Source organism: Hymenobacter psychrotolerans DSM 18569 (assembly GCF_900142395.1).
In the GTDB taxonomy this organism is placed as follows: Bacteria; Bacteroidota; Bacteroidia; order Cytophagales; family Hymenobacteraceae; genus Hymenobacter; species Hymenobacter psychrotolerans.
On the sequence record NZ_FRAS01000010.1, the window covers coordinates 57,122 to 151,595 of the forward strand.

Below are 94,474 nucleotides of genomic sequence, written 5' to 3' on the forward strand. Positions count from 1 at the left end.
CGAAGTTTCTGAGCAAGCCGCTCATCAAAGACATCTATACCGCCGACCCTTCAGCGCACGTCTTCGACGGCAAAATCTACATCTATCCCTCGCACGACATTGAGGCGGGGATGCCGGAAAACGACAACGGTGACCATTTCGCCATGCGCGACTACCACGTGCTGTCCATGGACAGCATTGGGGGCAAGGTCACGGACCACGGCGTAGCCCTGGATATCAAGGATGTGGCGTGGGCCGGCCGGCAGATGTGGGCGCCCGATGCGGCCTTCAAAAACGACACGTACTACCTCTACTTTCCGGCCAAAGACAAGCAGGACGTGTTCCGCATCGGGGTGGCTACCAGCACCTCGCCCACTGGTCCGTTCAAGGCCCAGCCCCAGCCCATTGAGGGCAGCATGAGCATCGACCCGGCTATCTTCACGGACACCAATGGCGGCTCGTATCTGTACGTGGGCGGCATCTGGGGCGGGCAGCTGCAGCGCTGGCGCACCGGCCAGTACGACGCCAGCAACCCCAAAGAGCAGGAACCCGCCGACAACGAAGTGGCCCCCGGCCCGCGCGTGGCCCGCATGAGCTCCGACATGCTGCGCTTTGCCGAGCCGATGAAAGAGGTGAAGATTCTGGATCAGGACGGCAAGCCGCTGCTCGCCGGCGACAAGTCCCGGCGCTTTTTTGAGGGGGCCTGGGTGCACAAGCACAACGGCACCTACTACCTTTCCTATTCCACCGGCGACACGCACCTGCTGGTTTACGCCACCAGTACCTCGCCCTACGGCCCCTTCACGTACCAGGGCATTATCATGAACCCGGTGCAGGGCTGGACCACGCACCATTCCATCATCGAGCAGCAGGGCAAGTGGTACATCTTCTACCACGATACCGAGCTGTCGGGCAAGACGTGGCTGCGCAACATAAAAGTAGCCGAGCTGCCTCGCAACGCCGATGGCAGCTTCGGCACCATCACGCCGTAATTGCGCGATATGCTAACCACAAAAAAGCCGCCTGAACAGAAGTTCAGGCGGCTTTTTTATTGGCTTGAAAAAAGCAGGAAGTGCCCGCCTTACCGGCCGCTGCCCACCTCGTCCAGCACGGCCACCACGTCTTTGGTGGAAACCTTCCGGCCGGTTTCGGCGGCGCGGTAAATGGCCTGCAGCAGCTGCACGTCGCGGAGGCCCATTTCGCCGGGCACGCGGGTGGGCTTGTCGTTGAGGATGCAGTCGGCGAAGTCGTCTAGCTGGCGGGCCTGCTGGGGCACGTTCTGCAGGCTCATGGCGCCCTGGCTGCTACGGCCCGCAATGCCGCCGTAGCCGAAAGCCGGCTCCAGCTCCATCCAGTCTGTGGTGGTTTCGGCGCGCAGGCGGCTGCTCAGGTTTTCGGCGTAGCTGGTGCGGCAGTCGGCCACGCTCCCATCCCCGAACTGCATCTGCCAGCTTACGCCCGCCTCCACCTCCCGGAACAGGCCTTTGGGGTCGGGGTTGGGGGCCAGCTTCGCCGTCACGGATACCGGCAGCTCGCCTTTGGTGTATACCACGCCCTGCACGCAGTAAATGCCCATATCCATGAGCGGCCCGCCGCCGGCCAGCTCCTTGTCCACGCGCCAGGGCGTGTCGTTGTTGAAGCGGAAGCCATTGTCGGCCACCAGGCTTTTGATGGGGCCCAGCACTTTCTGCTGGCCCAGGCGCATCATTTCGCGGTGGTGGGGCTCGAAGTGCAGGCGGTAGCCGATGCTGAATTTCTTGCCCGACTTCTGCATAGCCGCCAGCATGCGGCGGCAGTCGGCGGCGGTGGGGGCCATGGGCTTCTCACAGATAACGTGCTTGCCGGCGCGGGCGGCGCGCTCCACGTACTCGGCGTGCAGCCCCACGGGCAGCACAATGTAGATGATGTCGATGGCCGGGTTGTCGGCTATCCTATCGAAGGTCTTGTAGTCGTAGATGTTCTGCTCGGGCAGGCGGTACTGCTGCTGCCACCGCGCCGCCTTGGCGGGGGTGCCTGTCACGATGCCGGCCAGCTTGCAGAGCCGGGTTTGCTGCAGGGCCGGGGCCAGCTGCCCGGTGCTGTATTTGCCCAGGCCCACCAGCGCTACGCCCAGCTGCCGGCCGGTTTGCAGGGCGTCGAGTGTAGCGGGCCCATAGTCGGTTTCCGTGAGCCACGCCAGCGGCCCGCCCAGCACCGAAGTGCCTGCGAGCGTAGCGCCCAGCCCCAACGAGAGCGTACGCATAAACTCCCGGCGCGAGGCCGCAGTAGTAGCAAAGGGTTTCATAGCCAGATGCGTTGGTGTACCCTGCTGTACCGCATTGTGGGCGCAGAGGTTGCTGCCGGGCTGATTGGCCCAGGGGGCTGGACCGTTACTTTTCATAGCTGACTGGGTATAGTCCGGGTCTATCGGTAAAAGGCAATATATTGCTGTGTTTTTGGGCTATCCTTGTAGTTTTTCGGTGGTAAGGAGGGGAGCTGTTCACTTTTTGCCTTCACCCTATTTCATCCTGTTTGTGCATGAAACACCTGTACACATCCCTGTATTTCAGTAAGAGTTGTGTTCCGGCAAGTCTCCGAACCTTGCTGTTACTAAGCCTGGCCGGGGCCAGCGGCGCGGCCCAGGCCCAGTTTGCGCCGTTTGTCAGCTACTCCGTTAGCGCAAGCCCCAGCTACCCCGTCCTCGCCGATCTGAACGGCGACGGCCGCCCCGACATCGTGGCGAGCAGCCTGTCAGCGGGTGGTATCAATGTGCTGCTGGGCCAGACCGGCGGCGCCTTTGGTGCCGCCAGCACCTATCCCGTGCAGGCCAATGCGGCGCCGTTCGGGCTGAAGCTCGGCGACGTGACCGGCGACGGTCGCCCCGACGCGGTAGTGGTCAACACCAGCATTAATCTGGGCTTGAGCGTGCTGCCGGGCCAGGCCAATGGCACGTTTGGCACGGCTACCAACTATCCGACCAATAACAGCGCCAGCGCTTACAACGTAGCCCTCGGCGATTTGAACAGCGACGGCCGCCTCGACGCGGTAGTTACCTCGGGCAATGGACTAGCCGTGTTTCTGGGCCAGGCCGGCGGCACACTCGGCACACCCTCCTTCGCTATATCCAGCGGCAGCGTGTACGGCGTGGACTTGGGCGACGTGAACGGTGATGGCCGCCTCGATGCGGTGGTCAGTAATTTCGAGAGTAGCAGCGGCACTACGGTGTCGGTGCTGCTGGGCCAGGGCGACGGCACGCTCGGCACCCCGATGCAGTACAACGTCGGCACGGCGCCCGCGGGCCTGAAGCTGGGCGACCTGAACGGCGACGGCCGCCTCGACCTGGTGGTGGCCAACTACAACAGCAGCAACCTGGGCGTACTGCTCGGGCAGGCCGGCGGCACGTTCGGCCTCATGACTGCCTACAGCAGCGGCGCGGCCAACCCGCGCGAAGTAGCCCTGGCCGACTTCAATCTCGACGGCCGCCTCGACGTGGTGGCCACCAACATGGGGCCGCTTTCGGGCGCCGCCGGCAGCACCGTAGGCGTGCTGCTGGGCCAGGGCAACGGCACGCTCGGCGCCGCCACCACCTACCCGGTCGGCAGTGGCAGCCGGCCCTGGGGCGTAGCGGCGGACGACGTGAACGGCGACGGAAAGCCGGACATCGTGACGGCCAACCGGGACAACAACACCGTCAGCGTACTCCTGAACTTCTCCCTGACAGCTCCCACGGCCAGCGGCGCCAGCCGCTGCGGCGCGGGCCCCGTTACGCTCACGGCCAGCGGCGCCCCGGCCGGCGGCTCGTACCGCTGGTACACGCAGGCTACCGGCGGCACGGCCATCAGCGGAGCCACCGGCAGCAGCTACACCACCCCCACGCTCTACGCCAGCACCACGTACTACGTCAGCGCGGTGACGGCTGCCAGCGAGGAAAGCTCCCGCACGGCCGTGACGGCTACCGTGAGCTACGTGGCGCCGCCCAGCATCGTGGCCGGCGGCCCGACGACCTTCAATGCCGGCGGCTCAGTAACGCTGACGGCCCGGCCCAACCTGGCGCTGAGCTTTACGGGCGTGAACAGCACCAGCAGCCAGCGCGTAACGACCAGCCTCAATGCCTCGCCCGCGGCAATGCCCAACACCACCTGGGAAGCTTGGGTGTACCCCACGCGCACGGGCTACGCCGTGCGCCAGACGGTGTTTTCGGTAGACGACGGCGGCTATGACCGTGGCCTCATCATCGAAGCCAATTCGAGCAGCTGGGGCGTGTTTACCGGCACGGAGGCGTGGCAGCCCACCACCGTCGACCTGAACCAGTGGCAGCACGTAGCCGTGGTGTATAGCAGCACGGGCATCCGCTTCTACAAGAACGGGGTGGAATACGTGTATGGCGGCGGCCCCAACACGGCCGGCACCACCAACCGCTTCACCATCGGCAGCAACCCGGGCTTCCTGAACGAGTCGTGGCAGGGCCAGATCGACGAGGTGCGGGTGTGGAACACGGCTCGCAGCCAGAGCCAGATCCAGAGCCTGCTGTTCGACGCACCGGCCGGCACTACTGCCGGGCTGGCCGGCTTCTGGCGCTTCAATGAGGGCAGCGGCAGCACCGCTACCGACGAAACGGGCAGCAACAACGGCACGCTCGCCAATGCCCCGGCCTACGTGACGCCCGGCCAGAGCAGCGTTGTGGCCTCGACCTACGCTTGGAGCCCGGCCACCGGCCTGAGCGCCACCAACACGGCCACGGTGACGGCCGCGCCCGGCAGCACCCAGACCTATACCGTGCAGGTGAGCAACGGCGGCACCTGCGCCAGCTCGGCCCAGCAAACCGTGACGGTGAACCCGCTCACGGACCTCATCGTCAGCACGGCGCAGAACATTCCGGCCGGCAGCTACAATACCATCACCGTGACGGGCACCGGCGCGGGCACGCTGACCGGCGCCGTAAGCGTGGCCGGCGCCCTGGTGGTGCAAGACGGTGGCTCGCTGAACACCAACTGCCAGCCGCTGACCGGCGCGGGCTCCTTTACCCTGCAGGACGGGGCCACGCTCAGAATCTGCTCGGCGGCCGGCATTACCAGCTCGGGCGCTACCGGCGCGGTGCAGCTGGCGGGCACGCGTAGCTTTTCGGCCGACGCCAACTACGTGTACAACGGCACGGCGGTGCAGGTGACTGGCAACGGCCTGCCCGCGCAGGTGCGCAACCTGACCTCGACCAACAACAACAACCTGACTCTCTCGCAGGCGGTGGCCATCCGGCAGGTACTGACGCTGAATGCGGGCAACCTGGTTCTCAGTAGCCGCACTCTGACGCTGCTTTCCGATGCTTCGGGCACGGCCCTGATTGCCAACCTGGGCGCTGGCTTCGTCTCGGGCACGACGGTGACGGTGCAGCGCTACATCGACCCCACGCTGAACCCCGGCCTGGGCTACCGCCACCTCTCGTCTCCGGTGGCCAATACCACGGCGGCCAGCTTCGGCTCGGGCGGCACCACGCTGGTGGTCAACCCCGCCTACAACACCTCGGCCACGCCCAACCAGGTGACGCCGTTTCCCACCATCTTTGCCTACGACCAGGCGCGGCTGGCCTCCTCGCCGGCCACTACGCTGTCGGCTTTCGATAAGGGCTGGGTTTCGCCCGGCTCCCTGTCCGAAGCGGCCCAACTGGCCACCCATGGCTTCACGGTGCAGCTGCCGGGCGCCCAGACGCTGAGCTTCACCGGTCAGGTAGGCAACAGCAGCGGCTCCATTTCGCTGAGCCGGGCCAGCGGCGCCACGGCCGCCGACGCGGGCTGGAACCTCATCGGCAACCCCTATCCTTCGCCCCTGGATTTTAGCACCATCACGGCCGGACAACGCGTCAATATGGACGCGGCTTTCTACACCTACGAAAGCACGGCGCAGTACGTGGGGCAGTACCGGAGCTACATCAATGGGGTGGGCAACCCGCTTATCGGCACGGCGCAGGCCTTTTTCGTGCGGGTGAGCAGCGGCCAGACCAGCGGCTCGCTCATGCTCAACAACCCGAACCGCGTGACCAGCTACAGCCAGCAGGCGCCCGTGCGCCGCGGCACCGACCTGCGCCCCCTGGTGCGCCTGACGGTGCAGGGCAGCGGCAGCTCGTTGCTCGATGAAACCTATGTGTATTTCCAGGCCGGCGCCACGGCCGGCATTGATGCCGAATACGATGCCCTGAAACTGCCCAACTCCCACGGGCTGAACCTGGCCACCGTGGCCGCCGGCACGGGCCTCGCCATCAACGGCCTGCCCCAGCTGACGGCTGCCTGCGTGGTGCCCCTCACGCTGTATGTGCCGCAGGCCGGCAGCTACACCCTCACCGCCGCTGACCTGCTGAACCTGACCGGCGCCCAAGTGTACCTCCACGACGCCCAGACCAACCAGACCATCGATCTGCAGCAGACGGGCCGCTACACGTTCAGCACCGGCACGGCCACCAGCCTGCCCGGCCGCTTCGAGCTGCGCTTTGGCCCCGCCGGCCCCCTGGCTACCCAGCCGGGCCTGACGGCCGCCGGTATCGGGCTCTACCCGAACCCGGCCCACGAGAACTTCACGGTGCAGCTGCCGGCCGTCAGTGGCGTGAGCCGGGTGCAACTGGGCCTCTACAACAGCCTCGGCCAGCAGGTGCGCGAGCTGACGCAGCCGCTGGGCAGCACCGGCCTGCAGGCCCAGCTGTCGGTGGCCGACCTGGCGCCCGGCGTGTACGTGCTGCGCGTGCAGGCCGGCACGGCCACGCTCACCAAACGCGTGGTGGTGGCCCGCTAGCTCTGCGCTCCTTTGTTTTTGCACGCGTTGCCGCGTCGCCCGGGTGGGGTGGCGCGGCAACGTTTTTTTCGGCCCGAAGCGGAGGGGCAGGGGGGAATGGCCCGCTGGGGCCCGTATGCCGACCGGTCGGACCGTCTGCGGCGGTCGGACCGGGGGTGGAGCGGTCGGACGGGGCGCTAGGCGCGCAGCCAGCGCTCCATGCGCGGGAAGCCGGCCGTGGTGGTCAGCCCCATCCAGACCAGCAGCGGCAGCCCGATGTACTGGCCACCCTCGAAGCTGCTGATCAGCCACTCGCTCTGGCCCTTGTAGCCGTCGGGGTGAAAGACCACGGCCGGCGGCAGCGCCAGCGCCCGTGCGGCGGCGTAGCTCCAGGCCAGCACCGCCAGCTCTTCGCCCTCCTTCTCGGGGTGGTTTTGCGTGATGTTGCCGCCCACGGTAGGCCGCTCGGCGGCGGGCGTCACGGCCAGGTGGCCGGCCTCGTGCAGAATGTCGCCGGGGTAGAGCAGGCGCGTGCGGTCCAGCACCAGCGCGCCGCGCTCCAGCAGCAGCCCCGGCAGAAACGTGGGTTGCCGGAGCGGAGCCTCGCGCACTTCCAGCCCGATTTCGCGCACGAACGCCAGCAGCGGATCAATCTGCGCGGCGGGCGCGGCATTGGGTTTTGAAGAAAACAGGCGGAACATGGGCAGGAAGGGGCAGAGCCAAGGCGTAAACGAAGCTCTAAAATACTGGCCGTTGAGCTAATCCGTTGAGAAACCACTCTTTCTAAGCGCAGAAAGCCCCACCGTGGGCCTGTTTTTGGGCAGGCTGGCGGCAGGGCCCGCCTGAGATACGCCCGTTACTCACCCTAGCCTGTTTTGCTGGTCTTCGGCTGACGTTTGCTGCTAAGTGTGCGGGCCTGACACTACCAGCGGAACTCCGAAAACCAATTCGCCTTGTATCTCGTCGTCTCTGTAACGAGCTAGTAATAAGCATATTAACTACGTACATCGATTACTGTCTGATAGAGGCTGCACAGCTAGAAAGACGGAAAATCAGCTGCCGGCGCCCGGCTTGCGTACCAACTGCCGTGCAGTTGCCGGTTCAGGTTATACCAGCTCGGCGGTGCGCTATACCATCCTTTCCTCTCTTTCCCATGAGTAAATCAACCCACGAATCCTCCGACGCCAAGTCGCGGGACCTGGAGCAAAACCGTGAATACGGCGCGGGCGAGTTCCTGACCTCCAACCAGGGGGTGCGCATCAACGACGACCAGAACTCCGAAAAAGCCGGCGAGCGTGGCCCGACCCTGCTGGAAGACTTTCTGCTGCGCGAAAAAATCACCCACTTCGACCACGAACGGATTCCCGAGCGGGTGGTGCACGCCCGCGGCGTGGCGGCCCACGGCTACTTCGAGGCCTACGACAATGCCAGCCAGTACTCAAAAGCTCACTTCCTGCAGCCGGGCGTGCGCACGCCCATTTTTACCCGCTTCAGCACCGTGGCCGGCTCGCGCGGCTCCACGGATCTGGCCCGCGACGTGCGCGGCTTTGCCGTGAAGTTTTATACTCAGGAGGGCGTCTACGATTTTGTGGGCAACAACATCCCGGTGTTCTTCATCCAGGATGCCATCAAGTTTCCGGATCTGGTTCACGCCGTGAAACCCGAGCCCCACAACGAAATTCCGCAGGCGGCCTCGGCCCACAATACCTTCTGGGACTTTATTTCCGTGAATCCCGAGGCCATGCACATGGTGCTCTGGACGATGTCGGACCGGGCCATTCCGCGCAGTCTGCGCACCATGGAAGGCTTCAACATTCACACCTGGCGCCTGATTGACGCCGCGGGCACCTCCCGGTTCGTCAAGTTTCACTGGAAGCCCAAGCAGGGCATCCAGTCCGTGATGTGGGACGAGGCCCTGCAGATTTCGGGCAAGGACCCCGACTTCCACCGCCGGGACCTGTGGGACAACATCGAGCAGGGCAACTTCCCCGAGTGGGAGCTGGGCGTGCAGGTGGTAGAGGAAGCCGACGAGCACAAGTTCGACTTCGACCTGCTGGACCCCACCAAAATCATTCCCGAGGAGCTGGTGCCCGTGACCATCATTGGCAAGATGGTGCTGGACCGCAACCCCGATAACTACTTCGCCGAAACCGAGCAGGTGGCCTTCCACCCCGGCCACGTGGTGCCCGGCATCGACTTCACCAACGACCCGCTGCTGCAGGGCCGCCTGTTCTCGTACACCGACACCCAGCTCACGCGCCTGGGCGGGCCGAATTTCCACGAAATTCCGATTAACCGCTCGGTAGCCCCCATCCACAACAACCAGCGCGACGGCCACATGCGCCAGCAGGTGAACGTGGGCAAAACCAGCTACTCGCCCAACCTGCTCAACGACAACACGCCCAAGCAGGCCAAGGTGAGCGAGGGCGGCTTTGTGAGCCACCAGGAGCGGGTAGAAGGCCGCAAAGTACGGGCCCGCAGCAAGAGCTTCATCGACCACTACTCGCAGGCCCGCCTGTTCTGGAACAGCCAGGCCGACTGGGAAAAGGCTCACATCGTGAAGGCCCTGCGCTTTGAGCTGGGCAAAGTGGAGGAGGAATCGGTGCGCCAGCGGATGCTGATTCACCTGAGCCTCGTGGCCGACGAGCTGGCCCAGCGCGTAGCCAAAGGCCTGGGCCTGGAAGTTCCATCAGCCGAAGGTGTGCAGCTCAACTACATTGTGGGCGCTGATGCCGACGTGGCCGCCCACCAGTCCAAGCCCGCCACCGGCAAGGAAGGAAAGTCGGCCGCGCTCAGCATTGAGTTCAGCCCGGTGAATAAGCAGAAGGATATCAAAACCAAGCAGGTAGCCATTCTGGCCGCCGATGGCGCCGACGCCGCCAGCATTGCGGCCCTGAAAAAAGCCCTCGAAGCCGGCGGCGCTACGGCCAAGCTGGTCGCCCCGCACCTGGGCATGCTGAAAGTGAGCGGCGGCGAGGCCCTGCGCATTGATTTCAGCCTGCAAACCACCGCGTCGGTGCTCTTTGACGGGGTATATGTGGCCGGCGGCGAGCAGAGCGTGCAAACCCTGCGGCAGCAGCCCGATGCCGTACACTTTATCAACGAAGCCTACCGCCACTGCAAGCCCGTGGGCGCCGCGGCCCCGGGCGAAACGCTGCTGAAAGCAGCCGCCTACGCGGGGGCTGAGGCGCTGCCCGGCGGCCCCGGGGTGAGCGTCGGAAAGCCGAAGCAGTTCATCCAGGACCTGACCACCGGCCGCTTCTGGGAGCGGGAGCTCACATCGGAGCCGAAGGTGTAGCCGCCTCCAGACCCACAGAAAAGCCCCGCGCACTGCCGTGCGCGGGGCTTTTCTGTATCCGGCAGCCCGGGTCCCGTCTACGCGGGAAACAGGAGCGTGAACGTGGTGCCCTGGCCCAAGGTACTCGCTACCGTCAGCTCAATATCCAGCAGGGTGCAGGCCTTGGCGACGATGCTCAGGCCCAGTCCGGTGCCGCCGATGTGCTTGTGCTGCAGGGCATCCGAGCGGTACAGCGGATCGAAGATGTGGGCCTGCTCCTCCGGCCGGATGCCGATGCCCTGATCGGTCACGGTGCAGCGCAGCCGGCCAGCCACGGAAGTCAGGGCCACGGTGACCGTGGAGCCGGCGGGCGAATACTTGACGGCGTTGGAGAGCAGGTTATCCAGAATCAGATCCACCAGGTGAGGGTCGGCCACCACTGCGTGCGCTTCCCCATCTTCCACGTCCACGCGGATGCGCTTGGCCTCCAGGTCGGCCCGGTGGCGGTAGAGCACGTCGTGCACCGAGCTGAGCACTGACAATTCCTGCCGGTTCAGGCCCTTGGCGTGGTTCTCGAAGCGGGCCATGAGCAGCAGCTGGTCCACCAGGTGAGTGAGGCGGTCAATCTCACGGATGCCGAGCTGAATGCTGGCCACGTACTCCTCGGGGGTGCGGGGCTTGCGCACCAGCACTTCCAGCGTACCCTTGAGCACGGCCAGCGGGGTGCGCAGCTCGTGCGAGGCATCGGCCGTGAATTGCTTTTCGCGCTCCACGGCCTGCTCTACGCGGCCCAGCAGGCCGTTGATGGCCGTGGCCAGCGTGTGCAGCTCGTCGGGGCGGGGGGGCAGGGCAATGCGCTCGGTCAGGTTGTCGCGGGTGATACGGTCAGTGGTGCCCGTGATGTGCACGATGGGCGCGATGCTGCGCCCGGCCAGCCACTGGGCCGTGCCGTAGAGGGCCAGCAGCACCACCGGAAACGAGAGCAGCAGCACCGAGCCGAGGCTGTCGAGCACGTGCCTAGCCGATTCGGTGGGCACGGCCACCAGCAGGTAGCCCCGCCCGCGGCCCTGCTGCACAATGGGCTCCTGCAGCTGCCGGATGGCGCGGCCGCGCAGCGAAGCGTCCACCATGCGGCGGCCATCGGCCAGGTGGAAGAGCAGCTGGTTCGCCTTCAGGTTGGGCGAGCGGTCCATGAGCCGGCCCCGCGCATCGTTGATCTGCACGAACACCGGCGCCACATCCACCTGCTGGTGCTCCTGCTCTTCCCATTCCCCCTTGTGGGCAAAGCGCAGCGAGTCGCCGTCGAAGAACAGCTCGTTGAGGTGCTTGGCCGCCTGCAGGCGCAGGCCCCCGTCCAGGTCGGCGTATACCTGCTGGCGCACTACCCCGAATACGACCAGGTAAGCGGCGGCTACCAGGGCGGCCGTGGCCAGCACATAGTGCAGGGCGATGCGGTTTTTAAAGGTCAGGGCCATATCAGTCGCGGGCCACGTAGCCGACGCCGCGGATGGTGTGCAGGCATTCGTCCTCCTTGCTCAGACGCAGCTTTTTGCGCAGCGCGTTCATATACACATCAATAACGCCGGTGTTGTACTCGAAGTGAATGTCCCAGACCTGCTCAATGATGCTCTGGCGGCGGCAGACCGTGCCCTTGTGGCGCAGCAGGTACTCCAGCAGGGCAAATTCCTTCTGGGTCAGACTCACTTCCTCCTCTCCCCGGAACACCTGGTGCGTGGCTACATCCAGCCGGATGGGCCCTACCGTGAACTGCTCCGTCGACGCGGGCCGGGGCCGCAGCTGCACCCGGATGCGCTCCAGCAGCTCCTCGAAGTGGAAAGGCTTCTTGATGTAGTCGTTGGCCCCGGCCTGCAGCCCGGCAATGGTATCCTGCACCGTGTCCTTGGCCGTGAGGAAAATGAGAGGCGTGGCGTGGCCGCCCGCCCGCAGCTGCCGGCACACCTCCAGGCCCGTCAGGCCGGGCAGCATCCAGTCCACCAGCAGCAGGTCGTAAGAGCGGGCCAGCGCCTTCGCCAGGCCCGTCGGGCCCGTGTCGGCCACGTCCACGGCATAGCCCTCCTCCTCCAGGCCCTGGGTGAGGAAGCGGGCAATGCCTGGCTCGTCTTCGATCAGTAAAATACGCATACCGGGGTCAGGCTAAAGAATGGACCACCGCAGGCGCAGGCCTCGCCCCCGGCGGAGTACCGCGTCCCAACCTAACGCTATTCCCTGGCCGAAGATGCTGCCCCGCGCTGCGTCCGCCGCATTTTAAGCAAATCTTAAGCGTGAATCCGCCTTTTGCTTTGCTCCAGCCTCGTTATTCGCAGCGTTCAATTTTCTGACCGGCCCGGTGCTGCGCAGCCTGCTCCTGGTGGCTCAGCCGCCTGACACGGCTCGTCCTTTGTACGGCTGGCCCACTACTCACCAGCACCCGGTCGGGGCTCATCGGCCAGCCATCGAGAAGGGCGCCAATTCTTAAGAGTTGCTTAAGAAGCCCCCGTCGCGGAACTGGTTGCGTAGGGTAGCACGGTTTATGGCTTTAACCGAATTTTAATTTCTCTCTTACCTCTCCTGCCATGCGCTTCCTCTCGTTTTGCCTGCTGTTGCTCTTCTCGGCCATTGGCGTGCAGGCCCAGCCTTCACCCGTAACCTGGAACACGGACCTCACCCAAGCGCTGCAACAGGCCAAAGCCACGAACAAGCCGGTGCTGGCCGTGTTTTCGGGCTCCGACTGGTGCAAGCCCTGCATCATGCTCTCAAAGGAAGTGTTCGACCAGCCCGAGTTTCAGCAGTACGCCAAAGACAAGCTGGTGCTGGCCCGCTTTGATTTCCCGCGCAGCAAGAAAAATAAGCTGCCCGCTGCCCAGACCAAGCTAAACGAGCAAGCCGCCGCGCAGCTCAACAAGGAAGGCGCGTTTCCGCTGGTCGTGCTGCTTTCGCCCGAAGGCAGGGTGCTGGCCAAAACCGGCTACCGTCCTGGCGGCCCCGCCGCCTACGACGCGTATCTGACGCAGCTCTTAGCTAAGCACTAGTCCCATGCCTCGCCTTTTTCGTGCTGCCGTTGCTCTTGGTTGGGTGGCAGCCGGGGTGCTGAGTTTGGGGCTTTTTGCCCCGCTCACCGCGCAGGCTGGCCCTGGCCCAGGGGCGGTGCCCAAGCCGCGCAACTTCACCCGCTCGGCCCATTTGATGGGCTCCCACTTCACGTTCACGGCCGTGTCCAGTGATGATTCGCTGGCGTGGCGGGCCATTCGGGCGGGTATCCGGGAGGCGCAGCGCATCGACCGGCTGTGCTCGTACTGGGATTCCACCTCGCAGATCACGCAGGTAAACCGCGCCGCCGGGATACGGCCCGTGGTGGTCGACCAGGAAGTGTACGACCTGATTGCGCGTACGCTCAAGCTCTCCAAACTCAGCAACGGGGCTTTCGACATCACCTTCGCCGGCGGCGAGAAGATTTATACGTTCGACCGTAAAGAGCACGCCGCCTTGCCCGCGCCGGAAGTGGTGAAGGCTTCCGTGGCGCGCATCAACTACCAGAAAGTGCTGCTCGACCCGGCCACGCATTCGGTGATGCTTCAGGACAAGGGCATGCGCATGAATCTGGCCGGTATTCTGCAAGGCTACGGCGTGCGGCGCGCCCAGGCCCTGATGCGGCAGATGGGCATTGCGGGCGGGCTCATCAACGGCTCCGGCGACGTCTCGTGCTGGGGCAGGCAGGCGGATGGCTCCGGCTGGCGCATTGCCATCGGCGACCCGGCCTATCCGCAGTCCGTGTCCTCGTGGCTGACGGTATCGGACATGGCCGTGGTGACGGCCGGCAACTACGAGCAGTATTTCACGGTGCAGGGCCAGTACTACGGCCACATCATCAACCCGCACACAGGCTACCCGGCCACCGGGCTGCGCTCCGTCACCATTATCTGCCCCGACGTGGAGCTGGCCGACGGGCTGGATGAGGTGGTGTTCGTGCTGGGCCCCGAGGAAGGGCTGGCCTTCATCAACAAGCTGAAGGGCGTCGACTGCACGCTCATCACCAACGACGGCCGCACGCTCACCTCAAAAAACATGCAAATCAACTATTACTCCACGCCCGGCCAGCCGGCGGCGGCCACTTCTTCCCCGAAACCATGACATCATTCAGCATACTCCGCCTGGCCCTGGGCAGCAGCCTGCTGCTGCTGGCCGGCAACGCCCTGAGCGGCTGCGTGTCGGTGGCGGCCTACCAGAAAGTGTACCTCAACGACGAGGACATGAAGCTCGCTAACAAGCGCATTGAGGTGTACGAAACCAACTTCCAGAGCTACCGCGAAGGCGCCGGCGGGGCCAATGGCGGCAAAGTAGGCGGCGGCTGCGGCTGCAATTGAGTATTCAGTAGTGAGTATTAAGTATTTAGATTCTTGACCTGATTGCTAAATACTCACTACTGAATACTAACTACTCAATACAATTCTTCACTCATGCGCCCCTTTTCGCCCGCCGTTCTTACTGCTGCCCTGCTTGTGCTACCCGCTCTGGTGTGGGCGCAGGCCACACCCACGCCCAACCGGGTGGATGGCTACGGCGCCCCGGCTACCACGGTGCCCCGCCCCGCCAACCCTAACAACCGCGGTGAAACCGAGGTCAATATTCTGACCAGCTATTACGAGCAGGATGGCAACCACAGCGCCGTGGAAGGCGGCCAGGGCACCCAGCACCTCACCGACCTCACGCCCACCATCCTGCTGAACGTGCCGCTCGACTCGGTGACGCGTCTGGCGGCCAACTTCGGAGTGGACTACTACGCCTCCGCGTCCACCGACCGTATCGACCAGGTGCTGTCCTCGCCTTCCTCCAGCGACACCCGGTACCATCTGGACCTGGGCCTTTCGCGCCAGCTGGCCGACAAGCGAACCATTGTGGGCGTGGGCGGCGGCTTCTCGTCCGAGTACGACTATCTGTCGTTTAACGTGTCGGGCTCCTGGGCGCGCGCCTCCGCCGACGGCAACCGGGAGCTGAGCGTGGCGGGTCAGGTCTTTTTCGATAAGGTCACCGTGATCCGGCCCATCGAGCTGCGCAACACGCCGGAGTTGCCCGGCGGCCCGACCCGCCAGAGCTACAACCTGAACATTGTGTACTCCCAGGTGCTCAGCCAGCGCCTGCAGGCGGCCGTCAGCACCGAGCTGGTGGCCCAGCGAGGGCTGCTGAGCACGCCGTTTCAGCGGGTGTATTTCCGGGAAACCGGCGGCGCCTTCGGCACGGCCAAAGCGGAGGTGCTGCCCCGGCAGCGCTACAAGTTTCCCGTGGGTTTGCGCCTGACCTACTATGCCACCGACCTGGTGCAGGTGCGCGGCTACTACCGGTTCTACCACGACAACTTCGGCATTTCGGCCCACACGTTTGAGCTGGAAACGCCGGTGAAAGTGACGCCGTTTTTTGTGCTTTATCCCTTCTACCGCTACCACAGCCAGACGGCGGCCGACTACTTCGCGCCCTACCTGCAGCATTCCATTACGGATACCTACTTCACCTCCGACTACGACCTGGCGGCCTTCGCGGCACACAAGGCGGGGCTGGGGCTGCGCTACTCGCCGGTGTACGGCATCGGGCGCTTCAAGACGCCGTTCAAGGGGCGCGTGGCGCAATTCAAGGCCCTGGACATACGCTACGCCTACTACCGCCAGACCACCGGCCTGAGCGCCAACCTGATCAGCGCCGACCTGTCGTTTATCCTGCCCTAGCCCGGCGCTTTCCCCCGCATAATGCGTACTACCGTAGGGCGCCGGCTGCGACTACCGTAGCTGGTTCGTATACTGCTAATGCGCAGCAATGAGCCGGTAATACTTCACCTCCAGCACCCCATATCCGATGCGACACGACGAAAACCACCGTACCCACCGCATCGGCTGGCTCCGCGCCGCCGTTCTCGGCGCCAACGACGGCATTATCTCCACGGCCAGCCTGGTCGTGGGCGTGGCGGCCGCCAGTGCCTCGCGCGAGAGTGTGCTGGTGGCCGGCGTGGCCGGGCTGGTGGCGGGGGCCATGTCCATGGCCACGGGCGAGTACGTGTCCGTCAGCTCCCAGGCCGACACCGAGCAGGCCGACCTGGCCCGGGAGCGAGCCGAGCTGGCGGCCGACCCCGAAGCCGAGCGCCGCGAGCTGGCCGCCATCTATGTGGAGCGGGGCCTGTCCCAGCCCCTGGCCGACGAAGTAGCCACCCAGCTCATGGCCCACGATGCCATTGGGGCCCACGCCCGCGACGAGCTGGGTATCACCGAAACGGCCGCCGCCAACCCCATTCAGGCGGCGTTGGCCTCGGCCGGTACGTTCACGGTGGGCGCGGCCCTGCCGCTGCTGGTCATTCTGGTGTCGCCCGCATCCCTGTTGACCTGGACGGTGTCGCTCACGTCGCTGGTGTTTCTGGCCGCGCTGGGGGGGCTGGCCGCCTATGTGGGTGGCTCCGGCGTGCTGAAAGCGGCGGCCCGCGTCACGTTCTGGGGGGTGCTGGCTATGGGCCTCACCGCCCTGATTGGCTATCTGTTCAACGTCACTGCCGCGTAGCTGCCTGCCTTAAGCCGAACTGTTTTTCTTCTCACTTTCCCCGCTAACCTGTTGTATATGAACGGCGCCCATCTTCACCTGCTGCTCAATCACACGCCCATTTTGGGCAGCTTATTCGGCTTGCTGTTGCTCCTGGTTGCGGTGGTGCGACGCCAGGAAGTGCTCATCAACGCGGGCCTGATAACGCTGATTGTGGCCGCCCTGCTGACTATTCCGACCCAGCTGACGGGGGAAGGCGCAGAAGAGGTGGTGGAAGACCGTCCCGGCGTGACCCACGCCCTGATTCACGAGCACGAAGCCGCCGCCGAGCTGAGCCTGTGGGCCATGGAAGCCACCGGCGCGCTGGCCCTGGTGAGTTTGCTGGCCCGCCGCCGCTCGGCCGCCCGCGCCCCGCTGTTTACGTACCTCACGCTGGCCGGGGCCGTCGTCAGCTTCGGCCTGCTGGCCCGCACCGGCAATCTGGGCGCGCAGATTATGCACCCCGAAGTCCGGCCCGACTTTCGGGCTCCGACGAAAAGCCGCGCAGGCGACGCCGAGTAGCAGTGCTGGTAATATTTTCAAATCGGCTGTAAACGAGCTTTCAGCCGGTTTGAGCGGCGGCGGCATGTGAGTGACCAGCAAAATATCAGTGCCTGCCGCATCAACTGAATCGGGCCACTTGCTCCACATGAGGTACCCAGCAGGCTGTATGCTCGACGCAGCAGTGGCTGCCGCCAACGAAAACAACCGCTTCAGCAAGTGGCTGAAGCGGTTGCAGTGTTCAACGACGGGACGGCCTCGGTTAGTGGGCCGAGGCCGCCAGCTTCTCCAGGGCCGTCTTGAATTCCGGGGTATCGTAGTCGGCCATGCCGTCGTGGCGGGCGGCTACTTGCCCATCCGGCGCCAGAATGACCGTGGAGGGAATGGAGTTGGAGTCGAACGGGGAAGGCAGCGGGCCGGCGGGGAAGTACACCGGAAACGTGTAGCCCTGGCGCTTGAGCAGGCCCTGGGCTTTGGCCGGGTTTTCGTCGAGCGAAATCATCACGAAGGCCACCTTCTTCGGGTTCAACTTCTTGTATAGGGCGTGAATGCCGGGCATCTCGGCCACGCAGGGCGGGCACCAGCTGGCCCACAAATTCACGAACACCACTTTGCCTTTCAGCTCGCTCAGGTTCGTGCGCTTGCCATCGAGCGTGGTCAGGGGCAGGTTGTGCGGGTAGGCCGCGCCGCCCGTGGGCACGACGGGCGCGGCACCCGGGGGCGCCGCAGCTACCGGCACGTCGGCCTTCCACAGGCCCGTGGCCAGCAGGCCGCGCTGCAGAAAACCCAGTACCGGCGTACGCAGCGGGGTGAACAGGATCAGGGCAAACAAAGCCAGCGGCAGCCACTGGGAAAGCGTTTTACGATTCATGGTCGGGGAATTTGGCAAGGCAACAGTACACAAATGAAAAAACGTTCATGTATCATGCCTTGCCCGACGGCCCGGGCTCGACTCTGACGGAGAGGCCATCGGGCATCTGCTCGCTAGCATCTACCGGGCAGGAGGTTACAGAAGGGAAAACACGGGTTTCAAGAAATCAGGGCAGGCATCCGGGCACGCCGGGGTGCTGCTCAGCTGAGCAGCAGGGTGGTTTACAGCATACCCGCCTGTTGTAACCCATAGCCCACCAGAGCCCCGCCCAGCACCAGCCAGGCCGAGTTGACCTTGTAGCGCAGCAGCAGGCCGGCGCTGACGAGGGCCAGCGCCACCGTCGGCAGGTCGAGTAGGGCTGTGCGGGCCAGCGTGAGGGATACAGCAGCCATCAGGGCCCAGGAGGCGGCGTTGAGCCCGTCGAGAAACGCGCCGGCCAGCGGCGACTGCCGCAGCTGGGCAACGAGCTTGATGCTCAGTCCTACGAAGACGAAGGCGGGCAGGAAAATGCCCGCCGTGGCCACCAGCGCCCCCCGCCAGCCCTGCAGCACGTAGCCCACAAAGGTGGCCGTCGTGAAGACCGGTCCCGGCGTCACCTGCCCCACCACCACCGCATCCAGCAGCTGCGCCTGCGTCAGCCAGTGGAAACGCTGCACCAGGTCGGCATCCAGAAATGCCAGCAGCACGTAGCCACTGCCGTACAATACCGAGCCAATTTTGGCGAAGGCCAGCCCCAGCGGCAGCAGCCCCAGCGGCGCGGCGGCCCCGGCCGTAGCGGGCTGGCCCGGCCCCAGGCCCAGCACCAGCGGCAACAGCGCCAGAACCGCCACCGCGCCCACCAGCTTGAGCAGGGCTGGCGGCACGGATTTGTGAGCCAGCGTGGGCCAGCGCACGGCCCCCATGACCAAGCCCGCAGCAAAGAGCAGCATCAACTCGTTCATGCCCAGCAGGCCCAGCACCAACGCCCCTCCCGCCACGATCCTCAGGGGCCAGGTAGTCAGCGCCGAGCGGCCCAGGCTCCAGAGCGCCTGCGCCACCACTGCCACGATGACGGGCTTCACGCCGTAGAGGACGCCGGTGATAGCCGGCAGCGTACCGAAGCGCACGTAGGCCCACGCAAAGGCCATAACGATGAGCATGGCCGGCAGAATAAAGCAGATACCAGCCACCAGCAGGCCGGCCCAGCCGCGCCGCGCATACCCGATGTGAATGGCCAGCTCGGTGGAGTTGGGGCCGGGAACCAGGTTGGCGGCGCTAAGCAAGTCCAGAAACTGCTGCTGCGTGAGCCAGCCCCGGCGGCGTACCACTTCCTCTTCCATGAGGGCCACGTGGGCAGCGGGGCCGCCAAAGGCAGTAGTGCCCAGGCGCAGAAACAGCAGCGCCAGCTCTGGCAGCGACGTAGATGATACCGACATGGGATGTTCAGGAAATGCAGGGGTGTACCGCAAGGGGCAGTATGCCGGGCCGCGGCATACTGCCTCCCGGCAGGTCTGTCACGCGTCCCCACAGGATAAGGCCTGGCGAATGGCTGTAAAATGACTTAAAAGCGGCAATATCTGCCTATTCGGACCCTTCTTACCGGAAAATGATACGTGCCGGAACCAAAATCAGGGACAAGCTTGTATACATGAACAAATGATCATACATTTGCAACGCCTTATGACACCAACCACCACCTCCGCCGATCTGAACCTGACCACCGAGAAGATGGAGAAGGTGGCCTTTATCCTCAAGACCACGGCCCACCCGACGCGCATTGCCATCGTGCAGCTGCTCTCCACCCACGAGAGCCAGTCGGTGACGGACATCAGCGAGAAGCTGGGCGTGGAGCAAAGCCTGCTGTCTCACCACCTGACGGGCATGAAGCTGAAGGGCATCCTGAGCTCCTCGCGTGAAGGCAAAAACATCTTCTACTCGCTGAAGATGCGCGAAGTGGTCGATGTGATTCAGTGCCTGGCCGGCTGCACGTTCCTGTAACGGGAGCCGGCTTTTTTTACCAAAATACATGAACAATCATTCATAACTACATACGTTCACCCGTTCATCCATGTACCATATTATCGGCTACTTCGCGGCAATCTTCATCGGCCTCTCCCTGGGTATCATGGGGGGCGGGGGCTCCATCCTCACCGTGCCCGTGCTGGTGTATCTGATGGGCGTCAGCCCGGTGCTGAGCACGGCCTACTCGCTGTTCGTGGTGGGTTCCACCTCCGTGGTGGGCGCCTCGGGCTACTTCCGCAAAGGGCTGGTGTCGCTGAAAACGGCTGTGGTGTTTCTGATTCCCTCGCTGCTGGCCGTGTTTGCGGTGCGCAAGCTGCTCATGCCGGCCATCCCGCACGAGCTGTTTACCCTGGGCAGCCTGGTCTTTACCAAGGATTTGCTGGTGCTGGTGGCCTTTGCCGTGCTGATGGTGGTAGCCGCGGCCGCCATGATTCGCAGCAAGCAGGCGGAAGATGCGCTGGACGAGGAGCTGCACCAGCAGCATTCCTTCAATTACCCGCTGATACTGGGCATTGGGCTGGTAGTGGGCACGCTCACGGGCTTCGTGGGGGCCGGCGGGGGCTTTCTGATTATTCCGGCTTTAGTGCTGGGCGCGCGCCTGCCCATGAAGCTGGCCGTGGGCACCTCCCTGGCCATCATTGCCCTGAACTCGCTGATCGGCTTCACCGGCGACCTGAGCGCGGGCACGCCCATTGCCTGGCCGTTTCTGCTCGGCTTTCTGGCCTTTGCCCTCGCGGGCATCGTGCTGGGCACCTACCTGGCAAGGTTCATTCCGGGCGCCAGGCTCAAGCCGGCCTTCGGGTGGTTTACGCTGGCCATGGGCACGTTTATTCTGCTGCGCGAGCTGGTCTTCAAGCACGCCTGAACGCGCCGCCCCAGCTGTTACGACACGCCCGCATTTCGTTCGCTTACTCCATCATCGCCTTTTTTTAACCGCTTCCGTTATGAAAATCCAGCAGTTCGAAGACAAGGGCCTGGCCCATTTTTCCTACGCCATCCTGAGCGAGTGCGCCCGCGAAATCGTGCTCATCGACCCCGCCCGCGACCCGCAGCCCTACTACGACTACGCCCGGCAGCACGACGCCCGGATTGTGAGCGTCATCGAAACCCACCCCCACGCCGACTTTGTGAGCAGCCACCTGGAAATTGCCCAGGCCACCGGGGCCATTATCCGCGTGAGCAAGCTGCTAGGCGCGGATTATGCCCACGAAGCCTTCGACGAGGGCCAGCCGTTCACCGTGGGCAAGCTCAGGTTCCGGGCCCTGAATACGCCCGGCCACTCGCCCGACTCCATCAGCATCGTGGTGAGCCGCGAGGGCCGGGACGAGGCCGTGTTTACCGGTGATACCCTGTTTATCGGCGACGTGGGCCGGCCCGACCTGCGCGAGAAGGCCGGCAACCTGACGGCCAAGCGCGAGGAGCTGGCCCGGCAGCTGTACCACTCGCTGCGCGATAAGCTGATGCCGCTGGCCGGCTCGGTGCTGGTGTATCCGGCCCACGGCGCGGGCTCGCTCTGCGGCAAGGCCCTGAGCGGGGCCAACAGCAGCACCATCGCCGACGAGAAGTTCGGTAACCCCATGCTGCGCGAAATGAGCGAGGAGGAATTCGTGCGCGAACTGCTACAGGATCAGCCCTTCATTCCCAAATACTTCGGCTACGACGTGGCCCTGAACAAAGCCGGGGCCCCTGCCTACGCCCCGAGCGTGCAGCAGGTGCCGCGCCTGCAGGCCGACACCGAGTTGGAAGCCGGCATGGTCATGGTCGATACCCGCCCCGAGGCCGAATTCAAGCAGGGCCATGCGGCAGGGGCCATCAACATCCAGCAGGGCGGCAAGTTTGAAACCTGGCTGGGCTCCATCGTGGGCCCTGAGGAGCGGTTTTACCTGCTGGCCGCCGACGAGGCCACGCTCGAGGACCTGATTCAGAAAACCGCCAAAATCGGCTACGAAGCCCTGATTCAGGGCGCGCTGGTGGGTACGCCCGCTACCGAGGCCACGATTCCTCCGCTGGACGTGGACGCTTTCCGCCAGCACCCCGAGAACTACACCATCGTGGACATCCGCAACGCCACCGAGCACCGCGACGAGCCCATTTTTGCCGGCGCACTAAGCATTCCGCTGCCCGAGCTCCGGGAGCGGGCCCAGGAGATTCCCGCCGGTAAGCCCGTGGTGGTGCATTGCGCCGGCGGCTACCGCTCGGCGGCCGGCTCCAGCATCGTGGCCGATGCCCTGCCCGAGGATACCGTGTACGACCTAGGCGAGGCCGTGAAGTCGTTTCAGATGGCGGCCGCCGCGCACTAGGGCACGCCTGGTTTCGCGCCTGAGGGGAGCGGTGGCCCCGGTTGTCCGCCGCCTTACTGATTTGCCTTTTCTCATTTGCCATGTTTGACTTCCTGAAACCCGCCGCCCCCGCCTACCAGAACCTGACGCCCGCTCAATTTGCCGAAGGGCTGCGTCAGAAAAAGGCCGTATTGCTGGACGTGCGCCGCCCCGACGAGTTTGCCGGCGGCCACCTGCCCGGGGCGGTGAACATCGACGTGACCAGCCCCGACTTTGCCCGCCGCGTGGCCGACCTCGACAAAACCAAGTCCACCTACGTGTACTGCCGCAGCGGGGCCCGCTCGGCCACGGCCGCCAGCCAGCTCACCAAAGCCGGCTTTGCCGATGTGGCCAACCTGCTGGGCGGCGTGCTCGACTGGCCCCACCCGCTGGTGCGCTAGGCTACTAGCCCAGCCTATTTACCTACTGACCCACCCGGCCGGCGGCCCTGCTGCCGACCGGGCTTTCGTTTCCCCACTTTTCTTCTGATCCGCTTTCTATGCTGGAATTACTTCGTCAGCCCTGGCCCTGGTACGTGGCCGGCCCGCTGATTGGGCTTACGGTGCCCGCCCTGCTGCTGGCGGGCAACAAGGCCCTGGGCATCAGTTCCTCGCTGCGCCACATATGTGCCGCCTGCCTGCCCGCGGGCATCCCGTTTCTGCAGTACAACTGGCGCAAGGAGGTCTGGAACCTGTGGTTTGTGCTGGGCATCGGCCTGGGCGGCTTTATCGGCTACCGGGTGCTGGGCCACCCTGATACCATTGCCATTTCCACGGAAACCGTGCGCGACCTGAAAGCGCAGATGGGCCTGACTGACTTTTCGGGGCTGCTGCCCAAGGAGCTGTTTGCCCTCGAAAACCTCACGAACTGGAAAGGCTGGGTGTTCCTGGTGCTGGGCGGCTTTCTGGTCGGCTTCGGCACGCGCTACGCCGGGGGCTGCACTTCGGGCCACGCCATTTCGGGCCTGTCCAATCTGCAGTGGGTGTCGCTGGTGGCCGTCATCGGCTTCTTCGTGGGCGGCCTGCTGATGACCTGGGTGTTCTATCCGCTGCTGTTCTAACCTGTTGGCCCCATGAAAAACCTGAAATACCTGGTGCTGGGCGTACTGTTCGGCCTCATCCTCACGAAAAGCGAAGTGGTGAGCTGGTGGCGCATCCAGGAGATGTTCCGCTTCCAAAGCTTCCACATGTACGGCGTTATCGGCTCGGCCATTCTGGTGGGTCTGATTTCCATTCAGCTTATCAAGCGCAACCGCCTGAAAACCATCAACGGCGAGGAGATTAAGATTGCCGACAAGCAGTACACCCACGGCACCTGGATTGGCGGTATCCTGTTCGGGCTGGGCTGGGCCATCACAGGGGCCTGCCCGGGCCCGATGTTCGCCCAGCTGGGCAGCGGCGTGGCCGGCGCAGCCGTAATGCTGCTGGCCGCCCTGGCCGGCACCTGGACCTACAGCGCCCTGCGCGAAAAGCTCCCGCACTAAATCGGGCTGTTGCCCGGCTTCCGGCTCCCTCTTTCCTGGCTGTATGAACTGCTGGCTTCTGCTGGGAGCCGCGCTACTGGCCGGCGCCCGGCTACTACGGCCACGGCGTGGGCGGCGGCCAGCAGCGGCAGCTGGGGCGGCCTGGGATTTAGGGGCTTCGCACTCGCTCGGCTGCGCCGAGTGAGGCCTACGCTCCAGCAGCTATGCTGCGCGCGTCTGCGGGCACAGGGCAAGCGGCGCAGGCGGATTCGGGATATAGCCCATCAGGCGTAGAACTCACTCGGCGCAGCCGAGCGAGGGCGCAGTAGGATATATTGAGCGCATGGAGAAGCGAAAAGAATTTTTGAAAGTCTACCTGGGCGCGTTAGGCGCTGTAAATATTGTGTGGGGAGAGAGTTGCTCTGATAGAATATTCGGTACAGTGCTGTATGATAGGGAGGATAAAGAGGAACAGCAGGATTTCGTGTGGTATATGACAGAGGCAGAAGTTCCTTCGCAGGAGGTGGTTAGGCTTATTCAGTATATAATCCAGCATCAGCTGCTGGATGTTGATAAATTATGCAGGCCGCTCACCGAAATAGCAGCAGAAGCTCTTGAACCGGGAAAGCGCGAAAAAGCAATTCAGGCCCTGCTGGATGTTGAAGTAAGGATGATGGATGACGGGCAGGAAACGGATAGTTATTTCATCCATGAGTAGGCTCGTTCTCACCCAACTCAGCGGACCAGGAGCACCCACCAACCCGCCCATCTACACTTCATCCGCCTGATCTGACGCTTCGGTAACAGCAAGTTTCTACGGCCCCGGCAGCCGCCCACTTTTGGGCATCACTTCGCTGCTACCGCCATGAACCGTCTGCTACTCGCGCTGCTGTTGCTGCTGGCCCCCGTGCTGGGTCTGCGGGCCCAACCTACTACTACCACCCTCAGCGGCACCGTCCGCGACGCCCAGGGGCAGGCGCTGCCGGGCGTGAACGTGTTTCTGCGCGGCACCTTCGAGGGCACCAGCACCGATACGCTGGGCGCGTTCCACTTCGCTACGCCGCAAACCGGCGCGGCCGTGCTCGTGCTGAGCTTGCTGGGCTACCAGCCCCAGGAGCTGCCGGTGGCGCTGGCCGGGCAGCCCCTACAGCTGGCGCTGAAGATGAAAGGCACGCCGCACGCGCTGGGCTCGGTGGTGGTAACGGCTGGCGCGTTTGAGGCCAGCGACGAGAAGCGTAGCGCCGCCCTCAACACCCGCGACATCCAGACCACGGCCGGTGCACTGGCCGATGTGGCGGGGGCGCTGAACACGCTGCCCGGCACCACCAAAGTAGGGGAGGAGGGCATGCTGTTCGTGCGCGGCGGGGCCGCCACCGAAACCAAAGTGTACCTGGATGGCCTGCCGGTGCAGAATTTCTACGCCGGGTCGGTGCCCGCCGTGCCGGCCCGGGGCCGGTTTGCGCCCACCCTGTTTCGGGGCACGGTGTTCAGCACGGGCGGCTACTCGGCCTTGTATGGGCAGGCGCTGTCGGGGGTGGTGCAGCTGAACTCGACGGACCTGGCGCCCGAAACGCAGACGGGGCTTTCGGTGTCGTCGGTGTTTGTGGGGGCCTCGCGCACCAAACGCTGGGAACGGACGTCGCTTGATGTATCCGGCGACTACACCAACCTGACGCCCTACACCGGCCTGCTGCCCCAGAACGTGAGCTGGGAACGGGCCCCGCGCGGCGGCAGCGGCTCGCTCAAGCTCAGCCACCGCACCGGGCCGGCCGGTATGCTGAAAGTGTACGGCACCTGGAGCCAGCAGCAGCTCACCATCGGGCAGCCCAGCCCCGAGCCCGCCGGCCGCCAAACGGTGGCGTTGCGCACCGCCAACGGCTACCTCAACACCAGCTTTCGGAGCCCGCTGCGCGGCGGCTGGAGCCTGCAAACCGGCGTGGCCCTGAGCCGCGACCTGAACAACCTGCAGCCCGACACGCTGCGCCTACGCACCCTGGAAGAGGCCGTAGTCGGCCGGGTGCTGCTCACCAACGACTCCGTGGGCACCCGCTGGAACCTGAAGCTGGGCGCCGAAGCCGTGGGCCAGCGCGTAACGCAAACCTACCAGCCCCACCTGGCCGACGGGCTTCAGTACACCTCCAGTTTCCTGGAAAAACGCACCGCGGGCTTCGTGGAGGTGGATTTCCAGCTGAACGACCGGCTGGCCGGCCGGGCCGGGGCGCGGGCTGAATACTCGGCGCTGCTGGGCCGCGCCAACGCCGCGCCCCGCCTGGCCCTGGCCTACCAGACCACCGAAAACAGCTCCGTATCGGCCGCCTACGGCCGCTTCTACCAGACCCCCGACAACCGCCTGCTGCTGGTGCAGCCCGCTCTGCGCTTCGAGGAGGCCAGCCACGCCGTGCTCACCTACCAGCACACCCACAATGGCCGCCTGCTGCAGGCCGAAGCCTACCACAAAACCTACGACCACCTCACCCGCTTCGACGGCCACGACCCCCGCAACCCCGCCGGCTACGACAACGGCGGCACCGGCTACGCCCGCGGCCTCGACGTGCTGTGGCGCGACCGGAAAACGGTGAAGAACCTGGAATACTGGCTCAGCTACGGCCTGCTGGACACCCGCCGCCAGTACCGCCAGGACCCCGTTTCGGCGGTGCCCACGTTTGCGGCGCGCCACAACGTGTCGGTGGTGGGCAAGTACTGGGTGCCGAAGCTGAACACGCTGTTCGGCGCCACTTATTCCTACGGCAGCCCCCGCCGCTACCACAACCCCAACCAGCACGACGGCTACAACCAGGGCGTGCTGCCCACCTACCAGGACCTGAGCCTGAACGCCAGCTACCTCACGCGTTTGTTCGGGCAGTTCACCATCGTGCACGTGTCGGCCTCCAACGTGCTGGGCCGCCAGAACATCTACGGTTACCGCTACGCCGCTTCGCCCGACGCCACCGGACAGCTCAACCGCGTGGCCATTACGCCCACCGCGCCGCGCATGCTGTTCGTGGGCGTGTTCCTCTCCATCAACAAGAAAAGCCCCGGCGACGTGAACGAGCGGCCCGAATAAGGCGGCGGCAGCTACGCTTCATCCGGCTTATCCGACGCTTCAGTAACGGCAAGTTTCCGGGCCGCCCGGCGCCGTGCACCTTTGATTCATTCCAACGCCACTAACCACTTCTCCATCATGAAAAAGTCGCTTTTCGTCCTCGCTCTGCTCGCCGCCAGCTTCACCACGCAGGCCCAGGCCCAGGCCCCCAAACCTGCCGCGGCTGCTTCTGCGGCTTCCGATTCTTACACCACCATGCTGGCGGCCACCGTGCAGGAGCTGATGAGCACCGGCGACCCGGCCCAGCTCAAGCAGGCCGATGCCAGGCTGGAGCGCGCCGCCGCCGTGAACGGCAAAGACTGGCTGCCCCGCTACTACCAGGCCTATGCCCGCGTCATCACCTGCTTTGTGAGCAAGGAAGACGGCGAAATCAAGGACAAGTACCTCGACCAGGCCGAGGCCGCCCTAGCACAGGCCCGCCAGCTGGGCGGCGACGAATCGGAGCTGCTGGTGCTGCAGGCCTACATCTACCAGGCCCGCCTGGGCGTGTCGCCGATGCTGCGCTCCATGAAGTACTCGGGCATGGTGAATGAAACCCTGGCGCAGGCCAAAAAGCTGAACGCTGCCAACCCGCGCATCTATCTGGTGCAGGCCAATAACGTGTACTACACGCCCGCCATGTTCGGGGGGGGCGCCGACGTGGCCCGGCCGCTGTTCGAGGAAGCCAAAAAGCGTTTCGCCGCCTTCACGCCCGCCTCGGCCGCCGCGCCCAACTGGGGCGAGCGGCAGGTGCTGGGCCGCCTGAAAGCCTACGAAACCGCCTCCGCGAAGTAGCCCCAACCCTTATCACACCTGTCATCCTGAGCGGAGCGAAGGACCTTATCACGCCAGAAACGAGTCGCTGTTCCCTCTATCGTTCAACGTGGTAAGGTCCTTCGCTCCGCTCAGGATGACAGAAAAAAACGATAACTCAGGGTGACTGCCCGAACGGCCGTCACATCTGCAGCTGATCTGCTATCTTTTCGCACCTGTTCCGGCCCTTTCGCGCCGTTCCTACTGTATGGCTGATTCCCTGTTGCTGACCAAGCCCGCGCCTGCCGCAAAGCCCGCCGCCCCGGCCGAAAAAAGGGCCAGCCTCGGGCAGTACTACCCGCACCGCCGGTGGGTCCTGATGCTGAGCTTGATGGTAGCGTTGTCGCTGGGGCTGTCGGTGCTGTTTTGCGGCGGCTGCGCGTTCTGGAGCGAAGATTTTCTGGTGACGTTCGGCTACAACTTTTTCTACACAACAGGGCTGTGGCTGGCCAATGGCTTTCCCAGCGAGTGGCTCAACCGCCGCGTGGACTGGACGGCCCAGCCCATCCGGCGCTTTCTCATCACGCTGGGGCTGTCGTTGGTGATGTCGCTGCTCGTCATTCTGCTCGTGACGGGGAGTTTCCTGGTGTTCTACCACCACCGGCCGCTTAGCTCACTCACCTGGCGGCCCTTCGTCATGCCGCTGCTGATTACGGTGGTCATCTCCTTGTTCATGCACAGCCGCTCGTTTTTGCTGGGCTGGCGCGATGCCGCCATTCAGGCCGAGCGGCTGCAGAAGGAAAACGCCCAGGCCCAGGCCGACTCGCTGCGCCGCCAGCTCGACCCGCATTTCCTGTTCAACTCGCTGAACGCGCTGACTTCACTGGTGGAGGAACACGACCCCGCCCGTGCCACGCGCTTCATCCGGCAGCTCAGCCAGGTTTACCGCTACGTGCTCGACAGCCAGGCGCAGGAAGTGGTATCGGTGGCCGAGGAAATGCGCTTCGTGGAATCGTACGTGTTTCTGCAGCGGACCCGCCTGGGCGAAGGGCTGCACGTGGAGATGCAGCTGCCGCCCGCCGCCGCGCTGGAAACGCTGTGGGTGCCGCCGCTGGCCGTGCAGCTGCTGCTCGAAAACGCCCTCAAGCACAACGCCACCAGCCAGCGCGACCCGCTGCGCATTGCCATTGAGCTGGACCCGGCCGCCCGGCAGCTCACGGTGCGCAACGCCCTGCGCCCGCGCCGACTCGCCGAGGGCGAATCGACGGGCCTGGGCCTGGAAAACCTGCGCGCCCGCTACGCCTTCCTCACCAAAGAGCCGGTTGCCGTAACCAAAACCGAAACCGAATTCATCGTGACGCTGCCGCTGCTGAAACTCGAATAAGTGCAGGAAAAAGAACGTCATGCTGAGCGGAGCCGAAGCATCTCTACCGCTTCGGTGCAATGCTGATTGATTAGCTAAGCACGCGAGATGCTTCGGCAAGCTCAGCATGACGGCCTGCTTATTTTTAATGAGCTTCACACGCTCTACCTGCCCCAACCAGCCTCTACCTTTCCTCATGGCCCTTCCGCTTACCGCACCGCTTCGCGCCCTCATTGTAGAAGACGAACCGCTGGCTGCCAGCCGCCTGGCTGGGCTGCTGCAGAAGCAGCCGCAGCCGGTGCAGGTAGTGGGCACGGCCGAATCGGTGGCGGAGGCGGAGGCGCTGCTGCGGACCGTGCAGCCCGCGCCCGACGTGCTGTTTCTGGATATTCATCTGGCCGACGGGCTGAGCTTCGAGCTGTTTGAGCGGCTGGAAATCCGCAGCCCCGTCATCTTCACCACCGCCTACGACAAGTACGCCCTGCGCGCCTTCAAAGTAAACAGCGTAGACTACCTGCTCAAGCCCATTGCGCCCGAGGAGCTGACGGCCGCGCTAACCAAGCTGCAGCGCCAGCGCGAAGCCGCCGCGCCCCAGTTTGATGCGGCCTTGCTGGCGCGGGTGCTGCAGCAGGCCCAGCCGGCCAAGGAGTACAAGTCGCGGTTTGTGGTGCGGGTGGGCGAGCATCTGAAGGCCATTCCCGTGGAGCAGATTGCCTACTTCGCCAGCCTCGAAAAAGTGACGCTGCTGCACACCCGCGAGGGCCGGCGCTTCGTGGTGGACTACACGCTGGAACAACTGGAGCAGCTGCTTGACCCCACCGAGTTCTTCCGCCTCAACCGCGCCTACCTGGCCCACGCCGAAGCCATCCACGACATCATCCACTACACCAACTCCCGCCTCCAAACCATCCTCAAGCCCGCCGCCCCCGACAACGACACTGTGCTGGTCAGCCGCGAAAAGGTAGCCACTTTCAAGGCCTGGCTGGACCGCTAACCCTATGCTCGACTCGTTGCTGGTGCGCCGGGTGGCGGCGGTAGTATCCGGGCTGGGCCACCCGCTGGTGCTGGTGCCGGCGCTGGTGGCCTTCGTGGCCGGGCGGCCGGGGCAGGGCGCGGTTTCCGGGTGGGCTATGGGCAGCGTGCTGCTGGTAGTGGCGGCCATCGGCCTGTGGAACCTGCGCCAGACGCGGCGCGGCGCCTACACCAACTTCGACGTGTCGGAGCGGAAGCAGCGCAACTCCTTTTATCCGGTGCTGCTGGTGGTGCTGGGGCTGGCCACGCTCGTGCTGTTCTGGCAGCCGCACGCCGATGGCGGGTTCCGGTACGGCCTGGCGGCGGCCTGGGGGCTGCTGCTGATGTGCTACCTGCTTAATTTCTGGCTGAAAGTGTCGTTGCACGCGGCTATATCGTTTTTCCTGGCCTGCGTACTGCTGCACCTGGAGCCCACCTGGGGCATCACCGCGCTAGTGCTGGCCGCCCTGATTGCTGCTTCGCGGCTTGTGCTGCGCCGGCACACGCTGGCCGAGCTGCTGGTGGGCAGTGCAGTTGGTGGGGCGGCAGGCGGCGGACTGATGTGGCTGCTATCCGGGAGCTGAAGCGGGCAATCCTCGTTACCTTATCCTTCCAGCCAGCTTTTCACGGCGCCGGCCTTCTCGCGGCTCACCAGCACTTCCTCGCTGGGAGCGGGCTGTAGGTCCAGCAGCAGCTTGCCGTTGAAGTGCGGGTGCAGGCGCTGCACGGCGGGCAGCTGCGCAATAAACTGGCGGTTGAGACGGAAAAACTGGCGCGGGTCGAGCAGGGTTTCCAACTGTTCCAGCGTGTAGTCCACCACGAAGCGCCGGCCGTCGGTGGTGGCGAGGGTGGTGGTTTCGTGGCGGCTCTGAAACCAGGCCACCTGCGCAGCCTGCACCGGTAGCAGCTGCTCGCCGCTGCGCACCAGAAACCGGGCTTTGTAATGCTGCTCGGCGCGGGGTAGCGCATCGAGCAGACGCTCCAGACGGTGCGCGGTAGTGTCCGGGGCTGATGGCAGCGCGGCGCTGGCGGGAGCTGGCGCGCGCCATTCGTGCAGCTTGGTGAGGGCCGCCTGCAGCTCGGTCAGCTTCACGGGTTTCAGCAGGTAGTCTATACTATTGGCCTTGAACGCCCGGATGGCGTAGGCGTCGTAGGCAGTCGTGAAAATGACCGGGCTACGCACTACAGTCTGCTCAAACACTTCCAGACTGAGGCCGTCGGCCAGCTGAATGTCGCTCATAATCAGGTTGGGGGCGGAGTTGGAGTCCAGCCAGGCCAGCGCCCCGGCTACGCTGTCGAGCACGGCCAGCACCTGGGCATCGGGGGCGGCCTGGCGCAGCAGGCGCTGCAGCCGCTCGGCGGCCGGGTACTCGTCTTCGAGCAGCAATACGGTCATGAACACGGAGAATAGTAGGATGGGAAGATACTATGTCTAAAGTAGCCCCTGAAAGTCCATCGGTAGCTGGGCAAGCGTTTCTTTAGAACGTCCTGCTGAGCTGGTCGTGGAATCTCGCTGGTATGATAATTACCATCGCAACCTCAGCACGCGAGATTCCTCGGTAAGCTCGGAATGACGGGGGATTGATGGCATTCTGATTAAGATGTTCGCATATCCCTGACTTACCACGCCGGAAGTAGCGGCAGCCGCACCCGGAACCAGCCGTTTTCTGTGCGCACTTCCACCGGCTGTGGTGCCCGGAGCAGCTCGTAGCGGTGGCGCACGTTGCGCAGGCCGGTGCCGGTACCGGGCGCCAAACCTGCCGTGCGCGGGCGCAGGGTGTTTTCTACGGTGAAATAGCCGGTTTTCGGGTCGGCAGAGAGGCGCAGCTCCAGCGGAAACTCCCGCGACGCAACGTTGTGCTTGAGGGCATTTTCCACGAGCAGCTGCACGCTGAGCGGGGCCACGCGGGCTGCCAGCGCAGCCGGCGAAACGGTGGTCGTCACGCGCAGGTTGTCGCGGAAGCGTACTTTGTGCAGGGCCAGGTAGGTATCCACGAACTCCAGTTCCTCGCTCAGCGGCACCGTGGCCGCAGTGCGGGCCAGCAGCACGTAGCGGTACACGTCGGCCAGCTGCTCCACATACTGCTGGGCCGGCTCGTTTTCGGGCTCGATGAGGGCCGACAGCGTGTTGAGCGAGTTGAACAGAAAGTGCGGGTCGAGCTGGCTTTGCAGGGCTTCGAGCTGGCTGCGGGTGCCGGCGATTTGCAGCTGGTCGGCGCGGCGCATGTCCCGGACCCATTGCTGAAACAGGTGCTGGCTTTCGTAGATGAGCTGAATAATCACCGTGGGCACCATGTTCAGCCCGAACTCAGGCAGGAAGCGGCCGATAGACACGGGAAAAGTGCCCCCCTGCGACCAGGCCGACAGCACCCCGATGCCGAGCGTGACGAGGGCCGTGATGAGGATATTCAGCAACGCCAGCCACCACAGCCGCCGCGTGGTTTGCTCTACGTGCGGAAAGCGCCGCAGCAGCGCCCGCCACAGCGCCCGGCCCGCCAGCCAGAACGTAGCCGTAATCACCATCGACAGCGCCCAGCCCACCAGCGCCTCCGTGGTGGAGCGCACCTGCAGCAAGCCCCGGGGCAGCAGCGCCAGCAACGCCAGCACCGGAATGCCGATCAGCAGAAACCACCGGTCGTTGATGAAGGTGATGGGGCGTTCGGCGGGCAGGGGCATGCAGCGGGCAGTTAGCGCGGAAGTTTCTGCACGAAGCTAACCACCGCCTGCCGGAACGCCGCCGGCTGCTCCAGAAACGGGTTGTGCTTGCCAGGCAGCGTCACGGTCTGCAGCTTCTGAAACCGGAACGTAGTAGGCGTGGCGCCCGTGGTGCGGTCGTCCTGGCCCACGATGTTCAGCACGGGCATGGTGAGCCTGGCGGTGGCGGGCACGTAATCCTGGCCATAGTCAGGAAGCCGGCCGCTGAACACCTGCGTGGCAAAGTCCTGATTGGCTGCTACCGCCCGGCTAACGCGGCTGGCGCGGGCGGCCAGGGAGTCGTGGGAAAACTGCAGCTGCCAGGAGAGTTTCTGTTGTTGCAGGGCGCCCATCATCATGCCTACGCGCTGCATGGTGGGCAACGTGGGGCTGGGCTGCGCGGCGGCGGGCAGCAGCGAGTTACCGTATTGCAGCATGCTTTCCAGCGAAGCGGGCGGGTTCAGCACGGCATTCACCAGCACCAGCGCCTGCACCCGTTCGGGGTGCTGCGTGGCGTAGGCCGTGGCAATAGTGCCCCCGAACGAATGCGCCAGCACCACCCATTTTTCCAGCCCGAGGTGCTGCCGCAGCTCTTCCAGATCCTGCACCATGCGCGTCATGGAGTAGTTGCGGCTTTTAGAGCTGGCCGAGCGGCCGCTGCCGCGCTGGTCGAAGTATACCATGCGCAGCTTGTCTTCGAGGCGGTTGCCGCCCAGCTTTTCAAACGAGTAGCTGCCCGCGCCCGGTCCGCCGTGCACATACACGCACGGCGTGCCCTGGCCCGCTACCTGCACAAACAGCTGCACCGAATCGGAAGTGAGCAGGGTAGTGGGGCCGTTGGTGAGCTTGCCGGGCCGAAGCTGGGCGGAAGCAGAAACCGCCGTCAGCAGCAGGCCGAAGCCCAGCAGCAGGAGGCGAAAAGCAGAGTACAGACGAAACATGGTGTAGGAGAGAGAGGTGGAGAGGGAAGATAAAGACTAGTGGCCGGCCAGCAGCGGCACGCCGCGCAGAGCCTGCTGAAACAGCAGCGCTACCAAACCGGCGTAGGCGGCGGCGCCCAGCCACGTGAGCAGCACGGCGCGGCGCGGCAGCCGGCGGCTCAGCCACCAGCCCAGCAGCGGCACCACCTGCAGGCTGTGCAACCCCAGAAAATGGGCAATGCGCAGGTCGCCGGCGCGGGTGCTCCAGCCCAGGCCGGGCAGACCGGCACCGCCGTCGGGGGAGCCTACCGTGTGCTGGTTGAGGTGAATCATCATGCCGCCCAGCAGGCTGCCCGCCAGAAACAGCAGCAGCCCCAGGCGCACGCCCCACACGTAGCCGGCCGGGCCCTGTGGCCGGTGCCGCCACACCAGATACACCGCCCACGCCGTCAGGGCCGTGTTCAGCATAATCATCAGGCCCATCAGCTGAAACACACCGGCATCGAAGGCGCTGGCAATGTTGAAGTGCGAGGTGGTGCCGCGGGCTGCCTGCACGAACACGCACGCCTGCTCAGCCACCATGCTCAGGGCCACGCCGCCGCTCAGCCAGCGCACTGCGCGCTGCACCTGCGCCGGCAGCGCCCCCAGCAGCCAGCCCAGCGTCCAGACGAAGGCAATAACCGACAAGCTGAACTTGATGGGCTTGATCCAGACGGGCAGGCCCGTTACCTGGCGGGCATCAAACGGCAGCAGCGCCAGCGCCAGCAGCAGCAGCGCCACGTTCAGCCAGCCCGTAGCCGACAGCGCGGGATTCAGGCGGTGCAGCTGCCGCAGCCATTGCGCGGCCTGCCCCAGCCAGGAGCCGGCCGCAGCAGGCGCGGCCGCGTGCCCCGGATTCGTTTTCAGAAGCGGAAAAGTAGTCATGGCAGCAGCGGGTGTAAGGTGAGTTACTGAACCGAAGACGAGGAATCGGTGGGGCGGTAGAAGCGCCGCACCAGCGCGTAGAGCAACAGCCCCACCGGCCCCAGCAGAAACGTGAGCAGCAAACACGGCACCAGCAGCAGGTGCGGCACCCCGCGCCGCCGCGCATCCAGGCTTTCCCAGATACCGATGCCCATATCAAAGCACAGGTAGTGCACCCAGCCGGCCAGCAGCGCCCACGGGTTGCGGAACAGCGCCGCCACGTCCTGCAGCGAGCTGAAACCGCCTTCCGAGGCGTGCGGCCCCAGGTAGTGGCTGCCAATCAGCAGAGCGTAGGTGGCGGCCAGCACCAGCGGCAGCGCCCCGCTCAGCACCACGCGGCGCGTGACGCTCCAGCGCGGCGCCAGTAGCAGCAGCGCCCAGCCCAACAGAGCCAGCGGGTTGGCCAGGGTAAACAGGAAGTCGGGGGTGAGAGGCATGAAACAGGCGCTGATTGATGTTCCGAAACTACGCATTGCCTGCACGCCGCGCCCTCCTAAAAACGGTGAACCGTAGCGGCGCAGCGGCCAGCCGGCGGCAGCGGCCGGTGAGGCATACGGCCCGGCGGGCTGCGGGCTGAACAACTTACCCGGCATCTGCGCGTACCTTGCGCCGTGGTACTGCTGTTTCGATACGGGTGGCGGCCGGCGCTGCTGGCTCTGGGGCTGGGGCTGAACCTGCCCGGCCTGGCGCGGCCCGCCCAGCAACCCCCATTCCAAACCACCGCCGACGACAGCGTGACCGTGCCCGTGCGCCAGCCGCACCGCCGCCCGGTGTTTCAGCTGGACATTCGCAACTCCATTATCAACCATCAGCTCGTGACCGTGCCGGGCCTGAAGCTGGGCATAGAATGGCGGGGCCGGCTGCGTACGGGGCTGGGCGTGTACCTGCTCAGCAACGGCATTCCCTCGCGCCAGCCCGTGCCGTCGGAGCTGCCGGCTGCTACCGTTTCGGAGCTGCGGCTGCGCTACGTGGCCGGCTACGGCGAGTACGTAGTGCTGGGCAACCCGCGCTGGGAGCTGGCCACGCAGCTGCAGATCGGGGTCGGGAAAACCTACGCCCGCTACGCCCTGCCCGACGGCAACCTGCTTCGCTCTCCCAAAAAAGTCATCTGGCTGGTTGAGCCCTCGCTCATGGCCCAGATGCGGGTGTACCGCTGGCTGGCCCTCGGTACGGGCGTGGGCTGGCGCCAGCCCGTGTTCATCAACCGCTTTACGCAGCGCGAGCTGAACGGCCCGGTGTTCTACGGCCGCGTCAAACTGTCCCTCGGCGACGTGTATAAGGTGATGCGGGGCCGCCAGCGCCTGTTCACGCAGCAGGGCCTGCGCCGCGCCGACTGGTAGCGCCCTCCTCTGTCAAGATGATTGCCTGGAGCTATTAAAGCAGCAAGCCCCCATCCCGCTGAACGGAATGGGGGCTTGCTGCTTTCAGGATCAGGGCGGGGAGTACGGCTAGGGCTTGCTCACGTTCACGCCCTGCGAGGAGCGAAGGCGGCGCAGCATGAAAAACTGCTCCTTGTTGCGCAGGTTGCCCTGGGCCACGTCGCCGTACACCTGCACCACGTCCCAGCCCAAAGAGCCCATGTAGTTGAGGGCGCTGATGTGGGTGGCAAACACCTGCAGCTTGCCGGCTTCCAGCTTGGAGAGCGAGCCGCCGCCCAGCTTCTCGGGCCCAAATCCGAAATCCACGAACACGTCACCGCTTTTCAGGTGCAGCTCACAGTATTCATAGCGGGCAGCGGGGCTGCTGGTTTGGGCGTGCAGCGCCGGAGAAGCCAGCAGCAACGCCAGCAGAAGCAGGCAGGCGGAAAGGTATTTCATGCAGAGGTTGGTTGTGATGGGAGAAGAAAAGGTAGGTCATCCTGGGCTTGCGAAGGACCTTGTTACGTGCACGGCTCTGCCGTGGCAGGGTCTTTCGCAGACTCAGAATGACACGCTGAATTATCGGCTAGTTGTAGTTCGGCAGCAGGCGGTATTTGCGGCCGTACTCCAGCATCTGCTGGGCGAAGCTGGTGGGATATTCCACCTTCACGTCCACGATTCTGCCGTCCTGCTCCACCGGCACCAGCCGCGGCTGAATGAAGCCGGCGTAGGGCGCAATGTTAAGCGTAGCGTAGCGGGCCAGCACTTCCTTGTGCAGCACGGGGTCCACTTTCACGCCGTAGGTTTCGATGAGGGATTTGCCGGCCGCGTAGTCGCCTTCGCTCGTGATGCGCTGCAGCTCGCGCAGCAGCTGCCCAAACAGGCCGCGCAGCTTGGTGTAGTCGTTGACGCGGAAGTAGGTTTTGCCGTCGCGGGTCAGCTTTTCCACTACGTTTTCGGCCTTGCCTTTCTCGAACACCCACTTGGCCACCAGCTGGCGGTTGCGCATGTGGGCTTCCTCCACGGTTTCGCCCAGCTGCAGGCGCACGAGCTGGGTCATCAGGCCGTTGCGCATGTAGTTGTCGTACTCAGCTTTGGCCACGTCGGGCGAGGGCACCACACCCAACTGCTGGAGCTTGGCATCGGGCAGGTAGTAGAGGGCCACCAGGTCGGCGCGGGCTTCTTCCAGGGCCGAGGCGTAGCTTTTCAGCGTTTCCTTGGGCGTGCCCACGCCCTTGTTGATCTGGCCCGAAGCGTGCCCGATTACCTCGTGCATGTCGGTGTGGAGCTTGCCGGCCAGGCCCGCGTACTGGCGGGCGCGCTGCATTTCGGCTTCATCGTAGGCAAACTCCTCCAGCATCCCGCCCGCGTCGGCGGCGCCGTAGGCATCCACAATGTTGCCCAGGTTCACCGATTTCGAGCCGTGCTCTTTCCGAATCCAGTTGGCGTTGGGCAGGTTGATGCCGATGGGCGTGCTGGGCGCGGCGTCGCCGGCTTCCACCACCGTCGTAATCACCTTGGCCGTGATGCCCACCACGTTTTTCTTTTTGTGCTCGGGCTTGATAGGCGAGTTGTCCTCGAACCACTGCGCCTCGTCGCCGATGGCCTTGATGCGCTTGGTGGCTTCCAGATCCTTGAACGACACCACCGACTCGTAGGAGGCGCGGTAGCCCAGCGGGTCGCCGTACACCTCAATAAAGCCGTTCACCACGTCGGTCAATGACTTGGTGTCGTGCACCCAGGCAATATTGTACTCGTCCCACTTCTTCAGGTCGCCGGACTGGTAGTATTCCACCAGCTTCTGCAAGGCCAGCTTCTGCTCGGGCGTTTCGGCCACTTCCACGGCCTTGTTCAGCCAGAGCACCACCTGCTTGAGGGCGCGGCCATACATGCCTTCGGTGCGCCACACCCGCTCCTGCACCACACCCTGCTTGTCCTTCACCAGCTTCGAGTTGAGGCCGTAGGAAATGGGCTGCGGGTCTTTGGGGTTGATTTTCTTCTTGTAGTACGCCTCGGCTTCGGCCTGGCTCACGCCTTCGTAGAAGTTCATGGCCGACGTCTTGAGCAGGTCCTTGCCGGCTTCCTGGTTTACGCGCTTGGCCGCCACGTTCGGGTCGAACAGAATGGGGGTCATCGTGGCCACAAACTGGTTTACCGATTCGCCTTTTTCCAGCGGCAGCAGCTTGGAGTCGGTAGCGAAAATCAGCTCCTTAAAGTAAGCCGGCGTGCACTCGGGCACAAACTTGCGGGTGCTGTAGTGGTGATGGATGCCGTTGCTGAACCACACGCGCTTGGCGTAGGTGGCAAAGCCGTTGGCGTGCCCGATCTGCTGCTGGTTGGTGCTGGCCGTGCGGCGCTCCTCGTTGGCGGCCCACACGGCTTCCAGCGTGCGCAGCACGCGCAGGTTGTGCTTGTAGTTCTGGTCGTAGATGATGTCGCGCCCGCTCAATGCTGCCTCGTACAGGTAGTAGAGCAGCTCTTTCTGCTGCGCGCTCAGGGCCTCGAAGCCGGGCACCTGGTAGCGCAGAATGCGCACATCGGCAAATTGCTCGCTTACTACTCTGAACGGCGGCGCGGTGGGGGCAGCCGGGGCGGTAGCGGTGCTGAGCTGGCCCATGGCCTCAGTGGTAGCCGTGCCAACGGCGGCGGTGGGAGAGGTAGTGGTGCTGGAAGTGCTGGCACAGCCGCCGCCAAGCTGGGAAGCCAGCAGCAGCGCCGCCACGGAAATACGGGTACGCTTCATGAAACTACGTGCAGGAAAGGAACAGCCGCAAAGCAACGGATTATTTCCCGATGTCGGGACGAAAAAGCCGTTGCCCCGGTCCGGAACAACGGCTTTTGTGCCGGGCCGCGCCGCGCTATTGTTTCAGCAGGCGGCGCAGGGCGGGGGGCTGGCCGGGCACCTCCAGCCGCAGCCAGTAGAGGCCGGCGGGCAGCGCCTGCAGCCGCAGCGGCACCTCGCGCACGCCCGCCGCGCCGGTGCCGCCCAGCGCCGGCATCTGCTGCAGCTGCCGGCCCAGCGCATCATACAGGCTCAGGCGGATGGCGGGGCCGGCGTAGCGGCCCGCCAGGCGCACGGTGGCCGCGCCGGCCGTGGGGTTGGGAAACACGTCGATGGCTTCGGTGAGGGGCGAACGGGTGGCCAGCGTGCCGAAGGGAAAGAACGACTCGGTGTGCGCGCAGCCCAGGTTGTTGGTGACCGTGAGCGTGACGCGCAGCCCCGGCCGGGCCACGCCGGGCGCGTAGCGGTGGCGGGCCGTGGCGGTGCTGGCGCCGGGGCTGCCGTCGCCGAAGTCCCAGTGCCAGGCCACGAGCTGGGCGTGGCGCGGGCCGGCGCCGGCTGCCGTGGCTTGGGCCACCAGCGAATCGGGGGCGGGCGTGGCGAAGGTGGCGCGGGCCACGGGCGGCGTGCGGCACAGGTCCGGCACGTAGGGCTGCCCCACGTTCGTGAAGCGGGTGAGCCCTATGTCGCGGCCACTGGCGCCGACGATGGGCGGGTTGTAGGAATGATACACCGTCAGGTCGCCGTTGGGGTCCAGAAGCGAGTTGGTGCCGGCGTTTGACGATAAAGGACCATACGAGGTTTCCCAAGCCAACACTGGCGGTGCCCCAGTAGTGGGCGGCTGCCAGGCGGCCACGTAGCCCCGCAGGCGAGTAACATTGACTACGGCCGGGTCGCGGGCACCGGATACCAGCACCTTACCGTCCTGCAACACCCAGTTGCGCAGAAACAAGCTGCTTTTGCCGGCGGCCGGGTTGGGCAGGTAGTGGCGCCACAGCTCGTTGCCCAGGCTGTCGAGGCGCAGCAGCCACCCCTGGGCGGGCTGCCCGGTGTTGGCCTGCGGCACATACTCGCCGCAGAGCTGTAAGCCCCCATCGGGCGTGGGCGTTACATCGTGCAGATACTCATCAGAAACCTGCTGGCCGAAGTAGCGGGAGCTGAGTGTATCGCCGGCCAGATTGATGCGCAGCAGCCAGCCGTTGCCGGTCAGCAGCTGCGTCTGGTTGGGCGAGGTCCGCTGGTAGCCGCACAGCGCATAGGAGCCATCGGGCAAGGCCTGTATGACTTCTAAATTGCCATGAAAGCTGCCGTAGCGGCGCTGCCAGACCACAGCGCCGGCTGAATCTAACCGTACGACGGTAGCAATGGGAACCGGTGTCAGTGAGCTAGGACTAGAAGGACCGTAACTATCAGCTACGGTCAATAGAGTTCCTCCGTCGGGCAAGGCTAGTAAAGCGCGCGACGTAAAGCCATAAGCCCAGCCATAACCAGGAAGATTGAGCGGACGCTGCCAGCGAATGTTGCCGATGGAGTCGGTACGAGTCAGATGAAGCAAGCTGGCATAGATGTTTTGTTCATAGTTAGACCCAACTAACAATATATCACCATTACTCAATGCTGTACCCGCAAAGTAGTTACGACTTTCCGTCTGAGGTGGCGGTGGGGGCATTACCGTACGCAGAGAGTCACCCGCGTTGTTGAAAAACATTAGCATTGGCTGCGTACCTCTGCCCGTGGCGGAAGGAAATTGCGAAAAACCAATGCCAACCAGCCTGTTCGACTTCAACCGAATAAAATCCTGGAAAATCTCGTTCACTACGAAGGCACCATGCGTCTGCTGCCACGCCTGCGTGGGCTGGGCTTGTGCAGAGAGGATGGCAGCCCAGAGAAGGGCGGAAAGTAAAAGTGCTTTCATGCGCTAACCCTTTAGGAAAGCAGCAGCCCTGTGAGGCCATGAAAGCACCCTGGCACGGGTAAAAACGGGCATAGAGAGAGGAAAAAGGGGAGAGAAAAGCGGGGCTATGGCTGCCGGGTGGCGCCCCAACCGTGAAGTAACCGGTTTTCAGCGCGTAAGCCTAGCGGGGCAGCCCCGAAAAGATGCTCCGGGCGCTGGGTTTTTCGCGAAAAACTCAGTTATTTCCGTCCCTGCCGCTGCCGTGCGGCTATCCGGCCTGCCAGGGGCTGTTGCTGCATTCTTATTGCTGCATTTTTCTTTCGCTCATCCTTCTTACTTTTTTCCTTATCCCATGACCAACAAGACGTATTTCACCAACTTCTTTTATGCGCTGGCGGCCTCGCTCTCCGACGACGAGTTTCTGGCCTTCGCCGAGACGGTGCTGGGCAACCTGCAGCAGCAGGCCCACGCCACCGCCGCCGCCGATGCCGCCACCCTGGCCCCGCAGGTGGCCGCCCTGCGCGCCGCCCACACCCAGCGCGGGCCCCAGGGGCGCTCGGCCGGCTCGGCTACGCTGGCCCAGACCGTGCGCACGTTTTTGCAGTGGGCCAGGCTCACCAACACCACCAAGATTTTTCCGGCCTTCCCCGACCCGCGCCAGCCCGAGCGGGTTGCTATTTTTCCGGGCGGCATGGATGCCCTCTACCGGGCCGACCAGGGCAACGTGCTCAGCCGCGCCCGCTACTACCTCGACAAAATCAGCAAAGACTACGGGGCCCAGACCGGCATCAAGCCCGCCGAAGCCGAGGCGCAGTACCAGCTGCTGGAGCAGGCCCTGAGCGGGCGGGCTACCGAGCGGGCCCAGCAGCGCGGGGGCTCCGCCGCCATCGACGAGGCCGAGCAGGCTGTGTGCCTGGGGCTCTACCAGGCCTATGCCGGCCTGCTCCATGCACACTACCAGGACCCCGCCCAGGCCTATGCCCTGTTTCCGTTCCCGAAAACCACCGGCCAGCCCGAAGATGCCAACCTGGCCGCGGTGCCCAAGCCGCACCCGGCCGGCTGATACCGGACAGTACCGGGGTAAACTATTCCTTTTTCAAGACCGGGCTGGTCCGGCCCGCTGAAAGGACCTCCCTCAGACGCTCCGGCTTGTGCCGGACGGCTCGGGGGAGGTCCTTTTTGCGTGAGGCCGAAGCCTGGCCGCTCGCGGGAGCTCCTTTCGGCCCTCAGGGCCCGGCCGGCCACCCGAAAGGAGCTCCCGCAGGGGCTCCGGACGCTACCGGGCTGCCGCAGGGAGCTCCTTTAAGGAACTGGCTGCCGGCCCCACTGCCTACTGCCTATGGTGTATGGCCTGCTGCCTGCCGGCCCCATTAGCCGGCCACGTCCCGCAGGGTGGCGGGGCGGTCCAGCTTGCCGGAGGCGGTGGTGCGGAACTCAGGCACAAACACAAACTCGCGGGGTACTTCGTACTTGCCTAGGCGCTGGCTGAGCAGCGTACGCAGGTGCTCCTGCTGAGCCGGCGGCAGGCCGGCGCCTTCCACAAACGCCGTGACCTGCTCGCCGAGGCGGGCATCGGGCCGGCCGGCCACAAAGGCGCGGCGGCTCTGGCCTAGCTCCATCAGGGCCACTTCCAGCACCTGCTCTACCTTCTCGGCCTGCACCTTCACGCCGCCGCTGTTTATCACGAAGTCGGCGCGGCCCAGCCACTCGAAGGTGTGGGCATCGAGCAGTTGCACCCGGTCGTTGGTGGTGATGAGCTGCTGGTCCGTGACGTCGGCGCGCACCGTGAGGCAGCCGCGCGCGTCCTGCGCCACCGCTATGCCGGGCAGCACGCGGTAGGCGGTCTGGGGCTCGGGGCCGTTGAGGCGGCGTAGGGCAATGTGCGAGGCGGTTTCGGTCATGCCGTAGGTGAGGTACACCGGCACGGTCAGCGCCCGGATTTCCTGCTCGAGGCTTTTTTCCACGGCCGCGCCGCCCACCAGTATGCCTTTCATCTGGTTGAGGCGCGGGCCGTGCCCGGCGGCCAGCACCGTCCGCAGCTGCAGCGGCACAAACGACGTGAAGTCGAACTCCTCATCTTCGGGCAGCAGGGCCAGCGGGTCGGCGTGCGGCTCCACAATGGTCAGGTGCATGTTGCGCTCAAAGCCGCGCACCAGCATCATGATACCACCCACGTACTCGCAGTTCAGGCATACCAGCATCCGGTCGCCGGGGCCCAGGTCGAAGTAGTCGCCGGTGCGGCGGGCGGAGGCGGCCAGCTGCTCGCGCTTCATGGTGCGCAGCTGGGGCTGGCCCGTAGAGCCGGACGTATGCAGCCCGAACTCCAGGGCCCCGTTCAGCCACTGCCGGCAGAAGTCGAGTACGCGGGCCTCGTAGCCGTTGAGGTCCTGCGGGGCCTGGGCCGGGTACTGCCGGATGTCGTGGTAGTAGAACCGGCGGCCGTTGAGCAGCAGCGAATCGGGCAGCAGGGAAGCGGCGGAAGTAGCAGCCATAGCGGGGTAGTGAGAAGCGGAAGGATAAAGGTTTCCAGAAACAACGATACCTGCATACGAAGCGCCCGCCCAAACGGCAGAAAAACCGGCCGCTGCTTGACTTCGAGGCGCTTAAAATGCTACCTTAAACTACCCACCAACGCGCTACTGCCATGACTGCTTCTGTCACCAGCCCGTTTGCCTCGGCCCGCACCTTCGTTTTCCGGCCCGGCCTTGTGCTGCGCCGCTTCCTGGCGGCTCCGGCCCCCGACCCGGCGGCTCAGGCAGCCCGCCAGGCCCGCAAGCGCCGCAAGAAAGAAGCCCGGCACGAGCGGCTGCGCAACTTCTTCGGGTGGTGCGAAGGCTGCGCCGCCTACGGCTCCATCTTCTAGAACGCGCCGCCTGCACAACGTCAGCTTACGGCAACCAGTCGGACGCCGCAGGCGTCGGACCGGGGACATTCTAGCGGGTTTTCTCGAAATACAGCAATACCGAAGAGTAGGGTTTCTGGGGCGTGTAGGTGTCGTTGAGAATGAAATAGCCGCCCCGGTACGCAGCAATTCCTTCCCAGTTGTAGGCCATGTACTGCGCCGGAAATTCTGCCAGCGGCTTCCAGCGGAAGCCGTTGCCGCTCAGCTTCACGTCCAGTAGCCGGCAGTAGCTGCGGTAGGTGCCATTGGTCTGGATCAGGCGGCTTTCGGCCTCCGTTTCGGGCAGGCGGTAGATGCTGTCGTCGGGGCCCCGGAAGAAGTAGTTGATGGCCGTAAAGCGTCGGCGCCCGGTAGCCGTAACGTCGGTGATGCGGAACGGCAGCTTCTGCAGCGGCAGCAGCTTCGGGGCGGCGTTCGGCTGGCGCTTGTCTATCCGGTAGGCGGAGTTCTGGCCCGGAAACGAGTTGTACTCGAAGAAGGCGTAGAGGTAGCAGCCGCGCTCCATAATGGCCTCAAACCCCGCATTGTAGATGTGCGCGCCGTCGGGCTGGGTGGGTTTGCGGATGGTTACCAGGAAGTCGGGGTCCATGACCACGACAGTATCCCGGAGCTGCCCGCGCAGCAGGTAGCCGTTCTGCGAGGCCGTGGTGGTTTCCACGGAGAAGTACGCTTCGCGGCCCGTAATCGACAGCGCCTCCAGCCCCTCGTACACCTCGCCGGCGGCATTGATGCGGCTCCGCAGGGCTTCCAGATTCTGCAGCGCATACCGGCGATACGGCAGGCTCTGCGTCGAATCCCGCAGCTGTTGGTCGAGGCTGGCCAGCGGAATGGTGTAGAGTTGGGCGGGCGCTTTTTCCTGCAGCCGCGACTCCGACAGCAGAAACAGCTGCGCGTCGTGCACAACCAGGCCCGAAAACTGGTTGCCGGGATTGGCCAGCTCCGGGGGCAGGCGCAGCACGCGCGGCGTAAAGGCCGGTGCCTGCCCGAATGCAGCGCCGGCAGTCAGCATCAGCAGGCCGGCCAGCCCGTATTTCAGGCTGACGCCGCGCAGCCGTGCGGTAAGGAAAGCAGGAAAAGAAACGTCCGGCACGTCGCGGATTTAGCAAGTGGAAAAAGGGCTGCGGCCGGCTGGCAGCGTGGCTTAGGGCAGCAGCCGGAAATACGTGGCCCGAAACCGGTTGTCTACCACTTCGCCCTGCACCTCGGCCTTGCGAACGGCATTGCAGAAGCCGTCGGCGGCGTGGGCGTCGCCGTGCGAGTCGATGGTGGTGCCATCCACGAAGTAGGCCTTGCCCTCCAGCCGCACCGCCAGGTCGCAGCCTTTGCCGGGCAGCCCGAAGCGGCATTGGCCGCAAGCCGCCTCCGCCTGCTGCACTGGCTTGGCCGGCTGCGGCGTCGGCTCGCTGGAGGCAGGGACGGCGGACTGAGCCTGCACGGTGGCAACTGTCGAAAAACTCAGCAGAAGCAGCATCCACAAAGATTTCATAGCCGGAGAGGTTGAGCGTTGAGTGGGCGAAGATAATGATGGCCAGGCAAGCCGGTAAAGAAAACTGCCCGCCCGCAAGCGGGCAGGCAGCAATCTGTGGGCGACTACCCGCCGTGGCTCACGGGAACTTGGGGTACTTCGAGAAGTCGGGCTTGCGCTTCTCGATGAAGGCGTTTTTGCCCTCTTTGGCTTCCTCCGAGAGGTAGTAGAGCAGCGTGGCGTTGCCGGCCAGCTCCTGAATGCCGGCCTGCCCGTCCAGCTCCGCGTTGAAGCTCGATTTTAGCATGCGCAACGCCAGAGGGCTCTTCTCCAGAATCTTGTGGCACCAGGCCACCGTGGTTTCCTCCAGCTTATCGAGGGGCACTACTTTGTTTACGAGGCCCATGTCGAGGGCTTCCTGCGCGTCGTACTGGTCGCAGAGGAACCAGATTTCGCGGGCCTTCTTCTGGCCTACCACGCGGGCGAGGTAGGAGGCCCCGAAGCCACCGTCAAACGAGCCCACATTCGGGCCGGTCTGCCCGAAACGGGCATTATCGGCGGCAATGCTCAGGTCGCAGACCACGTGCAGCACGTGGCCGCCGCCGATAGCCCAGCCGGCCACCATGGCTACCACCGGCTTCGGAATGGAGCGAATCATTTTCTGCAGATCCAGCACGTTCAGGCGTGGCACGGTATCCTCGCCGATGTAGCCGCCGTGGCCACGCACGCTCTGGTCGCCGCCCGAGCAGAAGGCTTTGCCGCCTTCGCCGGTGAGAATGATGACGCCGATATCCGTGCGGTTGCGGCAGATATCCATGGCTTCAATCATCTCCTGCACCGTGAGTGGCGTGAAGGCATTGTGCACCTGCGGACGATTGATGCTGATTTTGGCGATGCCGCCAGCCTGCGTGAAAAGGATTTCGCGGAACTCCTTAATGGGAGTCCAGGTAAGTTGTTCGGCCATAGGAAATGAGGAAAAGAGAAACAAAAACACCTGTCATCCTGAGCCTGCGAAGGACCTGATTACGTCACTACGAATCGTTGTTACGATACTTGTTCGAAGTGTGCAAGGTCCTTCGCAGGCTCAGGATGACAACGGCATGTATTACGCAAAAGATGACTTCACCGCGGCGCGGTACTGTTCGAAGAACTCGGCGTTGGTCTGGCTGTCGGTGGTGATTTCGAGCAGACTGGCGCCGGATTCGGGTGCAAAGAAAACGGGTAACGTTGATTCCAGCTCCGCGAAGCTTTGGGCCGTGAGGTAGCGCAGGTTGAAATCCCGGGCTGTATTGGCGGCGGTAAGCGGCTGGCGCGTCTCGAAAAACTCCTCCAGCTCCGGCTGCTGGCGCGGCCCGTCAATCAGGCGGAAGATGCCACCGGCGTGGTTGTTGAGCAGAATTACGCGCAGGTTAGGCGTGGCGTAGTTGTGCCAGAAGGCGTTCCGGTCATAGAAAAACGCCACGTCGCCGGTAAGCAGCACCACCGGACGGCCGGGTTGGGCCAGCGCCGCCCCCACGGCCGTGCTGGTGCAGCCATCAATGCCGCTGGTGCCCCGGTTGGCAAACACCTCCACGAACCGCCCGGCCGGCACGCCCAGAATATTGGCGTAGCGCACGGCCATGCTGTTGGCCAGGTGCAGCGCGGTATGGTCGGGGAGCTGCTGCAGGGCGTGGTAGATGGCCGTAAACTCGTTGAAGGGCTGTTTCGGCTGTTGCATGAAGTCCTGCAGAAAGCCGGTGGCCCAGTTCTCGGCCGCCAGCCAGGGCTTGAGGTAAGCCGCCTTAGCCGAAGCTTCAGTGTCGCTGAGCTGCCCGCCGCTGCCAGGCCACACCAGCCGCGGCGGGCCGGCTGGCACTGCAGGCCTGGCTACGCGCGTGGCGTCCAGGGCGGCCGTGTGGCCGGGTGTGGTAATGATTGGAATCGAACCCTGGGAGACAGTGGCTTTACCAGGTTCGAATCCCTGCAGCTCCACAGAATCTGTGGAGCCAACTGGAATCGAACCAGCAGGGTCCTTATAGTGAGAGGTGATGAGCGGATTCGAGCTCAGCGCCGCAAAAAAGTCCATCGGCTCCATGCGTACCACTTTCGTGAGCGACTGGAACGTATCGGCTACGGGGCCAGCCGGCTGGATGTGCCAGTGCTGAGCCGGGCGGGCGCTGCGCAGATACAGCTTGAGGGCCTTGGAAATGAGCGACTGGCCGAACGTAATAAGCAGCTCCGGTTTCAGGGCTTCTTTCAGGCCCGGCTCCGGCACCGCCATAAACACGTCCTGGCGGCCCAAGGGGCGCAGGCGCTGGTCGTAGTCGGGGGCGGCGGGCAGGTGCAGATTCGCAATCAGGTCGCCCACCACGGGCACCTGGAAGGCAGCTGCGAAGCGGTGCAAAGCCAGCAGCAGCTCCGTATCGGCCGGGTGCTGGCCGGCTACCAGCAGCACGCGGCTGGTACTCCGGATGGCGTCGCGCAACTCGGCCAGCGTGGTGGCCGGGAGTTGCGGCCGGCCGGGCAGCTCGCGCGTCACCTTCACGGCCTCAAACTGTAGTTCTTCGCCGGGGGTGGGGTAGAACGGCTCCCGCAGCGGCACATTAACCTGTACCGGCCCGGCCGGAAACTGCTCGGCCAGGCCAATAGCCTCCGACACGATGCGCGCCGCGTGCCACTGCGCATCCGGATGAGAAATGTCGGCCGGAAACTGAAACGAGCCTTTGGCGTGCGCCCCGTACAAATCGGCCTGCCGGATGGTCTGCCCATCCAGCTGATCCACCCATTCCGGCGGCCGGTCGGCGGTGAATACTACCAGCGGAATCTGCTGAAAATAGGCTTCGGCCACGGCCGGCGCGTAGTTCAGGCCCGCTGTGCCGGAAGTGCACACCAGCGCCACGGCCCGCCGCTGCGCCTGCGCCAGTCCCAACCCAATAAAAGCGGCCGCCCGCTCATCGGGCACTGTGCGCACCTGTATGCCGGGGTGGCGCGCAAACGCAATAGTGAGAGGCGCGCACCGGGAGCCGGGCGAAAGCACCACGTCCGTAATGCCCAGTTGGGCGCATATTTCGGGGATGTTGTGGATGGCTTGCAGCGACATAGAAACAGATAACCGGCGGGAGAGAAAAAAGTAACAGCCTGCCACCCTAAACGACAAGGCCAGGCGCCCGGCTGACTTATTTCTGCAGAATGGCGCCGGCCGTGCGCAGCTTCAGCTCCGTTTCCTGCCACTCGCGGGTAGGGTCGGAGTCGATGGTGAGGCCGGTGCCGGCGTAAAGAATGGCCTCGGTGGGGCGCAGCTGGAAGCACCGCAGGTTCACGAACAGGTGGGATGCGCCGGGCTGTGGCAGGTTCACAGGGCCCAGAAAGCCGCTGTAGTAGGCCCGGTCGTAGCCTTCGTGCTTCTCAAGAAAGTCCAGGGCTGCCTGCCGGGGCATGCCGCCCACCGCCGAGGTCGGGTGCAGGAGCCGCAGCATGTCGGTGCCGAGGGTGGGGAAGGGCACTTTGCGCAGGTCCACTATAAAATCGGTGCGCAGATGCAGTACCTCGCCGGCCGCCACCGTGCGCGGGCCGGTTTCCTGGTAGTCGCGCAGGCGCAGCTGCTTGAAGCAGCTCACCACGTAGCGCGCCACCAGGGCCTGCTCCTCAATTTCCTTTTGCCGCCAAATGGCTTCGCTGGGCTTGTGGCCCGGCTCCAGCGGCTGGGTGCCGGCCAGCGCCATGGTGCAGAATTTGCCGTCCTGCGTTACCTGGGCCAGGATTTCGGGGGTAGCGCCCAGCCACGTGCCGGCGCCGGGCGCACTCACCAGCGAGCAGAAGGCGGTGGGGTAGCGGCGCGTCAGCTCCCCGAAGGCATTCAGCGCATCAAAATGAGGCGGCAGCGGCTGGCTGGCGGCCCGGCTGCTCACCACTTTCAGCACTTCGCCGTTCCCGATGGCTGCCACGCTGCGCTGCACCAGCGCCGCATACTCCTGCTGCGGCGCCATGTGCGGTACCGGCTGCGGACTAACGTGCCAGGCTAGCGCCGGACCGGCCTGCTGAGCCGAAGCAGGAGCGGAGTGGAGCCACTCGCGCAGCGCCGGAGCCAGCGTATCAGCGCCTTCCGCGTCCTCGTTTACCTGCAGCAGCTCCGGGTGTTCGGTGTCAAACACCACGTCGGCCGGCAGGAAAAGGGGCGGGTTGTGGTCGGTGTCGCGGAAGGGGAAGAAGGCAAAACCGGCCGGCGCAGTAGGTTCCAGCGCCGGCGTGAGCCCAATCAGAGCCGCTTCCGCCGAGAAGCTCAGGCACAGCTGCACGGCGTCGGCATTCGGCAGGCGCCACAGTGCCACGGGCAGCCGGTGGTGCAGCGCAAACGCCACCAGCTGCCGCAGCCGCTCCGGCGCGGAACCCGGGCCGGGCCAAGTCAGCGGGCTGCTCATGCCTGAGGCTGGGCCGCGGCCGGCAGATCAATAACGGCCATGGTAATGCGGCTCACGCACACCAGCACGCCCGTTTCTTCGTGCGTTATCCGGATTTCCCAGACCTGCGTGCTGCGGCCCACGTGCAGCGCCGTAGCCTTGCCTACCACGTAGCCGGAGTGCACGCCTTTGAGGTGGTTGGCGTTGATTTCCAGCCCCACGCAGGCCTTTTTTCGTATGTCTACCTGCAGCTGCGCGCCGATGCTGCCCAGGGTTTCGGCCAGGGCCACCGAAGCGCCGCCGTGCAGCAGGCCCATGGGCTGGTGGGTGCGGTGGTCTACGGGCATGCGGCCGGTCAGCGTCCGCTCACCTACCTCGGTCAGCTCTATACCCAGGTGCTCGCCCAGCGTATTGCGGCACCAGGCGTTCAGCTGGGCCAGATCAGGAGAAAGGCGTTCCGTATCCATTAGCGGAGAAGTAAGATGTCGAATCAGAGTTTTCGGGGGCGGAAAACTACTTTTGCCCCCAAACCAGCAAAGCTAGCGGGAAAGTGAGCGTCAAAAAAATATACCTTATCCGGCACGGCCAGACCGATTTTAACGTGCGCGGTATCGTGCAGGGCAGCGGCGTCGACTCCAGCCTGAACGAGACGGGCCGCCGGCAGGCTGCGCGCTTTCACGCGGCCTACGCGCATCTGCCGTTCGATAAAGTGTACACCTCGGTGCTGCGCCGCACCCACGAGTCGGTGCAGGGCTTTCTGGACAGGGGCCTGCCCCACGAAGCCCACCCCGGCCTGAACGAAATCAGCTGGGGCGTGCGCGAAGGCCTGCGCATCACGCCCGAGGAAGATGCCGAATACCAGGGCGTGCTGGACCAATGGGCGGCCGGCCAGACCCACGCCCGCCTCCTCGGCGGCGAAAGTCCCGACGAAGTGGCTGCCCGCCAGCGCCCCTTCATTGAGCTGCTGAAGTCAAGGCCCGAGGAAGAAACCGTGCTGGTATGCATGCACGGGCGTGCCATGCGGGTGCTACTGTGCCAGCTGCTCAACTACCCGCTGCAGCACATGGACTCGTTTGAGCACCGCAACCTGTGCCTCTACCGCCTGCATTATTCGGGCTCGATGTTCACGGTGAGCAGTTTCCTGGACGTGGCACATCTGCAGGGAGAATAAGATGTGGGCGGGTAGCCTGGCAACTGATTGGCTTGCCGCCGTAACCACATTGACAGCGGGGTGGATGCGCCTACTCCGGCCCATGCGCACTGGCCGGACTATAGCCCGAAAAGCAGTTTAAACCCGCCCAGGCGAAAATTCGCTTTGCCCGGGCTGTTCCCGGAACACAGAGTTTCGTTTGCACCCCCGGATTTTCGGGCTAATTTTGACCCCATTCAATTCAACCGCAGACGCAGATGGCCGAAATCATAAAAATGCCCAAAATGAGCGACACGATGACCGAAGGGGTCATTGCCTCGTGGCTCAAAAAAGTAGGCGACAAAGTGAAATCCGGGGATATTCTGGCCGAAGTCGAAACCGACAAAGCCACGATGGAGCTCGAAAACTATGAGGACGGCACCTTGCTTCATATCGGCCCGAAAGAAGGGGATGCCGTGCCCGTGGATGGCGTACTGGCCATTGTAGGGCAGGAAGGCGAAGACATTTCCGCGCTCCTCAACGGCGGCGGTGCCGCTCCGGCGGCTCCGGCGGCCGAGGCTCCGGCTGCTGCTCCCGCTGCGGAAGCTGCTCCGGCAGAAGCCCCGGCGCCCGCTGCTCCTGCTCCGGCCGCTGCTCCGGCTGCGCCAGCCCCCGCGGCTGCTCCGGCCGCCGGCAACGGCAAGAAAGCCACCGTCATCCGGATGCCCAAAATGAGCGACACGATGACGGAAGGCACGATTGCCTCTTGGCTCAAAAAGGTAGGCGACAAAGTGAAGTCCGGCGACGTGCTGGCTGAAGTCGAGACCGACAAAGCCACGATGGAGCTCGAAAACTACGAAGACGGCACGCTGCTGTACATAGGCCCGAAAGATGGCGAGTCGGTGGAAGTAGATGGCGTACTGGCTATTATCGGCGAAGAAGGAGCCGACGTACAGGCTCTGCTCGGCGGCCAGACGGGCGGCAGTGCTGCCCCGGCACCTGAGGCAGCGCCCCAGCCGCAAGCTTCTGCCCCGGCTGCAGCCGCACCTGCCCCGGCGCCCGCCGCTCCGGCTGCTGCTCCCGCCGCTTCGGCCACGGTCGTGGCTCCGGCTCCCGCTGGCACCCGCATCCTCGCCTCGCCGCTGGCTAAAAGCATTGCCAAAGACAAAGGCATCGACCTGAGCAACGTAAAAGGCTCCGGCGAAAACGGCCGCATTATTTCCCGCGACCTGGAAACGGCACAACCCGCTGCCGCTCCGGCCGCTCAGCCGGCTCCTGCAGCGGCTCCGGCCGAAGCTCCCAAGGCGGAAGCCCCGAAAGCAGAAGCGGCGCCGGCAGCTACTCCGGCTGCTCCCGCGCCGGCCGCAGCCGAAGGCACCTACACCGACACGCCCGTGTCGCAGATGCGCAAGGTTATTGCCCGCCGCCTCTCGGAAAGCCTCTTCACGGCGCCGCATTTCTACCTGACCATGGAAATCTTCATGGACCGGGCTATGGAAGTGCGCACGCAGCTCAATACCCTGTCGCCGGTGAAGCTCAGCTTCAACGACCTGGTTATCAAGGCTGCTGCCGTGGCGCTGAAGCAGCACCCGGCGGTAAACTCCTCGTGGCTCGGTGACAAAATCCGCCAGAACAAGGTGGTAAACATCGGGGTAGCTGTGGCCGTGGACGAAGGCCTGCTGGTGCCCGTGGTGCGCAACGCCGACGGCAAAGGCCTCTCGACTATTGCCACTGAGGTGAAAGAGCTGGCCGGCAAAGCCAAGAGCAAAAAGCTGCAGCCCGCCGAATGGGAGGGCAGCACCTTCACTATCTCCAACCTGGGCATGTTCGGCATTGAGGAATTCACGGCCATCATCAACCCGCCGGATGCCTGCATTCTGGCCGTGGGTGGCATCAAGCAAACCGCCGTTGTAAAGGATGGAGAGCTGGCTATCGGCAACGTGATGAAAGTGACCCTGAGCTGTGACCACCGGGTGGTGGATGGTGCCACCGGCGCCGCCTTCCTGCAGACCCTGAAGAGCCTGCTCGAAGACCCGATGCGCATGCTCATCTGAGTATAACCGTAACAAAAGCCCGTCATCCTGAGCGGAGCGAAAGACCTTACCACGCCAGAGCGGTTTGCCGTTTGGCCCGCTGCCTGCGGTACGGTCCTTTGCTCCGCTCAGGATGACAACTTTTTAATCCTGCCCCACATGAGAATCCGTTCGACTACAGTGCTTGGCGTGCGCCACAACGGCGAAATTGCCCTCGGCGCCGATGGCCAGGCCACCATGGACAAGCACGTGGCTAAAAGCAACGTGCGCAAGGTGCGTAAGCTGCAGGATGGCAAGGTAGTAACCGGCTTTGCCGGCTCCACTGCCGATGCCTTCATGCTGCTCGATAAGTTTGAGGAGAAGCTCAACGGCTACGGCGGGCAGCTGCGCCGCGCGGCCATCGAGCTGGCCAAGGAGTGGCGCAAAGACCAGTACCTGCGCAAGCTGGAAGCCATGATGGTGGTCTGCGACAAAGACGAGCTGCTCATCATTGCGGGCACCGGCGACGTGCTGGAGCCCGACTTCGATGTGGCCGCTATTGGCTCGGGCGCTATGTACGCTCAGTCGGCGGCCCTGGCCCTGAAAAAGCATGCGCCTCACCTCACGGCCCGCCAGATGGTGGAAGAGGCGCTGCATATTGCCGCCGACATCTGCATATACACCAACCACAACCTCATGATTGAGGAGCCGGTATAGGGGAGTAGCTTGCCCAAACAGGTACATAGTCAAGCAAATTCAGCTTACTCAACTGGTCCGTATGAAGAAGAAAGCATTTGACTTCGAAGCTCTGGGCGAATCGTTGCGGGCAGACACGCAGGAGTTCATTGATTCGTACGCCGCGAAGTACCCCGAGGATGGGCCTATTCTAGGGTTCAGCCTGTACTTTGATTCGCAGGGCTCCGTGCATGGTCTCATACTTCCTCAGAGGGCACTGTCCCAGCAGATCAGCGTGGATGATACGGCAACGTGGTTTCAATATGCCGACCACGTAGATGCACCTTTGTCGGAGCGTACCGAAGAATTGCTGAGCGAGTACGAGGAGGTGTTCTTGGACGATGAGGCCGATGAGGAAGAAAACGAAGCAGTAATCCAGCAGTTTCACCAGATGATAACTGCTACTATGCAGCGTCTGACTTTCGAGAAGTTGCCCAAAACCGATGACTTTGTTTTCTATGCCGATGCCATGGATGAGGACTACGAAGCGTGGAGCGCTACCATTCCTCCGGCTTTATTAAAAAAGCATTTCGACCAGTAAGACGTAGTGCCCCGACTTTTGTGAGCAACCCAGCCGCAATAGCACACTATGCAGAATCTCCGATGTACGCTTTCCGTATTGAACGATTCCGGGGCTTTTTTTGATAGAACACCGACACCCATTTACTGAACCTACGATCTGATGAACGTAACGAACTTCCTCAAGCACCACTACCGCCACTTCAACGCCGCCGCGCTGATTGACGCCGCCGAGGGCTACAACAAGCACCTGGCCGAGGGCGGTAAGATGATGATTACCCTGGCCGGGGCCATGAGCACCGCCGAAATGGGCATCCAGCTGGCCGAACTCATCCGCCAGGACAAGGTGCAGATCATCAGCTGCACGGGTGCCAACCTGGAGGAGGACATCTTCAACCTGGTGGCCCACGACTTCTACGAGCGGGTGCCCAACTACCGCGACCTGACGCCCGCCGACGAGCAGGCCCTGCTGGAGCGCCACATGAACCGCGTAACCGACACCTGCATTCCCGAAGAAGAGGCCATGCGCCGCCTGGAGCACTCGGTGCTCAAGTTCTGGGAAAAGGCCGATAAGGCCGGCGAGCGGTACTTCCCCCACGAGTTCTTCTACCAGATCCTGAAGTCGGGCGAGCTGGAGCAGTACTACCAGATTGACCCCAAGGACTCCTGGATGCTGGCCGCCGCCGAGAAAAACCTGCCCATCATCTGCCCCGGTTGGGAAGACTCCACGCTGGGCAACATCTTCGCCGGCCACGTTATTTCGGGCGACATCAAGAACGTACACACCGTACGTACCGGCATCGAGTACATGATTTACCTGGCCGACTGGTATACCCAGCAGGCTACTGAGGAAAGCAAAGTAGGCTTCTTCCAGATTGGTGGCGGCATTGCCGGCGACTTCCCCATCTGCGTAGTGCCGATGCTGCACCAGGACCTGGGCCGCACCAGCGTGCCGCTGTGGGGCTACTTCTGCCAGATTTCGGACTCTACTACTTCGTACGGCTCGTACTCCGGTGCTGTGCCGAACGAGAAAATCACCTGGGGCAAGCTAGGCCAGGACACGCCCAAGTTCATCATCGAGTCGGACGCTACCATCGTGGCGCCGCTGGTGTTTGCCATGGTGCTGGGGCAATAGTTTCTGCCTGACGCAATAAGTAAAAAGCCCGCCGCTGAGCTTCAGCGGCGGGCTTTTTTGTGGCAGCAGCCTTCTGTTGGGTTTTTGCCGGTTATGAAGCGGCGGGCGGCTCAACGTCTAACCCCTCGGCCAGTATATCCGCTTCGCAGCGCAGGCCGGCCAGGCGGGCTTCCAGCAGCCGTATGGCCGTGGCCCCGCAGGTAGTGCGAAGCTGGCGGCGGGCCTCCTGCTCAAAAATGGTGAGCCAGTTTTGCTCCTGCTCCGGGCTTACAATGGGGCCGGGGTAAGCCCGCAGGGCCGGGGCGGCCACCAACCGTGCCCGGAGCGGGGCGGCCCGGCGGTACAGCGTTTCCAACTGCACTTCCAGGCCCTGAATTTTGAGCCGGCATTGGCGCAGCCGAAAACCAAGCTCCTCTGCGTCAGGCTCAGGCTCGGGCAGCGGGAGTGGCGCCGGGAACGTGCCGCCCGCCCCATTATACACGAGGCCCTGGGCCGCCAGCTCCAGGCGCAGCTGCTGCACCCCCGTGGTGGCAGTAGTAGATTGGTAGCCCCGCTCGGTGAGGGCCAGACTCGACCGGGCCACGCCCAGCCATTCGGCCAACATGTCCTGGCTAAGTCCAAATAAAGTGCGGAGCGCGCGCGTATTCATGGCTGTTGAATGAATCAGTTTCACCAAGTTAAACAATTTGTGGCTAAACAAAATGCAATTGTTTAGCCACAAATTGTTTAACACCTGCGGCTGATGTGAAGCATGCCGAGGCAACATCCCAGAGGTCCGCATAAGTATACCCACCAAAAAGCCCGTCACTGGATTTCAGCGGCGGGCTTTCTGTGAGCAGTCTTAACGCCGCCCGTCGGAGGGCAGAAAGCTGTCTATTGCCTGGTCATCGCCATAATCTGCTCCCAGTTGATGCTCACCAGCAGCGCAAGTGCCGACAGCAGAATGAGTGCGTAGGAGCCGACGGTGGTAGCAAGCCCCCGCCACACACGCCCCGCCACCGATAAGCTGGTACCCTGGAGCAGGCTGGCGTAGGCCCACGTTTGGTAGGCAAACGAAACCAGCAGCAGCCCACCCATCACCTGCTGCCCTTGCTGGGTACCATTGAGCAGATATAAGACGGGCAGCACCAGTAATGTAAGAAAGTGGTAGGTGCCCGTAACGTAGGTAGTAATAGTCAGGGCCTCGGCGTAGTTGAAGCCGCCCCGCCGCAGGCACAGCCGCGCCACCAGGGCCGTGAGCGGCAGCAAAGCCACCGTAAACCAGTTGATGTACCGGGAAAAGAACTGCAGAAACCGCTCCTGCATTGCCTGCACGGCCGGCGGAATACTGGGGTCGTGGGTGTTGTAGGGCCGCAGATGCAGCACCACGTAGCAGAACGTAATAAGCCCGGTGATGAGCAGCACGTAGGTAAGCGGCCGAAAAAACGGTACCCGCTGGCCCGCCAGATAGCGCCGCAGGGCCGGGCCAGGTCGGCGCAGCATCTGCCCCAGTGTGTAGGGCAGCCCCTTATCGACGTGCCAGATAGAGTGCGGAATGTCGTGCAGCCAATGCGCCATGGTCAGGCGGTGCGTATTGGCAGGCTGGCCGCAGTGGGCGCAAAACCGGTCATGTAGGGCAGTGCCGCAGTTCAGGCAGGCCTGTTGGGTGGCCGTGGGGTGCGTAGTAGCCGGGCTGGCGGCTTGGGCTAGGGCTTCCATAGCGTATAACTCTGGAGGAGAACAGAATGGGAATATACCTGAAAAGCAGTATAGAATGGCGTAGATGCACCACTCAGCCCGCCGGATGCTGAGAGAACTGGCAAAAAAGAAAGCCCCCGCTGCACATCAGCGGGGGCTTTCTTGAGTGGGGATGGTCGGCGCTACTTTTTAGTCACGCGCACATCCACGCGGCGGTTTTGGGCGCGGCCTTCGGGCGTATCGTTGGTGGCAATGGGGTGCTCCTGGCCGTAGCCCTCGGCCGTTACGCGGCTGGCATCAATGCCACTGTCCATCACGGCCTTGCGGGCGGCGTTAGCCCGGTCGGCGCTGAGGGTCAGGTTCATGTCGGCGGCGCCTTTGTTATCGGTGTAGCCGCCCAGCTTCACGGTGGCGTTCGGGAAAGCCTTCAGAATGGCCGCCAGATTCTTCAGCTGCGCCTGCGACTCGGCGGTGAGCGTCGATTTGGCGGTGTTGAAGTATACCCGGTCGAGGCTCATCCAGCCCTGCGTTTTGTCGTCGCTGACCGTCTGGTTGGCATCGTTGAGGAAGTTGAACAGCCGCGACTCAAACGAGTTGCTGCCCACGTTCAGTACCGTGCCGTCGGGCAGCGTGATGTCGGCATTCGACCCCGTATCGTAGATGTAGTTGCCGCTGGCCTCGTCGTAGCGGCCGGTAGCGGCCGCTGCGGCCGGCGCAGGAGCCGCGGCCATAGTCGTGTCTGCCATCGGGGTTTCGGTGGTGGCAGCAGCCGTATTTTCCGGCTCCTTGTTGCAGTTGCGCATAAAGTAGAAGAGCGCCGCCAGCCCCGCCAGCAACAGCAGCAGCCACGGCCAGCGGCTCGGGGTAGCAGCTGTGGTTTCCACGTCGCGGGCAGTGTTGCGCACGGCGTCGCCGGTACGGTTGGCCGCCGCCGAAACGGTATTGCCCACGTTGTGCGCGGTAGCGCTGGCGGCGTTTCCCAGCCCCGTAGCCGCGGCTCCCAGCCCCAGGCCGGAAAGCACCGTTCCCAAGCCGCCCGGCAGACTGCCCAGCGCCCCCATGATGCTGCCCTTCTGGCTGCTCAGGTAACTGCTGAAGCCGTTGGCATCGAGGTGGTTGTCGGCGGCATGCTTGCCCAAGAGGCCCAGCACCACTGGCACGGCCATATTCATCAGGCTGCTGGTAGTGGAGGTGCGCACGCCCGCCTGCTGGCTCACGCCTTCCACAGCGGTAGTGTAGTGCGAGCCAAACACAGAACGCAGCATTTCAGCCCCTCTGTTCAGCAAGCCGCCATCGGTGGCCGGCGCCGAACTGTTCACGCTCATGCCGCCCAGCAGGCTGCTCAGGTTGCCCAGAATACCGCTGCTGTGGGCCTGGTTGGCCATACCGAACAACTCTGAGGAGCCACCGGGCTGCTGCGACCGGGCAAACAGGCCACCCAGAACTAACGGGATGATGCTGCGCAGCGCCGTGCCAATGCCGCTTTCATTTTCGCCCAGCGCCGTGCTGGTCTGGCGTACCGTGTCGCCGCCGAAGTAATTCTGAACAAGCTCTAATAGGGTCTGGCTCATGGGCTTTGGGAGTAAAGGATGAGAAATATAGCCGCATACGCAGAAGAATTGTTGAGGTATGCATTATAGAGATATTTATATGCCTGAAGGGGGTACTAAGGCATCTGCTTGCCTGATTCTGCACAAAAGCCCGCCGCGGAATGTTCGCGGCGGGCTTTTCTGTAACGCTGGAGGCAACTGTTTTACGCCATTTCCGCCACGCGCACCTCCTGCGGCACTCCTACGGCCTCGAACGCCTGGCTTAGGTCCAGCATCAGGTCCTGCGGGTCTTCCACGCCGATGCTCAGGCGGATCATCTGGGAGGTGATACCCATTTCCAGTTGGTCGTCGGGCGTGATGTCGGAGTGGGTCATGGTGGCGGGGTGCTCCGCGAGGCTTTCGGTGCCGCCCAGGCTCACAGCCAGCTTGATGAGGCGCAGCGCGTTGAGGAAGCGGAAGGCTTCGGCTTCGCCGCCCCGGATGTCGAAGGAAATCATGGAGCCGGGCGAGAGGCAGTGGCGGCGGTAGATGTCCTGCTGCACAGGGCTATGCTCCAGGTGGGTGAGGTAGTAGGTGCGTGCTACCAGTGGGTGCTGCCGGAGCCAGTCGGCAATAACCTGGGCCGAAGAAGCGGCGCGCTCCATGCGCAGCTTCAGGGTTTCGAGGCTGCGCATGAGCATCCAGCCGGTGTTGGGGTCGCACATGGTGCCCATAAAGGTGCGCATGCCTTTGATTTCCTTCATCAGGGCCTTGCTGCTCAGCGCGGCGCCGGCAATCAGGTCGGAATGGCCGCCCAGAAACTTGGTGGCCGAGTACAGCACCACATCGGCACCGTGCTTGAGCGGGTGCTGGAACACGGGTCCCAGGAACGTGTTGTCGACCACGAAGCGCACGGGCTTTTCGGGGGTGCTGTACTGGCGGGCCAGGGCGGCGCAGGCTTCCAGGTCCACGAGGTGGTTGGTGGGGTTGGCGGGCGTTTCCACGAAAATCATGGCCAGGCGGCCGGGCGCAATGGCCGCGGCCTGGGCGGCCAGCTCCTCGGGCGTAGCGGTGGGCAGGAAGCCCTGCGCCTCAATACCGAACTTGCGCAGCACGTTTTTCAGGAAAAAGTCGGAGCCGCCGTACACGGGCTCGGAGTGCAGTACCACGTCGCCGGGCTGCAGCAGGGCCAGCAGGGTAGTGCTGATGGCGGCCATGCCACTGGCGAAAGAGGCGGCTTCCTCGGCTCCGTCCCAGAGGCACAGGCGGTTCTCCAGAATCTCCAGGCTGGGGTTGTTGAGGCGCGAATAGATCAGGCCCATTTCCTCTTCCGGCCCCTGCTGGCGCAGCCCGTAGGCCAGCTCGAAAAAGGCTTTGCCTTCTTCGGCATTCTTGAACACGAACGTGGACGTCTGGAAAATGGGCGGCTTGATGGCGCCTTCGCTCCAGGCGGGCGTGTAGCCGTAGCTCATCATCAGGCTTTCGGGGTGGAGGCGCTGCCCGCTGATACAGGCGTGGTCGTAAGGGGTGGTCATGACGGAGGGGGTAGGTGGGAGGAAAAGGTCAATGGCTGCGAAGGTAGCTTTTCTCCCGAACCCTGTGCCCGATTACTGGCGTCCCGTACCTTCGCCAGCTCAACAGCCCCGCCCGCATGCCCCTCGACCTTGCCAGCTTCCTGCAGCACACGCCCGATGCAGAGAAAACCACCCTGCAGCTCTATACCCCCGACGGCCGCGCTACCTACCCCTGCCAGGCCCTGCTGATAGCCCAGACCCGCCTGCAGAAGCTCTACATCACGCTCGAAACGCCCCGGCGCTACCTGGCCCACACCCGGGACGCCGACACGGGCGAAGTGGAAATTGACTTTCTGCGCGACTACACCGAGGTAGAAGCCCTGCTGGAAGATGCCGGCCTCGACGGTATCCACGACGGCGAGCAGGGCATCCTGTACCACAACCTGCTCTTCCTGCTGATGAACCCGTAGGAGGACAGGAGGAAATAGCCGCTGTAGCCAACCCTGCCGCAACCTCAGTTGTTAGCAGTATCCAGCGGCCCGCTACCCGGCCGTTTTACTGCTAGCGTATTTATGAAAATCAGTCTTTTCTGGCACCGCCGCGACCTGCGTTTCGAGGACAACGCGGGCCTGGCGGCGGCTCTGCAGGCCGAGGAGCCCGTGCTGCCCCTGTTCATCTACGATAAAACCATCCTCGATAAGCTGGAGCCCGAGGATGCCCGCCTCACTTTCATCTTCGACCAGGTAGAGCGCCTGGCTGACGAGGCCCACGCGGCCGGCGGCGGTTTCGTGGCCCGCTACGGCAAGGTGTCGGACGTGTTTCGGCAGCTGCTGAAGGACTACGAGGTGGCCGCCGTGTACACCAACGAGGACTACGAGCCCTACGCCACGGAGCGCGACGCCGCCGTGGCCGAGCTGCTGCAGAAGCACGGCGCGGAGCTGCGCAGCTTCAAAGACCAGGTGATTTTCGCCAAGGACGAGGTGCTGACCAAGAACGGCAAGCCGCACAAGGTATTCGGGGCCTACTCCAAAACCTGGCAGGCCCAGATGAAGCCTGAGGACTTCAAGCCCCACCCGTCGGCCCGGCTTCTGACAAAGGAAAACCTGGCCCAGCCCGTTGTCGCCGATAAAGCCCGGCCCACGCTGCAGAAAATGGGTTTCAAGCGCCACGAGCAGTACACGGTGCCGGCTAAGCTGCCACCGCCCGCCGTGGTGAAGGACTACGACAAAACCCGCGACACGCCCGCCCTGGAACGGGGCACCACCCGCATGTCGGTGCACTTGCGGTTCGGCACGGTCAGCATCCGCAGCCTCATGCAGCAGGCCGATAAGCTCAACGAGAAGCTGCTCAACGAAATGATCTGGCGGGACTTCTTCATGATGCTGCTCTGGCACTTCCCCAACACCGCCACCGAGGCCTACGACCCTAAAATGCGCCACTTGCCCTACCGCGACGCGCCCAGGGAATACAAAGCCTGGTGCGAGGGCCGCACCGGCCAGCCCTTCGTGGATGCGGGTATGCGCCAGCTCAACCAGACCGGCTACATCCACAACCGGGCGCGCATTGTGGCGGCCGGCTACCTGGTCAAGCACCTGTTCATCGACTGGACGCTGGGCGAGCATTATTTCTCCGAGAAGCTGCTCGACTACGACATGAGCAACAACGTGGGCAACTGGCAGTGGATGGCTGGCACCGGCGCCGTGGCCGCGCCCTGGTTCCGCGTCTACAACCCCGAAGCCCAGCAAAAGCAGTACGACCCCGACCTGGCCTACATCAAAAAGTGGGTGCCCGAGTACGGCACCGACAAGTACCCCAAGCCGCTGGTCGACCTGAAAGAAGGCCGGGACCGGGCCATCGAAGCCATCCGGAAGGGCAGGAAGTAGATTGTTAGTTGCTGGTTGCTGGTTGTCAGTGGTCAGGAAATAGAACGTCATGCTGAGCTTGCCGAAGCATCTCTGCCGCTTCGTTGTACTAGTATTAGTTACCCGGCAGTAGAGATGCTTCGACTACGGCTGCGCCTTCGCTCAGCATGACGTTCTTTTTCTGACCACTAACAACTAACAACTGACAACTAACAATCACCGTTTGGTATAATCAGCCAGCAGGCCTTCGTAAATCCAGTTAGCCAGGGCCTGGCGGTTGTCGGGCACCAGGAAGCGGCGCTGGTCCTTGCTGTTGCGGATGTTGCCCAGCTCCATAAACACGGCCGGGGCGCGGCTGTTGCGCACCTCGTACAAAGTGCCGCGCTCCGACACATTGCCGGAATACGGGCGGTTGGGCTGGGCCCGTTTGTAGCGGGCCGTGAACACCTTATGAATGTTTTTTGCCAGCCGCAGCCCCAGGGCGTTGCCGGGGTGGTGGTAGAAGAACACGTCGATGTTTTGGCCGGCGCTGCGGCTGTCTACGTGCAGCGCAATGAGGCGCTGATAGGCACCCTTGTGGCGGGTGTGCAGGCGGTTGACCTCGGCAATGCGCTTGCGCAGCCGATATACCTGGCTGAGCGGAATAACCTGGTTGGGGTAGCCGATTTCGTCGTGGTCGGTTTCCAGCACGGCTTCGTCGCGGATACCGTCGTTGGGGTCCTGCACCATCATATACACCGTGGCGCCGTGCTCCATCAGTACCCGGGCCAGCCGAATGGTCACGTCGTAGGCGTACTCGTCCTCGGCCAGATTATGGGTGCCGTACTGGCCGATAGCGCCTGGGTCGGGGCCGCCGTGGCCGGGCGAGAGGTAGTACACCGCCCCGCGCAACGCCCGGTCGCGCACCGGCACGGGGCTGTACCGGGGCCCGAAGAGCTTGGCCGGCAGCAGTGGCTGGGTACTGATGCCGCGCGAAGTAGGGTTGCGGGCCTGCCGGCTGCCGGCTTTTGACTTCGCCGCCGTGGTTGCTGCCTTAGGCGCGGCAGCCGGCAGCACGTAGCTGCGGCCCACCACCAGGCCACCCGCTTTTGTAAGCCGGCCCTGGTTCAGCCGCCGAAACTGCTGCTGTTGCTGGCGGGTATTGAGGCCGTAGCGCTGGAGCAGCACCTGCACCCCGTCGCCGCGGCGGGCTACTGCTTTGCGGGCCTTGGACTGGCTGAAAGCACCACCGGAAATCAGAAAAAGCAGGACAAGAAGGACAGCGGTGCGCAATGGCAAAGGGCGTAAAAAGGTGAGCGAAGCAGCGGTCCGGGCCGGGCTGCCCCTGCAACATACGGCTCCGAATCAGGCTGGAAGCTCAGGCAACGGGGGCTACCAGCCTGCAAAAAAGGCAGTAAATCTTCGGATTACGAACAAAAAAGGCCCGCAGCTACGCCGCGGGCCTTTTTTAATATACTGTAAATACGATGTTATCGGGCGTGCTGATGGTAGTTTCGATGGTCTCCCGCGCGCTGTCCTTTTTGCCGAGTGCCATACGCAAAGGCAGGAATCGGTCCTTGTCAGGCGGCACGGCTGGTGGCAGCTTCTGCAGGGGCCGGGAGGCGGCTGCTGCTGTGCAGCCGAGAGGCAGCAGCTGAGGTACTACGGTCGGGCTCAAGCTCCGCGGGGCGCTGGTTGCAAGCCAAATACTGTTGCTTGTTATGGGGTTGCTTGGCTTCCTGATAAGTCAGCGAATCGCTCAGGGCGAGGCTTGCGAATTGATACAGCATAGGAAAATCGGTTAGAAGGTGAGGCAGCTACAAAAGCAGACGCGCAAGAGCCCGTTTTATTGCAGCTGAAAACGAAATCGTAACATAGCAGCCTCATCCGCCGCTACTTTCGGCCGCCGTTTACCGGGCTATAGTGCAGCAGCTGGCAGGTTTGAGAAGTACGTAGAGCTGCGTGTTTTGGTACACTCATCCAACATATGGCATGCTTGTGCGTCAGCTTAGTAGTGCCACTCACTTCGCCTCTAGTACAATGCCTACTCCCATCCCCAGGAAAATCCTGGCGCGCCAGCACCAGATTACCGCCGACTTCACCCGCCTCGTGCACGCCCATATAGACGATATAGTGGCCGGGCGGGCTACCGAGGCGCTGGAAATCCGGGATTTTGCCGGGCAGCTCTGCATTCATCCTACGCACCTGAGCAACATGCTCAAACTTACCACCGGCGAGGCCCCCTGCGCTATCTACGAGCGGAAGCTGGTGGCCGTATCCAGGGAGTTGCTGAGCGACCCGCGCCAGTCGGTGGCGGCAGTAGCGGCCCGCCTCACCTACGACCCGTCCAACTTCACCAAGTTTTTCAAGCGTTTCGTGGGCGTCACGCCCCGGCAGTACCGGGAGGAGCTGTGGGCCGGGCAGCGGGCCGAAAAAACGGAAACTGTCACCAGTTAATCTGAACTACTCACCAGAGCGGTGCGGCTTCAGGGCCGGACCTTTGCCTGCATCATTCAACCGCACCGGATCAGTATGAGCACCACCAAAATAGCCCTGGTAACGGGCGGCAGCCGGGGCCTCGGCAAAAATATGGCCCAGCACCTGGCCCAGAAAGGCCTGGACGTTATCCTGACTTACCACAGCAAAAAGGACGAAGCGGAGGCCGTGGTGGCCGAATTGCAGGCCCTCGGCCGCAAAGCCGCCGCCCTGCAGCTGGATGCGTCCAACGTAGGCAGCTTCACGGGGTTCTTCGAGCAGGTGAAGGCCACGCTACGCGAAACCTTCGGCACCGACCGGTTCGATTTCCTCATCAACAACGCCGGCACGGGCCTCTACCAACCCTACGGCCAGGTGACGGAGCAGCAGTTCGATGACATGCTGAACATCCATTTCAAAGGCCCGTTTTTCCTGACCCAGCAGGCGCTGCCCCTGATGAATGATGGCGGCGGTATCGTCAATATCTCCTCGGGCCTGACGCGCATCATCTACCCCAATTCCGCCACCTACGCCAGCATGAAGGCCGCCATGGAGACGCTCACCAAGTACCAGGCGAAGGAACTGGCCGGGCGCCGCATCCGCGTAAACATTGTGGCTCCCGGCGCCATCGAAACCGACTTCGGTGGCGGCCGCACCCGCGACAACAAGGACGTAAACGCCCATATTGCCAGCCTCACGGCCATGGGCCGCGTGGGCCTGCCCACCGACGTCGGGCCCGTGGTAGCTTTCCTCTGCACCGAAGAAGCTGGCTGGATTGATGCCCAGCGCATCGAAGTATCAGGCGGGCAGGGCATCTGATTCTGCCGCCCCGCCCACAACGACAACGGCCGCCTTCCTGGGTAGGAAGGCGGCCGTTGTCGTTGCGGGCAGGGCGTACTTACACGCGAAACAGCGGACGTTCCGGATTCCAGATGCCCCACGGAATCATTACGAGCACCAGCAGCAGCGCAATCAGGAACCAGGTGAAGGCTTTCTTGTGCTTGAGCACCGGGTCAATGGCCTTTTTGGAAAGGCTGCGGCCTACCTGCGCCGCCACCACGGCCAGCAGCATGCCCACCAGGTGCTCAACGCCCCAGAAGCGGCCCATTGGGTCTTTCATGACAGCGCCACCGGCGGTTTCGAAAGCCTTCATCCCGAACGGACTCAGTCCGAAATACAGAATCAACCCCAGCAGCAGCTGCAGGTGCATAGATCCCACGAAGGCAGCGCCCATGCCGTTGTCGGCGCCCAGGTAGGGCTTGCGGCCCTGCCAGCCCGCAAAGGCCCGGAACAGAGCAATCAGGCCAAAAACGAGGACGAGCCAGCGCGTCCAGGAGTGTAGCAGCAGTACGGTTGAGTACATAAGCAGAAATCAGTAGGTGAGGAGTTGAGCGGTAAAGGTCGGGGGCGCGGGCGAAAATGCCGCGCGGCTGCCGGGAAATTTGCGGTTGCGGCCGTTTGGGCCGGCCGGGTCAGGCCTCGCAGGAGAGCCCCGGGTTCTGTGGTTGCGCAGAGTCTCCGAACAGGCTGGGGGCCAGGTCGTGCTTGTGGCCCTCGAACGCAAAACGCTTTTCCTGCACAAATAACTCGCCTTCCTGCCGCAGAATAGCGAGGTTGTTGATGTTGAGCTTCAGGTTGAAGGTGTGCCGGTTGAGGTACTGCATCACGGGGCCCAGCAGCTCGGGCGTGGTGTCATGCAGAGCCAGCGAGATATGCGGCAGCCAGCAGTCGGGGCCACTGAACTTGTCGGTGCGCAGGCACAGAGGGGCCGTTACCTGCAGAATGCGCTGGTGCAGCAGGTTTAGGTCGTTGGAGCGCAGCACCGGAATGTAGATAACCGGATTGGGTCCCGGAAAAACGCCCAGCCCGGTGGTATGCGCCACAAACGGCCGCGTAGAGCGGGCCACATCGCGCAGCACCTGCTTCAGCGCCGACAGCTTGCGGACTCCCGCCAGCTGGTAGGTAATGTGCGGGTCCGGGGTAGCCTGCACATCATCAAGGCCGAACTCGGTTTCGAGACTTTTGATGAGGCGGTTGATACGCTCCGCGTTCTGCTGGTTCAAAAGGGAGGTGATGGCAAGCATAGGTTCTCTAACTGCTAACACAGGTGGTTGGTTGGCCTTCGGGCCGGCCGCCGGCTTAAAAATAGTGACTGAAGCCCACTATGCTGAGGTAAGACAAGCCGCCGGCCGGCCGGCCAGGGCCGGCACTATGCCTCGGAAGGGTTGTGCGGAAGTGGTACGCTGCAGGCCGGCGGGCGTAAGCGGGCCCCAAGGTAGACCGTTCGGTTCGGATTCGGGCTTCTGCTCAGCCAGGGCGTGTGGACAGCAAAGAAAAAACGGTCATTCCGAGCTTGTCGAGGAATGCCGGCCTGTTGTGGAGCTGGTTGCTCTACCTGGCTATACAGCCTAGGCCGGCTCAAAACAATAACTAGCTGGCTGGCTTAACCATCAGTCTGTTTCCTTCCGTAAGGGGAGGGCTATTACCTGGTTTGTGTCTGAGCCTGCTGTTATTTCTTCGCTGCGTCTACTGCCACCGCGCCGCGCCGCCGGTGGGGCAGGAACATTCTGCTGCTACTGCTGTCCCTGGTTGGGCTGGGAGTAGTGGCCGTCGTGTTTTTTCTGGACCCCTGGCCGCACCGCACCCTCGAAGACCAGGTAGCCACCGCCAGCCGGGGCCGCTACCAGCTGCGTATCGGGGAGCTGAAAACCAGCCTCTGGCAAGGCGCCGCCACCGTGCGCCACGTGCAACTCTTCACCGCCGCCACCAGCCCCGCCGCCGACACTACCACGCTACCGGATATCCGCCTCGACCTGGGCGAACTGCGCGTGACGGGCACGTTACGCTGCCGGCTCAGGCGCCGCCGCCGCCGCACCAGCTGCTGGCGCCGTATCTGCCGCGCATCAGGGTGGCGGGCGTGCGCCTGACGGGAGGGCGCCTGCGCGTGGCGGGCACAGAGTGGGCCCCGGCCGTGCAGAATATAAACCTCCGTGCTGCCGGCCTGCACATAGGGCCCAATGCCTACAACGCGCCCGGCTTCCTCTATTACGCCCGCTCCTGGCAGGTGCAGACGGGCCGCGCCCGGGTCGCTTTCAACGCGCCGTACTACCGCCTGGCTGTCGGCTCGATGCGCCTGGACACGCGGCAGCAGACCCTGGTGCTGGGGCTGGTGCAAATGGCGCCCACCATGACCGTAGCAGAGCAGGCCCGTCGCAAAGGGCATCAGGCTGCGCACGTTACGCTTCGGCTACCTGAGCTGGCGCTGCAGGGCCTCGATTTTCCGGCACTGCTGCGCCGGGGCAGCCTGCGCGCCCGGCAGCTGGACCTGCGGAACGGCCGTATCGTCACCAGCAGCGACGGGCGCTTTCCCGTCAATCCCCGGCAGTCGGTGGCTACGCCTGAGGCCATTGGTCGGCTGCCATTTCGGGTAGATGTGCGACAGGCGCGCATTACCAACGCCGGAATCCGCATGATTTACCGCTCCCCACGCAGTGCGCAAATCGGCGTTATGGCTATTCAGGAGCTCACGGCTACTCTGCGCAACATCAGCAACGACCCGCGCCACATGAGCGCCGCTACGCCCATGACCGGCGAGGCGACGGGCGTGCTGCAAAAGAAAAGCCATGCCCGCCTCCGGCTGCAGGCCAACCTGCTCGACCCCGCCGGCCGCCACACGCTGCAGGGGGGCTTTTCGGCGGCTCCTCTGGCCATGCTCAACCCCATGGTGGTGCCCACGCGCGGTATTCGGCTCCGCAGCGGCCAGATCGAGCAGATCCGGTTTGAAATGCAGCTGGACCGGCAGCAGGCCCGGGGCACCATGTGGGCGCAGTACTATGGCCTCAAGCTCGACCTGCTCAACAAAAAGAACAAACGCGGCGTGCTGCACCGGGTGGGCACTACCCTGGCCAACGGCGTGTTCCTGCGCGACAACAACCCCCGCCAACCCGGCCAGGAGCTGCAAACCGGGCAGATGAACTCGGACCGGCAGCTGCGCTTCTCGGTGTTCTCGCTGTGGCGGCAGGGGCTGGTCAGTGGGCTGCTCAACAGCGCCGGCGTGCCGAAGCCCTTGGCCAAAAAGCTCAGCGAAGCCGAATAAGAACCTTGCGCAGCAACCAGCTACATACAAGCGGGCCGGCTGCCGCCGAAAAAATAAAGGCTTGAGCTATGAGCTGAACCGTAAAGGCGGAAGCGGATGAAGTCCGGGAGTTGAACTCTTCCCTATTTTTGTGCATTGGCTGAATTACGCGTCCTGCTGTTGAATCGTGCTGAGACTTACCCCACGCTACCCACGCTTCTTTTATGTCTGAAACCTTATTCGATGTCAACCTGCAGCAGCTGCCCGAGGAGTACCTCACCGGCGACTGGTGCGTGGCCGACCGGGTGCTGAATCGGAACAATCCGGATACGCCGCTGGCACGGGCCACACGGGTTTCGTTGCAGCCCGGCACGCTGCAAGTGCAGTCCTCCGAGCTGGACGACTCAGGGCACTGGAGTATGGAGCGCGACTCACTGCTGAGCCGGCCGTATCTGGAGCTGAGCCTGCTCCGGGAAGAAACCCGCGCCCTCATCACCCGCCTGCGCCGCTCCACCGACGGCCAGCACAGCCAACTCAACCTGTATTTTCAGTCGGGCATGGAAATCCAGCTCGCCCGTCCTTGCTAAGCTTTTTGTGTTTATGAACGCCGCATCTATCTCCAACGAAGAAAAACTGCGCCTTCAGGCCGAAGACCGATTCCGCTTCCTGGTCGACTTTATTCCGCAGCTGGTTTGGTTCACCGACGCCACCGGGTTCCACACCTATTTCAACCAGCGCTGGACCGATTTTACGGGCTATACCCTGGCCGACAGCGTCGGGCCTGACATGTGGAACAACCTGCTGCACCCCGACGACCGGCAGCGCGCCCGCGACGTATGGGGCCATTCCCTGGCTACCGGCGAGTTCTACGAAATCGAGTACCGCTTCAAAGACAAGAATGGCGGCTACCGCTGGTTTCTGGGCCAGGCCCAGCCCCAGTTCGACGAAAACGGCCAGATAGCGCAGTGGTACGGCACCTGCACCGATATTCAGGAGCAAAAGGAAACCGAGTTTGCGCTTCGCAAGCGGGAGCAGGAGCTGGAGCGCGCCTACTCCGACCTGGAAGTGAAAGTGACGTTCCGCAACCTGGAGCTGGAGCGCGAAGTGCAGGAGCTGCGCCGCCAACTGGCCCAGCAATAAACCCAGCCCTACAGCACGCAAAAAAGGCGGCCTCTACGCAGAGGCCGCCTTTTTTGTGCGTTCCAGCCCAGACGGGCTAGAAAGTCACTTTTACAATACTGAACTGCGCCACGGGAGGCTGCTGATTGGCCTGCAGCGCATTGAGGTTGGAGTAGAGCACGTAGCTGTCGGCGCCTGCGCGGCGGGCCAGTGTGGTGGGGTACTGGGGCTGCGTAGTGAAGGTGCCGCTGGTAGTGGCCGTGGCCCAGCCATCAGTAGTAGTCAGGCGGTACACTTTGGCCTGGGCGTTGGTCACGACCTGCAGCGTGGTGTTGTTCTGGAGCAGCAAGCCGTCGGCGGCCCGCAGGTTCTGGCTGGTCGTCACGCGGGTGAGCCCGGCAGGGTTGCTGAGCGGGATTTTGAACAGCGCGCCTTCATTGGACTTGGCCACCAGCAGATACCCGTCCGGGTGAAACACGATGCCGTTGAGCCCGAATGCGCCGGCCGGCGCGCCCAGCTGCGCATTTTCCAGGAAGATGGAAGCTACGCCCTGCGCATCAACTTTGTAGATAACGGGCGCAAAGCTGTCGGTGATGTACGCGTTGCCCTGGGTGTCTACGGCTACATCATTGGCGAAATGGTTGGGCGCCGAACTCAGGCTGCCCAGGTCCACACTCCGGATCAGCTGGCCATTGTCGCGGTTGAGGATAACGAGGCGGGCCAGTTTGCGCAGCGTAGCCGCCGAGGTGCGCTGCTGGTTGTAGCCCGGGTCCGATACGGCCACCAGCAGCCGGTTGCGGCTGTCGTCGAGGTACATGCCGATGCTGGAAACCAATGCTGCGTCGGTAGCCAAGGGCGTATAGCTGCCATTATCCTGCACGAAACCCACGGTGCCGGCCGTCTGGGAGCCTACAGAAAGCGGCTGTTTTGGGCGTCGTACTGCACGCCTTCGGGGTAGAGGTTGGGCTGCGTAAAAGCTACGACTTCCGGCAGCGGCGCCGGGTCGGGCGGTACCCGGTCGTCGTCATCGTTGCAGGCCGTAATGAGCAGGCCGCCCAGCACAACAGGCGCAGCCAGGCGGGCGAAAAGAGGGGAAATCCGGAAAGAGGACATGTAACGGTAGCTGATAAGGCAATAACACCTGCTAGCGGACACGGGAAAGGGGCGGCGCCAGGTGCGTGTAAGATTGCGCCGTGCCGTGTCTGGTCAGCCAACTATTCGCCGGCCAGTGTGTTGGGCTAAGGCAAAGCCCCGCCTCATGCCCAGCCCGAAAAAGCCCGTCAAAGGAAACCTGCCCACCAAAATCTGCCTCACCTGCGGCCGCCCATTCGAGTACCGCAAAAAGTGGCGCAACAGCTGGGAGGAGGTGAAATACTGCGGCGAAAAGTGCCAGCGCAACCGCCCGAAACCACTCCCGGCTCCAGCCCCCTGAAGTGGCTGCCACGGCGCCCCTATCTGTTCTATCTTACCCGAAAAATTCCCTCATGAACCGAAGAATATTCCTGCGCAACAGTTCCCTGGCCGGGCTGGCCCTTTCCACGTTTGCGCTTGACGCCTGCTCGTCGCAGGACAAACCCGCGGCTGCCGCGGCTGCTACCGGAGTAGCGCCCAACGACACGTTTGCGCTGCACGAGGCCACTATTGCGGAATTGCAGGAGCTGATGAGCAGCGGCAAACAAACGGCCCGCTCCATCACGGAGCTCTACCTGAAGCGCATTGCTGCCATCGACCAGGCCGGCCCCACGCTGAAAGCGGTGCTGGAAACCAACCCCGACGCCCTGGCCATAGCCGACCAGCTCGACCAGGAGCGCAAAGCGGGCAAGCTGCGCGGCCCGCTGCACGGCATTCCGGTGCTCGTGAAAGACAATATCGATACGGCCGACCAGCAGCAAACCACGGCCGGTTCCGTAGCCTTGGCCGGGCACAAAGCCGCGCAGGACGCTTTCATCATTAAAAAGCTGCGCGAGGCGGGTGCCATTGTGCTGGGCAAAACCAACCTGAGCGAGTGGGCCAATTTCCGCTCTACGCGCAGCACCAGCGGCTGGAGCAGCCGCGGCGGCCAGACCAAAAACCCGTACATCCTCGACCGGACGCCCAGCGGCTCCAGCTCCGGCTCGGGTGCGGCGGTGGCGGCCAACCTGTGCGCCGTGGCCATCGGCACCGAAACCGATGGCTCGGTGGTGTCGCCGGCTTCGTGCAGCGGTTTGGTCGGCATCAAGCCCACGGTAGGGCTGCTGAGCCGCTCCGGCATCATCCCGATTTCCGCCACCCAAGACACGGCCGGCCCCATGGCCCGCACCGTTCGCGACGCGGCGCTGCTGCTGGGCGCATTGGCCGGAGTAGATGCTGCCGATGCCGTGACGCAGCAAAGTGCCGGCAAAGCCCAGCCCGACTACACGAAGTTTCTGGATGCCAGCGCCCTGAAAGGAAAGCGCCTGGGCGTGGAAAAAGGCCACCTGAAAGGCAACTCCGACGCAGTGCCGCTGCTGCAGGCGGCCGTGGCACTGCTCCGGGCCCAGGGCGCCACGGTGGTAGAAGTGGAGGTGGAAAAGCTGACGGACCCGCTGGGCGAGGCGGAATACGACGTGCTGCTCTACGAGTTCAAGGACGGGTTGAACAAGTACCTGGCCGGCGCCAATGCCTCCGTCAAATCGTTGGCTGATGTTATCCGGTTCAATGCTGAGAATAAGCCGAAGGCTATGCCGTTTTTCCAGCAGGAAATTCTGGAAGCTTCCGAGAAGACTGAGGGCCTGCAAAGCGCCAAATATCAGGCCGCCCTACGCAAGTCGCACGGCGGCGCCCAGGCGGCGCTGGATGCCGTGCTGCGCGAAAACCGCCTCGATGCTGTAGTAGCCGTCACCAACGGCCCCGCGCCCTGCCTCGACCTCATCAACGGCGACTCCTGGAAGGGCCCCGGCTTTTCCTCGCCCGCGGCCATGGCCGGCTACCCGCACATCACCGTCCCGATGGGGCAGGCGCACGGCCTGCCGGTGGGGCTCTCGTTTGTGGGCGGCGCGTATCAGGAGCCGGTGCTGCTGGCGCTGGCCTATGCCTACGAGCAGGCCTCGAAGCAGCGCAACGCTCCCGAGTTCCGGGCGCCATTCGTAGGCTAAGCCGCCCCCTTGCCTGATTGCCACGCAACAAAAATGCCCTCCGAACCCAAGGCTCAGAGGGCATTTTTGTAGATATAGCAGCAAGCTATTTGTCGTCTTCCGACGCCTCGCGCGGGGCTTTGCTGGTGGCGGAAGACGCACTGCCGGAGCCCCCTTCGTCGCCTTGCTCATCGTCGAGGTTCAGCTCGTAGCCGCCGCTGCCGTAGCTGGGGCGGCCGCTGCTCTGGCCTACCGTGCCGCCGTCCTGCTGGCCTTTGGCAGCCTGGGCGGTGCGGTCATCGTTTTCTTCGGGCGTCTGGGCGGGGGCGTTGGTTGCCATAGTCTGGGTGCGTAAGGGATGGATAGATGCACTCCTATACGAGCCTTCCGCACACTACAGCCAACTCGGCCCGCCGTTCTGTACCACTTACGGCACGTATTGCTCTGAGAGGCTGGTTACAACGCCCTGACGGGTTTCAATGATGAACGGAGAGAGGGTGAGCACCTTGGGCACGTTGGCCTGCACTTTGGCGGCCGTGGCCGGGTAGCGTTCCAGCCCGTTTTCGCCGGTGCGCCAGAACGTGAATTTCGCCTCATCGTCCAGCCGGAGCGTGCGCACCTGCGCATTGTCATTCACGATGTAATAGTCGTTGAAGACCGAGTACACGGTGTCGCCGTTCACCACGTCCACGGCCGCGTCGCCTTTGCGACGGGCAGCGGCTACGGCCGCTTCACCGCTCAGAAACTGGATGTAGTCCACATCCACAAAATACTGCCCGCCTTGCTGATAGAAGCGCCGGATGTAGCCGTGGTTGCGGCCGGTTTCGCCCACGGTTTCCGTCGTGGATTCCTCGCTCTTGATATCAGCCGGAATGGTTTCGGCCATGCCCCGGCCCGACGACTCCCGTTCGGTGGAGCTGCAGGCGGCCAGAGTCAGGAGTAGCGAGGCAAGCAGGAACGGTTTCATGCGGAACGGTACGAAATGGAGGGCAGGTATGTAGGGCAAAGATGGGAATTTGCGGGTGTCGGCCGTGCCTATTGCTCTACTAAACTATAGTCGTACATAATCCAGCCCGCCTTTTTTCTAACGAAGCGCGCCCGGCAGAGTGCCCCCTCGATAGGATAAGCCAGCGTGTACGTGAGCGTGTCAGCGGTAGCGTGGGCGGGTATCTTCCGAATATTTACGTAGTCTTTCACTGCCTGCTGCTTTGCCTGGGCAGGGGTAAGAAGCAGTACTGGCCGGCCAAATTTCTCTAGCTGTAAGCCCTGCGACTCATCTGAGTTCCGGAGCAGTTTGAGTGGCAGTCGGCCGGGCAAATCGATGTGAAAATACTGTTGCAGCTCTGGCAAATCGAGCAACTGCTGCAGAATAAACGGCTCAGAAACACCCTGACAATAAGCTATGCTGCTCGATAGCAGGAGGAAGGCAGTGAGCAGCAGACGAATGGTTCCGGTCACGATGGTTGGTAAACGCGTAATACGCTACAGAAACAGTAATGCCCTCCCGCCAAACCCGTACCTTTGCGGCTTCAAAGCTCTGCAAAGTAGGATGATTTCGATTACTGACTTAGATTTTCATTTCGGCTCCCGTACCCTCTACGACAAGGCCAGCCTGCACATCAAACCCAAGGATAAGATTGGCCTGATTGGGCTCAACGGCCGGGGCAAATCCACGCTGCTGCGCATTCTGGTGGGCGAGTACAAGCCCGACGGCGGCAGCATCTCCATGAGCAAGGACGTAAGCCTGGGCTTCCTGAACCAGGATTTGCTCTCCTACGACTCGCACGAATCCATTCTGGTGGTGGCCATGCAGGCCTTTGCCGAGGCGCTGGACCTGCAGAAGAAAATCGACGCCATTCTGGTAGAGTTCGAAACCAACTACACCGACGACCTGGTGGAGAAGCTGGCCGATTTGCAGGAGCGGTTCGAGGCGCTGGGCGGCTACACCATGCAGGCCCGCGCCGAAGAGATTCTGGAAGGTCTGGGCTTCACGACCGAAGAATTGCAGCGTCCGCTGAAGCTGTTTTCGGGGGGCTGGCGCATGCGCGTGATGCTGGCCAAAATCCTGCTCCAGCAACCCTCGCTGCTGCTGCTCGACGAACCCACCAACCACCTGGACCTGCCCTCCATCAAGTGGATTGAGAACTACCTGGCCGGCTACGAAGGTGCCGTTATCATCGTCAGCCACGACCGGGAATTCCTGGACCGCACCACCAACACCACCGTGGAAGTGACAGGCGGCAAGCTGGTGCCCTACGCCGGCAACTACTCCTACTATCTGGAAGAAAAGGAGGAGCGCAACGCCATCCAGAAAGGCGCTTTCGAAAACCAGCAGGCCCAGATCAAGCAGGCTGAGCGGTTTATTGAGCGGTTCAAGGCCAAAGCCAGCAAGGCCAAGCAGGCCCAGAGCCGCGTGAAGGCCCTCGATAAGCTGGAGCGCATCGAAAACGTGGCCGGCGACGACGCCAAAGTGAACATCAAGTTCAACTTCACCGTCACGCCCGGCCGCCACATCCTGCGCATGGAGCACGTGGGCAAGAAGTACGGCGACAAAATCATCTTCCGCGACACGCACGTGCACATCGAGCGGGGCGACAAAATTGCCCTCATCGGAGCCAACGGTAAGGGCAAGTCCACGCTGATGCGGCTGGTGGCGGGGCAGGAAGCGCCCACCAACGGCAACCACCAGCTGGGCCACAACGTCATCATGTCGTTCTACGCGCAGCACCAGCTGGAAAGCCTGCGCATCGAGAACGAGATTCTGCAGGAAATGGTGGAAGCCGGCTCGAAACGCTCGGAAATGGAGCTGCGCTCGGTGCTGGGCTCGTTCCTGTTCACCGGCGACGAGGTGTACAAGAAAATCAAGGTGCTGAGCGGCGGTGAAAAAAGCCGCGTGGCGCTGGCCAAAACCCTGATTTCGGAAGCCAACTTCCTGCTCCTCGACGAACCGACCAACCACCTGGACATGCAGTCGGTGAACATCCTGATTCAGGCCCTCGACCAGTACCAGGGCACCTACATCGTGATTAGCCACGACCGGTTCTTCGTGGAGAATGTGGCCAACAAAATCTGGTACATCGAGGACTACCAGCTGAAGGAGTACCCCGGCACCTACGCCGAGTACGAGCAGTGGCAGGAAGACCGCGAAAAGGCCGCCAAGAAAGCCGGCCTGCCTTCGCCTTCGGCCCCCAAGCCGCTGCCCAGGGAGGAGAAGAAAGTAGAAGCCGCGCCCGCCAAAACCCCGTCGCCCGACCAGAAAAAAGCCCTGAAGGAGCTGGCCGAGGTAGAGAAGAAGATCGAGGAAAGCGAGAAGGAGCTGGCCCGCTACGAAACCCAGCTCGCCGACCCGCAGATCTACCAGAACGCCGCCCAGCTCAAAGATGCCACCCTCAAATTCGAGCAGGTGAAGAAGGAGCTGGCCCAGCTCAACGACCGTTGGGAAATGCTGGCCGAAATGTAAACGCCAGCCTCGCCTATTTAAAAAGCCCCGCCGGAAGCTACATGCTTCGGGCGGGGCTTTTTTAGTGCTGTCAATGGGTTACAGTTACCCGAAAGTGGTGCCATTCTTATTACCGAAACTGCGAATACCATTCGGGACAGTTACCGAAGGTGCCATAGCGGAAGACAGCCGATGGCGCTGCTTTCCAACGGATGCGTGGCAAAGGGCAGGATAATGGCCGTTGTACAAAGTGCCACCGCAACCAAAAGCCCATCCACCGCAACCAAAAGCCCATCCACCACAACCGAAGCTCCAGCAACAGCAACCGAAGCTCCATCCACTGTAACCGAAGGTCTTCCAACAATGCCTGAAGCTCTAGCTACAGCAACCGAAGCTCTTTCCACAGTGACCGAAGTTGTTTCAACAGCAACCGAAGGTCTTTCAACAGATGTTTTCAGGGTTTCGGGCGGGGCGGATGGGGGTTCGGGGGCCGGGCTGGGGGCGTAGCAGGGAGTGGGCGCGCCGTTGGGGGCTGCCGCCGGGTGGTGGGGCGCAGCGGGTAGCACGTCGCTGTGGCTGTGCCGGTCATCGCACACCAGAGAAGGGGAGTAGCGGAAAACAGCTATTCTGCCACGGCCTGCCACTATTCATCGTTCACCGAGACGCGAAGCAAAAGCTTCGCGCTACCTTCGCCGCTATGCGTCTTTCTGCCTTCCTGCTTCCGCTTCTGCTGCTTGCCGCGGCCTGCGTGCCGCTCGGCACCCCCATCACCGACCCCAACGCCGCGCGCCGGCCCGCCACCACCGGGCAGGTGGCCTCCACGGAGTACTACGCCGACAAAACCCTGCGCTATCAGGACTACGTGTACGACCCCAACGTGCGCACCGTGCTGTGCTACGTGCAGTCGGGCACGACCAACGAAATATTTACGCCGCCCGTGGTGCCGCTCAGCCAGGACCAGCCGATTGTGCTGGAGTTCGACCTGCTCGGCGACCAGAGCCAGCGCCTGACGGCCAAACTCGTGCACTGCGACGCCGACTGGAAGCCGTCCATCCTGACGGATATGCAGTTTCTGAGCGAGATAAACGACATTCTCATCACCAACTACCGCACCTCCGTCAACACGAAAGTGCCCTACTACCACTACAGCATGCGGGCGCCGCGCGTGAAACTGAGCGGCAACTACCTGCTGGTGGTGCAGGGTGCCGGGGGCACGCCGCTGCTCAGCCGCCGCCTGCTGGTGTACGACAACAGCGTGCAGATTTCGATGAAGCAGGGCATTCCGGTGGGCGGGCAGGAGCGCTACACCCTGCAGCAGATTGACTTCGGCATCCGCTACAGCATGCAGCTCGTGAATCCGGCGCAGGAAGTGAAAGTGGTGCTGCGCCAGAATTTCCGCTGGGACAATGCCAAGTACAACCTGCGCCCCACCTTCGTGCGCGACATCGACCGGCAGCTCGATTACCAGTATTTCAACTTCGAAAACGCCTTCCCGGCCCTGAGCGAGTTCCGGTTTTTTGACCTGCGCACGTTCCGCTCCATCGGCATTGGGGTGGCGGGGCTCAATGCCGAAGCCTCGCCCCGGCAGGCGCTGCTGCAGCCCGATGCCTCGCGCAACGGGCAGGGCTACACGCAGTTCGAGGACATCAACGGGCAGCGCGTGATTGAGAGCCGCGAGTACGGCAACGGCGCCACCAACGCCGATTACCTCGACGTGACGTTTCAGTTGCGGGCCCCGCAGCCGGCCGCCGGCCCCGTATACGTGCTGGGCGCCCTCACCGACTGGCAGCTCAAGGACGAGTTCCGGCTGACTTACGACGCCGAAAAGCAGCTCTACAGCGGCCACGCGCTGCTCAAGCAGGGCTACTACAACTTCATCTACGCCACCCAGACCCCGCAGGGACCCAACAGCGTGCAGTGGGAGGGAAGCCACCAGGAAACCGAAAACCAGTACGACCTGCTGGTGTATTACCGCCCGCCCGGCACCCGCGCCGACCTGCTGATCGGCTACCAGAGTATCGACTTTAACAGTCGCCGGCCGTAAGGAGCCCACCCCGGTCCGACGCGGAGGCGTCCGACCGGTCGTTGCCCGAGCGGTAAGGAGCCTCAGGTTGCTGGCCGGGCCAAAGATGGAGCAACGATAACCGGCCGTTGTGAGCGTTGCGGTGGGTGAAAAACAGGCGGCCAAGCCGAGGGCCGGGCAGGCGGCAACTGGTCCGACGCCTCCGGCGTCGGGGCGGGGCAGGCGTTGGGGCGGACCGCGTGGGGTAGCTAAATGCGGTGAGGCTGCGTAAAGGGAGGACTGTTCTGCTCACTCTCCCTGCCTATGTCGCTCTACAATCTGATTCTGGTGGTGCTGGGCGTAGCTATTCTGGCGGTGGCCTGGCTGCCGTCGTTGCTGCGCAAGTACCCGCTTTCCTATCCTATCGTATTTGTAGCGCTGGGGGCGCTGGTATTCTGGCTGCCACTGGGCCTGCCCAACCCCGACCCAATCGAGCATTCCTCGTTCGTTACGCACCTCACCGAAATCTGCGTGACGGTGGCCCTGACCGGCACCGGCCTCAAGATTGACCGGAAGTTTTCGTTGTGGCGCTGGCGGGCTCCTTTGCAGTTGGTGCTGGTGCTCATGGTCATCACCATCGGTATTTATGCGGTGGTAGCGTGGCGGCTGGGCGGGCTGCTACCGGCTTCGGCGCTGCTGCTGGCCGCCACGCTGGCCCCCACCGACCCCGTGCTGGCCGGCGACGTGCAGGTGGGCAAGCCCGGCGAAGGCGGCGAAGACAACGTGCGCTTTGCTCTCACCGGCGAGGCCGGCCTCAATGATGGGCTGGCCTTTCCGTTTGTGCATCTGGCGGCGCTCCTGCTGCCCGCGGCGCTGCTGCCTTTTTCGGAGCAGCTGTTTCACTGGGCCTGGATGGATGTGCTGTACCGCACGGCCGTGGGCGTGGGGGGCGGCTGGCTGGCGGGCAAGGTGCTGTCCTTCCTGATTTTTGATCTGCCCCGCCGCATACGCATCAACCCCGAAGCGTATGGGTTTGTGGCGCTGGCCGTTACGCTCACGGCCTACGGGCTGATTGAGCTGCTGCATGGCTACGGCTTCCTGGCCGTGTTTATTGCCGCCGTTACGCTGCGGGGGCACGAGCGAAGCCACGAATACCACACCGAGATGCACGAATTCACGGATCAGCTGGAGCGGCTGTTTATCGTGGTTATTCTGATTCTGTTCGGTGGGGCACTCGTGCGCGGGCTGCTGGCGCCCCTCACCTGGTCGGGGGCAGCGCTGGGCCTGTTTCTGCTGCTGATTCTGCGCCCCATCGGCGGCATCCTGACCCTGGGCCGCAGCCGCGTGAGCTGGCCCGAGCGGCTGGTGATTTCGTTTTTCGGCATTCGTGGTATCGGCTCGTTCTTCTACTTGGCCTACGCGCTGAGCAAGCACGACTTCCCCAACGCTCCTGAGCTCTGGGCCATCACCGGCTTCACCGTCCTCACTTCCATCATCCTGCACGGTGCCCTGGCCACGCCCGTCATGGACTGGCTGGACCGCCGCCACGGCCGCCCCACGGCGCTGGAGCTGGAGGAGCAGCAACTCGAGGAGCAGGAAAAACGCCCGGCTTCCTGAGCCGCTTGGGGCGTAGTGGGCTAGTGCCCGAGCCGGAGCGGGGGAAACTGGCACAGTAGTAGCATCTGCCTGAGGCAGCAGCGTAACCTTTGCCCTGTTGAGGTTCGTTGCAGTCCTATTCCTTTCCCGCTCTACTTTCCCTGCCATGCAACCTACTCTCTCTTCCATGCTGCGCGCCGGTGCTTTGCTGGCCGTACTGCTGCCGCTGGGCAGCGCCCGCCCGGCCGTCTCTCACCGGGTTCTTACGCGTCCGGTGCTGCCGGTGCAGGGTGCCCAGCCCGATCCGCAGGTTATTGCCCAGTTCGGCTTGCTCGATAACAGCAAGCTGCAGAGCTACATCGACACCAAAGGCATGCAGATGGGTCGGATTTCCGACCGCCCTGCTGATGTAAAAGGCTTCACTATCGTCGATTCGCCCATCATCAACGCCTTTGCCACGCCCGATGGCCACGTGTATTTCACGCGCGGCATCATGGCGCATTTCAACAATGAGGCGCAGTTCAGCGGGGTGCTCGGCCACGAAATCGGGCACATTACGGCCCGCCACGGCCAGAAGCAGCAGACCCGCTCCACCATTGCCAACGGCGCCCTGATTTTGGGCTCCATCCTGTCGAAGCGGGTAGCATCTATTGCGCAGCCGGCCTCGCAGGTAGTGGGCCTGGGCCTGCTCAAATATGGCCGCGACGACGAAAACGAGTCCGATAAGCTGGGCGTGAAATACTCCAGCGCCATCGGCTACGACCCGGCTTCGATGGCCGATTTTTTCCTGACCCTTGCGCGCACCGAGCAAAGCAGCGGCGCGGCCACCGTGCCCACGTTCCTGTCGTCGCACCCCAACTCCGCCGACCGGTACCAGAATGTGAAGAAGATGGCGCTGCAGGCCGAGCAGCAGGCCGGCCGCCAGCTGGCCGTCAACCGCGACCAGTACCTGCGCATGATTGAGGGCCTGCCCTACGGCGACAACCCGCGCGAGGGCTACGTGGAAAGCAGCGTTTTCTACCACCCCGACCTGAAATTCCAGTTTCCGGTGCCGCAGGGCTGGAAGTCGCAGAACTCGCCCAGCCAGTTTCAGATGGCCGAGCCCAACGGCAAAGCGGTTATCGTGCTGCTGCCCGCCGGCAACAAAGGCCTCGATGAAACGGCCCAGGCTCTGGTGCAGCAGCTGAAAATCCAGAACGCCCAGGCTCAGAAAACGACTATCAACGGCTTCCAGGCTATTGCCATCCAGGGCGACCAGGTGGGGCAGGACCAGCAAACCGGCCAGCAGGCCATTACGGCCCGCACGCTCAGCTTCATCATCCAGGACGGCCAGAATTTGTATGCTTTCGTCGGCCTCACCTCGCCTAACGATTTCAACACTTACGCGCCGCAGTTCCAGCGCACGGCCCAGGGCTACAAGCGCCTGACGGATGCTGCCAAGTTGAACCGCCAGCCTGAGAAGGTGCGCATCAAAACCGCCAAAGCCGGCCAGACGCTGGCCCAGGCCCTCTCCGCTAATGGCATCCCATCGAAGCGCCACGAGGAAATGGCCATCCTCAACGGCATGAAAACCTCCGATAAAATGACGGCCGGCATGCTGTTTAAGGTAGTAGGGAAGTAGCAGATAATTGGCTTTAAGAAAAAAGCGTTATGCTTCAAGTTTATCGAAGCCTAGCCTTTGTATATGCTCTTCAATTTCCACTTGTTCGAACAGAATCCATACATCGTCACCGAATGGAAATCGTGGATGAAAATCTTCTTCGGCGGTATAATTTGCAACTGCAACCAAGGAAGAATCGAAATGTAAAACAATTAAGTGTGGTTCATTAAGATGTACTCTCTCAACTGAGCCACCTGCTGTATGCCATGTCGATTCTTTATAGCCATACACTGAATAAGACGTGAGTGGTTTGCCAATGCGTTGCTGCCAGTAATCTGGACTAGCCGTAAAAACAATGGCTTCCAGACAAAAGCTCTGCTGCGATACGCAAAGGCTGTACTGGCTCCATTCTTTGACAGTATCCCAACCACAATACAGGCGCAGGCCTGACCCAAAGATTAATTCTACCTGTTGGGCTATTATATCAGTACCTTGAAAATTAGTGGTTAGCCATTGTTTTTCAGCTACATCGTGGTAGAAAACGCCCGTTAATGTCTGGCCTAAAGCCAACTTCAAGGGGGCTGTGATATACTGCTCTAATGTCGAGGAAGTAGCCATTTGGAATAGGTCAACAAGCAAAAACGCCTCAGTCGATTTATTTGGCTGAGGCGTTTAAATTACTAGTTGCTATTGAAGAAACAGTGGTGTTAGGCCTTCTTCAGGAATTCGGTTTTGAGCACCATTGTGCTGCCACCAGCGCGTCCTTCAATTTCGGCGGGTGAGTTGGTGAGACGGATGTTCTTGACCACTGTGCCGCGCTTGAGTGTCAAGGACGAGCCTTTCACTTTCAGGTCCTTGATGAGCGTCACCGAGTCGCCTTCCGCGAGCAGGTTGCCGTTGCTGTCTTTTACGTCCATGAAAAGTCGGTTAGAGGGGAGTGAAAGAACGTCCTGCTGAGCTTGCCGAAGCATCTCTACCGCAGTGCTAACTAATCAGAACTACGACGAAGCGGTAGAGATGCTTCGGCAAGCTCAGCATGACGGGCAGGTATGTTCAATTACACGTTGAAGCGGAAGTGCATGATGTCGCCGTCCTGCACCACGTACTCCTTGCCTTCCACGGCCATTTTGCCGGCTTCCTTGATTTTTACCTCGGTTTTGTACTCCTGGTAATCCGCGAGCTTGATCACCTCGGCCCGGATAAAGCCTTTCTCGAAGTCGGAGTGAATAACGCCGGCCGCAGCAGGGGCTTTGTCGCCCTTGTGGATGGTCCAGGCGCGTACTTCCTGCACGCCGGCCGTGAAGTACGTAATCAGGTTGAGCAGGGAGTAGGAGGCGCGGATCAGGCGGTTCAGGCCCGATTCGGTGAGGCCATATTCGGCCAGGAACATCTCCTTTTCCTCGGGGTCTTCCATCTCCGCAATCTGCGACTCAATGGCGGCCGATACCAGCACAACCTCGGCGCCTTCCTGGGCCACGTGGGCCTGCAGGGCGGCGGTGTGGGCATTGCCAGTGGTGGCGCTGGCCTCGTCCACGTTGGCCACGTAAATCACGGGCTTGATGGTGAGCAGCTGCAAATCGGCTACGGCCTCCAGCTCTTCGGGTGTGGCCTGCACGGCGCGGGCGTTCTGGCCGTCTTCCAGCGCGGCCTTAAACTTCTGCAGGGCCGCTACTTCCTTCTTGGCTACGGCGTCGCCGCCCTTGGCCGAGCGTTCCGACTTCGCCAGCTTCTTGTCCACGCTCTCCAGATCCTTGATCTGCAGCTCGGTGTCGATAACGTCTTTGTCGAATACGGGGTCAACGCCGCCGGCTACGTGCACGATGTTGGGGTCGTCGAAGCAGCGGATAACGTGGATGATAGCATCTACCTCGCGGATGTTGGCCAGGAATTTATTGCCCAGGCCTTCGCCCTTGGAAGCGCCTTTCACCAGGCCCGCAATGTCCACAAACTCGATGATGGTGGGCAGCACCCGCTTGGGGTTCACCAGCGCCTCCAGAATCTGGAGCCGCTCATCGGGCACGGTAATCACGCCTACGTTCGGCTCGATGGTGCAGAACGGGTAGTTGGCCGATTCGGCCTTGGCGTTGGAAAGAGCGTTGAAGAGCGTGGATTTGCCGACGTTCGGCAGGCCGACGATACCGCAGCGGAGACCCATATAACAGTGAGTGAGAGGATGAATAGATGTGTGAATGGGGCAGAGCCGCGCAATTCGGGGGCAAAGGTACGGGGCTTTTCCGGGGAAAGCACGGTGCAAACGAACCGTCTGCTACCGCAAGGCTAATCGAGCACAGACGGGGCCGGTGGCCGGAAAGCAACACGGCACGCCGAGGCCGAAGCCGGGCGCGCCGTGTTGCTGAAAACAAATTGTGGTTTTGTAAGGCTGTTTCGCTAGGCTGGCGGAGGCTTAGAAGTTGTCGTCGGCACGGTTCGGGTTGAAGCCGGCTTCCCGCTCTTCGTAGGCGGGGCGGGGGCGGTCCAGCTCGGCTACCTCTTCGGCAGTCAGCAGTTCCTCGCGCACATATTCCACGGCATCCTGCAGGGCGTCCACGAACTTCAGAAAATCTTCCTTGTACAGGAAAATCTTGTGCTTCTCATACGAGAAGGTGTCGTCGTCGCGGAGCTTGCGCTTGCTTTCCGTAATGGTTAGATAATAGTCCTGGCCGCGAGTGGCTTTCACATCGAAAAAGTACGTGCGTTTGCCTGCTTTAATGCGCTGGGAGTAGATTTCTTCCTGGTCGTGACGGTCTTCCACGGGAACTTCAGTAAAGTTTTGTTATTCCAAGATGCTTGAATTTCAGCCCAAAGTACAACTACTCCCGATGATATAAAAATTTCGAGTAACTGTTTCTGTTATAAATCCTTGATTATCTTGAAGAAGCTTAATATATGGATAGGTAGGCGGCCCCACAGAAGCAGCTATTTGTTGGAATATGGAAAGACGGAATCTGCGGTATATCTAATTGTGCCTATACCTGTGTCACCTTTCCCGCTTCTTTGTTTCTTTGGTGTGTCGGCCTCTCTTTTCCGGCCGGTCTGCGTTGCTTTTTTGCTGATATTGTATGGCTCAACCCCTTAACCTGGCGGCTGTTCGCTCCTTCGAAAACCTGGAATTTTTGGCCCGCCAACTGGTAGAAGGCTTCATTACGGGGCTGCACCAGTCGCCGTACCACGGCTTTTCGGTGGAATTCTCGGAGCACCGCCTCTACAACCCGGGCGAAAGCACGCGCCACCTCGACTGGAAAGTGTTTGCCCGCACCGATAAGCTGTTTGTGAAGCGCTACGAGGAGGAAACCAACCTGCGCTGCCACCTGCTGCTCGATGTGAGCCCCAGCATGTATTACCCCGAGCCCGGCCACGACAAGCTGCGGTTTGCGGTACTGTGCGCGGCCGCCCTCACCACGCTGCTCCAGAAGCAGCGCGACGCCGTGGGCCTAGTGACATTTGCCAGCCAAGTGGAGCTGCAGACGCCGGTGCGCTCTACCAGCACCCACCGCCACACGCTGCTGCTGGCCCTGCAGCAGCTTCTGGAGCGCCCGGCCGGCCCGGCCCGCGCCGCCACCGACGTGTCGGGTGTCATTCATACCATCGCGCAGCAGATTCCGAAACGCTCCTTGGTAATCCTCTTTTCGGATATGCTGGGCCGCGCCCCGGAGGAGCAAACCGCCACGCTGGCCGCGCTGCAGCACCTGCGCCACCAGCACCACGAAGTGCTGCTGTTCCACGTCATGGACCGCGCCACGGAGGCCGATTTCGACTTCCAGGACCGCCCGTACGTGTTTGAGGACATCGAAACGGGCGAAACCGTGAAGCTGCAGCCGGCTCAGGTGCGGGAGCAGTACCGCGCCGCCATGCGCACCTACGAGCATGAGCTGGCCCTGCGCTGCGGCCAGTACAAGATTGACTTCGTGCCCGTCGATATCCGGGAGCCTTTCGACAAGGTTCTGTACGCGTATCTGGTGAAGCGCGGCAAGGTGCGCTAACTTTGCGCTATGGATGAATTTGCGTTTGCCGTTGGTCTGTTTCTGGTGGCGTCGTTTTCGGCGCTGGTAACGGCCTACATTGCCCACATGCACGGCCGGCCGCTGCTGCGCTGGTTGCTGATCGGGTTCTGTTTGCCGCTGCTGGGCATCTTCGTGGCCATGGCCCTGTCTGTGCGCGACGCCCGCCGCGAGGAGGCCGCCGAGGAAGAGCAGAAACGCCGGTAGCCGGCCTTACTGCTCCGGGGCCGGCGTATTGTCCAGTGACTGCCACAGGTATTTGCAGGCGAGGCTGCGGTAGGGCCGCCAGGGCTCGGCAATTTCCGTCATGCGCCTGAGCAGCGCCCGGTCGGTTTCCTGCAGGCCGTAGTGGCGACGCATGGCGTTCTGCACGCCCAGGTCGCCTTCCGCAAATACGTCGGGATGGTCCAGCGCGAACATCTGCAGCATCTGAGCGGTCCAGCGGCCGACGCCTTTTATCTGGGTGAGGTGCCGCGTGAAGTCGTCTTCCGGCAGCTGGCTCAGGTGGGCGTGGTCGAGCTGGTCGCGCAGGGCGAAGTCCGCAATGGCCCGCAGATAGCCCGCTTTCTGCCGCGAGATGCCCGCCGTGCGCAGGTCCTCATCGGTCAGCTCAACCAGCGCCAGCGGCTCGGGGTAGCCGTCGGGCGGAAACAGGGCCTGCACTTTGCGCCAGATAGCGGCCGCGGCTTTCGTGGAAATCTGCTGGCTTACGATGGCCCGCAGCAGCGCCAGGTACAAATCTTCGTGAGCAGATGGCTGAATCGGGCGGCCCCGCGCAATGATGCCCGCCAGCACCGGGTCGGCCTGCGAAAGGTGGCGGATAGCCTCATCGGGTGATGGTTCGGCGGAGGTTGGCGCAAAGGCCGGGGTATGGGGAACAGAAGCCATAGCTCAGAGAAACTGGATAGAAAAACGCTACTCAGCAGCAATATCGGCGCGGTGCGTGTGAATGATGATTTCCTCCAGCAACTCGCCCGTAGCCGCCAGCCGCACGCCGGTCAGCGCAAACCCGAAGCACGCCCCGGTATCAATATTGAGCACATTGGTGGCCGGATCATACGTTGGGTCGCCGTTGGTGGGGGTGTGCCCGATAACCTGCCGGCGGCCCATGTTCAGCAGCGGCCCGCGCCGCCAGAGCAGGCCATCCGGATGGTCTTCGTCGAGCTGGTGGGGCGTATCCGCGAAGCCGGCGTGGCTGATCAGCAGGTGCTGACTTTGCCAGTAGAGGGGCCGGCGGGCCAGCCACGCAAGGTGCGGCTCGAGCAGCGCCGGGCACGCCTCATACTGCTGCACCGTGCTGCGGCCGCCCCAGCGCAACCAGCCCGCATAAGGCCCGGCCGGCCCGAAGTGGCGCAGCATGGCCGCCTCGTGGTTGCCTTTCAGAAAAGTCGTCTGACCCGGATGGCGCACTTCCAAACTGATAGCCAGCGCCACACATTCGGGGCTGTAACGGCCCCGGTCTATCAGGTCGCCGACCTGAATCAGCTGCTCCGATTCGGGCCGCCAATGCTGGAGCACCGCCTCCAGCGTGTGGAGGCAGCCGTGCACGTCCCCAATCACAAATACGTCCTGTGCGGCCATTGCGGAGGCTGATTAGTGTCCGGATTCTTCGGAAGCAGGCGGCCCCGTGCTCAGTCCCAGGTGCTTCACCAACGGGCCCAGGCTGAGGCCCTGCACAATGATGCTGAATATCACCACCACGTAGGTAATGCCCACAATCAACTCACGCGGCATGGTATCGGGCAGGGAAAGGGCCAGCGCCACCGATATGCCGCCGCGCAACCCGCCCCAGGTGAGGATGCGCAGCGTAGGCCGGTCGAAAAAGTACCAGCGGCGCAGCAGCCCCAGCGGCACCGCCACCGACAGCAGCCGGCCCAGCAGCACCACCCCAATAGTGACGGCGCCAATGAGCAGTGTGGTGCGGCTGATGCGCAGTACCAGCAACTCCAGCCCGATGAGCACGAACAGCACGGCATTCAGAATCTCGTCGAGCACCTCCCAAAACTTATCCAAGTAGTCGCGCGACTCATCGGAGCTGGCCTGCCGGCCCTTGCTGCCCACAATCAGGCCGGCCACCACAATTACCAGCGGCGCCGAGGTGTGCAGCGAGGCAGCCAGGGCCGTGCCGCCCATCACCAGCGCCAGCGTAATCAGCACTTCCACCTGGTAGTTGTCGATGGTGCGCAGGGCGCGGTAGGTGGCGTAGCCGAGCACGGCGCCCAAGGCCAGACCACCCACCACTTCGCGCAGGAAGAGTTGCCCGACAACGCTGAGCGTGGCGGCTTCGCGGCCGGCTTCGGCTATCTGAAACAAGCTCACAAAGAGCACCACCGCAATGCCATCATTGAAGAGCGACTCGCCCACAATTTTGATTTCCAGGATTTTGTCGATGCGCGCTTCTTTCAGAATGCCCATCACGGCAATCGGGTCGGTGGGGGAGATGAGCGCGCCGAACAGCAGGCAGTACACGTAGTCCAGCGGCATCCCGAACACGGGCAGCAGCCAATAAAGCGTAGTGCCGATGAGCAGCGTGGACAGAATGGTGCCCGCTGAAGCCAATGCCGCTACCGGCAGCCGCTGGCTGCCCAGCGCGCGCACATCCACGTGTATGGCCCCCGCAAACAGCAGAAAGCTCAGCATTACCTGCATCACCACGGCATGAAAGTCGAGGTTGCGCACCATCTCACTCACCTGCATCACCCACGGCACCTGCAACTCCCCCAGCGCCACGGCGCCCAGCGAAAAAATGAGGGCCAGCACCATGATACCAATGGTGGCGGGCAGCCGCAGAAAGCGGTGGTTGAGGTAGCCGAACGAGGCCGCCACGACCAGCAGGAGCGCGAAGGTGTTGTAGAGTTCCAACAGACGAAGGGGTTACATGAAAGCTACCGGGCGCCTCAGGATGCCAGGTGCCGCAATACGCTTTCTACGCGCTGCAGCATCGTGTCGTCTATGTCCAGGTGCGTTACGAAGCGAATCATCTGCGGCCCAAACGAGGAGGCCCGCACGCCTTCCTGCTCCAGATACGCCAGAAACTTCTCGGCCGGCATATCGGGGCGCAGGCGGAATATCACGAGGTTGGTTTCAACGGGTAGCACCTCGGCTACGTAGGGCTGGGCCTGCAGGATGCTGCCCAGCTGGCGGGCGCGGCGGTGGTCGTCGCGGAGGCGCTCCACGTTGTGTTCCAGCGCGTAGAGGCCGGCCGCGGCCAGATAGCCCGCCTGCCGCATGCCGCCGCCCATCACCTTCCGGATACGCTTGGTTTTCTGGATAAACGCCTGGCTGCCCAGCAGCACCGAGCCCACCGGCGCGCCCAGCCCCTTGCTCAGGCACACCGAAATAGTGTCGAAGATGCGGCCGTACTCGGTGGCCTGCTGGCCGGTAGCTACCAGCGCGTTGAAAATGCGGGCGCCATCGAGGTGTAGTGGAATGCGGTGCCGCCGGGCTACTTCGGCAATGGCTTCCAGCTCAGCCAGCTCGTGGCAGCTGCCGCCGCCGCGGTTGTGCGTGTTTTCGAGCGAAATGAGGCTGGTGGTTGGGTAATGTACGTTTACGGGCCGGATGGCAGCTTCCACCTGCGCGGCCGTCAGGCGGCCCCGCTCGCCGGGCAGCAGCGCCACCGAAGCGCCCGAATGAAACGCAATACCGCCCACTTCCCAGAGGTAGATGTGCGAGGTCTGCTCACAGATTACTTCGCTCAGCGGCTCGGTGTGGGCCTTGATGGCAATCTGGTTGGTCATGGTGCCGGAGGGGCAGAACAGGCCGGCTTCCAGCCCGAAACGAGCGGCAGTTTCCTGCTCCAGCGCCCGTACGGTGGGGTCTTCTTCGTATACATCGTCGCCGACGCGGGCCTGAAACATAGCATCCAGCATGGCTGGCGTGGGGCGCGTCACGGTATCAGAACGCAGGTCAATTATCGAATCTGTCATGAGTTTAGAGAACGGAAATAGGGGAAAGGTTTCCCGGTGTCAAATTTAGTCGTTACTTTTGCCCCTCAATTACCGAAAGACCTTAACCGACCCGGAAAAAATGAGCGTTACCCGTCTGAAGCGGAAGCACCGCAAGAACATTGCCCGCGCTAACAACAAGCAGCGCGTGATTAAGCAACTCCTCCTGACTCCCGTTCTGAAGAACGTGGACATCGAAGAACTGAAAGCCCGCTTCAACAAGAGCGAAGCTACGACGGCTGCGTAAGCAAGCGCCGTCTGGCAGCCTGCCCCCGGTGTCGGTGGGTTTTGGTCAGAAATTTCAAAAGCGTTTTTCCCACCCGGGAAAGACGCTTTTTTTGTGCCCGGGCAGCCGTTGGGCGGTTTATTTCGGCCCCAGCTCTACTACCTGCAGCTGCTGCGCTTTGCCCTGCGCTACTTCAAACAGCAGCAGCGTGCGGACCTTGTGGAAGCCGTGGCGGCCAGCTGCGCCGGGGTTCAGGTGTAGCAGCTGCAGGCGCGGGTCGGGCATCACTTTGAGGATGTGCGAGTGGCCGCTGATGAACAGGCCGGGGCGGTGCTCCTGCAGCAGCGGCCGGGCCGCCGGGCTGTAGTGGCCCGGGTAGCCGCCGATGTGGGTCATGAGCACCGACAGGCCTTCCAGCTCAAAATGCTGCACCAGCGGCTGCGTCAGGCGCACGTCGCGGCCATCGATGTTGCCGTACACGCCGCGCAGAGGGGCCACCGTTTCCAGTTCCTCAACCACGGCGCTGGTCCCGAAGTCGCCGGCGTGCCAGATTTCGTCGCAGCCACGCAGATGATGCAGAATCCGGTCATCGAGGTAGCTGTGCGTGTCGGAGAGCAGACCAATTTTTTTCATAAGGCGAAGGTAAGGCTGCCGAGGCGGACCGGAAATGGCCCGTGCCCGGCAAACTCCCGGCTTCTGCGTGCTGCCAAGCACGTTGCGGGTGGTGGCCCGCTCCGCTGGCCGGCCGGTGGCGGCGGGGCCCTGGGCACGGGCAGGCACCGGGGCAGCCGGGTTCACGATATTCGTGGGGGCCACCACAACACAACGGTGCGCATCCCGTATCTTGCCCCTCCTGGGGCCGGTTTTCGTTTGCCGATATTTATGCTGTGCTTTGTGGCCGCCCCTGGCTCTGGTTTCTTTTTGTTGCTTCTCCTGTTTGCCCCGCGATGAACGTCTTCATCAACGATATTCCGCTGATTATCAAGAAAAACAGCGAGAAAATATACAAGCACAAGTACGACCTGATCCTGAATCCGGAAGATGAGTTCATCTCCAAGGATCTGGTAGGGGATGTGCTCGTGCGCGACGTCACGGACGTATTTGTGGACCGGCTGCTGCGCCTGATGGAAGTGAAGAAGCTTAAGAAGCTCAAGTCGCTGACCATGCTGGCCCGCAAGAAAAAGCGGCTGATTCTGCATCTCAAAGACCAGTTCCGCATCGTGAAAGCGGCCGGCGGCCTCGTGGTGAAAGATGGCAAAGTGCTGATGATCTACCGACTTGGGAAGTGGGATTTGCCCAAGGGCAAGCTCAAGAAGGAAGAAGACCCGGCCATTGGGGCGCTGCGCGAAGTGGAAGAAGAGTGCAACATCGCGGTGGAACTGGGCGAGAAACTGCCCAGCACCTGGCACTCCTACGCCTACAACGGTAACAAAATCCTGAAGAAAACCAACTGGTACGTCATGCGCTGTCTCGACGACACGCTGATGAAACCCCAGGCGGAAGAATATATCGAGGAAGTGCGCTGGATGACGCCGCAGGAGGCCCTGGCCGTGCTGGAAGAGTCGTATTCGAGCATTTCCCTGGTCATGCGCCACTACCTCAGCGAAGTAATGGGCTCGACGCCCGCCAGCGAACCATCGGCCACCTAAGTTTTAGCTCTCTACTCTCCATGCGCCTTTCGTTTCTCTCTTTGTCTGCCGCGCTGCTGCTGAGCGGCCTGGCCGCCTGCACCGGTTCCCAGACTGCTTCCGAAGCCGACACGCCCGCCACGGGCCGCGCCGAAGCCGTAGCGCCCGGCGGCCTCAACCTGCCGCTGCTCGTTGGCCGCAACATCGACCAGGTGCGCCGCAGCCTGGGAACTCCGCGCGAAACCAAGGACCAGAAAATCGGGCTGGAGCCTACTGCCGAGCAGATGAAGGCGACGAAAGGGGAGGACTGGGTGAATACGTTCGAGAAGAACGGCACCACCATAGTGGCCACCTACAACGCCCGTACCCGCAAAGTGAACAACCTGGTGGTGCTGGGCAGCGACGAAGATGAGCTCATGCGCCGCGCCAACCTCAGCCTGACCGATGCCAGCTACACCGTGCAGCCCATTACCGACCCCCAGAACCCTGGCAGCACCGTAGGCCTGCGCGTCACGAAAAACAACTAAATCGGGCTTCCCAGCAAGCAGAAAGGGGCACCGCGTAACTAGCGCGGTGCCCTTTTTCGTTTTTGTCTGCTCGCACTCAGCCCTCGAAAGCCGGCAGCCTGAACGGCACAAAATCATCGACGTTGCCGCCGAAACGGTGAATCTCACGGATGATGGTGCTGCTGATGGCCGCCAGCGCCGGCGACGTAATCAGGAATACGGTTTCCAGCTCGGGGTTTACGTGGCGGTTGGCCTGCGCAATGGTGTTTTCGTACTCGAAGTCGGTGGTGTTGCGCAGGCCGCGCAGCAGAAACCGGGCGCCTGCTTCGCGGGCATAATCGGCGGTGAGGCCTTTGTAGGACTGCACCTCCACGCGCGGCTCGTCGCGGAAAACCTCGGCTATCATCTCCGTCATCTGCTCTACGGGCAGGTAGCGGTTCTTGCTGCTGTTGTTGCCGATGGCAATAATGACCTTATCAAACAGCACCGTGCCGCGCCGCACCACATCCAGATGGCCGTTGGTGAAGGGGTCGAAGGAGCCGGGAAAAAGGGCAATCCGCATGGAGAGTAGCTGAGTAAGTGAGTAGCTGAGTAGAGAGTAGCTGAGCAGCGGAGTAACTGAGTATGTTCGTACTCAGTTACTCCGCTGCTCAGCTACTCACTTACTCGCAGAGGTGCAGGCTGTAGAGCTCGAAGAAACGGTACTCAAACAGCTCGTTCAGGCGGTAGCTGTAGCCCAGGTCGAAGGGGCGGTTGCCGAACTTGATATGGCGGATGTACTTGCGCAGAATAGTAAACAGCTCCGAATCGTGCATCAGGTCGCCCCACACAACTATGGGGTCCTGGTCGGGGTTGAGCTGAAACTCCTGCATCACCAGAATGGTGTAGTAAATCAGGTCTTCCGGCGAGCTGAAGGCGAAAACGTTGCAGAACTCCGGCCGCTTGTCCCGGATGACCACGACCGTCAGCTCCAGGTGCCCGATGCTCAGGTAGAGGCGGCGCGGGGCGGCCGGGTCGCTCTGGTGCATGAGGCCTTCGAGCAGGCTGCTGGTCTGGTGCAGGAGCGTGCCGGTAGGATAGACGGTACGAAACCAATCGGTCAGGGACTTTTCGGCCGCGAAAATGCTCACCAGCTCCTGCCCCGGGTGCGCGTACGAGTGCACGGTTTCGTGCTGCGCATCGACGGAGTGGTGCAGGCGCAGATACGCGGCTTCGTCGCCGGCGCGAAACAAGGGCGCGGGCAGCAGCGTGAAGTGCCGGTTCTGCACGGCCAGCCGCACGTGGTTCCAGCCCGCCAGGCCCAGCAGGTCGTGGTGGGCCGCCAGCGCCTGGAACTGCCCGCCCAGCGACGTAGCCGACTGCGGCGCGTATTCTTCCAGCACTACAAACTTGTTGCGGCGCACATCGGCAATGCCCACCCGCAGGCCAGCCGGGCCGGCGGTCAGGTAGAGGTTGTAGGCCGCCAGGTTTGCCGGAGTCAGCGTTTCATCGCGCAGGCGGTGCAGCACCGTGGGGGCAGGCAAAGAAGACAACGCGGGCACGGCAGTAGAAGCGGGAAAGGCAGAAGACACGGAAACCAGATAGTAAGGCGAAGCAGCAGGAGCGCGGGAAGGGGTAAAGGTACAAAAGGCAGCTATGGCGGCTACTACCAGCCAGGACACTGCCGTTCGTTACCGCTGAAACCGAACCTGCGGAATAAATACGTCGTCGGTGCTGATAATCTGGCGCAGAACGGGGTGCACCTGCGGAGCCGGCAGCACCACCAGCTGCCGGGTAGACACAAACGCCAGCTCCGTGAGCAGTTGTGCGTCCGCAGCATGCTCGGGGTCGGAGCCGAGGCGGGGCACGGCGGTGGGGTCGGTGGGGGTTACCTCAAAGAACAGCTCCAGCGCCTGCAGGTCGTCGCTTCGATATTCGTGCAGGTGCAGGAACCGGCCCACCACTACTTCCAATCCGGTTTCTTCCCGAAACTCGCGCCGCAGACACTCCTGAATGGTTTCGCCGAACTGCCACCCTCCGCCCGGCGGCGACCAGAAAGGGCGCGCATCGGGCAGCAGGCCGCGGTGCGCGGTGAGCAACAGCGTGCCGTTGTGCACGAGCAGCCCGCATACACGTAGCCGTACCTGGCCGGTATACGCCTCTAGCAGGTCGCGGGCAGGAAGAGAGTCAGAAGCCATGCAAACGAAGCAGGTAAATGGTAAGTCAGCTTTCCGCCAGGGCCGAAGCCGCTCCCCGGCGTTGCGTGCGGCGCTGGCGCCAGCGCCGCAGCCGGGTGGCAATATACAGCACCAGCGCCAGCATAACGGCGGCGGCCAGCGCCGGCAGCAGCAGTGCCAGCGCCGAGCCCAGAATGGCCAGGGTGTTTTCGGCGGTGGCCAGTACGGGGTTGCCGAGGCCGCCGGTGGTGGCAGTAGAGCCCGCCCGCAACAGCGCCGTGCCGGTTTGTACCATACCCGCCGTGCCGCCACCTACCAGCACGCCCAGGCCCCAGCGCACCACTGGGTCGAGGTCGGGGAGGGCGGCCGTCATAAGCACCGTGCCCGCAATAAACGATGCGGGCGTGGTGATAGTATCCAGCACATTATCGACCACCGGAAAGTAGTAGCCCAGAATTTCGGCCACTGTAGCCGTGCCCAGCGCCCCCAACGCGGCCCAGCTGCCCAGCCACGCAAAGCCGGCGGAAGGAGCCAGCAACCCAGTACGGTAAGCCAGGCTGGCGGCCAGCAGCGGCACAAATACCCGAAAGCCGCTGCACGCGGCCAGCGCCAGGCCCAGGGCCCCGCTCAATATGTATTCCTGTGGTAGCATGGTGGGCGAGAAAAACGCGGAAGCAGGCGTGTAGGCCGGCAGACAAGGCGGAACTGCTCAAATCTAGCTTAAAATAGTGATAATGCTATAATAACCCAAGTTGCGGGCTATAAGCCGGCTTGGTGGAGGGTGTGGGCGAAAATGAAGAGGGCAATTTTCAGAGCGAATCCGGCGGCTGTCACGGCGTGAATCTGCTTGGGAAAGCGGGCCGTGAGCTGGCTGAAACAGGTTTCAATGCCCTTGCGAAAATACTGGAGCAGAAAGACTTGCGCCGGATGCAGCGGCCGTGTGCTGTTCGTGCGGCGAGCCGTGACCTGCTGGCTGCCGCTGGCCTCGTGGAAGAGGTCCTCGGCCACGTAGTCCGTGTAGCCGGCATGGGTGTACAGGACGCTACCGATGGGCAGGTCCAACGGCAGCCCGCGCTGGCCGGTTTGCTCCGACTCGGCCCCGGCGTGGATGTGGAACTCGACGGGAATGCCGTCGCTGGTTGCCACCACCTGCACTTTCAGGCCGTAAAACCAACTGCGCTTGCTGGCGCAGCGGCCGTGGTAGGCCTTGCCCGTCAAGAGCTTGCAGCGCGGAATGCGCGTGTTGTGGCACACGGCCACCGGAA

General features: G+C 63.0%; 95 protein-coding genes (1 of these 95 only partly in view). 48 read left to right on the forward strand and 47 right to left on the reverse strand.

The window, feature by feature from the left end; all coding sequences use genetic code 11:
* Positions 1-971, forward strand: partial view of a glycoside hydrolase family 43 protein gene (locus tag BUE15_RS10575; RefSeq protein ID WP_244535936.1) — the 3' portion only. It extends 157 nt beyond the left edge of the window; the window shows 971 of its 1,128 coding nt (coding positions 158-1,128); the start codon falls outside the window, past its left edge; its stop codon occupies positions 969-971.
* 89 nt (positions 972-1,060) lie between these two features.
* On the opposite strand, the gene BUE15_RS10580 is transcribed toward BUE15_RS10575, so the two are convergent.
* Positions 1,061-2,263 carry a Gfo/Idh/MocA family protein gene (locus BUE15_RS10580; protein WP_073284595.1) on the reverse strand — a complete coding sequence of 401 codons (1,203 nt, stop codon included), beginning with the start codon at positions 2,261-2,263 and terminating at the stop codon, positions 1,061-1,063.
* Between the two features lie 296 nt (positions 2,264-2,559).
* Between BUE15_RS10580 and BUE15_RS10585 the strand changes: the two genes are divergently transcribed.
* Entirely contained in the window at positions 2,560-6,735 is a 4,176-nt protein-coding gene (locus BUE15_RS10585; RefSeq protein ID WP_073284336.1) for an FG-GAP-like repeat-containing protein, read from the forward strand.
* Positions 6,736-6,911: 176 nt separating this feature from the next.
* On the opposite strand, the gene BUE15_RS10590 is transcribed toward BUE15_RS10585, so the two are convergent.
* The gene (locus tag BUE15_RS10590; RefSeq protein ID WP_073284339.1) at positions 6,912-7,415 is read right to left on the reverse strand and encodes a hypothetical protein; all 504 of its coding nucleotides are present in this window, start codon (positions 7,413-7,415) and stop codon (positions 6,912-6,914) included.
* A gap of 452 nt (positions 7,416-7,867) precedes the next feature.
* On the opposite strand from BUE15_RS10590, the gene BUE15_RS10595 reads away from it, so the two are divergent.
* Positions 7,868-10,012 (forward strand): catalase, encoded by a 2,145-nt coding sequence (locus BUE15_RS10595; protein WP_073284343.1) that lies wholly within the window; start codon positions 7,868-7,870, stop codon positions 10,010-10,012.
* Between the two features lie 77 nt (positions 10,013-10,089).
* Here BUE15_RS10595 and BUE15_RS10600 read toward each other — a convergent pair whose 3' ends face one another.
* Positions 10,090-11,466: a sensor histidine kinase gene (locus tag BUE15_RS10600; RefSeq protein ID WP_073284346.1), complete on the reverse strand. Its 1,377-nt coding sequence runs from the start codon at positions 11,464-11,466 to the stop codon at positions 10,090-10,092.
* Position 11,467: 1 nt separating this feature from the next.
* The gene (locus tag BUE15_RS10605; protein ID WP_073284349.1) at positions 11,468-12,133 is read right to left on the reverse strand and encodes a response regulator transcription factor; all 666 of its coding nucleotides are present in this window, start codon (positions 12,131-12,133) and stop codon (positions 11,468-11,470) included.
* A gap of 431 nt (positions 12,134-12,564) precedes the next feature.
* Here BUE15_RS10605 and BUE15_RS10610 point away from each other — a divergent pair, with 431 nt between their 5' ends.
* The 6 genes from BUE15_RS10610 to BUE15_RS10635 all read left to right on the forward strand — a co-directional run bounded on the left by BUE15_RS10610 (position 12,565) and on the right by BUE15_RS10635 (position 17,065).
* Positions 12,565-13,020, forward strand: coding sequence for a thioredoxin family protein (locus BUE15_RS10610; protein WP_073284351.1), 456 nt, complete (start codon positions 12,565-12,567; stop codon positions 13,018-13,020).
* A gap of 4 nt (positions 13,021-13,024) precedes the next feature.
* A complete protein-coding gene (locus BUE15_RS10615) occupies positions 13,025-14,119 on the forward strand; it encodes an FAD:protein FMN transferase (RefSeq protein WP_084548975.1) in 1,095 nt (364 codons plus the stop codon).
* On the forward strand, positions 14,116-14,352 hold the full coding sequence (locus tag BUE15_RS10620) for a DUF4266 domain-containing protein (protein WP_073284354.1): 237 nt from the start codon (positions 14,116-14,118) through the stop codon (positions 14,350-14,352). The genes BUE15_RS10615 and BUE15_RS10620 overlap by 4 nt, the downstream gene beginning before the upstream one ends.
* Positions 14,353-14,445: 93 nt before the next feature.
* Positions 14,446-15,705: a DUF3570 domain-containing protein gene (locus BUE15_RS10625; RefSeq protein ID WP_073284357.1), complete on the forward strand. Its 1,260-nt coding sequence runs from the start codon at positions 14,446-14,448 to the stop codon at positions 15,703-15,705.
* Positions 15,706-15,832: 127 nt separating this feature from the next.
* Positions 15,833-16,525: a VIT1/CCC1 transporter family protein gene (locus BUE15_RS10630; RefSeq protein WP_073284360.1), complete on the forward strand. Its 693-nt coding sequence runs from the start codon at positions 15,833-15,835 to the stop codon at positions 16,523-16,525.
* Between the two features lie 57 nt (positions 16,526-16,582).
* Entirely contained in the window at positions 16,583-17,065 is a 483-nt protein-coding gene (locus BUE15_RS10635; RefSeq protein WP_073284363.1) for a hypothetical protein, read from the forward strand.
* A 241-nt stretch (positions 17,066-17,306) separates the two neighbouring features.
* On the opposite strand, the gene BUE15_RS10640 is transcribed toward BUE15_RS10635, so the two are convergent.
* The gene (locus BUE15_RS10640; protein WP_073284367.1) at positions 17,307-17,915 is read right to left on the reverse strand and encodes a TlpA family protein disulfide reductase; all 609 of its coding nucleotides are present in this window, start codon (positions 17,913-17,915) and stop codon (positions 17,307-17,309) included.
* A 221-nt stretch (positions 17,916-18,136) separates the two neighbouring features.
* On the reverse strand, positions 18,137-19,330 hold the full coding sequence (gene chrA, locus BUE15_RS10645; protein ID WP_073284370.1) for a chromate efflux transporter: 1,194 nt from the start codon (positions 19,328-19,330) through the stop codon (positions 18,137-18,139).
* 244 nt (positions 19,331-19,574) lie between these two features.
* On the opposite strand from chrA, the gene BUE15_RS10650 reads away from it, so the two are divergent.
* The 12 genes from BUE15_RS10650 (at position 19,575) to BUE15_RS10705 (ending at position 30,489) form a co-directional block, all read left to right on the forward strand.
* The gene (locus BUE15_RS10650) at positions 19,575-19,892 is read left to right on the forward strand and encodes an ArsR/SmtB family transcription factor (RefSeq protein WP_073284373.1); all 318 of its coding nucleotides are present in this window, start codon (positions 19,575-19,577) and stop codon (positions 19,890-19,892) included.
* A gap of 70 nt (positions 19,893-19,962) precedes the next feature.
* Positions 19,963-20,781, forward strand: coding sequence for a sulfite exporter TauE/SafE family protein (locus BUE15_RS10655; RefSeq protein WP_073284375.1), 819 nt, complete (start codon positions 19,963-19,965; stop codon positions 20,779-20,781).
* 79 nt (positions 20,782-20,860) lie between these two features.
* Positions 20,861-22,216, forward strand: a complete 1,356-nt coding sequence (locus BUE15_RS10660) for an MBL fold metallo-hydrolase (RefSeq protein WP_073284378.1) — start codon at positions 20,861-20,863, stop codon at positions 22,214-22,216.
* 80 nt (positions 22,217-22,296) lie between these two features.
* Positions 22,297-22,635, forward strand: a complete 339-nt coding sequence (locus BUE15_RS10665; protein WP_073284379.1) for a rhodanese-like domain-containing protein — start codon at positions 22,297-22,299, stop codon at positions 22,633-22,635.
* Between the two features lie 98 nt (positions 22,636-22,733).
* The gene (locus BUE15_RS10670) at positions 22,734-23,294 is read left to right on the forward strand and encodes a YeeE/YedE family protein (RefSeq protein ID WP_073284382.1); all 561 of its coding nucleotides are present in this window, start codon (positions 22,734-22,736) and stop codon (positions 23,292-23,294) included.
* Between the two features lie 12 nt (positions 23,295-23,306).
* Positions 23,307-23,717 (forward strand): DUF6691 family protein, encoded by a 411-nt coding sequence (locus BUE15_RS10675; protein WP_073284385.1) that lies wholly within the window; start codon positions 23,307-23,309, stop codon positions 23,715-23,717.
* 322 nt (positions 23,718-24,039) lie between these two features.
* A complete protein-coding gene (locus BUE15_RS10680; RefSeq protein WP_073284388.1) occupies positions 24,040-24,414 on the forward strand; it encodes a hypothetical protein in 375 nt (124 codons plus the stop codon).
* A 147-nt stretch (positions 24,415-24,561) separates the two neighbouring features.
* Positions 24,562-26,760 carry a TonB-dependent receptor gene (locus BUE15_RS10685; RefSeq protein WP_073284390.1) on the forward strand — a complete coding sequence of 733 codons (2,199 nt, stop codon included), beginning with the start codon at positions 24,562-24,564 and terminating at the stop codon, positions 26,758-26,760.
* A 117-nt stretch (positions 26,761-26,877) separates the two neighbouring features.
* Positions 26,878-27,573 (forward strand): hypothetical protein, encoded by a 696-nt coding sequence (locus BUE15_RS10690; RefSeq protein ID WP_139252221.1) that lies wholly within the window; start codon positions 26,878-26,880, stop codon positions 27,571-27,573.
* A 226-nt stretch (positions 27,574-27,799) separates the two neighbouring features.
* On the forward strand, positions 27,800-28,915 hold the full coding sequence (locus BUE15_RS10695; RefSeq protein ID WP_073284393.1) for a sensor histidine kinase: 1,116 nt from the start codon (positions 27,800-27,802) through the stop codon (positions 28,913-28,915).
* A 175-nt stretch (positions 28,916-29,090) separates the two neighbouring features.
* Positions 29,091-29,888: a LytR/AlgR family response regulator transcription factor gene (locus tag BUE15_RS10700; protein ID WP_073284396.1), complete on the forward strand. Its 798-nt coding sequence runs from the start codon at positions 29,091-29,093 to the stop codon at positions 29,886-29,888.
* 4 nt (positions 29,889-29,892) lie between these two features.
* Entirely contained in the window at positions 29,893-30,489 is a 597-nt protein-coding gene (locus BUE15_RS10705) for a phosphatase PAP2 family protein (RefSeq protein ID WP_073284399.1), read from the forward strand.
* 20 nt (positions 30,490-30,509) lie between these two features.
* On the opposite strand, the gene BUE15_RS10710 is transcribed toward BUE15_RS10705, so the two are convergent.
* From BUE15_RS10710 to BUE15_RS10730, 5 genes are all read right to left on the reverse strand, one after another.
* Positions 30,510-31,301, reverse strand: a complete 792-nt coding sequence (locus BUE15_RS10710) for a LytR/AlgR family response regulator transcription factor (protein WP_073284402.1) — start codon at positions 31,299-31,301, stop codon at positions 30,510-30,512.
* A 224-nt stretch (positions 31,302-31,525) separates the two neighbouring features.
* Positions 31,526-32,581, reverse strand: a complete 1,056-nt coding sequence (locus BUE15_RS10715; protein ID WP_073284405.1) for a sensor histidine kinase — start codon at positions 32,579-32,581, stop codon at positions 31,526-31,528.
* Between the two features lie 11 nt (positions 32,582-32,592).
* The gene (locus tag BUE15_RS10720) at positions 32,593-33,540 is read right to left on the reverse strand and encodes an alpha/beta fold hydrolase (RefSeq protein WP_073284407.1); all 948 of its coding nucleotides are present in this window, start codon (positions 33,538-33,540) and stop codon (positions 32,593-32,595) included.
* A gap of 36 nt (positions 33,541-33,576) precedes the next feature.
* Positions 33,577-34,443 (reverse strand): hypothetical protein, encoded by an 867-nt coding sequence (locus tag BUE15_RS10725; RefSeq protein WP_084548977.1) that lies wholly within the window; start codon positions 34,441-34,443, stop codon positions 33,577-33,579.
* A gap of 23 nt (positions 34,444-34,466) precedes the next feature.
* Entirely contained in the window at positions 34,467-34,919 is a 453-nt protein-coding gene (locus BUE15_RS10730; RefSeq protein WP_073284410.1) for an ABA4-like family protein, read from the reverse strand.
* Positions 34,920-35,093: 174 nt separating this feature from the next.
* Here BUE15_RS10730 and BUE15_RS10735 point away from each other — a divergent pair, with 174 nt between their 5' ends.
* Positions 35,094-35,822 (forward strand): hypothetical protein, encoded by a 729-nt coding sequence (locus tag BUE15_RS10735; protein ID WP_073284414.1) that lies wholly within the window; start codon positions 35,094-35,096, stop codon positions 35,820-35,822.
* 108 nt (positions 35,823-35,930) lie between these two features.
* Here the strand turns inward: BUE15_RS10735 and BUE15_RS10740 are convergent, their stop codons facing one another.
* From BUE15_RS10740 to BUE15_RS10750, 3 genes are all read right to left on the reverse strand, one after another.
* Entirely contained in the window at positions 35,931-36,299 is a 369-nt protein-coding gene (locus tag BUE15_RS10740; RefSeq protein WP_073284417.1) for a hypothetical protein, read from the reverse strand.
* 127 nt (positions 36,300-36,426) lie between these two features.
* Positions 36,427-38,583, reverse strand: a complete 2,157-nt coding sequence (locus tag BUE15_RS10745) for a dipeptidyl-peptidase 3 family protein (RefSeq protein ID WP_084548978.1) — start codon at positions 38,581-38,583, stop codon at positions 36,427-36,429.
* A 115-nt stretch (positions 38,584-38,698) separates the two neighbouring features.
* Complete coding sequence (locus BUE15_RS10750) at positions 38,699-39,952, reverse strand: PKD domain-containing protein (RefSeq protein WP_073284420.1); 1,254 nt, start codon at positions 39,950-39,952, stop codon at positions 38,699-38,701.
* A gap of 916 nt (positions 39,953-40,868) precedes the next feature.
* Here BUE15_RS10750 and BUE15_RS10755 point away from each other — a divergent pair.
* Complete coding sequence (locus tag BUE15_RS10755) at positions 40,869-41,579, forward strand: hypothetical protein (protein ID WP_073284423.1); 711 nt, start codon at positions 40,869-40,871, stop codon at positions 41,577-41,579.
* 307 nt (positions 41,580-41,886) lie between these two features.
* On the opposite strand, the gene BUE15_RS10760 is transcribed toward BUE15_RS10755, so the two are convergent.
* Positions 41,887-43,008 (reverse strand): AMP-binding protein, encoded by a 1,122-nt coding sequence (locus BUE15_RS10760; protein WP_084548979.1) that lies wholly within the window; start codon positions 43,006-43,008, stop codon positions 41,887-41,889.
* 152 nt (positions 43,009-43,160) lie between these two features.
* Between BUE15_RS10760 and BUE15_RS10765 the strand changes: the two genes are divergently transcribed.
* Positions 43,161-43,379, forward strand: a complete 219-nt coding sequence (locus tag BUE15_RS10765; RefSeq protein ID WP_073284426.1) for a hypothetical protein — start codon at positions 43,161-43,163, stop codon at positions 43,377-43,379.
* A gap of 70 nt (positions 43,380-43,449) precedes the next feature.
* On the opposite strand, the gene BUE15_RS10770 is transcribed toward BUE15_RS10765, so the two are convergent.
* From BUE15_RS10770 to BUE15_RS10795, 6 genes are all read right to left on the reverse strand, one after another.
* Entirely contained in the window at positions 43,450-44,508 is a 1,059-nt protein-coding gene (locus BUE15_RS10770) for a hypothetical protein (RefSeq protein ID WP_073284428.1), read from the reverse strand.
* Positions 44,509-44,559: 51 nt separating this feature from the next.
* A complete protein-coding gene (locus BUE15_RS10775; RefSeq protein ID WP_073284431.1) occupies positions 44,560-44,904 on the reverse strand; it encodes a DUF6370 family protein in 345 nt (114 codons plus the stop codon).
* Positions 44,905-45,022: 118 nt separating this feature from the next.
* The gene (gene menB / locus BUE15_RS10780) at positions 45,023-45,847 is read right to left on the reverse strand and encodes a 1,4-dihydroxy-2-naphthoyl-CoA synthase (RefSeq protein ID WP_073284434.1); all 825 of its coding nucleotides are present in this window, start codon (positions 45,845-45,847) and stop codon (positions 45,023-45,025) included.
* A 141-nt stretch (positions 45,848-45,988) separates the two neighbouring features.
* Positions 45,989-47,962, reverse strand: coding sequence for a 2-succinyl-5-enolpyruvyl-6-hydroxy-3-cyclohexene-1-carboxylic-acid synthase (gene menD, locus BUE15_RS10785; RefSeq protein ID WP_073284437.1), 1,974 nt, complete (start codon positions 47,960-47,962; stop codon positions 45,989-45,991).
* A gap of 76 nt (positions 47,963-48,038) precedes the next feature.
* A complete protein-coding gene (locus tag BUE15_RS10790; protein WP_073284440.1) occupies positions 48,039-49,280 on the reverse strand; it encodes a chorismate-binding protein in 1,242 nt (413 codons plus the stop codon).
* Positions 49,277-49,726 (reverse strand): hotdog fold thioesterase, encoded by a 450-nt coding sequence (locus BUE15_RS10795; protein WP_073284449.1) that lies wholly within the window; start codon positions 49,724-49,726, stop codon positions 49,277-49,279. Before BUE15_RS10795 ends, BUE15_RS10790 begins: the two co-directional genes overlap by 4 nt.
* An 83-nt stretch (positions 49,727-49,809) precedes the next feature.
* Here BUE15_RS10795 and BUE15_RS10800 point away from each other — a divergent pair, with 83 nt between their 5' ends.
* The 5 genes from BUE15_RS10800 to BUE15_RS10820 all read left to right on the forward strand — a co-directional run bounded on the left by BUE15_RS10800 (position 49,810) and on the right by BUE15_RS10820 (position 54,789).
* On the forward strand, positions 49,810-50,430 hold the full coding sequence (locus tag BUE15_RS10800; RefSeq protein WP_073284452.1) for a histidine phosphatase family protein: 621 nt from the start codon (positions 49,810-49,812) through the stop codon (positions 50,428-50,430).
* 236 nt (positions 50,431-50,666) lie between these two features.
* Positions 50,667-52,442, forward strand: a complete 1,776-nt coding sequence (locus tag BUE15_RS10805; RefSeq protein WP_073284455.1) for a pyruvate dehydrogenase complex dihydrolipoamide acetyltransferase — start codon at positions 50,667-50,669, stop codon at positions 52,440-52,442.
* A 138-nt stretch (positions 52,443-52,580) separates the two neighbouring features.
* Entirely contained in the window at positions 52,581-53,117 is a 537-nt protein-coding gene (gene hslV, locus BUE15_RS10810) for an ATP-dependent protease subunit HslV (RefSeq protein WP_073284458.1), read from the forward strand.
* Between the two features lie 61 nt (positions 53,118-53,178).
* Positions 53,179-53,676 carry a hypothetical protein gene (locus BUE15_RS10815; RefSeq protein WP_073284461.1) on the forward strand — a complete coding sequence of 166 codons (498 nt, stop codon included), beginning with the start codon at positions 53,179-53,181 and terminating at the stop codon, positions 53,674-53,676.
* A gap of 141 nt (positions 53,677-53,817) precedes the next feature.
* On the forward strand, positions 53,818-54,789 hold the full coding sequence (locus tag BUE15_RS10820) for a deoxyhypusine synthase family protein (RefSeq protein WP_073284464.1): 972 nt from the start codon (positions 53,818-53,820) through the stop codon (positions 54,787-54,789).
* 91 nt (positions 54,790-54,880) lie between these two features.
* On the opposite strand, the gene BUE15_RS10825 is transcribed toward BUE15_RS10820, so the two are convergent.
* From BUE15_RS10825 to BUE15_RS10840, 4 genes are all read right to left on the reverse strand, one after another.
* Positions 54,881-55,438, reverse strand: a complete 558-nt coding sequence (locus BUE15_RS10825) for a helix-turn-helix transcriptional regulator (RefSeq protein ID WP_139252222.1) — start codon at positions 55,436-55,438, stop codon at positions 54,881-54,883.
* A 224-nt stretch (positions 55,439-55,662) separates the two neighbouring features.
* Positions 55,663-56,487: a DUF3667 domain-containing protein gene (locus BUE15_RS10830; RefSeq protein WP_073284470.1), complete on the reverse strand. Its 825-nt coding sequence runs from the start codon at positions 56,485-56,487 to the stop codon at positions 55,663-55,665.
* A gap of 161 nt (positions 56,488-56,648) precedes the next feature.
* A complete protein-coding gene (locus tag BUE15_RS10835; RefSeq protein ID WP_073284473.1) occupies positions 56,649-58,037 on the reverse strand; it encodes an OmpA family protein in 1,389 nt (462 codons plus the stop codon).
* Between the two features lie 182 nt (positions 58,038-58,219).
* On the reverse strand, positions 58,220-59,530 hold the full coding sequence (locus tag BUE15_RS10840) for a cystathionine gamma-synthase family protein (protein WP_073284476.1): 1,311 nt from the start codon (positions 59,528-59,530) through the stop codon (positions 58,220-58,222).
* 116 nt (positions 59,531-59,646) lie between these two features.
* Here BUE15_RS10840 and BUE15_RS10845 point away from each other — a divergent pair, with 116 nt between their 5' ends.
* Together BUE15_RS10845 and BUE15_RS10850 are read left to right on the forward strand one after the other, a co-directional pair.
* Entirely contained in the window at positions 59,647-59,979 is a 333-nt protein-coding gene (locus BUE15_RS10845) for a hypothetical protein (protein ID WP_073284478.1), read from the forward strand.
* Between the two features lie 102 nt (positions 59,980-60,081).
* Entirely contained in the window at positions 60,082-61,392 is a 1,311-nt protein-coding gene (locus BUE15_RS10850) for a cryptochrome/photolyase family protein (protein ID WP_073284481.1), read from the forward strand.
* 195 nt (positions 61,393-61,587) lie between these two features.
* Here the strand turns inward: BUE15_RS10850 and BUE15_RS10855 are convergent, their stop codons facing one another.
* Positions 61,588-62,643, reverse strand: a complete 1,056-nt coding sequence (locus BUE15_RS10855) for an N-acetylmuramoyl-L-alanine amidase family protein (protein ID WP_244535937.1) — start codon at positions 62,641-62,643, stop codon at positions 61,588-61,590.
* Between the two features lie 747 nt (positions 62,644-63,390).
* Here BUE15_RS10855 and BUE15_RS10865 point away from each other — a divergent pair.
* Positions 63,391-63,807, forward strand: a complete 417-nt coding sequence (locus BUE15_RS10865) for a helix-turn-helix transcriptional regulator (protein ID WP_073284490.1) — start codon at positions 63,391-63,393, stop codon at positions 63,805-63,807.
* Between the two features lie 75 nt (positions 63,808-63,882).
* On the forward strand, positions 63,883-64,644 hold the full coding sequence (locus tag BUE15_RS10870) for an SDR family NAD(P)-dependent oxidoreductase (protein ID WP_073284493.1): 762 nt from the start codon (positions 63,883-63,885) through the stop codon (positions 64,642-64,644).
* A gap of 79 nt (positions 64,645-64,723) precedes the next feature.
* On the opposite strand, the gene BUE15_RS10875 is transcribed toward BUE15_RS10870, so the two are convergent.
* Together BUE15_RS10875 and BUE15_RS10880 are read right to left on the reverse strand one after the other, a co-directional pair.
* Complete coding sequence (locus BUE15_RS10875) at positions 64,724-65,188, reverse strand: hypothetical protein (RefSeq protein WP_073284496.1); 465 nt, start codon at positions 65,186-65,188, stop codon at positions 64,724-64,726.
* Positions 65,189-65,297: 109 nt separating this feature from the next.
* The gene (locus BUE15_RS10880) at positions 65,298-65,909 is read right to left on the reverse strand and encodes a 2'-5' RNA ligase family protein (RefSeq protein WP_073284499.1); all 612 of its coding nucleotides are present in this window, start codon (positions 65,907-65,909) and stop codon (positions 65,298-65,300) included.
* 519 nt (positions 65,910-66,428) lie between these two features.
* Between BUE15_RS10880 and BUE15_RS10885 the strand changes: the two genes are divergently transcribed.
* The 4 genes from BUE15_RS10885 to BUE15_RS10900 all read left to right on the forward strand — a co-directional run bounded on the left by BUE15_RS10885 (position 66,429) and on the right by BUE15_RS10900 (position 69,040).
* Positions 66,429-66,752 (forward strand): hypothetical protein, encoded by a 324-nt coding sequence (locus tag BUE15_RS10885; RefSeq protein WP_073284501.1) that lies wholly within the window; start codon positions 66,429-66,431, stop codon positions 66,750-66,752.
* Positions 66,743-67,921 (forward strand): DUF748 domain-containing protein, encoded by a 1,179-nt coding sequence (locus tag BUE15_RS10890; RefSeq protein WP_139252223.1) that lies wholly within the window; start codon positions 66,743-66,745, stop codon positions 67,919-67,921. The genes BUE15_RS10885 and BUE15_RS10890 overlap by 10 nt, the downstream gene beginning before the upstream one ends.
* 203 nt (positions 67,922-68,124) lie before the next feature.
* The gene (locus tag BUE15_RS10895) at positions 68,125-68,487 is read left to right on the forward strand and encodes a hypothetical protein (RefSeq protein ID WP_073284506.1); all 363 of its coding nucleotides are present in this window, start codon (positions 68,125-68,127) and stop codon (positions 68,485-68,487) included.
* Between the two features lie 13 nt (positions 68,488-68,500).
* On the forward strand, positions 68,501-69,040 hold the full coding sequence (locus tag BUE15_RS10900; protein WP_073284509.1) for a PAS domain-containing protein: 540 nt from the start codon (positions 68,501-68,503) through the stop codon (positions 69,038-69,040).
* 76 nt (positions 69,041-69,116) lie between these two features.
* Here BUE15_RS10900 and BUE15_RS10905 read toward each other — a convergent pair whose 3' ends face one another.
* Positions 69,117-69,872: a gluconolaconase gene (locus BUE15_RS10905; protein ID WP_139252224.1), complete on the reverse strand. Its 756-nt coding sequence runs from the start codon at positions 69,870-69,872 to the stop codon at positions 69,117-69,119.
* A gap of 56 nt (positions 69,873-69,928) precedes the next feature.
* Complete coding sequence (locus tag BUE15_RS21535; protein WP_139252225.1) at positions 69,929-70,132, reverse strand: hypothetical protein; 204 nt, start codon at positions 70,130-70,132, stop codon at positions 69,929-69,931.
* Between the two features lie 145 nt (positions 70,133-70,277).
* Between BUE15_RS21535 and BUE15_RS10910 the strand changes: the two genes are divergently transcribed.
* Together BUE15_RS10910 and BUE15_RS10915 are read left to right on the forward strand one after the other, a co-directional pair.
* Positions 70,278-70,451, forward strand: a complete 174-nt coding sequence (locus tag BUE15_RS10910) for a DUF2256 domain-containing protein (RefSeq protein ID WP_073284515.1) — start codon at positions 70,278-70,280, stop codon at positions 70,449-70,451.
* A gap of 52 nt (positions 70,452-70,503) precedes the next feature.
* Complete coding sequence (locus tag BUE15_RS10915) at positions 70,504-72,132, forward strand: amidase (RefSeq protein WP_073284518.1); 1,629 nt, start codon at positions 70,504-70,506, stop codon at positions 72,130-72,132.
* A gap of 85 nt (positions 72,133-72,217) precedes the next feature.
* Here BUE15_RS10915 and BUE15_RS10920 read toward each other — a convergent pair whose 3' ends face one another.
* The 3 genes from BUE15_RS10920 to BUE15_RS10930 all read right to left on the reverse strand — a co-directional run bounded on the left by BUE15_RS10920 (position 72,218) and on the right by BUE15_RS10930 (position 73,569).
* The gene (locus BUE15_RS10920; protein ID WP_073284521.1) at positions 72,218-72,451 is read right to left on the reverse strand and encodes a hypothetical protein; all 234 of its coding nucleotides are present in this window, start codon (positions 72,449-72,451) and stop codon (positions 72,218-72,220) included.
* 87 nt (positions 72,452-72,538) lie between these two features.
* Positions 72,539-73,078 (reverse strand): hypothetical protein, encoded by a 540-nt coding sequence (locus BUE15_RS10925; RefSeq protein WP_073284524.1) that lies wholly within the window; start codon positions 73,076-73,078, stop codon positions 72,539-72,541.
* Positions 73,079-73,146: 68 nt separating this feature from the next.
* Entirely contained in the window at positions 73,147-73,569 is a 423-nt protein-coding gene (locus BUE15_RS10930) for a hypothetical protein (RefSeq protein WP_073284527.1), read from the reverse strand.
* A 91-nt stretch (positions 73,570-73,660) separates the two neighbouring features.
* Between BUE15_RS10930 and BUE15_RS10935 the strand changes: the two genes are divergently transcribed.
* From BUE15_RS10935 to BUE15_RS10950, 4 genes are all read left to right on the forward strand, one after another.
* On the forward strand, positions 73,661-75,571 hold the full coding sequence (locus BUE15_RS10935; RefSeq protein ID WP_073284529.1) for an ABC-F family ATP-binding cassette domain-containing protein: 1,911 nt from the start codon (positions 73,661-73,663) through the stop codon (positions 75,569-75,571).
* Between the two features lie 676 nt (positions 75,572-76,247).
* Entirely contained in the window at positions 76,248-77,594 is a 1,347-nt protein-coding gene (locus BUE15_RS10940) for a type IX secretion system plug protein (protein ID WP_084548980.1), read from the forward strand.
* 282 nt (positions 77,595-77,876) lie between these two features.
* Positions 77,877-79,169 carry a cation:proton antiporter gene (locus tag BUE15_RS10945; RefSeq protein ID WP_073284532.1) on the forward strand — a complete coding sequence of 431 codons (1,293 nt, stop codon included), beginning with the start codon at positions 77,877-77,879 and terminating at the stop codon, positions 79,167-79,169.
* 145 nt (positions 79,170-79,314) lie between these two features.
* Complete coding sequence (locus BUE15_RS10950; RefSeq protein WP_073284535.1) at positions 79,315-80,769, forward strand: M48 family metalloprotease; 1,455 nt, start codon at positions 79,315-79,317, stop codon at positions 80,767-80,769.
* Between the two features lie 27 nt (positions 80,770-80,796).
* On the opposite strand, the gene BUE15_RS21540 is transcribed toward BUE15_RS10950, so the two are convergent.
* The 4 genes from BUE15_RS21540 to BUE15_RS10965 form a co-directional block, all read right to left on the reverse strand.
* Entirely contained in the window at positions 80,797-81,366 is a 570-nt protein-coding gene (locus BUE15_RS21540; RefSeq protein ID WP_139252226.1) for a hypothetical protein, read from the reverse strand.
* A gap of 89 nt (positions 81,367-81,455) precedes the next feature.
* The gene (locus BUE15_RS10955; protein WP_019947089.1) at positions 81,456-81,665 is read right to left on the reverse strand and encodes a zinc ribbon domain-containing protein YjdM; all 210 of its coding nucleotides are present in this window, start codon (positions 81,663-81,665) and stop codon (positions 81,456-81,458) included.
* Between the two features lie 140 nt (positions 81,666-81,805).
* Entirely contained in the window at positions 81,806-82,903 is a 1,098-nt protein-coding gene (gene ychF / locus BUE15_RS10960; RefSeq protein ID WP_073284538.1) for a redox-regulated ATPase YchF, read from the reverse strand.
* Between the two features lie 249 nt (positions 82,904-83,152).
* Positions 83,153-83,500 (reverse strand): DUF3276 family protein, encoded by a 348-nt coding sequence (locus BUE15_RS10965; RefSeq protein ID WP_073284540.1) that lies wholly within the window; start codon positions 83,498-83,500, stop codon positions 83,153-83,155.
* Between the two features lie 307 nt (positions 83,501-83,807).
* On the opposite strand from BUE15_RS10965, the gene BUE15_RS10970 reads away from it, so the two are divergent.
* The gene (locus tag BUE15_RS10970; RefSeq protein WP_073284543.1) at positions 83,808-84,728 is read left to right on the forward strand and encodes a DUF58 domain-containing protein; all 921 of its coding nucleotides are present in this window, start codon (positions 83,808-83,810) and stop codon (positions 84,726-84,728) included.
* 9 nt (positions 84,729-84,737) lie between these two features.
* Positions 84,738-84,953, forward strand: a complete 216-nt coding sequence (locus BUE15_RS10975) for a hypothetical protein (RefSeq protein WP_073284546.1) — start codon at positions 84,738-84,740, stop codon at positions 84,951-84,953.
* 6 nt (positions 84,954-84,959) lie between these two features.
* On the opposite strand, the gene BUE15_RS10980 is transcribed toward BUE15_RS10975, so the two are convergent.
* Genes BUE15_RS10980 through BUE15_RS10995 form a run of 4 tightly spaced genes read right to left on the reverse strand, consistent with a single transcriptional unit; the run spans position 84,960 to position 88,675 of the window.
* Positions 84,960-85,634: a DNA-3-methyladenine glycosylase family protein gene (locus BUE15_RS10980; protein WP_084548981.1), complete on the reverse strand. Its 675-nt coding sequence runs from the start codon at positions 85,632-85,634 to the stop codon at positions 84,960-84,962.
* Between the two features lie 27 nt (positions 85,635-85,661).
* Positions 85,662-86,327: a metallophosphoesterase gene (locus tag BUE15_RS10985; RefSeq protein WP_073284549.1), complete on the reverse strand. Its 666-nt coding sequence runs from the start codon at positions 86,325-86,327 to the stop codon at positions 85,662-85,664.
* A gap of 12 nt (positions 86,328-86,339) precedes the next feature.
* Positions 86,340-87,608 carry a cation:proton antiporter gene (locus tag BUE15_RS10990; protein WP_073284552.1) on the reverse strand — a complete coding sequence of 423 codons (1,269 nt, stop codon included), beginning with the start codon at positions 87,606-87,608 and terminating at the stop codon, positions 86,340-86,342.
* Between the two features lie 35 nt (positions 87,609-87,643).
* Positions 87,644-88,675, reverse strand: coding sequence for a threonine aldolase family protein (locus tag BUE15_RS10995; RefSeq protein WP_073284555.1), 1,032 nt, complete (start codon positions 88,673-88,675; stop codon positions 87,644-87,646).
* 100 nt (positions 88,676-88,775) lie between these two features.
* On the opposite strand from BUE15_RS10995, the gene BUE15_RS21950 reads away from it, so the two are divergent.
* The gene (locus tag BUE15_RS21950; protein WP_170865237.1) at positions 88,776-88,940 is read left to right on the forward strand and encodes a hypothetical protein; all 165 of its coding nucleotides are present in this window, start codon (positions 88,776-88,778) and stop codon (positions 88,938-88,940) included.
* A gap of 117 nt (positions 88,941-89,057) precedes the next feature.
* On the opposite strand, the gene BUE15_RS11005 is transcribed toward BUE15_RS21950, so the two are convergent.
* On the reverse strand, positions 89,058-89,552 hold the full coding sequence (locus tag BUE15_RS11005; protein ID WP_073284613.1) for a metallophosphoesterase family protein: 495 nt from the start codon (positions 89,550-89,552) through the stop codon (positions 89,058-89,060).
* 314 nt (positions 89,553-89,866) lie between these two features.
* Here BUE15_RS11005 and BUE15_RS11010 point away from each other — a divergent pair, with 314 nt between their 5' ends.
* Entirely contained in the window at positions 89,867-90,568 is a 702-nt protein-coding gene (locus BUE15_RS11010) for an NUDIX hydrolase (RefSeq protein WP_073284560.1), read from the forward strand.
* Between the two features lie 20 nt (positions 90,569-90,588).
* The gene (locus tag BUE15_RS11015; protein WP_073284563.1) at positions 90,589-91,074 is read left to right on the forward strand and encodes a hypothetical protein; all 486 of its coding nucleotides are present in this window, start codon (positions 90,589-90,591) and stop codon (positions 91,072-91,074) included.
* A 76-nt stretch (positions 91,075-91,150) separates the two neighbouring features.
* Here the strand turns inward: BUE15_RS11015 and coaD are convergent, their stop codons facing one another.
* From coaD to BUE15_RS11040, 5 genes are all read right to left on the reverse strand, one after another.
* On the reverse strand, positions 91,151-91,615 hold the full coding sequence (gene coaD, locus BUE15_RS11020; protein WP_073284566.1) for a pantetheine-phosphate adenylyltransferase: 465 nt from the start codon (positions 91,613-91,615) through the stop codon (positions 91,151-91,153).
* Positions 91,616-91,715: 100 nt separating this feature from the next.
* Positions 91,716-92,624, reverse strand: a complete 909-nt coding sequence (locus BUE15_RS11025; protein ID WP_170865238.1) for a DUF3822 family protein — start codon at positions 92,622-92,624, stop codon at positions 91,716-91,718.
* A 99-nt stretch (positions 92,625-92,723) separates the two neighbouring features.
* A complete protein-coding gene (locus tag BUE15_RS11030; protein ID WP_073284572.1) occupies positions 92,724-93,230 on the reverse strand; it encodes an NUDIX domain-containing protein in 507 nt (168 codons plus the stop codon).
* A gap of 25 nt (positions 93,231-93,255) precedes the next feature.
* Positions 93,256-93,861 (reverse strand): DUF4126 domain-containing protein, encoded by a 606-nt coding sequence (locus BUE15_RS11035; protein WP_073284575.1) that lies wholly within the window; start codon positions 93,859-93,861, stop codon positions 93,256-93,258.
* A gap of 107 nt (positions 93,862-93,968) precedes the next feature.
* Positions 93,969-94,474 (reverse strand): transposase (locus BUE15_RS11040; RefSeq protein ID WP_317614841.1); only part of this gene is annotated, 506 nt, incomplete at its 5' end.

Excerpts from the sequence above, each read along its gene's own strand:
- BUE15_RS10580 (WP_073284595.1), bottom strand. The coding sequence starts at position 2,263 with ATGAAACCCTTTGCTACTACTGCGGCCTCGCGCCGGGAGTTTATGCGT.
- BUE15_RS10590 (WP_073284339.1), bottom strand. The coding sequence starts at position 7,415 with ATGTTCCGCCTGTTTTCTTCAAAACCCAATGCCGCGCCCGCCGCGCAG.
- BUE15_RS10595 (WP_073284343.1), top strand. The coding sequence starts at position 7,868 with ATGAGTAAATCAACCCACGAATCCTCCGACGCCAAGTCGCGGGACCTG.
- BUE15_RS10600 (WP_073284346.1), bottom strand. The coding sequence starts at position 11,466 with ATGGCCCTGACCTTTAAAAACCGCATCGCCCTGCACTATGTGCTGGCC.
- BUE15_RS10605 (WP_073284349.1), bottom strand. The coding sequence starts at position 12,133 with ATGCGTATTTTACTGATCGAAGACGAGCCAGGCATTGCCCGCTTCCTC.
- BUE15_RS10610 (WP_073284351.1), top strand. The coding sequence starts at position 12,565 with ATGCGCTTCCTCTCGTTTTGCCTGCTGTTGCTCTTCTCGGCCATTGGC.
- BUE15_RS10615 (WP_084548975.1), top strand. The coding sequence starts at position 13,025 with ATGCCTCGCCTTTTTCGTGCTGCCGTTGCTCTTGGTTGGGTGGCAGCC.
- BUE15_RS10620 (WP_073284354.1), top strand. The coding sequence starts at position 14,116 with ATGACATCATTCAGCATACTCCGCCTGGCCCTGGGCAGCAGCCTGCTG.
- BUE15_RS10625 (WP_073284357.1), top strand. The coding sequence starts at position 14,446 with ATGCGCCCCTTTTCGCCCGCCGTTCTTACTGCTGCCCTGCTTGTGCTA.
- BUE15_RS10630 (WP_073284360.1), top strand. The coding sequence starts at position 15,833 with ATGCGACACGACGAAAACCACCGTACCCACCGCATCGGCTGGCTCCGC.
- BUE15_RS10635 (WP_073284363.1), top strand. The coding sequence starts at position 16,583 with ATGAACGGCGCCCATCTTCACCTGCTGCTCAATCACACGCCCATTTTG.
- BUE15_RS10640 (WP_073284367.1), bottom strand. The coding sequence starts at position 17,915 with ATGAATCGTAAAACGCTTTCCCAGTGGCTGCCGCTGGCTTTGTTTGCC.
- chrA (WP_073284370.1), bottom strand. The coding sequence starts at position 19,330 with ATGTCGGTATCATCTACGTCGCTGCCAGAGCTGGCGCTGCTGTTTCTG.
- BUE15_RS10650 (WP_073284373.1), top strand. The coding sequence starts at position 19,575 with ATGACACCAACCACCACCTCCGCCGATCTGAACCTGACCACCGAGAAG.
- BUE15_RS10655 (WP_073284375.1), top strand. The coding sequence starts at position 19,963 with ATGTACCATATTATCGGCTACTTCGCGGCAATCTTCATCGGCCTCTCC.
- BUE15_RS10660 (WP_073284378.1), top strand. The coding sequence starts at position 20,861 with ATGAAAATCCAGCAGTTCGAAGACAAGGGCCTGGCCCATTTTTCCTAC.
- BUE15_RS10665 (WP_073284379.1), top strand. The coding sequence starts at position 22,297 with ATGTTTGACTTCCTGAAACCCGCCGCCCCCGCCTACCAGAACCTGACG.
- BUE15_RS10670 (WP_073284382.1), top strand. The coding sequence starts at position 22,734 with ATGCTGGAATTACTTCGTCAGCCCTGGCCCTGGTACGTGGCCGGCCCG.
- BUE15_RS10675 (WP_073284385.1), top strand. The coding sequence starts at position 23,307 with ATGAAAAACCTGAAATACCTGGTGCTGGGCGTACTGTTCGGCCTCATC.
- BUE15_RS10680 (WP_073284388.1), top strand. The coding sequence starts at position 24,040 with ATGGAGAAGCGAAAAGAATTTTTGAAAGTCTACCTGGGCGCGTTAGGC.
- BUE15_RS10685 (WP_073284390.1), top strand. The coding sequence starts at position 24,562 with ATGAACCGTCTGCTACTCGCGCTGCTGTTGCTGCTGGCCCCCGTGCTG.
- BUE15_RS10690 (WP_139252221.1), top strand. The coding sequence starts at position 26,878 with ATGAAAAAGTCGCTTTTCGTCCTCGCTCTGCTCGCCGCCAGCTTCACC.
- BUE15_RS10695 (WP_073284393.1), top strand. The coding sequence starts at position 27,800 with ATGGCTGATTCCCTGTTGCTGACCAAGCCCGCGCCTGCCGCAAAGCCC.
- BUE15_RS10700 (WP_073284396.1), top strand. The coding sequence starts at position 29,091 with ATGGCCCTTCCGCTTACCGCACCGCTTCGCGCCCTCATTGTAGAAGAC.
- BUE15_RS10705 (WP_073284399.1), top strand. The coding sequence starts at position 29,893 with ATGCTCGACTCGTTGCTGGTGCGCCGGGTGGCGGCGGTAGTATCCGGG.
- BUE15_RS10710 (WP_073284402.1), bottom strand. The coding sequence starts at position 31,301 with ATGACCGTATTGCTGCTCGAAGACGAGTACCCGGCCGCCGAGCGGCTG.
- BUE15_RS10715 (WP_073284405.1), bottom strand. The coding sequence starts at position 32,581 with ATGCCCCTGCCCGCCGAACGCCCCATCACCTTCATCAACGACCGGTGG.
- BUE15_RS10720 (WP_073284407.1), bottom strand. The coding sequence starts at position 33,540 with ATGTTTCGTCTGTACTCTGCTTTTCGCCTCCTGCTGCTGGGCTTCGGC.
- BUE15_RS10725 (WP_084548977.1), bottom strand. The coding sequence starts at position 34,443 with ATGACTACTTTTCCGCTTCTGAAAACGAATCCGGGGCACGCGGCCGCG.
- BUE15_RS10730 (WP_073284410.1), bottom strand. The coding sequence starts at position 34,919 with ATGCCTCTCACCCCCGACTTCCTGTTTACCCTGGCCAACCCGCTGGCT.
- BUE15_RS10740 (WP_073284417.1), bottom strand. The coding sequence starts at position 36,299 with ATGAAATACCTTTCCGCCTGCCTGCTTCTGCTGGCGTTGCTGCTGGCT.
- BUE15_RS10745 (WP_084548978.1), bottom strand. The coding sequence starts at position 38,583 with ATGAAGCGTACCCGTATTTCCGTGGCGGCGCTGCTGCTGGCTTCCCAG.
- BUE15_RS10755 (WP_073284423.1), top strand. The coding sequence starts at position 40,869 with ATGACCAACAAGACGTATTTCACCAACTTCTTTTATGCGCTGGCGGCC.
- BUE15_RS10760 (WP_084548979.1), bottom strand. The coding sequence starts at position 43,008 with ATGGCTGCTACTTCCGCCGCTTCCCTGCTGCCCGATTCGCTGCTGCTC.
- BUE15_RS10765 (WP_073284426.1), top strand. The coding sequence starts at position 43,161 with ATGACTGCTTCTGTCACCAGCCCGTTTGCCTCGGCCCGCACCTTCGTT.
- BUE15_RS10775 (WP_073284431.1), bottom strand. The coding sequence starts at position 44,904 with ATGAAATCTTTGTGGATGCTGCTTCTGCTGAGTTTTTCGACAGTTGCC.
- menB (WP_073284434.1), bottom strand. The coding sequence starts at position 45,847 with ATGGCCGAACAACTTACCTGGACTCCCATTAAGGAGTTCCGCGAAATC.
- menD (WP_073284437.1), bottom strand. The coding sequence starts at position 47,962 with ATGTCGCTGCAAGCCATCCACAACATCCCCGAAATATGCGCCCAACTG.
- BUE15_RS10790 (WP_073284440.1), bottom strand. The coding sequence starts at position 49,280 with ATGAGCAGCCCGCTGACTTGGCCCGGCCCGGGTTCCGCGCCGGAGCGG.
- BUE15_RS10795 (WP_073284449.1), bottom strand. The coding sequence starts at position 49,726 with ATGGATACGGAACGCCTTTCTCCTGATCTGGCCCAGCTGAACGCCTGG.
- BUE15_RS10805 (WP_073284455.1), top strand. The coding sequence starts at position 50,667 with ATGGCCGAAATCATAAAAATGCCCAAAATGAGCGACACGATGACCGAA.
- hslV (WP_073284458.1), top strand. The coding sequence starts at position 52,581 with ATGAGAATCCGTTCGACTACAGTGCTTGGCGTGCGCCACAACGGCGAA.
- BUE15_RS10815 (WP_073284461.1), top strand. The coding sequence starts at position 53,179 with ATGAAGAAGAAAGCATTTGACTTCGAAGCTCTGGGCGAATCGTTGCGG.
- BUE15_RS10820 (WP_073284464.1), top strand. The coding sequence starts at position 53,818 with ATGAACGTAACGAACTTCCTCAAGCACCACTACCGCCACTTCAACGCC.
- BUE15_RS10825 (WP_139252222.1), bottom strand. The coding sequence starts at position 55,438 with ATGAATACGCGCGCGCTCCGCACTTTATTTGGACTTAGCCAGGACATG.
- BUE15_RS10830 (WP_073284470.1), bottom strand. The coding sequence starts at position 56,487 with ATGGAAGCCCTAGCCCAAGCCGCCAGCCCGGCTACTACGCACCCCACG.
- BUE15_RS10835 (WP_073284473.1), bottom strand. The coding sequence starts at position 58,037 with ATGAGCCAGACCCTATTAGAGCTTGTTCAGAATTACTTCGGCGGCGAC.
- BUE15_RS10840 (WP_073284476.1), bottom strand. The coding sequence starts at position 59,530 with ATGACCACCCCTTACGACCACGCCTGTATCAGCGGGCAGCGCCTCCAC.
- BUE15_RS10845 (WP_073284478.1), top strand. The coding sequence starts at position 59,647 with ATGCCCCTCGACCTTGCCAGCTTCCTGCAGCACACGCCCGATGCAGAG.
- BUE15_RS10850 (WP_073284481.1), top strand. The coding sequence starts at position 60,082 with ATGAAAATCAGTCTTTTCTGGCACCGCCGCGACCTGCGTTTCGAGGAC.
- BUE15_RS10865 (WP_073284490.1), top strand. The coding sequence starts at position 63,391 with ATGCCTACTCCCATCCCCAGGAAAATCCTGGCGCGCCAGCACCAGATT.
- BUE15_RS10870 (WP_073284493.1), top strand. The coding sequence starts at position 63,883 with ATGAGCACCACCAAAATAGCCCTGGTAACGGGCGGCAGCCGGGGCCTC.
- BUE15_RS10875 (WP_073284496.1), bottom strand. The coding sequence starts at position 65,188 with ATGTACTCAACCGTACTGCTGCTACACTCCTGGACGCGCTGGCTCGTC.
- BUE15_RS10880 (WP_073284499.1), bottom strand. The coding sequence starts at position 65,909 with ATGCTTGCCATCACCTCCCTTTTGAACCAGCAGAACGCGGAGCGTATC.
- BUE15_RS10895 (WP_073284506.1), top strand. The coding sequence starts at position 68,125 with ATGTCTGAAACCTTATTCGATGTCAACCTGCAGCAGCTGCCCGAGGAG.
- BUE15_RS10900 (WP_073284509.1), top strand. The coding sequence starts at position 68,501 with ATGAACGCCGCATCTATCTCCAACGAAGAAAAACTGCGCCTTCAGGCC.
- BUE15_RS21535 (WP_139252225.1), bottom strand. The coding sequence starts at position 70,132 with ATGTCCTCTTTCCGGATTTCCCCTCTTTTCGCCCGCCTGGCTGCGCCT.
- BUE15_RS10910 (WP_073284515.1), top strand. The coding sequence starts at position 70,278 with ATGCCCAGCCCGAAAAAGCCCGTCAAAGGAAACCTGCCCACCAAAATC.
- BUE15_RS10915 (WP_073284518.1), top strand. The coding sequence starts at position 70,504 with ATGAACCGAAGAATATTCCTGCGCAACAGTTCCCTGGCCGGGCTGGCC.
- BUE15_RS10920 (WP_073284521.1), bottom strand. The coding sequence starts at position 72,451 with ATGGCAACCAACGCCCCCGCCCAGACGCCCGAAGAAAACGATGACCGC.
- BUE15_RS10925 (WP_073284524.1), bottom strand. The coding sequence starts at position 73,078 with ATGAAACCGTTCCTGCTTGCCTCGCTACTCCTGACTCTGGCCGCCTGC.
- BUE15_RS10935 (WP_073284529.1), top strand. The coding sequence starts at position 73,661 with ATGATTTCGATTACTGACTTAGATTTTCATTTCGGCTCCCGTACCCTC.
- BUE15_RS10940 (WP_084548980.1), top strand. The coding sequence starts at position 76,248 with ATGCGTCTTTCTGCCTTCCTGCTTCCGCTTCTGCTGCTTGCCGCGGCC.
- BUE15_RS10945 (WP_073284532.1), top strand. The coding sequence starts at position 77,877 with ATGTCGCTCTACAATCTGATTCTGGTGGTGCTGGGCGTAGCTATTCTG.
- BUE15_RS10950 (WP_073284535.1), top strand. The coding sequence starts at position 79,315 with ATGCAACCTACTCTCTCTTCCATGCTGCGCGCCGGTGCTTTGCTGGCC.
- BUE15_RS21540 (WP_139252226.1), bottom strand. The coding sequence starts at position 81,366 with ATGGCTACTTCCTCGACATTAGAGCAGTATATCACAGCCCCCTTGAAG.
- BUE15_RS10955 (WP_019947089.1), bottom strand. The coding sequence starts at position 81,665 with ATGGACGTAAAAGACAGCAACGGCAACCTGCTCGCGGAAGGCGACTCG.
- ychF (WP_073284538.1), bottom strand. The coding sequence starts at position 82,903 with ATGGGTCTCCGCTGCGGTATCGTCGGCCTGCCGAACGTCGGCAAATCC.
- BUE15_RS10970 (WP_073284543.1), top strand. The coding sequence starts at position 83,808 with ATGGCTCAACCCCTTAACCTGGCGGCTGTTCGCTCCTTCGAAAACCTG.
- BUE15_RS10975 (WP_073284546.1), top strand. The coding sequence starts at position 84,738 with ATGGATGAATTTGCGTTTGCCGTTGGTCTGTTTCTGGTGGCGTCGTTT.
- BUE15_RS10980 (WP_084548981.1), bottom strand. The coding sequence starts at position 85,634 with ATGGCTTCTGTTCCCCATACCCCGGCCTTTGCGCCAACCTCCGCCGAA.
- BUE15_RS10985 (WP_073284549.1), bottom strand. The coding sequence starts at position 86,327 with ATGGCCGCACAGGACGTATTTGTGATTGGGGACGTGCACGGCTGCCTC.
- BUE15_RS10995 (WP_073284555.1), bottom strand. The coding sequence starts at position 88,675 with ATGACAGATTCGATAATTGACCTGCGTTCTGATACCGTGACGCGCCCC.
- BUE15_RS21950 (WP_170865237.1), top strand. The coding sequence starts at position 88,776 with ATGAGCGTTACCCGTCTGAAGCGGAAGCACCGCAAGAACATTGCCCGC.
- BUE15_RS11005 (WP_073284613.1), bottom strand. The coding sequence starts at position 89,552 with ATGAAAAAAATTGGTCTGCTCTCCGACACGCACAGCTACCTCGATGAC.
- BUE15_RS11010 (WP_073284560.1), top strand. The coding sequence starts at position 89,867 with ATGAACGTCTTCATCAACGATATTCCGCTGATTATCAAGAAAAACAGC.
- BUE15_RS11015 (WP_073284563.1), top strand. The coding sequence starts at position 90,589 with ATGCGCCTTTCGTTTCTCTCTTTGTCTGCCGCGCTGCTGCTGAGCGGC.
- coaD (WP_073284566.1), bottom strand. The coding sequence starts at position 91,615 with ATGCGGATTGCCCTTTTTCCCGGCTCCTTCGACCCCTTCACCAACGGC.
- BUE15_RS11030 (WP_073284572.1), bottom strand. The coding sequence starts at position 93,230 with ATGGCTTCTGACTCTCTTCCTGCCCGCGACCTGCTAGAGGCGTATACC.
- BUE15_RS11035 (WP_073284575.1), bottom strand. The coding sequence starts at position 93,861 with ATGCTACCACAGGAATACATATTGAGCGGGGCCCTGGGCCTGGCGCTG.